Origin of the sequence: Acinetobacter colistiniresistens (assembly GCF_000413935.1) — a bacterium.
GTDB lineage: Bacteria > Pseudomonadota > Gammaproteobacteria > Pseudomonadales > Moraxellaceae > Acinetobacter > Acinetobacter colistiniresistens.
Map to the genome: position 1 here is coordinate 459,801 of NZ_KE340380.1, position 115,343 is coordinate 575,143.

General features: G+C 39.8%; 100 protein-coding genes, 6 pseudogenes and 3 other annotated features (1 of these 109 only partly in view). Of the genes and pseudogenes, 78 read left to right on the top strand and 28 right to left on the bottom strand.

Annotation, left to right across the window (positions count from 1 at the left end; all coding sequences use genetic code 11):
- Positions 1 to 293: 293 nt before the first annotated feature.
- Genes F907_RS07950 through F907_RS07940 form a run of 3 tightly spaced genes read left to right on the top strand, consistent with a single transcriptional unit; the run spans position 294 to position 4,954 of the window.
- Positions 294 to 3,233: an insulinase family protein gene (locus tag F907_RS07950; RefSeq protein ID WP_016652344.1), complete on the top strand. Its 2,940-nt coding sequence runs from the start codon at positions 294 to 296 to the stop codon at positions 3,231 to 3,233.
- Between the two features lie 23 nt (positions 3,234 to 3,256).
- Positions 3,257 to 4,426, top strand: coding sequence for a phospholipase A (locus tag F907_RS07945; protein WP_016652345.1), 1,170 nt, complete (start codon positions 3,257 to 3,259; stop codon positions 4,424 to 4,426).
- Positions 4,427 to 4,954, top strand: a complete 528-nt coding sequence (locus tag F907_RS07940; protein WP_016652346.1) for a cysteine peptidase family C39 domain-containing protein — start codon at positions 4,427 to 4,429, stop codon at positions 4,952 to 4,954.
- On the opposite strand, the gene F907_RS07935 is transcribed toward F907_RS07940, so the two are convergent.
- From F907_RS07935 to ilvA, 3 genes are all read right to left on the bottom strand, one after another.
- Complete coding sequence (locus F907_RS07935) at positions 4,942 to 6,279, bottom strand: TrkH family potassium uptake protein (RefSeq protein WP_016652347.1); 1,338 nt, start codon at positions 6,277 to 6,279, stop codon at positions 4,942 to 4,944. The genes F907_RS07940 and F907_RS07935 overlap by 13 nt on opposite strands.
- Before the next feature lies 1 nt (position 6,280).
- Complete coding sequence (locus F907_RS07930) at positions 6,281 to 6,931, bottom strand: potassium channel family protein (RefSeq protein ID WP_016652348.1); 651 nt, start codon at positions 6,929 to 6,931, stop codon at positions 6,281 to 6,283.
- Positions 6,932 to 7,088: 157 nt separating this feature from the next.
- A complete protein-coding gene (gene ilvA, locus F907_RS07925) occupies positions 7,089 to 8,627 on the bottom strand; it encodes a threonine ammonia-lyase, biosynthetic (protein WP_016652349.1) in 1,539 nt (512 codons plus the stop codon).
- 103 nt (positions 8,628 to 8,730) lie between these two features.
- On the opposite strand from ilvA, the gene rpiA reads away from it, so the two are divergent.
- Both rpiA and F907_RS07915 read left to right on the top strand, forming a co-directional pair.
- Entirely contained in the window at positions 8,731 to 9,402 is a 672-nt protein-coding gene (gene rpiA, locus F907_RS07920) for a ribose-5-phosphate isomerase RpiA (protein WP_005275181.1), read from the top strand.
- Complete coding sequence (locus F907_RS07915) at positions 9,402 to 10,097, top strand: M48 family metallopeptidase (protein ID WP_016652350.1); 696 nt, start codon at positions 9,402 to 9,404, stop codon at positions 10,095 to 10,097. Before rpiA ends, F907_RS07915 begins: the two co-directional genes overlap by 1 nt.
- Positions 10,098 to 10,114: 17 nt before the next feature.
- Here the strand turns inward: F907_RS07915 and F907_RS07910 are convergent, their stop codons facing one another.
- The 3 genes from F907_RS07910 to F907_RS07900 form a co-directional block, all read right to left on the bottom strand.
- Positions 10,115 to 10,726, bottom strand: a complete 612-nt coding sequence (locus F907_RS07910; protein ID WP_016652351.1) for a CDP-alcohol phosphatidyltransferase family protein — start codon at positions 10,724 to 10,726, stop codon at positions 10,115 to 10,117.
- 126 nt (positions 10,727 to 10,852) lie between these two features.
- The gene (phoA, locus tag F907_RS07905) at positions 10,853 to 12,337 is read right to left on the bottom strand and encodes an alkaline phosphatase (protein WP_016652352.1); all 1,485 of its coding nucleotides are present in this window, start codon (positions 12,335 to 12,337) and stop codon (positions 10,853 to 10,855) included.
- Positions 12,338 to 12,481: 144 nt separating this feature from the next.
- Entirely contained in the window at positions 12,482 to 13,999 is a 1,518-nt protein-coding gene (locus F907_RS07900) for a hypothetical protein (protein WP_016652353.1), read from the bottom strand.
- A 274-nt stretch (positions 14,000 to 14,273) separates the two neighbouring features.
- Here F907_RS07900 and argC point away from each other — a divergent pair, with 274 nt between their 5' ends.
- The 7 genes from argC (at position 14,274) to F907_RS07870 (ending at position 22,312) form a co-directional block, all read left to right on the top strand.
- Positions 14,274 to 15,323 (top strand): N-acetyl-gamma-glutamyl-phosphate reductase, encoded by a 1,050-nt coding sequence (gene argC / locus F907_RS07895; RefSeq protein ID WP_016652354.1) that lies wholly within the window; start codon positions 14,274 to 14,276, stop codon positions 15,321 to 15,323.
- Between the two features lie 81 nt (positions 15,324 to 15,404).
- Positions 15,405 to 16,154, top strand: a complete 750-nt coding sequence (locus tag F907_RS07890; protein WP_005275192.1) for a DUF6776 family protein — start codon at positions 15,405 to 15,407, stop codon at positions 16,152 to 16,154.
- Positions 16,155 to 16,177: 23 nt separating this feature from the next.
- A complete protein-coding gene (gene clpS, locus F907_RS07885) occupies positions 16,178 to 16,591 on the top strand; it encodes an ATP-dependent Clp protease adapter ClpS (protein WP_162616972.1) in 414 nt (137 codons plus the stop codon).
- Positions 16,592 to 16,994: 403 nt separating this feature from the next.
- Positions 16,995 to 17,225 (top strand): ATP-dependent Clp protease adaptor ClpS, encoded by a 231-nt coding sequence (locus F907_RS19465; RefSeq protein WP_111804956.1) that lies wholly within the window; start codon positions 16,995 to 16,997, stop codon positions 17,223 to 17,225.
- A 26-nt stretch (positions 17,226 to 17,251) separates the two neighbouring features.
- Positions 17,252 to 19,537, top strand: coding sequence for an ATP-dependent Clp protease ATP-binding subunit ClpA (gene clpA / locus F907_RS07880; RefSeq protein WP_016652355.1), 2,286 nt, complete (start codon positions 17,252 to 17,254; stop codon positions 19,535 to 19,537).
- Entirely contained in the window at positions 19,537 to 19,899 is a 363-nt protein-coding gene (locus F907_RS07875; RefSeq protein WP_005275198.1) for a YnfA family protein, read from the top strand. Before clpA ends, F907_RS07875 begins: the two co-directional genes overlap by 1 nt.
- Positions 19,900 to 20,209: 310 nt before the next feature.
- On the top strand, positions 20,210 to 22,312 hold the full coding sequence (locus F907_RS07870) for a TonB-dependent siderophore receptor (RefSeq protein WP_228129556.1): 2,103 nt from the start codon (positions 20,210 to 20,212) through the stop codon (positions 22,310 to 22,312).
- A 101-nt stretch (positions 22,313 to 22,413) separates the two neighbouring features.
- Here F907_RS07870 and F907_RS07865 read toward each other — a convergent pair whose 3' ends face one another.
- Positions 22,414 to 23,988, bottom strand: coding sequence for an ATP-binding cassette domain-containing protein (locus F907_RS07865; protein ID WP_016652357.1), 1,575 nt, complete (start codon positions 23,986 to 23,988; stop codon positions 22,414 to 22,416).
- 618 nt (positions 23,989 to 24,606) lie between these two features.
- Here F907_RS07865 and F907_RS07860 point away from each other — a divergent pair.
- Positions 24,607 to 25,650: a 3-deoxy-7-phosphoheptulonate synthase gene (locus F907_RS07860; RefSeq protein ID WP_016652358.1), complete on the top strand. Its 1,044-nt coding sequence runs from the start codon at positions 24,607 to 24,609 to the stop codon at positions 25,648 to 25,650.
- Between the two features lie 53 nt (positions 25,651 to 25,703).
- Here the strand turns inward: F907_RS07860 and F907_RS07855 are convergent, their stop codons facing one another.
- Complete coding sequence (locus F907_RS07855; protein ID WP_016652359.1) at positions 25,704 to 26,624, bottom strand: alpha/beta fold hydrolase; 921 nt, start codon at positions 26,622 to 26,624, stop codon at positions 25,704 to 25,706.
- The gene (locus F907_RS07850) at positions 26,624 to 27,184 is read right to left on the bottom strand and encodes a PadR family transcriptional regulator (protein ID WP_016652360.1); all 561 of its coding nucleotides are present in this window, start codon (positions 27,182 to 27,184) and stop codon (positions 26,624 to 26,626) included. Before F907_RS07850 ends, F907_RS07855 begins: the two co-directional genes overlap by 1 nt.
- A 124-nt stretch (positions 27,185 to 27,308) precedes the next feature.
- Here F907_RS07850 and F907_RS07845 point away from each other — a divergent pair, with 124 nt between their 5' ends.
- From F907_RS07845 to F907_RS07830, 4 genes are all read left to right on the top strand, one after another.
- The gene (locus F907_RS07845) at positions 27,309 to 29,333 is read left to right on the top strand and encodes an NADPH-dependent 2,4-dienoyl-CoA reductase (RefSeq protein ID WP_016652361.1); all 2,025 of its coding nucleotides are present in this window, start codon (positions 27,309 to 27,311) and stop codon (positions 29,331 to 29,333) included.
- A gap of 73 nt (positions 29,334 to 29,406) precedes the next feature.
- A complete protein-coding gene (locus F907_RS07840; protein ID WP_016652362.1) occupies positions 29,407 to 29,814 on the top strand; it encodes a nuclear transport factor 2 family protein in 408 nt (135 codons plus the stop codon).
- A 39-nt stretch (positions 29,815 to 29,853) separates the two neighbouring features.
- On the top strand, positions 29,854 to 30,573 hold the full coding sequence (locus tag F907_RS07835) for an SGNH/GDSL hydrolase family protein (RefSeq protein WP_016652363.1): 720 nt from the start codon (positions 29,854 to 29,856) through the stop codon (positions 30,571 to 30,573).
- Between the two features lie 15 nt (positions 30,574 to 30,588).
- Positions 30,589 to 31,674 carry a YheT family hydrolase gene (locus F907_RS07830; protein WP_016652364.1) on the top strand — a complete coding sequence of 362 codons (1,086 nt, stop codon included), beginning with the start codon at positions 30,589 to 30,591 and terminating at the stop codon, positions 31,672 to 31,674.
- A gap of 57 nt (positions 31,675 to 31,731) precedes the next feature.
- On the opposite strand, the gene F907_RS07825 is transcribed toward F907_RS07830, so the two are convergent.
- Positions 31,732 to 32,223, bottom strand: coding sequence for a hypothetical protein (locus F907_RS07825; RefSeq protein WP_016652365.1), 492 nt, complete (start codon positions 32,221 to 32,223; stop codon positions 31,732 to 31,734).
- Positions 32,224 to 32,591: 368 nt separating this feature from the next.
- Between F907_RS07825 and F907_RS07820 the strand changes: the two genes are divergently transcribed.
- The 6 genes from F907_RS07820 (at position 32,592) to F907_RS07795 (ending at position 38,253) form a co-directional block, all read left to right on the top strand.
- The gene (locus F907_RS07820) at positions 32,592 to 34,223 is read left to right on the top strand and encodes a CTP synthase (protein ID WP_016652366.1); all 1,632 of its coding nucleotides are present in this window, start codon (positions 32,592 to 32,594) and stop codon (positions 34,221 to 34,223) included.
- Between the two features lie 33 nt (positions 34,224 to 34,256).
- Positions 34,257 to 35,114 (top strand): 3-deoxy-8-phosphooctulonate synthase, encoded by an 858-nt coding sequence (kdsA, locus tag F907_RS07815; protein ID WP_004653722.1) that lies wholly within the window; start codon positions 34,257 to 34,259, stop codon positions 35,112 to 35,114.
- Positions 35,115 to 35,159: 45 nt separating this feature from the next.
- Positions 35,160 to 36,449 carry a phosphopyruvate hydratase gene (eno, locus tag F907_RS07810; RefSeq protein WP_005275229.1) on the top strand — a complete coding sequence of 430 codons (1,290 nt, stop codon included), beginning with the start codon at positions 35,160 to 35,162 and terminating at the stop codon, positions 36,447 to 36,449.
- Between the two features lie 125 nt (positions 36,450 to 36,574).
- The gene (ftsB, locus tag F907_RS07805; RefSeq protein ID WP_005275230.1) at positions 36,575 to 36,946 is read left to right on the top strand and encodes a cell division protein FtsB; all 372 of its coding nucleotides are present in this window, start codon (positions 36,575 to 36,577) and stop codon (positions 36,944 to 36,946) included.
- Positions 36,930 to 37,643 carry a 2-C-methyl-D-erythritol 4-phosphate cytidylyltransferase gene (gene ispD, locus F907_RS07800; protein ID WP_016652367.1) on the top strand — a complete coding sequence of 238 codons (714 nt, stop codon included), beginning with the start codon at positions 36,930 to 36,932 and terminating at the stop codon, positions 37,641 to 37,643. The genes ftsB and ispD overlap by 17 nt, the downstream gene beginning before the upstream one ends.
- 133 nt (positions 37,644 to 37,776) lie before the next feature.
- Positions 37,777 to 38,253, top strand: coding sequence for a DUF6438 domain-containing protein (locus tag F907_RS07795; RefSeq protein WP_016652368.1), 477 nt, complete (start codon positions 37,777 to 37,779; stop codon positions 38,251 to 38,253).
- A 301-nt stretch (positions 38,254 to 38,554) separates the two neighbouring features.
- Here the strand turns inward: F907_RS07795 and F907_RS07790 are convergent, their stop codons facing one another.
- The gene (locus F907_RS07790) at positions 38,555 to 39,451 is read right to left on the bottom strand and encodes a LysR family transcriptional regulator (RefSeq protein ID WP_016652369.1); all 897 of its coding nucleotides are present in this window, start codon (positions 39,449 to 39,451) and stop codon (positions 38,555 to 38,557) included.
- A gap of 124 nt (positions 39,452 to 39,575) precedes the next feature.
- On the opposite strand from F907_RS07790, the gene F907_RS07785 reads away from it, so the two are divergent.
- The 5 genes from F907_RS07785 to F907_RS07765 all read left to right on the top strand — a co-directional run bounded on the left by F907_RS07785 (position 39,576) and on the right by F907_RS07765 (position 45,229).
- Positions 39,576 to 40,556, top strand: coding sequence for a zinc-dependent alcohol dehydrogenase family protein (locus F907_RS07785; protein ID WP_016652370.1), 981 nt, complete (start codon positions 39,576 to 39,578; stop codon positions 40,554 to 40,556).
- Between the two features lie 469 nt (positions 40,557 to 41,025).
- Complete coding sequence (locus F907_RS07780; RefSeq protein WP_016652371.1) at positions 41,026 to 41,442, top strand: YeeE/YedE family protein; 417 nt, start codon at positions 41,026 to 41,028, stop codon at positions 41,440 to 41,442.
- On the top strand, positions 41,442 to 41,852 hold the full coding sequence (locus F907_RS07775; RefSeq protein ID WP_016652372.1) for a DUF6691 family protein: 411 nt from the start codon (positions 41,442 to 41,444) through the stop codon (positions 41,850 to 41,852). The genes F907_RS07780 and F907_RS07775 overlap by 1 nt, the downstream gene beginning before the upstream one ends.
- A 10-nt stretch (positions 41,853 to 41,862) precedes the next feature.
- Entirely contained in the window at positions 41,863 to 42,735 is an 873-nt protein-coding gene (locus F907_RS07770) for an MBL fold metallo-hydrolase (RefSeq protein WP_016652373.1), read from the top strand.
- 163 nt (positions 42,736 to 42,898) lie between these two features.
- Positions 42,899 to 45,229: a TonB-dependent receptor gene (locus tag F907_RS07765; protein ID WP_016652374.1), complete on the top strand. Its 2,331-nt coding sequence runs from the start codon at positions 42,899 to 42,901 to the stop codon at positions 45,227 to 45,229.
- A gap of 82 nt (positions 45,230 to 45,311) precedes the next feature.
- Here F907_RS07765 and F907_RS07760 read toward each other — a convergent pair whose 3' ends face one another.
- Positions 45,312 to 45,797: a DUF2867 domain-containing protein gene (locus tag F907_RS07760; protein ID WP_016652375.1), complete on the bottom strand. Its 486-nt coding sequence runs from the start codon at positions 45,795 to 45,797 to the stop codon at positions 45,312 to 45,314.
- Positions 45,798 to 46,100: 303 nt separating this feature from the next.
- On the opposite strand from F907_RS07760, the gene F907_RS07755 reads away from it, so the two are divergent.
- The 3 genes and pseudogenes from F907_RS07755 to F907_RS07740 form a co-directional block, all read left to right on the top strand.
- Positions 46,101 to 47,198 carry an LLM class flavin-dependent oxidoreductase gene (locus F907_RS07755; RefSeq protein WP_016652376.1) on the top strand — a complete coding sequence of 366 codons (1,098 nt, stop codon included), beginning with the start codon at positions 46,101 to 46,103 and terminating at the stop codon, positions 47,196 to 47,198.
- Between the two features lie 701 nt (positions 47,199 to 47,899).
- Positions 47,900 to 49,119, top strand: a protein-coding gene (locus F907_RS07745; RefSeq protein WP_087486619.1) for an IS3-like element ISAba19 family transposase whose coding sequence is annotated in 2 segments (ribosomal slippage) — positions 47,900 to 48,176 and positions 48,176 to 49,119 — 1,221 coding nt in all. Because the reading frame shifts where the segments join, the coding sequence is not laid out codon by codon here.
- Positions 48,175 to 48,291: a sequence feature (AL1L pseudoknot), on the top strand. (Overlaps the previous gene by 117 nt.)
- A gap of 30 nt (positions 49,120 to 49,149) precedes the next feature.
- A pseudogene (locus F907_RS07740) lies at positions 49,150 to 49,494 on the top strand (lysozyme); the annotation flags it as partial.
- Positions 49,495 to 49,677: 183 nt separating this feature from the next.
- Here F907_RS07740 and F907_RS07735 read toward each other — a convergent pair.
- The gene (locus F907_RS07735; RefSeq protein WP_016652379.1) at positions 49,678 to 50,310 is read right to left on the bottom strand and encodes a glutathione S-transferase family protein; all 633 of its coding nucleotides are present in this window, start codon (positions 50,308 to 50,310) and stop codon (positions 49,678 to 49,680) included.
- Between the two features lie 456 nt (positions 50,311 to 50,766).
- Between F907_RS07735 and F907_RS07730 the strand changes: the two genes are divergently transcribed.
- Together F907_RS07730 and F907_RS07725 are read left to right on the top strand one after the other, a co-directional pair.
- Positions 50,767 to 52,722: a hypothetical protein gene (locus F907_RS07730; RefSeq protein ID WP_016652380.1), complete on the top strand. Its 1,956-nt coding sequence runs from the start codon at positions 50,767 to 50,769 to the stop codon at positions 52,720 to 52,722.
- Positions 52,723 to 53,062: 340 nt separating this feature from the next.
- Entirely contained in the window at positions 53,063 to 53,653 is a 591-nt protein-coding gene (locus F907_RS07725) for a uracil-DNA glycosylase family protein (protein ID WP_016652381.1), read from the top strand.
- 20 nt (positions 53,654 to 53,673) lie between these two features.
- Here the strand turns inward: F907_RS07725 and F907_RS07720 are convergent, their stop codons facing one another.
- Positions 53,674 to 55,182, bottom strand: coding sequence for a phospholipase D family protein (locus F907_RS07720; RefSeq protein ID WP_016652382.1), 1,509 nt, complete (start codon positions 55,180 to 55,182; stop codon positions 53,674 to 53,676).
- Positions 55,183 to 55,475: 293 nt separating this feature from the next.
- Here F907_RS07720 and F907_RS07715 point away from each other — a divergent pair, with 293 nt between their 5' ends.
- The 14 genes and pseudogenes from F907_RS07715 to F907_RS07645 all read left to right on the top strand — a co-directional run bounded on the left by F907_RS07715 (position 55,476) and on the right by F907_RS07645 (position 70,575).
- A complete protein-coding gene (locus tag F907_RS07715) occupies positions 55,476 to 55,751 on the top strand; it encodes a metal/formaldehyde-sensitive transcriptional repressor (RefSeq protein ID WP_004653592.1) in 276 nt (91 codons plus the stop codon).
- A gap of 48 nt (positions 55,752 to 55,799) precedes the next feature.
- On the top strand, positions 55,800 to 56,909 hold the full coding sequence (locus F907_RS07710; protein WP_032862179.1) for an S-(hydroxymethyl)glutathione dehydrogenase/class III alcohol dehydrogenase: 1,110 nt from the start codon (positions 55,800 to 55,802) through the stop codon (positions 56,907 to 56,909).
- Positions 56,910 to 56,967: 58 nt separating this feature from the next.
- Positions 56,968 to 57,324: a winged helix-turn-helix domain-containing protein gene (locus tag F907_RS07705; protein ID WP_005275285.1), complete on the top strand. Its 357-nt coding sequence runs from the start codon at positions 56,968 to 56,970 to the stop codon at positions 57,322 to 57,324.
- A gap of 249 nt (positions 57,325 to 57,573) precedes the next feature.
- Positions 57,574 to 59,400, top strand: coding sequence for an allophanate hydrolase (gene atzF, locus F907_RS07700; protein ID WP_016652384.1), 1,827 nt, complete (start codon positions 57,574 to 57,576; stop codon positions 59,398 to 59,400).
- Positions 59,401 to 59,418: 18 nt separating this feature from the next.
- Positions 59,419 to 60,597 (top strand): annotated as a pseudogene (locus tag F907_RS07695) (ATP-binding protein); the annotation flags it as partial.
- A gap of 46 nt (positions 60,598 to 60,643) precedes the next feature.
- A protein-coding gene (locus tag F907_RS07685) for an IS3-like element ISAba19 family transposase (protein WP_087486619.1) occupies positions 60,644 to 61,863 on the top strand; the annotation gives its coding sequence in 2 pieces (ribosomal slippage) (positions 60,644 to 60,920 and positions 60,920 to 61,863; 1,221 coding nt in all).
- Positions 60,919 to 61,035: a sequence feature (AL1L pseudoknot), on the top strand. (Overlaps the previous gene by 117 nt.)
- 34 nt (positions 61,864 to 61,897) lie before the next feature.
- Positions 61,898 to 64,336: pseudogene (locus F907_RS07680) on the top strand (5-oxoprolinase/urea amidolyase family protein); the annotation flags it as partial.
- A gap of 6 nt (positions 64,337 to 64,342) precedes the next feature.
- On the top strand, positions 64,343 to 65,047 hold the full coding sequence (locus F907_RS07675) for a GntR family transcriptional regulator (protein ID WP_016652387.1): 705 nt from the start codon (positions 64,343 to 64,345) through the stop codon (positions 65,045 to 65,047).
- Positions 65,048 to 65,111: 64 nt separating this feature from the next.
- Complete coding sequence (locus F907_RS07670; protein WP_016652388.1) at positions 65,112 to 65,417, top strand: hypothetical protein; 306 nt, start codon at positions 65,112 to 65,114, stop codon at positions 65,415 to 65,417.
- A 236-nt stretch (positions 65,418 to 65,653) separates the two neighbouring features.
- Positions 65,654 to 66,532: an AraC family transcriptional regulator gene (locus F907_RS07665; protein WP_016652389.1), complete on the top strand. Its 879-nt coding sequence runs from the start codon at positions 65,654 to 65,656 to the stop codon at positions 66,530 to 66,532.
- A 4-nt stretch (positions 66,533 to 66,536) separates the two neighbouring features.
- Entirely contained in the window at positions 66,537 to 67,550 is a 1,014-nt protein-coding gene (locus F907_RS07660) for an NAD(P)H-quinone oxidoreductase (RefSeq protein ID WP_016652390.1), read from the top strand.
- A 99-nt stretch (positions 67,551 to 67,649) separates the two neighbouring features.
- A complete protein-coding gene (gene hchA, locus F907_RS07655; RefSeq protein ID WP_016652391.1) occupies positions 67,650 to 68,525 on the top strand; it encodes a glyoxalase III HchA in 876 nt (291 codons plus the stop codon).
- Between the two features lie 215 nt (positions 68,526 to 68,740).
- Positions 68,741 to 69,442 (top strand): winged helix-turn-helix domain-containing protein, encoded by a 702-nt coding sequence (locus F907_RS07650; protein WP_016652392.1) that lies wholly within the window; start codon positions 68,741 to 68,743, stop codon positions 69,440 to 69,442.
- A gap of 119 nt (positions 69,443 to 69,561) precedes the next feature.
- Positions 69,562 to 70,575 carry a 2-dehydropantoate 2-reductase gene (locus F907_RS07645; RefSeq protein WP_016652393.1) on the top strand — a complete coding sequence of 338 codons (1,014 nt, stop codon included), beginning with the start codon at positions 69,562 to 69,564 and terminating at the stop codon, positions 70,573 to 70,575.
- Positions 70,576 to 70,631: 56 nt separating this feature from the next.
- Here the strand turns inward: F907_RS07645 and F907_RS18505 are convergent.
- The 3 genes and pseudogenes from F907_RS18505 to F907_RS07630 all read right to left on the bottom strand — a co-directional run.
- Positions 70,632 to 70,847: pseudogene (locus F907_RS18505) on the bottom strand (bile acid:sodium symporter family protein); the annotation flags it as partial.
- Positions 70,848 to 70,884: 37 nt separating this feature from the next.
- A protein-coding gene (locus F907_RS07640) for an IS3-like element ISAba19 family transposase (RefSeq protein WP_087486619.1) occupies positions 70,885 to 72,104 on the bottom strand; the annotation gives its coding sequence in 2 pieces (ribosomal slippage) (positions 70,885 to 71,828 and positions 71,828 to 72,104; 1,221 coding nt in all).
- Positions 71,713 to 71,829 (bottom strand) — a sequence feature (AL1L pseudoknot). Its footprint overlaps the gene before it by 117 nt.
- Before the next feature lie 49 nt (positions 72,105 to 72,153).
- Positions 72,154 to 72,816, bottom strand: a pseudogene (locus F907_RS07630) (bile acid:sodium symporter family protein); the annotation flags it as partial.
- Between the two features lie 740 nt (positions 72,817 to 73,556).
- Between F907_RS07630 and F907_RS07625 the strand changes: the two are divergent.
- The 6 genes from F907_RS07625 (at position 73,557) to F907_RS07600 (ending at position 81,223) form a co-directional block, all read left to right on the top strand.
- Positions 73,557 to 74,618, top strand: coding sequence for an HlyD family secretion protein (locus tag F907_RS07625; protein ID WP_005275307.1), 1,062 nt, complete (start codon positions 73,557 to 73,559; stop codon positions 74,616 to 74,618).
- A gap of 24 nt (positions 74,619 to 74,642) precedes the next feature.
- Complete coding sequence (locus F907_RS07620; protein ID WP_005241675.1) at positions 74,643 to 76,190, top strand: DHA2 family efflux MFS transporter permease subunit; 1,548 nt, start codon at positions 74,643 to 74,645, stop codon at positions 76,188 to 76,190.
- 152 nt (positions 76,191 to 76,342) lie between these two features.
- Positions 76,343 to 77,164, top strand: a complete 822-nt coding sequence (locus tag F907_RS07615) for a hypothetical protein (RefSeq protein WP_016652395.1) — start codon at positions 76,343 to 76,345, stop codon at positions 77,162 to 77,164.
- Positions 77,161 to 78,747, top strand: coding sequence for a GH3 family acyl-acid amido synthetase (locus tag F907_RS07610; protein ID WP_016652396.1), 1,587 nt, complete (start codon positions 77,161 to 77,163; stop codon positions 78,745 to 78,747). Before F907_RS07615 ends, F907_RS07610 begins: the two co-directional genes overlap by 4 nt.
- Before the next feature lie 8 nt (positions 78,748 to 78,755).
- The gene (locus F907_RS07605; RefSeq protein WP_407636689.1) at positions 78,756 to 80,057 is read left to right on the top strand and encodes a TolC family protein; all 1,302 of its coding nucleotides are present in this window, start codon (positions 78,756 to 78,758) and stop codon (positions 80,055 to 80,057) included.
- Entirely contained in the window at positions 80,057 to 81,223 is a 1,167-nt protein-coding gene (locus tag F907_RS07600) for a hypothetical protein (protein WP_016652398.1), read from the top strand. The genes F907_RS07605 and F907_RS07600 overlap by 1 nt, the downstream gene beginning before the upstream one ends.
- A 67-nt stretch (positions 81,224 to 81,290) precedes the next feature.
- Here F907_RS07600 and F907_RS07595 read toward each other — a convergent pair whose 3' ends face one another.
- The 3 genes from F907_RS07595 to F907_RS07585 form a co-directional block, all read right to left on the bottom strand.
- Positions 81,291 to 81,761 carry an SRPBCC family protein gene (locus F907_RS07595; protein ID WP_016652399.1) on the bottom strand — a complete coding sequence of 157 codons (471 nt, stop codon included), beginning with the start codon at positions 81,759 to 81,761 and terminating at the stop codon, positions 81,291 to 81,293.
- Entirely contained in the window at positions 81,739 to 82,098 is a 360-nt protein-coding gene (locus F907_RS07590; protein WP_005241666.1) for an ArsR/SmtB family transcription factor, read from the bottom strand. Before F907_RS07590 ends, F907_RS07595 begins: the two co-directional genes overlap by 23 nt.
- A gap of 92 nt (positions 82,099 to 82,190) precedes the next feature.
- Positions 82,191 to 83,084, bottom strand: coding sequence for a DMT family transporter (locus F907_RS07585; RefSeq protein ID WP_016652400.1), 894 nt, complete (start codon positions 83,082 to 83,084; stop codon positions 82,191 to 82,193).
- Between the two features lie 89 nt (positions 83,085 to 83,173).
- Here F907_RS07585 and F907_RS07580 point away from each other — a divergent pair, with 89 nt between their 5' ends.
- The 3 genes from F907_RS07580 to F907_RS07570 all read left to right on the top strand — a co-directional run bounded on the left by F907_RS07580 (position 83,174) and on the right by F907_RS07570 (position 86,861).
- A complete protein-coding gene (locus tag F907_RS07580; protein WP_016652401.1) occupies positions 83,174 to 84,046 on the top strand; it encodes a LysR family transcriptional regulator in 873 nt (290 codons plus the stop codon).
- A gap of 258 nt (positions 84,047 to 84,304) precedes the next feature.
- Positions 84,305 to 86,509 carry an OsmC domain/YcaO domain-containing protein gene (locus F907_RS07575; RefSeq protein WP_016652402.1) on the top strand — a complete coding sequence of 735 codons (2,205 nt, stop codon included), beginning with the start codon at positions 84,305 to 84,307 and terminating at the stop codon, positions 86,507 to 86,509.
- 163 nt (positions 86,510 to 86,672) lie between these two features.
- Positions 86,673 to 86,861, top strand: coding sequence for a heavy-metal-associated domain-containing protein (locus tag F907_RS07570; RefSeq protein ID WP_005241661.1), 189 nt, complete (start codon positions 86,673 to 86,675; stop codon positions 86,859 to 86,861).
- Between the two features lie 92 nt (positions 86,862 to 86,953).
- Here F907_RS07570 and cueR read toward each other — a convergent pair whose 3' ends face one another.
- The 3 genes from cueR to F907_RS07555 form a co-directional block, all read right to left on the bottom strand.
- Complete coding sequence (gene cueR, locus F907_RS07565; RefSeq protein WP_016652403.1) at positions 86,954 to 87,412, bottom strand: Cu(I)-responsive transcriptional regulator; 459 nt, start codon at positions 87,410 to 87,412, stop codon at positions 86,954 to 86,956.
- Positions 87,413 to 87,423: 11 nt separating this feature from the next.
- A complete protein-coding gene (locus tag F907_RS07560; protein ID WP_016652404.1) occupies positions 87,424 to 89,910 on the bottom strand; it encodes a heavy metal translocating P-type ATPase in 2,487 nt (828 codons plus the stop codon).
- Between the two features lie 182 nt (positions 89,911 to 90,092).
- Positions 90,093 to 91,625, bottom strand: coding sequence for a flavin-containing monooxygenase (locus F907_RS07555; RefSeq protein ID WP_016652405.1), 1,533 nt, complete (start codon positions 91,623 to 91,625; stop codon positions 90,093 to 90,095).
- Between the two features lie 115 nt (positions 91,626 to 91,740).
- Between F907_RS07555 and F907_RS07550 the strand changes: the two genes are divergently transcribed.
- The 5 genes from F907_RS07550 (at position 91,741) to F907_RS19035 (ending at position 96,654) form a co-directional block, all read left to right on the top strand.
- Positions 91,741 to 92,760 (top strand): AraC family transcriptional regulator, encoded by a 1,020-nt coding sequence (locus F907_RS07550; RefSeq protein ID WP_016652406.1) that lies wholly within the window; start codon positions 91,741 to 91,743, stop codon positions 92,758 to 92,760.
- Between the two features lie 121 nt (positions 92,761 to 92,881).
- Positions 92,882 to 93,595 carry a helix-turn-helix domain-containing protein gene (locus tag F907_RS07545; protein WP_016652407.1) on the top strand — a complete coding sequence of 238 codons (714 nt, stop codon included), beginning with the start codon at positions 92,882 to 92,884 and terminating at the stop codon, positions 93,593 to 93,595.
- A gap of 86 nt (positions 93,596 to 93,681) precedes the next feature.
- Positions 93,682 to 95,145 (top strand): indoleacetamide hydrolase, encoded by a 1,464-nt coding sequence (gene iaaH, locus F907_RS07540; protein WP_032862191.1) that lies wholly within the window; start codon positions 93,682 to 93,684, stop codon positions 95,143 to 95,145.
- A gap of 179 nt (positions 95,146 to 95,324) precedes the next feature.
- Positions 95,325 to 96,356: a M20/M25/M40 family metallo-hydrolase gene (locus F907_RS07535; protein WP_016652409.1), complete on the top strand. Its 1,032-nt coding sequence runs from the start codon at positions 95,325 to 95,327 to the stop codon at positions 96,354 to 96,356.
- Positions 96,357 to 96,504: 148 nt separating this feature from the next.
- Positions 96,505 to 96,654 carry a hypothetical protein gene (locus F907_RS19035; protein ID WP_016652410.1) on the top strand — a complete coding sequence of 50 codons (150 nt, stop codon included), beginning with the start codon at positions 96,505 to 96,507 and terminating at the stop codon, positions 96,652 to 96,654.
- A gap of 62 nt (positions 96,655 to 96,716) precedes the next feature.
- Here F907_RS19035 and F907_RS07530 read toward each other — a convergent pair whose 3' ends face one another.
- The 3 genes from F907_RS07530 to F907_RS07520 all read right to left on the bottom strand — a co-directional run bounded on the left by F907_RS07530 (position 96,717) and on the right by F907_RS07520 (position 99,540).
- On the bottom strand, positions 96,717 to 98,099 hold the full coding sequence (locus tag F907_RS07530) for a heavy metal sensor histidine kinase (RefSeq protein WP_016652411.1): 1,383 nt from the start codon (positions 98,097 to 98,099) through the stop codon (positions 96,717 to 96,719).
- Positions 98,089 to 98,772, bottom strand: a complete 684-nt coding sequence (locus F907_RS07525; protein WP_005275353.1) for a heavy metal response regulator transcription factor — start codon at positions 98,770 to 98,772, stop codon at positions 98,089 to 98,091. The genes F907_RS07530 and F907_RS07525 overlap by 11 nt, the downstream gene beginning before the upstream one ends.
- Before the next feature lie 153 nt (positions 98,773 to 98,925).
- Complete coding sequence (locus F907_RS07520; RefSeq protein WP_016652412.1) at positions 98,926 to 99,540, bottom strand: HvfX family Cu-binding RiPP maturation protein; 615 nt, start codon at positions 99,538 to 99,540, stop codon at positions 98,926 to 98,928.
- 161 nt (positions 99,541 to 99,701) lie between these two features.
- Here F907_RS07520 and F907_RS07515 point away from each other — a divergent pair, with 161 nt between their 5' ends.
- From F907_RS07515 to F907_RS07465, 11 genes are all read left to right on the top strand, one after another.
- Positions 99,702 to 100,010, top strand: coding sequence for an HvfA family oxazolone/thioamide-modified RiPP metallophore (locus F907_RS07515; protein WP_016652413.1), 309 nt, complete (start codon positions 99,702 to 99,704; stop codon positions 100,008 to 100,010).
- A gap of 69 nt (positions 100,011 to 100,079) precedes the next feature.
- The gene (locus F907_RS07510; RefSeq protein WP_016652414.1) at positions 100,080 to 100,943 is read left to right on the top strand and encodes an HvfB family MNIO-type RiPP peptide maturase; all 864 of its coding nucleotides are present in this window, start codon (positions 100,080 to 100,082) and stop codon (positions 100,941 to 100,943) included.
- Complete coding sequence (locus tag F907_RS07505; protein WP_016652415.1) at positions 100,894 to 101,658, top strand: HvfC family RiPP maturation protein; 765 nt, start codon at positions 100,894 to 100,896, stop codon at positions 101,656 to 101,658. Before F907_RS07510 ends, F907_RS07505 begins: the two co-directional genes overlap by 50 nt.
- A complete protein-coding gene (locus F907_RS07500; protein ID WP_016652416.1) occupies positions 101,655 to 102,275 on the top strand; it encodes an RNA polymerase factor sigma-70 in 621 nt (206 codons plus the stop codon). Before F907_RS07505 ends, F907_RS07500 begins: the two co-directional genes overlap by 4 nt.
- Positions 102,269 to 102,448: a zf-HC2 domain-containing protein gene (locus F907_RS07495; protein WP_016652417.1), complete on the top strand. Its 180-nt coding sequence runs from the start codon at positions 102,269 to 102,271 to the stop codon at positions 102,446 to 102,448. The genes F907_RS07500 and F907_RS07495 overlap by 7 nt, the downstream gene beginning before the upstream one ends.
- A 191-nt stretch (positions 102,449 to 102,639) precedes the next feature.
- The gene (locus F907_RS07490) at positions 102,640 to 103,629 is read left to right on the top strand and encodes an acyl-CoA desaturase (protein ID WP_016652418.1); all 990 of its coding nucleotides are present in this window, start codon (positions 102,640 to 102,642) and stop codon (positions 103,627 to 103,629) included.
- Positions 103,626 to 104,903 (top strand): NAD(P)/FAD-dependent oxidoreductase, encoded by a 1,278-nt coding sequence (locus F907_RS07485; protein WP_016652419.1) that lies wholly within the window; start codon positions 103,626 to 103,628, stop codon positions 104,901 to 104,903. The genes F907_RS07490 and F907_RS07485 overlap by 4 nt, the downstream gene beginning before the upstream one ends.
- A 13-nt stretch (positions 104,904 to 104,916) precedes the next feature.
- Positions 104,917 to 105,732, top strand: coding sequence for a DUF1365 domain-containing protein (locus F907_RS07480; protein ID WP_016652420.1), 816 nt, complete (start codon positions 104,917 to 104,919; stop codon positions 105,730 to 105,732).
- Positions 105,707 to 106,906: an SAM-dependent methyltransferase gene (locus F907_RS07475; protein ID WP_016652421.1), complete on the top strand. Its 1,200-nt coding sequence runs from the start codon at positions 105,707 to 105,709 to the stop codon at positions 106,904 to 106,906. Before F907_RS07480 ends, F907_RS07475 begins: the two co-directional genes overlap by 26 nt.
- A gap of 34 nt (positions 106,907 to 106,940) precedes the next feature.
- Positions 106,941 to 107,720, top strand: a complete 780-nt coding sequence (locus F907_RS07470) for a DUF1295 domain-containing protein (protein ID WP_016652422.1) — start codon at positions 106,941 to 106,943, stop codon at positions 107,718 to 107,720.
- An 8-nt stretch (positions 107,721 to 107,728) separates the two neighbouring features.
- Positions 107,729 to 108,778: an SAM-dependent methyltransferase gene (locus F907_RS07465; RefSeq protein ID WP_016652423.1), complete on the top strand. Its 1,050-nt coding sequence runs from the start codon at positions 107,729 to 107,731 to the stop codon at positions 108,776 to 108,778.
- A 53-nt stretch (positions 108,779 to 108,831) separates the two neighbouring features.
- On the opposite strand, the gene F907_RS07460 is transcribed toward F907_RS07465, so the two are convergent.
- Positions 108,832 to 109,533: an SDR family oxidoreductase gene (locus tag F907_RS07460; protein ID WP_016652424.1), complete on the bottom strand. Its 702-nt coding sequence runs from the start codon at positions 109,531 to 109,533 to the stop codon at positions 108,832 to 108,834.
- A gap of 395 nt (positions 109,534 to 109,928) precedes the next feature.
- On the opposite strand from F907_RS07460, the gene F907_RS07455 reads away from it, so the two are divergent.
- Positions 109,929 to 110,270 (top strand): hypothetical protein, encoded by a 342-nt coding sequence (locus F907_RS07455; protein ID WP_016652425.1) that lies wholly within the window; start codon positions 109,929 to 109,931, stop codon positions 110,268 to 110,270.
- 27 nt (positions 110,271 to 110,297) lie between these two features.
- Here F907_RS07455 and F907_RS07450 read toward each other — a convergent pair whose 3' ends face one another.
- Positions 110,298 to 110,534 carry a VF530 family protein gene (locus F907_RS07450; RefSeq protein ID WP_003651786.1) on the bottom strand — a complete coding sequence of 79 codons (237 nt, stop codon included), beginning with the start codon at positions 110,532 to 110,534 and terminating at the stop codon, positions 110,298 to 110,300.
- A gap of 492 nt (positions 110,535 to 111,026) precedes the next feature.
- Between F907_RS07450 and F907_RS07445 the strand changes: the two genes are divergently transcribed.
- From F907_RS07445 to F907_RS07430, 5 genes and pseudogenes are all read left to right on the top strand, one after another.
- A complete protein-coding gene (locus tag F907_RS07445; protein ID WP_016652426.1) occupies positions 111,027 to 111,662 on the top strand; it encodes a CDP-alcohol phosphatidyltransferase family protein in 636 nt (211 codons plus the stop codon).
- 10 nt (positions 111,663 to 111,672) lie between these two features.
- Positions 111,673 to 113,421: a bifunctional alpha/beta hydrolase/class I SAM-dependent methyltransferase gene (locus F907_RS07440; protein ID WP_016652427.1), complete on the top strand. Its 1,749-nt coding sequence runs from the start codon at positions 111,673 to 111,675 to the stop codon at positions 113,419 to 113,421.
- Positions 113,422 to 113,434: 13 nt separating this feature from the next.
- Positions 113,435 to 114,805, top strand: a pseudogene (locus F907_RS0118050) (phosphatase PAP2/dual specificity phosphatase family protein).
- On the top strand, positions 114,802 to 115,224 hold the full coding sequence (locus F907_RS07435) for a hypothetical protein (protein ID WP_016652429.1): 423 nt from the start codon (positions 114,802 to 114,804) through the stop codon (positions 115,222 to 115,224). The pseudogene F907_RS0118050 and the gene F907_RS07435 overlap by 4 nt, the downstream one beginning before the upstream one ends.
- A 7-nt stretch (positions 115,225 to 115,231) precedes the next feature.
- Positions 115,232 to 115,343, top strand: partial view of a lysophospholipid acyltransferase family protein gene (locus tag F907_RS07430; protein WP_016652430.1) — the start only. Its footprint extends 539 nt past the window's final position; the window shows 112 of its 651 coding nt (coding positions 1-112); it begins with the start codon at positions 115,232 to 115,234; its stop codon lies beyond the right edge, outside the window.

Below are 115,343 nucleotides of genomic sequence, written 5' to 3' on the forward strand. Positions count from 1 at the left end.
TTAAAAGAAGCTTGGAGTTGTCTACGCAAGATGGTCTGATTCAATATTCAGAATATCGGGTTGAGCTATGCACGGACAAGATACAGGCGGCTCATTTCTATCAAACAATGGGGTATCAAGCTATGCTGTCAGCACGCGGTAATTTCTATAAAATTTTCTGAAACGCTGTTTGGGCTTAGGCGCTGCATTTTTCTACAAAAATAGAGTAATTTACATGGATATCGATACGTATTCTTCGGTAGACTCTCTATAATCAATTGTAATGAATTTAATAGAGATAAATTGGAGATCACATGACTGTAGATGTTACTGAAAGCATTACCCAAACAACTCATCCCGCGTTTCAGCTATTACGTCAACACCATGTAGAAGCACTCGATATTCAAGTTTTAGAATATAAGCACAAAGTGACCGGTGCAGTTCACTACCACTTAGCCACAAGCCATGACGAAAACGTGTTCTTGGTGGCTTTTAGAACCCAACCGATGGACTCAAAAGGAACTGCACATATTTTAGAGCACACGGCGCTATGTGGTTCTGAAAAGTTCCCGGTACGTGATCCCTTCTTTTTAATGATTCGTCGTTCTTTAAATACGTTTATGAATGCTTTTACAGCAGCAGATTGGACAGCGTATCCATTTGCAACGCAGAATAAAAAAGACTTTCAGAACCTATTGTCGGTGTACTTAGATGCCGCTTTTGCCGCAAATCTGAATCCTTTAGATTTTGCGCAAGAAGGTATTCGTATTGAACTGGAAAATGATCAAGCCGTTTATAAAGGGGTGGTGTTCAATGAAATGAAGGGGGCGATGAGTTCCCCAACAGATCAGTTGTATCACCAGTTGGCGCATCATTTATTCCCTGAAACGACCTATCACTATAATTCTGGGGGTGATCCAAAAGACATTCCTGATTTAAGTTATGAACAGCTCGTCGATTTTTATAAAACGCATTATCATCCAAGTAATGCGGTGTTTATGACCTTCGGTAATCAGAGTGCTTATGATCTGCAAGAGCAATTTGAGAGCTTAGCTCTACATAAATTCTCACAAGGTACAACCTTGTACTCAACGCCAGAAAAGCGTTTGACAGCACCCGTGGAAGTGACTGAAAGCTATGCAGTGGATAGTGAAGATCTAAAAGATAAAACCTATCATGTGATGTCGTGGCTATTGCCAGAAACTAGCGATATTAAACTCCGTTTAGGTATGCGTTTGGTTGAAGGGATTTTATTGGAAAACTCTGCTTCACCTTTGCGCCAATATTTGGAAACGTGTGGTTATGCGCAATCAACAGGCCCATTGATGGGAGTTGATGACAGCAACTTTGAAATGACGTTCTATTGTGGCGTACAAGGTTCAAATGCAGAACATGCCGATACCTTTAAACAAGGTGTTTTAAGTATTTTAACAGACGTTGCAGCTAAACCAGTTGATACCGATCTGGTGGATGCGATTCTTCATCAGATCGAATTGCATCAACGTGAAATTAATGGTGATGGTACGCCGTATGGTCTGAGCCTGATCTTGAATGGTTTAGGCAGCGCCATCCATCATAATGATCCAATTCATGTTTGGGATGTTGACTCTGCGATTGAGCAAGTTAAAGAAGAACTCAAAGACCCAATGTGGTTGTCCAATTTAATTCAAACACATTTATTGGATAACCCGCATCGTGTGCAAATGACTTTGGTGCCAGATGCAACCAAATCAGTCAAAGAACAGCAAGCTGAACAGGCGCGTTTGGCTGACATTACGGCCAATTTGACTGAGCTTCAGAAAGTTGAAATTCAGGAAAAAACAGAAGCTTTGAAAAAGCGTCAAGATACGCCAGACGATCTTGAGTTGTTACCAAAAGTGGGTTTGGAAGATATCCCTGCAGAATTACAGATTGTACAAGGGCAATTGCGCGAAATTATCTGTAATGGTTTGGATACGCCGTTGAATCTTTATCATGCGGGTACCAATGGGATTTACTATCAACAGGTGCTGATTCAGATTCCTGATGAAATCGTACAATCGCCTTACTTTAATTTGCTTTCAATTCTGATGGGTGAAGTAGGTGCAGGTGAATACGACTATCTTCAATTGCAACAAATCCAAACGGCTGTCAGCGGTGGTCTGGGTATGGGGGCATCTTTACGCAGTAAGGTGGATGATAAAGACCGCATCAGTGCGTGGTTAACCTTAACAACGAAATCACTTACTCAGAAACTCGATGCAATCCAATTACTCAAACTTGCCTTTGAGCAGCTTCGTTTTGATGAAAAAGATCGTATTATCGAGTTGTTACAACAACGTAAGACCCGTTGGCAGTCACGTTTATCTGGCTCTGGTCATAGCTATGCGATGCAGTCTGCATCTCGTCAAATGAGTGCATTGGCTCGCCGTGATTATCATAATACAGGTTTAGGCGCGCTAAATTGGCTTACAGACTTAGTGAACAAGATTGATCAAGATGATGCAGCTTATCAAGCATTGATTACTGAATTACAGGCGATCCACCGCAAGTTAATGCAAGCGCCAAAACAGTTCTTGTTGGTGTGTGAAGAGCATCAATCGGATCGTTTGGTTGAAGAAGTTCAAAATGTCTGGGATAAGTTAGCCGTTGATCAAGCACCTGTGACTTTGACACAAGTGGATCAAATCAATACCAATGACGATGAGGCATGGTTGATTCAAGCCAATGTTCAGTTCTGTTCTTCCGCTTACCAAGCGGTGGATGTTGCACATCCAGATGCAGCGCCATTGATGGTATTGGCGGCCTACTTGCGTAATGGTTTCTTGCATAGTGCCATTCGTGAAAAAGGCGGTGCTTATGGTGGTGGCGCAAGTTATGATGGCAATGCCTGCTCATTCCGTTTCTATAGCTACCGTGATCCACGCTTAGCGGAAACATTTAATGATTTTGAAGCCAGTGTGCAATGGTTATTGAATACTGAACAACAACCACATCAATTAGAAGAAGCAATTCTTGGTTTGGTTGCAAGTATGGATAAACCAGGTTCACCGGCTGGGGAAGCAATTACCGCATGTTATGCATTGTTGCATGCGCGCACGCCGAAATTCCGTAAAATCTTGCGTGAACGTTTATTAAACGTCAACCTAGACGATTTACAGCGTGTAGCGAAGCAATATTTATTGGCTCAAAAACCTGTAAAAGCCGTGGTTGCGCCATTTGCGAAACGTGAAGAGTTGCAGAAACTTGGATTTAATATCCAGCAAGTTAATTAATAAAATAAAAATCGGAGAGATGTATGGCGTTCAAATCTTTTGAACGTAGTCATTTGGAGCTGAGTATCCTTGCGATACTCGGCTCTTTAACGACATCGTTAGCACATGCGCAATCGACAGCACCAACAAGCCCTGCAACCGTAGATGCGTGTGTAGCCCTAGCTGCAAATGCTGAACGTCTGGCTTGTTATGATAGCCTTTTTAAAGCACCAACCATTATTCCAACGCAAGCTCAGACGGATGCTGCACCTATGCTTGCAGCAGCTGCACCTGTGGCTGAAACGAATGAAAAAGCCAAGCCTGAATCTTTGAAAGATAAAGTGGTGCAGAAGGTCAGTGATTTGCATATTTTGGGGGCAGCACCTAAATTTGATCCGAATGTATCTTTATTGGATCGTCGTTGGGAGCTTTCAGAAGAGAGTAAGCTGGGGGTGTGGAATATCCGTGCGTATCAACCTGTTTACTTGCTTCCAGTGTTCTGGACCAGTGATAAAAATGAGTTTCCAAGTAGCCCGAACCCTGAAAATACGGTAAAAGAAAAGCAAGATCTTACTTCGAGTGAGGCGAAATTCCAGCTTTCGTTTAAGACCAAGGCTTGGGAAAACATCTTTGGCGACAATGGCGATCTGTGGTTGGGTTATACCCAGTCTTCACGTTGGCAGGTCTATAATTCAGAAGAGTCTCGCCCATTCCGTGAGACCAATTATGAGCCTGAAGCAAGTTTGATGTTTAGAACCAATTATGAAATTTTGGGTCTGAATGCACGTTTACTTGGCGTGACTTTGAACCATCAATCAAATGGACGTTCAGATCCGCTCTCTCGTAGCTGGAACCGAGTGATTTTCAACCTAGGTTTTGAAAAAGATAATTTTGCCTTGATGGTTCGTCCATGGTATCGCATAGAGGAAGAAGCCAAAGATGATAATAATCCAGATATTACGGATTATATCGGTCGCGGTGACTTAACTGCATTCTATCGCAAAGGTGATAACGACTTTTCCTTGATGCTGCGGCATTCATTAAAAGGTGGCGATCGTTCACATGGTGCAGTGCAGTTTGACTGGGCTTTTCCTATTAAAGATAAATTACGTGGTCATTTACAAGTATTTGATGGCTATGGCGAAAGTCTGATTGATTATAACCACCGAGCAACCTATGTCGGCTTAGGTGTCTCATTAATGAATTGGTACTAAATGAGTTTAAATATTCCAGAACCTTTATTACAGCTTGAAGCAAATTGTGGGGTATTTGCGGTTTGGTTAATCTTAAAGCAATATCATGCCCATATTGATATTGCTGACCTGATCCGACTATGCCGTCATGATCGAAAAGAGGGAACCTTTACCATTGCTTTAGCTGTGGCGTTGAAAAGACTGGGCTTTAATGTGTCTTTTTATACAGATCCTGATCCCTATATTGATGAAAATGAAAAGCAGAGTTATCTCGATGCACAAGCTTTGCAGATTCCGGTGAATGCGGCTTTGGCTTATGCCGGAATTCAGCAGGCTTTTGAAGAGGGTAACTTCGTTATCGTGTTTTATGACACTTTACAGGTGGTCGGAAACCAATCTCTGATTTATTCCATTGATAAACAGGAAATTAGTTTCTGTGACCATTTTGATGTGATGTCTAAAGCTCAGTTTGAGCAGCAACGCCAAGCTGAAGGTATTTGCCGACAAGTGATTGTGATTGAGCAACCGCTAGATCATCATCCGATTTGAATATTGGCATTGGCATGCTTTAAGCGGCTCTTTTTGGGGGTCGCAATTAAATAGGCCAGCGTGAGTGGTCCCAATCGACCTGTAAACATCAGTAGACTCAGTACAAATAAGCTACCGTCATGCAGTTGGCCTGTTGCACCACGTGACAGACCAACTGTACAGGCAGCAGACACCACTTCAAACATCAGATCGAGTACATCGAGCTTGGGTTCAAGCAGAAAAAGAATAAAGCAACCTACAAAGACCAACATGCCGGTAATCGCTGCAACTGCAAGTGCCTTATATGTCGTTTCTTGAGAGACTGAGTGATTAAAAATACGAATTTCTTCATTGCGCCTTAAAAAAGAAATTACACACAGCAATAAAATGACGAAAGTACCAACCTTAATCCCGCCAGCAGTACTGAGTGAACCACCACCAATGAACATTAAAAGCATAGTCAGTAAGGCGGTGCTGTGTTCCATCGAACCGGTGTCGATGGTATTAAATCCGGAGGAGCGTGGAACGGTGGCTTGAAACCAAGCATTCATGGCCTGTTCGCCTAAACTCATTGAGCCGAGTGTAAGAGGGTTATTTGACTCCAAAAGCCAGATCAGTACAAAGGCGACCAGATTTAAAATTGCGATAGTACTCAGGATTAATTTGCTGTTTGGTGTCAGTTTGCTCCAACGTTTATTTTGTTTCACATCGATCAAGACTAAAAAGCCAATCCCGCCCAATGTATATAGAATGCTGATGGTCAAACAAATCAGATAATGGCTTTGAAAGCTAATTAGGCTGTTTTCAAATAATGAAAAACCTGCGTTATTGAAGGCAGAGACACTATAAAAGACGGCATAGTACAGTCCTCGAGCAAAGCCATAGATGGGGGCAAAGGAAGCGGTCAGAATAATGACCCCAATGAGCTCAAAGAACAGGGTGTATAGCACAACGCCTTTGGCAACAAAGGTAACTTTAGATAGGCTGGTTTGTCCTAGGCTATCTTGAGCCATCATTTGCTGTTTTAGACCCAATTTGGGAGCTAAACTTAGTGCAGCCAAAATGGCGAAGGTCATAAAACCCAAGCCACCCGACTGAATCAGCAATAAAATAATGAACTGTCCAAAATGATTGAAAGAATCATTCAGGCTTACTACGGATAAACCTGTAATGGTTACAGCAGAAGTGGCTGTAAACAGAGCATCCATCCAGCTGACATTGCCTTTATTTGCGAAGGGAAGTTTGAGTAAAATTGTACCGATAATAATGAAACTCAAAAAACCAATCGCGAGCAAAGAAGGTGGGCTTAGGTTAAATGTCTTTTGGGGGTTTATTTTAAATGCCATATTATGCAAAACATCCTGAAAGTTTTCTAAGATGACTGAGAGAGCCTTCTAGAATCAGAACATCATCCGTTTTTAGCGTGAAATTGGCATCTGTTTCATAGAGAATCTGTTGATCTCTCTTGAGTAATAACAATTTGATATTCGGTTCTTGTTTTAAGATGCCTGATAAATTGACTTGATTAAGGTTTTCATTAACGGGGACTTTCACAATATAATGATCATCATCCAGTGCCATATAACGGCTGACCATTGGATAATTTAAGGCTTGCGCTACACGAACGCCCATATCTTCTTCTGGATGAATAATTTTACTGATATTTAAATGAGAGAGGATGGTGTGATGGGCCTTGGTTTTGGCTTTGACCAGAATTTTTTCTACACCAAGATTTTTTAGATTTAAAACACACAGAATACTGGCTTCAATATCTTCACCAATGGCAACCACAACTGCATCACAATTCTGGATGTTGAGTTCTTCCAAAACATGTTCATCGGTGGCATCGGCAATTACTGCATGGGTAATCCGATCAGCCAAATTTTCGACATTGCGTTTGAGGGTATCAATTCCAATGACGTCATGATTAAGTTTAGTGAGTTCCAATGCAACAGTTGCCCCAAAACTACCTAAACCAATGACTGCAAACTGTGCCATAACTGTCCTTAACTAAATGATAAAAATCTGTTTTTATCCATTTTAAGTTGTAATAATTTTCTATTTGTAATGATTTTGTTTGCAGCAGTATGGAGAACAGCAAAATCATCAAATAAAAATAAAGCCGACATCTTCGTCGGCTTTATTTTATCGTATTTTATTTAAGAAAGCGTCGATATCCAATATTGTCGCTGATCTCAGCGTATGGATAGGTGATTTTCTCCAAGGTTTCGACCAAACCATCTGGATTCTGTTTCGCATCAGTTGCTTCTAGTCCGACCAAAACGCGACCTTCAGCTGCACCATGATTGCGGTAATGGAACAGGGTAATATTATGTGTAGGGCCTAAGCGTTCCAAGAAAGTGAGGAGTGCACCTGGACGTTCAGGGAACTCAACACGGAACAAACGCTCATTTTCAATATTGGCATGACCACCAATGAGGTAGCGAATATGCAGTTTGGCGACCTCATCATCAGAGAGATCATCTACTTCATATTGTTGTTTCAGTATTTCATGAATTTCATGACGTTCGGTTTCACCACCTTTGAGACTAATCCCGACAAAGACTTGTGCAAGGTTACTATGACTGGCGCGATAGTTAAATTCTGTAATATTGCGACCTTGAAGTGCTCGACAGAAGTTTAAGAAAGCACCTTTTTGCTCAGGAATTGTTACTGCATAAATGGCTTCACGACGTTCACCCAGCTCAGTACGCTCCGCAATATAACGTAGGCGGTCAAAGTTCATGTTGGCGCCACAAACAATGGACACCATATTTTTACCTGTTACTTGATGCTCAGCGACATATTTTTTGATCCCAGCCAAAGCCATCGCACCTGATGGTTCAACGATACTGCGGTTTTCATCAAAGGTGTCTTTGATCGCTGCACAGATTTCATCGGTATTGACGGTTACGATCTCTGGATCAACGATAGGGCCTGAGTTATCTGATTTACGTAAGCGAATGATCTCGAAAGGTAATTCACCAATTTGTGCGACTGCGGTACCATCAGCAAACAAGCCGACATGAGGTAACACGACACGTTCATTGGTTTCAAGTGCTGCTTTTAAACAGGCAGATTCTTCGTATTCAACCCCAATGACTTTTACATGTGGAGCGACTTCACCCAAATAAGCTGCGACGCCTGCAATCAGCCCACCGCCACCAACTGCAACAAAAACGTATTCAACGTCGCGCCATTGACGGATTAATTCATTGGCAATGGTTCCTTGACCTGCAATGACCAATTCATCATCATAAGGTGGAATAAAAACCAGACCTTCATCTTCGGCACGTTGTTTCGCATATTTGTTGGCAACATCGAAGCTATCGCCATGCAGTACCACTTGACCACCCAAGCTTTTCACTGCTTGGACTTTAATGTCCGGTGTTGTGCTTGGCATCACAATAATAGCGTGAATACCCAGTTTCTTCCCGGATAATGCAACGCCTTGTGCATGGTTACCCGCAGATGCACAAATTACCCCGCGCTCGAGTTGATCTTTAGGAAGTTGGCTAATGCGGTTGTAGGCACCGCGTAGCTTAAAAGAGAATACAGGTTGGAGGTCTTCACGCTTAAATCGAATGTTATTATTAATTTTTTGACTAATTCGTGGAGCTGCTTCAAGCGGTGTTTCAATTGCAACATCATAAACCGTTGCTTGTAAAATTTGTCGTACCACACGAGACAGCATGTTCTTCTTCCCTATAACAGTTTAAAATAGACAATCATTGTAGCAAACCCCCGTGCATTTGCGCTGTTTTTTATAGCAAATGTCAAAATAGTTGAGTGAAGTCATGAGTCTATATGCAAGCCAAGATGAAAAAAAACAAGCTGCGGCCAAAGCAGCTTTGAAACATTTGCCTAAAGGCGGCATTTTGGGCGTAGGAACAGGAAGTACCGTTAATTTTTTAATTGATTTATTGCCTGAATTGCAATTAGAAGCGGCTGTTGCCAGTTCAAATGCAACTGCTGAGCGTTTAAAGAAGTTGGGTATCGAAGTTGTAGATATGAACTCGGTCGGTGGCTTGGATGCTTATGTAGATGGCGCAGATGAAATCGATCGCCATATGCATATGATTAAAGGTGGTGGTGCTGCCTTAACCCGTGAAAAAATTGTTGCATCTATTGCGAAAAAATTCGTCTGTATCGTGGATGACTCAAAATGGGTTGATCAATTAGGACGTGATTTTCCGCTTCCTGTTGAAGTGATTCCTATGGCACGTTCTGCAGTAGCGCGTAAGATTGTGGCTTTAGGTGGTGACCCAGTTTATCGCGAAGGTGTGGTGACTGATAATGGTAATGTGATTTTAGATGTTTTTAATTTAAATATTTTAAATGCACTTGAACTAGAAAGAACGTTGAATAATATTCCTGGTGTTGTGACCAATGGTATTTTTGCATTGAATCCAGCAACAATTGCAGTTGTTGCAACTGATAGTGGTATTGAAGAACGTACAGCGCAGTAATGCAATCTGTTTCATTGGAAACGCGATTACCTGACATTAAAGTCGTTCGGCATGCAAGGGCAAGAAATTTGCGCTTGCGTGTTGAGCCGACAGGTATTCGTTTAACCGTTCCTTTATTCTGTAGTAAACGACAGATTCAGCAATTTTTGCATCAATCAGAACAATGGTTGGTCGAGACATGGGCTAAACAACAACAGCAATTTAATCAGGTTGCAGTATTTCCTGAACAATTAGCGCTATTTTTCCATTCGCAACCTTTCCAAATTATCCTGCAACAGCAGCGGCCTCTGTTTAAATTTGATTTTGATCAGCATCTCGTCTGGATAAATGATAGGCAGCCAGAGCAGGCTTTGCAGGCAGCTGTCTTGGCTTATGCAAAGCAGTTTTTACCTGAATATTTGACTCAAGTGAGTCAGCAAATCAGCCTGTCATATCAACAATGCAATATCCGGAGACCGAAAACGCGTTGGGGCAGTTGTAGTTACAAACACGACATCATGTTAAATGCTGCATTGGTGCTTATGCCTGAACATATTGTACGATCTGTTTGTGTGCATGAGTTAGCGCATACCAAACATTTTGATCATAGTGCAGCTTTCTGGGGTGAAGTTGAAAAGCATGATCCCTGTTATCTTGCGCATCGAAAGCAGTTAAAACAAATTCAATTGCCTGCTTGGTACTTTAAAAAAGATTAATGTTCTATATAAATGGTTTAACCATTAAAAAGACGATTCTGCTGGACGCTTAAACCTTTTCTGATACGTAAAGCTTGTTTGAGGCTAGGAACATCATTTTGCCATTGTTTGAGGACTAGAATGATGGCAATGATTTCAGTTCGCGTTAAAACACCTAACCAAAAAACGATCCAGAATAAAATTTGGCCTTGTCCTGTGAGCGTGACTTGTACCAACAAAGCGAAGAGAAATAAGGTCCAAATTTTTGCGCCGAGGCTATGGGTTGCCACTTCTTTACGGAACTTAATAAAACTCACAAGGTAAATTGCAACTTCAAATAGCGTCAGAATAATGATGGGCCAGAAATATTGTTTAAAAAAATAGGGTTGTTGTAAATAAATTGAAGCAATTGCACAAATAAAGAAAACTTGGTCAATGTTAGAGTCTAATCGGCGTAATTTTTCGTTTGATATGCCTAGGCGTCTGGCAATGATGCCATCAAAAATATCACTCAGCAGTCCGAGCGTCAGAAAGATCACAGTAAAAATAGGATAGAAGTTAGGCTGAAGTAGTGTGACTGCAACAATAAGAAAACCCAGCACCAATCTGGAATAGATAAGTAAAGTCGGGATTTGATGTTTTAAAGGCATTAAATAGGCAGCATAAGAGTGTGCTCGAAGTATAGCAGGCGATAATAATTAATAAGACTAAAAGTAACATATTGCATAAAAAACAACAGCCTAACTAGAGGCTGTTGTTCAAAGGTATGTAAAATATTACTGAATACCTAAAGCATCTTTCATAATGAAGAACAAATCTGTTTGATCAAGTAAGCCTGATACGTTGGCAGCACGAGGCCCATATGCCGCAATACGGACTTGGGATCCAGTATGATGTTGACTTGAACCTTCTGGTGCTGTGCCATAATTGATTGCCATTGCAACACCATCTTTGGTTTTTAGTGCTGCTGTTTGACCTGGACTCTCACCTTTAATTGGAATGATCTGGCTGGTATGTGCATGATCACCAGTAACGATAATCAAGGTGTCGCCATGCGCTTTGGCGAATTTAAGCGCAACCTGAATAGCGTCATCCAGTTGTACGGTTTCGCCAATTTGGCCACACGGATCTGCTGCATGGTTCCGTTTATCAATTGAGCCACTTTCAATTTGTAAGAAGAAACCTTTTGGATTGGGTTTTAGTAGCTCGAGCGCTTTCTCGGTCATTTGTGCTAAACGAGGGGTTGAGCTGGTAAATGCGGTATTGTCTCTACAGCTTTCAGCTTCTTTTTTATGACCATTCAGTTGTGTGTTCGGGCCACTCCAAATTACAGGCAGATTACCGTCGGCAAATAAACCCAGTAGAGGCTGATTTTGATCGGCAAGATTGACTGCTTTAAGTGAGTTAAGGTCTTCAACAATGTGATAGTTTTCTAATTTTGCACGTTCAAGTAATGTTTTACCCTGGAAAGGGCCTGCTTTGGCAATTTGATAGAAGCTTTTTCTACCGCCACCTAAAGTTACATCTGCACGGGCTGATAAAAGTTGTTCGGTGATTGAACCGAGACCGCCATTTTCAAGCGCGCTATCGGCACAATTTGCTGAGGTTTCATTTGGACCATAGCATTTACGTGAACTGATATGAGCAACTAAGGCAGCAGGTGTTGCATCCTGTAATTCAGTTGTCGTGACATTACCTGTTGCAAAACCTGCTTTTTTGGCCAGTTCCAAGATTGTGGCATGATGTTTTTTGTAGATATCTAAACCGAGCGCATTATTATAGGTTTTAATCCCTGAAGCCCATGCTGTTGCAGAAGCTGCTGAGTCTGTTACATAATCAATATTGCCATTTTTATCGAGTGCATATGTTGTATAGCTACCCGTGAATGGTAATACATCTAAGCCTTTAAAGTAGCCAGCGGCACCTTCGGCATAATTACGTGCAGCAGTGATTTCTGAATCGCTCGTCCCATCTCCAATAAATAAAATGATATTTTTTACAGTTTTGTCGCTTAAAGAATCTTTCATCGCTTGTGTTCGCTCTTTCTTTAAACGGGTTGCACCACCAAATTGACGGATATCACCACGGGCTCCAGCTTCAAGTAATTCACCAGGTTGAGCATCTGGTGATGGTGTTGGCTGCTCTGTGGTTGGAGGTGGTTGTGGTGTTGGTTGAGGTTGCTTAGAAGAAGAGTCGTGATCATTGCCACAAGCGACCAATAGAGAAATAACAGCAGGTAAAAGTAATAGTTTAAATTTCACGTGATTTCAACTTGAAAAATAGTTGAAAATGATAGTAATAATTAAATGTGAAGTTTTGGTTAAAATTATATTTTGAATTTCTTTAGTTTATTTCCAATTCAGGCTGTGGAGCCTAGGTTCCATAGCCTGAAGAGCGTGTAAATATTAGAACTTACATTGTAATTGGGTCGTCTGTAGTTGATCTGGGGCTTTACGACCATCCAAACCTGCACTCGCACTGAGGACTTGATTTTGTTTTATTCTTAATTGAATGAAATTGTACTGAAGCGTACTGTTGTTGGGCTCTGTGGAGCTACTATTTAATAAATATTCAGAATTGACTTTATCAACCTGTAACAAGTTATCTGTACTATCACCATCCAGTTTTGAGCTAAAAGTTTGCCCATCTTTTACTAACTCTAACTGGCCATCACCACGGATATTGAGTTGACAGTTACTGTTTGGATCTTTGTAATTGCCAATCAAATATTCAATGGATGGTAAGCCGGCACTGACAATATTGATTCCAGTGATGCCTTGTTTACATGGGTAAATGGAGCCATTACATGTTTCAGTTGTATCTGAGAACCCAACTGCACGGCGGTAATCACCAGCACCAATAACACGGAAAGCATCTGCTGTATTATTTATAGGGCCATTGCCAGCATAGGACTTTTGTTGCAGTGAGCTATAACCTTGCGGATTTAAGGCGGCTTGACGATAACTATCGGCCAGTTGTAATACTGCTTGTTTTAATGAAGCAGCAAAAGCATCTCTTGCGTTTTTTTGATTTGCTGCAATGAATAAAAGATTGTTCTTAGATGGGTCAATATTGTCTGGCGTCGCAGTGACTAATGATGTGAGTGTACTTTGATCGCCGCGTAATTTTTTGGCATCAAGATAACCATCTTTTAAATCTACTGCTAAATTTTTGGTAAATTCAGCAAAGTTATTGTTGGGGTAAAGATTTGCCCATTGTTGAATAAAACCAAAACTGAGATAGGTATTGATGTATGAATTTAAGTTTAATGTGGCATCTTGGGGTGAAAATATATTTAAAATAGAGGAGGAGCTTAGGTTGGGAATATCTAATTGATAAAAGGCACTTGTTAAAGCTGAATTTACGTCTGCAGTGGCCAGATTTAATTGAGAAGCACTCACTTTTGTAGGATTGATATTAATATCTGTTGGTAGGGAACCAGAACGAACCAAGGCACGTTGATAAATTGCTTCTGAACTTGGATTAATATAAATCGTTTGCGTAAGACTGTTGGTATTGACTTCAACCAGACTATGCAAGGTCATAGAAACATTTTGATATTGACTGTTTTGAAAGTCAAAAACCAATGAGTTAGGAGTCGTTGAGATCTCAATGCGGTATAAACGTTCTTTATTTAGAACACGCGGTAGAGTGATATTAATGTTGGCAGTTGTACTTAGGTTTTGTTCCAGAACAAGAGTATTATCAAAATTATCAAAGATTTTAAGCACAACATCTCGCATTTCAACCGCAGCAATAATATTGAAACTCTTGGGTTTAGGTTCAGTGACTGTTGGTGTTGTCTCTACTTTTGCACTGCTTTCACCACTTCCACAGCCAATTAATGTAGAGCTGAGTAGAAGGGCGCTTAGTCCTAAGCAGATATGATGATGTAATCTTTGTTTTGGCATCAAAGAAGGCATTCCAGCTCTCCAAAAAATTTTGCATCCATGAAATTTATTATTACCGCAATTTTTTTATTCTATTCGAATAGTGAAATGATTCAATAGTATTTCTTGACCAATGGTAGAATCAGTTTAAATATAATGCGTTTATTGATATTCATTTATCGGCTTCTGGCTGTTTAATGCTGATGGATTACATTTTTATTTTCTTAAAAGTTAGACACTTGAAGATTGTGTAAAATTCGGCAAACTGCCATACTGTTTATCTAAATGAACGCTTGAGGTGTCACACGTGATTTCTGTTGGTATTGTTGGTGGAACTGGATACACTGGGGTTGAGCTATTACGTCTTTTATTAAGACATTCACAAGTTCAGGTTCGTATTCTCACTTCTCGAACAGAAGCAGGAAAGCGCGTCGCAGATATGTTCCCGAGCTTACGCGGACATACAACACTTAAGTTTTCTGATCTGGATTTAGATCAATTAGCGCAATGTGATGTTGTATTTTTTGCTACTCCACATGGTGTTGCAATGCAACATGCAGAAAAACTCGTCGCTGCTGGCACTAAAGTGATTGATCTTGCTGCTGATTTCCGTTTACAAGACTTGGCTCAGTTTGAAAAATGGTACGGTATGCAACATAGTTGTCCTGCTATGTTAAAAGATTCTGTATATGGTTTAACTGAATTAAATCGCGAAAGAATCAAACAAGCACAAGTTATTGGTAATCCAGGTTGTTATCCAACCACAGTGCAACTGGGTCTGGCACCATTACTTAAAACGTCAAGTCAGCTTATTGATACACAAAGTATCATTGTGGATGCGAAATCAGGCGTATCTGGGGCAGGCCGCAAAGCAAGCCTTGGCATGATTTACAGTGAGAATGCTGATAATTTTAAAGCGTATGGTGTTGCTGGGCATCGCCATCACCCAGAAATTGTTGAAGCGCTGGAAAATATCTCTGGGCAAAAAGGACAGTTTGATCAGCTTATTTTTGTTCCACATTTAGTACCTATGATTCGCGGCATGCTAAGTACAATTTATGTTGACTTAACTGAGCAAGGTCAGCAAATTGACTTACAAGCTCACTATGAAAACTTTTATAAAAATGAACGATTTGTCGATGTTATGCCTGCGAATAGTTCACCAGAAACACGTAGTGTTCGTGGTGCCAATGAACTCAGAATTGCACTCTATCGCCCACAACCAAATAAACTGATCATTCTGGTTGCGCAAGATAACTTGGTGAAAGGTGCAGCAGGTCAGGCGATTCAAAATATGAACTTAATGTTTGGTTTTGATGAAGCAGCAGGCTTGGAAGGTATTGGTTTATTACCATAAAAAACTCTTTTTTACTTCACACACATTTAAATTTCGATTTTAATGTGTGCTTTGATGCAGATCATAACGATAGAGATGATGATGGAAAACGTTGAACCGACTACTTCACCAGACAGTTCCGTTGAAAAAAATAAATTCTTAAAAACGAATTTACCTTTGATTATTGGCGCTACGATTTTGATCGGTAGCAGTTTTATGCTTGGTTATACTGTTGGTCACCGTCAAGGTTTAACTGTAGTGGGTTATGATGCAGATGCTGAGCAGTTGGTTGATGTTGTTCAGAAGCAAAAAACCGCTTTAGATTCAGTTGGCAAAAGTTTGAATGCTGCTGTTCAAGAGCGAGATATGGCTGTGAGTAATGCAGATGACTTGTTCAAGTCTGTGAACCAGGCTAATGCTGACAAAACCCAGTTTGAAGGAATGAATGCGATTTATCGTGATATCTTGAGACAGCGTGGTGGTGTGAGTTTAACAATCCAGAATATGGCGATTAAATCATTACCTGAAAATGCATTTGAATATCAGATTGATCTTGTTCAAGTTAGCCCAAATAAACGCCGTGCATCAGGTTCGGTTGAATTACGCCTGATTAAAGATACTGAGGTTTTGGTCGTACCTTTAGAAGATAGAAACTTTAACTTTGAAGATTTTGAGCGTTTAACCGGGCGTTGGACAATGCCTAAGGGCTTTACACCTCAATTCATTGAAGTACGTTTGACAGGATCAGGTACACCTGTAATTAAACGTTTTAGCTGGCAACGTGGTAAGCCTGTGGATGTAAGTTCAGCTTTTGTATCAGAAATCCCGCAAGCCGAAGCGAATGCTCAATAATTTTTTTAGATTAAGAACTCAATATGCGAAGATACAAACGCCAAATGAATTTAAGTGAAGTGAAAAACTCTTTTCATCAATCAGGTTATGTCGATTGGCACTTAAATCCACGTTTAAGTGATTCGCAAGAGGATCATGAAGGTGAGGTGGTTGTACAAACTGCCCCACCAGAGTTAAAACGACCGCCTTTATATGCGGTTGTGTTAATGAATGATGATTACACGCCGATGGATTTTGTCATTGAAGTTCTACAAAGCTATTTTGGGCTGGACTTTGATCAGGCCAGTCAAGTGATGCTCACTGTTCATTATGAAGGTAAGGGAACAGCCGGTATTTACCCACGAGATATTGCTGAAACCAAAGCCAATCAAGTGAATAACTATGCCCGTTCGCAAGGCCACCCTTTATTGTGTCAGATCGAACCTGAGCAGCGTTAAGAAAAGCAACGCTTTTTAGCTGCGCAAGACGAGCAACTATGTTGCGAGTAAAAGCGTTAAGAAAAGCAACGCTCTTGCGGAATTTCATTCCTCATGCGCAAGGCGAACATCTATGCTGTGAGTAAAGGCGTTAAGAAAGCAATGCACTTGCGGAATATTATTCCTCATGCGCAAGACCTGACACCATGATATGGCTCATATGCTGCGAGTGAAAGTGTTAAGAAATATCCACTTTCATTTCGTTTTTCGAAACAAAGGGTAGTTCAAAGCATATATTGTTTTATGCTAAAAACATGAAACAATATACTGAGTATTTCTATGTTAAACCTATGTATAATTTGTTAGGCTTTAAGCAACACCATTCAGTATTACAATTTTTCATAGGTTTAATGTTGTTTCATAAATTAATAACTATTCCGCTGTCTTTTTGAACAATTGGATCAGTCTTCTTCTCTTTGTAATTGAATTTTTACAACAATACTTGGTTTTGAATCTTGACCAAGATACTCAACTAATGCTAACAGTAGATTATGAAGCAAAGAGGCTTGTAGACGTGTATTCAATTACGCTTACAGAAGCTCAGCGGATCAAGTCAATAATCAGCTTTTTCACTGAAAGATGTGTCTTTTTTTGATAAAGCTCAAGATATAAGGGGGTTACATGCTCAGTCGTCAATTAGAAGTATCGTTACGTTTGGCTGTTAGCATGGCTCGTCAAAAGAGACATGAGTTTCTGACAGTTGAACATTTGTTGCTTGCCTTGCTAGATAATGATTCTGCCGTGAATGCATTAAAAGCATGTGGCGCGGATATCGTTACTTTGCGTAAAGAATTAGAGGAATATGTAGAGCAACATACCCCAAAACTTGGTGATAATAGCGAACAAGCTCCTCATCCAACGGAGAGTTTTGATCGAATTTTACAACGCGCAATCTTCCATGTTCAATCAAGCGGCGGTGACCGTACGGTTGAAGGTGCTGACGTTTTAGTTGCGATGTATTCAGAAAGAGATTCGTTTGCTGTTTATTTACTTAAACGTCATCAAATTAACCGTTTAACTTTGACTCAATACTTGTCTCATGGCACCCGAAAAGATGAGATTCAAGTTGAAGAAGAAGTCGAAGATATTGAAGGTGAAAGTGCAGCTTCAGCAAATGCTGGACCACTTGAACAATATACGCTGAACTTAAATGTCGAAGCGCAAAAGGGCAAAACCGATCCGTTAATTGGACGTGAAAAAGAAATTGAGCGTGCAGCCCAAATCTTGTGCCGTCGTCGTAAAAACAATCCACTTTTAGTCGGTGACCCCGGTGTAGGCAAAACTTCGATTGCTGAAGGGTTAGCATGGCTGATTGTGAATGGTAAAGCACCAAAACCATTGGCAAATGCAGAAGTTTATAGTTTAGACATTGGTGCCTTGGTTGCAGGGACTAAATATCGTGGCGACTTTGAAAAGCGTTTGAAACAGCTTTTGAATGCGTTGAAAAAGAATCCAAATGCGATTTTATTTATTGATGAAATTCATATGATCATTGGTGCTGGTTCGAGTATGGGTAGCACAATGGACGCATCGAATTTAATTAAACCTGCTTTGGCGAATGGGACTTTACGTTGCATCGGTTCAACAACTTTTCAGGAATATCGTCAGGTATTCGAAAAAGACCATGCCTTGTCTCGCCGTTTCCAAAAGATTGATGTGAATGAGCCAAGCATCAATGAAACGATTGAAATTTTACGTGGTTTGAAAAACAAGTTCGAAGATTTTCATCATGTCGAATATGATGACAAAGCATTGGTTGCTGCAGTTGAGTTATCGGCTAAATTTATCAATGATCGTTTCTTACCAGACAAAGCAATTGATGTGATTGATGAAGCTGGGGCTCAACGCCGTTTAAAAGCTGAGATTGATGGTACAACGATTTCAGTTGAAAATATTGAAGATATCGTATCCAAGATTGCTCGTATTCCACCGAAAACAGTGTCTAAAGATGACAAATCGGTACTTGAAAATCTGGAACGTGATTTGAAACGTGTAGTATTTGGTCAGGATGAGGCGATTACAGCACTTGCATCAGCGATCAAATTGTCACGTGCAGGTTTAAAAGCACCGGATAAACCAGTCGGCAGCTTTGTTTTTGCTGGTCCAACAGGTGTGGGTAAAACCGAAGTGACCAAACAACTTGCCAAGTTGTTGGGTGTAGAGCTGGTTCGTTTCGATATGTCTGAGTATATGGAGCGTCATGCAGTTTCTCGTTTGATCGGTGCGCCTCCGGGTTATGTTGGTTATGATCAAGGTGGTTTGTTGACCGACGCGATTCATAAAAATCCGCATTGTGTCTTGTTATTAGATGAAATCGAGAAAGCACACCCAGATGTATTTAACTTGTTATTACAAGTCATGGATCATGGTGCTTTGACAGATAATAATGGTCGTAAATCTGACTTCAGAAATGTGATTATTGTTCTTACCACCAACATTGGTGCAGAGAGTATTGTCCGTGCAAGTATTGGTTTCACTGAGCAAGATCATAGTGCAGATAACCAAGATGCAATGAAACGTGCATTCTCGCCTGAATTCCGTAACCGTTTGGATGGTGTGATTCAATTTAAAGCACTTCCGACTACGATCATCGATTCAGTGGTAGATAAATTCTTGACTGAGTTGCAAGCACAGCTTGATGAAAAACAAGTGGTACTTGATGTTGATCAAAGTGCACGTGATTGGTTATCAGCCAATGGCTATGACCGTCTCATGGGGGCTCGTCCAATGCAACGTCTGATTCAGGAACATTTGAAAAAGCCGCTTGCTGAGATGATTTTGTTTGGTGAACTTGCTGAGCATGGTGGTAATGTTGCTGTTTCTGTAAAAACAGAAAATGGCAAAGAAGTCGGCTTAAAATTGGAAGTCTTTGAAGATCATATTAACCCGAGTGCTGAACCTGCTTAATGTTTGAACTATCTTTCTCGATAACCCAAGTACTTAAAGTATTTGGGTTATTTTTCGTCACAGCAATTGCTGAAATTCTAGGTTGTTATTTCCCTTATTTAATTTTGAATCAAGGCAAGTCGCATTGGTTGTGGATTCCGACAGCACTAAGCTTAGCGGTTTTTGTTTGGTTGCTGACTTTGCATCCTGCTGCATCAGGTCGTATTTATGCGGCTTATGGTGGAATTTATATATTTACTGCATTATTGTGGCTACGTTATGTTGATCAAGTCATGCTAACACGTTGGGACGTTTTAGGTGGTCTCGTTGTTTTGTGTGGCGCAGGTCTAATCATTTTGCAACCGCAAGGTTTAGTTCGTTAGTTTTATTAAGCATGGTATATACCATGTTTAATTTTTTGAATAAGAAAAGTAAAGCAACATAAAAGCACTAGGTTATGCTAATTATTCCGATTAAATAAGCAAAGCTATGATAAGCCTGAATTTAGGCACAAAGAGGCTACTTTTACGGCCTGTTATGAAAATCAGGCCGACAGAATACTGCTACGATTGATAATGATTTTTATTTTCATTGTTACAATCGAGTGTGTTCATGGAATCCCTAGCTTCCACCAGAAAAATATTTTCTCCCAAAATTTTAGTATCAGCGATTTCCTTGGTAATTGGTTCAGATGTGTGGGCAGCCGACACAGCTAATACATTGCCTACAATAACGGTTAAAGCTGAAGACAATCGTGATCGTTATACCGTTCAATCAAGTCGAAGCTCAACCAAACTCAATTTAAATTTAAAAGACACCCCACAGAGCTTAATAGTGTTTACTCAACAGCAAATAGAGGATCAGAATTTAACTGATATCAGCAGAGTTTTAGAGGAAACACCTGGGGTAAGTAAAAGTCAGCATGGACAAGAAGGTGCTGGCTTTTCAGATTATTATGCTCGTGGTTTTAAGCTTAATAATTTTATGCGCGATGGTATTCCAACCAGTGCGGCATCTTTTGGTGGAGCTTATAACATTGGTTTGGAGGACACGGCCATTTATGACCGTATCGAAATTTTAAAAGGTGCGTCAGGTTTGCTTGGGGGGGCTGGTAATCCGAGTGCAAGCATTAATTATGTTCGTAAACGTGCGACTGAAGATACACTAGGTTCCATTAAAATTCAGGCTGGCAGTTGGGATCGGTACCGTAGTCAGTTTGATGTATCAGGTGGGTTGAATACAGATAAAACCTTGAAAGGACGATTGATTGCGGCACATTCATCAGGTGGCAATCAGCAGGATCGTTATCATAAAGATTCAACCTTACTCTATGGTACGGTAGATTATAATTTCAGTGATCAGACGATATTAACAACCGCACTAAGTTTGCAACAAAATAAAATCCACAATGCTGCACAACATGGTTTTCCATTTGTGAGTGGGGATGGTTTGAAGCAGACGACCTTTGGACCAAGAGATAATCCAGCAACTAATAACTCAAATCTTGCGGTAAATAATTTATATGCATTACTGGGTGTAGAGCATCAATTTAATTCAAATTGGAAAGGGATGATTAACTATAGTTATTCCAAAACTGACAGCGATCAAATTAGAAACATAGCAGGCTATACTTTAAATTATCAAGATGAAAAGGGTATCGCCAATGGTACTGACTGGGAGGGTAACCCGATTATCTTAAAGCCTGGGGAAATGAGTGTTCATGGAAGTAAGTTTATAAGTACACCAGAAGTTCATGCAATTGATAGTTTTGTTTCAGGGCAGTTTCAAGCACTTGGTCGCGAGCATGAATTAAGTTTTGGGATCAATGGATACAAAGTAAATGCCAATGATCCTGCATATAAAGTTTGGCAATTTTCATCTAGACCTATCCAAAACTACCATGGCGATGTGGGAGACTATATCAACTTGACGCCTATTGGGCGGACGATAACCGATGAATATCAGATTGGTGGATTTGCCTCGGCCAAACTACAGTTAGCAGATCCAGTAAAACTGATTTTAGGCTCACGTTTGAGTAGTTGGGAGCGCAAAAATACAGGTACTGAACAAAAACAAAGTCATATCTATACGCCTTATGCAGGTTTGATTTTAGATATAAATGATCAGATCTCTGCATATGCAAGTTATACCTCTATTTTTAATCCATCTACTCGAAAAAATGTTACAGGCCAATTCTTAGATCCAGAAGAGGGAAATAGTGCAGAAATAGGCTTAAAAGCAGAATTCTTTGATCAGCGCTTAAATACTAATCTTGCTTACTTCGAAACCAAGCAAGATAACTTTGCTGTCAGAGATGGTGAGAAGTTTACCACCGATGGTGAATTTGCTTATATTGCAGTCAATGGTGCCAAGGTAAAGGGCATAGAGTTATCGGTTGCTGGTGAATTAAGTCCTTATTGGCATATTTCTGGTGGATATACTTACACAGATGCAAAAGATCGGGATGGAAAAACCTTAACAACAGCTACGGGAAGTTCACTTCCACGGCAGACGCTGAAGTTGTTCACTAATTATCAATGGGATAAATTGACATTAGGGGCTGGGGTGAATTGGCAAAGTGAAATTTTTGATACACGTGCACGCGGCGTAGCAACTCAGTTTAATCGACAAGATGACTATGTTTTATTAAACCTAATGGGGAGATATCAGATCAATCCAGATCTCAGTATTGCGGTCAATGTTGATAATGTCGGAAATACAGTTTATAAAAGAACGGCAATCAATACTTGGGGGGAGCTACGTAACTTTATGGCAACCCTTAATTATAAATTTTGATTTAACTTTTTTGAATTGTAATGCAATTGTGTTGATTTAAATGATTGTTTTATTCAGGCATGAACATGGTTATGTCATGCCTGAATTTGAAAATAAAAAAACTATGTCAAGACATAGGATGTGGTGATTCCGCATTCTTCAACAAAATTCTTATCATGCGACACCAATATCACAGCACCGTTAAAAGAATGAATTGCTTGAGCCAGTAATTCACGAGATTCGATATCGAGATGGTTTTCGGGTTCATCTAAAAATAACAGTTCAACCGCTTGTTGCTTTAACGCAAGCAAAGCCACTTTTAAGCGTTCACCGCCACTTAAATTTCTTACAGAGCTAAGGGCTTTATCTCTACGAATTTGTAAGTTGCCCAAGAGGGTGCGTGCTTGTTGCTCAGTCAGATCGGGGTTAATACCACATAAATATTCAACGGCAGATAGACTTTCATTGAGTAATGAAAGATTCTGAGCCAGATAAACAGAGCTTACTTTGCAATAAATCTCTCCTGCAAGTGGCGGGATTAAGCCTTGAAGGGTTTTGAGTAAAGTGGACTTACCGGTACCATTTGCGCCACTTAAATGCAATTTTTCACCAGTCGATAGCGCTAGATCAATTGGCTGTGTTTTTGCGTAAGCAAGCTGTAATTGCTGGCAGCGTAAAATCTCACCTGATTTCCCCGTCTTTTGGCTAAACTCAAAAAATTGTGATTTAAGATGTTCCAGTTGCGTTTGTTTTTGCTGTAACTCATCTTTGGCATCTGCAAGTTGTTTGCTTTGTTGTTTTCTGAGGTGAGAAAGAGATTTCTCGGATTGTTCTTTCTTGGCATCTAGTAAGATGGGGGCTTGAGATCCAGAGGCTCTTAACTTTTCACCAGCTTTTTGACGTTTCTGCGCTTTCATCTGGCTTTGATGCTGTTGCTCTTTTAGTTGTTTTAACTCGCGTTTTTCTTGCTGAACAGCTTGGGATAAGGCTTCGACCTGCAACAGTTGCTGCTGTTGATAAAGCGTATAATTACCACCGTAATAGTGTAAACCTAACTGATTTAAAGCAAGAATGCCTTGTACATGTGCCAATAGTTGTCGGTCATGACTAATGATCAGTCCACCCATTCGGTGTTGAGACATTTGTTGGATCAGCCATTCACGTCCTTGGTTATCTAAGTGATTGCTTGGTTCATCGAGCAGCAGGTAATGATCTTTGAGTAAAAATAAGCGGCATAGCGCGAGTTTGGTTTTTTGACCCTCGCTTAAATGCTGAATGGGTGTATCAAGGTTTATGGGTAAGCCTGCACTTTGCAAAAGCTGCTGCCATTCTGTGGGTAAATGCCAAAGCCCTTCAACCTGATCATAATCTGTAAAAGTTGCCGTACCTTGCTGGATTCGCTCAAAGCATCCGTTTAAATCTTCAATATGCAAAGCTTGAGCGATAGTATCTGCTTGTACGCGCTGAAGCTGAGTTAAATATTGATGTGGGCATTGCCAAGAAATTTGGCCTGAATAGGGCAACTTAGATGCCATTTGTTCATGCAGAACAGACATCAATACTGATTTGCCTTGACCATTACGCCCGACCAGTCCTGTGAACTGATGTAATGGAAGTTGAAAGCTAAGCCGATCAAACAGTTTTTGCTGGGCTAATTCAAGGGATAGGTTCGAAATAATACATGCCTGTTGAGTCATAAGAAACCTCATAAACAGGATATGCAAAATAGAGAAATCGAGATAAGTTTTAGAATAAAGAAGCGCTAAACGATAGCTAAGTCTATTTTGCACATCAAAAAGAAAAATGAACTTTGATGATGGAAATAGAACTTACTTCATTGGCGTAATCTCAAATTGGTTTATTTTTACACTATTCTATGGGGGAACTGGCGAAAGGTCAAACTTTAAGGTTTTGAAGATAGCATTAAAAAAATATAAAAAGTGCTTGTCAAATGCTGAAATAGTGCGTAATTTAATAGTTAGACACCGTTTTTTAGATATTTGAAATAAATATGTTAAAGCATACTGTAAAAACCAACGCATACTTTTACTTTTGGCAATATTGATCGTTGCCTGATGCGTTTCGGGCAGCAAAAAGGTTGCCCAACCAGTTAATACCTGATCGGCAACACCGATCAGGTTTTTTTATGCTTTAACAATCAAGATTTTAGGAGAAATACCATGTACACATTTAACTATTCATATTTTAGCAAGATTTCTTGGTTTTACTTTGCAAAAAAATCAACATCGCTTAGATCACACTTGCTCAAATAAATGATAGGACTGCGAAGAAAGTCAGTCCAGAGGAATTGAAAAATGAATGCTTTAAATACTGCTTTGACACAACCACAAACACATACAAAAGAATCAATGCTTAGCTTGCCATCACAACTCAAAGCGCAGTATCCCTTGTCTGCAACTTTAGCGCAGCAAATTTCAAAACATCGCCAAACGATTCAGAATATTTTATCAGGACAAGATCATCGTTTAATGGTGATTACAGGCCCTTGTTCGATTCATGATCCTATTGCTGTCCTTGAATATGCGGATCGACTACAACAACTACAAGAACAAGTTAAAGATCAGATCTTTCTAGTAATGCGCGCATATATTGAAAAACCACGTACTACAGTGGGTTGGAAAGGTTTCTTATACGATCCAAATTTAGATGGATCATCAGATTTACAACTCGGTTTAGAAAAATCACGTCAGCTTTACTTACAACTGATTGAAAAAGGCTTACCGATTGCCAGTGAAATTTTAAGCCCAATGGCTACAGGTTATTTTGACGACCTATTGGCTTGGGGGGCAATTGGAGCACGTACCAGTGAATCACAAATTCATCGTGAAATAGCAAGCCATATGCCATACAGCATTGGCTTCAAGAATGGTACAGATGGCTCGATTCAAATTGCTTTGGATGCGATTCAGTCTGCACTCAATGGTCATCAATTTTTAGGTATGACACAGCAGGGTTTGCCCGCGATTCTGCATAGTGAAGGTAACCCATTACCACATTTAATTTTACGTGGCTCAAATCACGGTACTAACTATGACTTGGCTTCGATTCAGGCAATGCATTTCAAACATAAACATTTACCTGCATTAGTGATCGACTGTAGTCATGGCAATAGTGGTAAAAATCCATTAGTACAACCAGAGGTTCTACAGCAAATTATTGCAGAACGTGCGGAATCTAAAGTGCGTGGTGTGATGATTGAAAGCCATTTAGTCGATGGCAATCAAAAGATTTCCTGTGATATGACTTACGGTCAGTCAGTTACTGACGGCTGCTTAGGATGGGATAAAACGGAACAGGCCTTATTGGATGTTGCGGAAAAAATGAGATTGAAGAAATAACTTGCAAATAAAAAAGCCAATCTGAATTGATTGGCTTTTTTATTTATGCGGAATTAAGCCGCGTGAGTTGCTTGAGCACTAAGGAAGTGTCCAATTTCCTGACTAAATTTTCTAGGTTCGGTAATCAGTGGTGTATGTCCAGAGCGCTCGAAATAAATTGCAGTGGCATTCGCTAAGCTTTCGGCAATCAGGGTTTGTCCAGTTTCTGGGTAGAGTGTAGATTCACGGCCAATAAAGAACGTTGTTGGGCAATTCAGCTGACTGATGGCTTCGCGATAGTCTTCATCATGATTTAAATAATTTTCGACATACCAAAGTAAGTAATCAAGGCGTTGAATTGGCAGTAAATATTTCTGTAAAAAAGGGCGGTTTAGTGCAAGCTTGAAGATCTTGGGGCTATAATTATTACTACCTTGAAGTTCAATGAAGGCACCCCACAAGCTTACAAGATTGTAGCGAATATCATTCGGTAGATCTTCAAGCTTTTGGGCATGTGTATGGTTGAGTAATAATGTTTGAATCTCAAGTAGCAGCTTTTTAAATTGAGGATTTTTGGTACCAAATAAACCATATTGCCAAGATTCATCGACTGCAATTTTAGGGGTTTGATCAATATGCAAGTAGGCCTTAAGTTTTTCTGCTAAACCGCCATGTTTCATACCATGCATGGCTGTTGTTGCACCCATGGAATAACCCATCAAGATAAATTGATCCAGCTTTAATTGTTTGATCAGTGCATCTACATCATTCCAGTGGCTTGAAATGGCATCCAAGTCTGGGATGGCACAATTTTTTGAACCGCCAAAACCACGCCAATCGGGGATGATAAACTCATACTGTTTGCGATTGGCAAACAAGAACGGGAGCCACTGCCAGCTTTGCATTCCCAACCCCGATAAAACCAAGACAGGTTCACCTTCGCCGACACGTCGTACAAATAATTTTTCCTGATCTGGCATGGTATAAAATGGCATTATTTTTCTCCAATCTTGTCCGCTTCCTCAAACTTTCTCAGCTGAGGAATCATTTGTTCCAACCATTTTATCCATTCACTTTCTGTAATGATACCAAGTTCGAGAATCATTTTATGAATGAATAAGACACGGTTGGTTGGTTCACTATTTTTAAAGTCTTTATCATGGATGGCTTGATAAAGGCTTAATTTTTCCTTATGTATCGATAAATGGCGTTCCAATTCCGGCAGAATGGTATTACCGTCGAGTTGAGCTTCCGCTCTTAACCTCACCATAAGGTCATCGCGTAATTGCGCGGGTTCGCTTTGTTGTTCAATCCATGCAGCGAGTTCTATTCTTCCAAGTTGCTCAACTTGGTAAGTTTTTTTTCGGCTATTCGCAGCTTGTTCTTCTAATGTAGAAATCCATCCTTTTTTCAGCATCCCATTGAGTTCTCGATAGATTTGCTGATGAGTCGCATTCCAAAAGAAGCCCATTGAACGGTCAAAGCGACGAGCCAACTCGAAACCTGTACTTGGTTTTTCGAGTAGACTGGTCAATAAAACATGGGCGAGTGACATGATGTTCCATAATAAAAAATGACTCACCAGAATTATGCAATATGTTGCATAAAAATCAAATCTTGTTTATAACTTTATGCAACAAGTTGCATTAGCTAGCAGAGTGCGAGCCAAAGGAGAAACCATGTCAGCTTATCCACATTTATTAAAGCCACTTGATTTAGGCTTTACCACTTTAAAAAACCGTGTGCTTATGGGGTCTATGCATGTTGGCTTAGAAGAAGCACCACAAGGTTATGAGCGTATGGCTGCATTTTATGCTGAGCGTGCCAAAGGTGATGTGGGATTAATTGTCACGGGTGGTATTTCTCCCAATGATGCAGGTCTTACCTTTGCCCACGCATCGAAGCTAGACAGCATTGCGGAAGCGGAAAAGCATAAAGTCATTACTGATGCAGTACATGAGGCTGGTGGTAAAATTGCAATGCAGATTTTGCATACTGGGCGTTATTCCTATCAGCCTGAGATTGTAGCACCTTCTGCTATTCAAGCGCCGATTAACCCGATTAAACCCAAAGCACTGATTTCTGCGGAAGTACAACAAACCATTGATGATTTTGCCAACTGCGCCAAGTTGGCTCAATACGCAGGTTATGATGGTGTGGAAATCATGGGGTCGGAAGGCTATCTGATCAATGAGTTTATTGCTGCACGTACCAATCATCGTGATGATGAGTGGGGTGGTAGCTATGAAAATCGTATTCGCTTTCCGATTGAAATCGTAAAGCGTACCCGTGATTTAGTGGGTGAAAACTTCATCATTATTTATCGCCTATCAATGCTGGATTTGGTTGAGGGTGGTTCAAGTTTAGAAGAAGTCATTCAGTTGGCTAAAGAAATAGAAAAAGCTGGTGCAACCATTATCAATACAGGGATCGGTTGGCATGAAGCGCGTATCCCAACGATTGCGACCAAAGTACCTCGTGCGGCATTTACTTGGGTGACGGAGAAGCTAAAAGGCGAAGTTTCAGTTCCATTAATTACCTCGAATCGTATCAATACACCTGAAATGGCCGAACATGTTTTAGCTTCTGGTCAGGCTGATATGGTGTCTATGGCGCGCCCAATGCTAGCTGATCCTGAGTTTGTATTAAAAGCAAGTGAAGGCCGCAGTGATGAAATCAATACCTGTATCGGTTGTAACCAAGCGTGTTTAGATCATATTTTCTCAATGAAAATTGCAACCTGCTTAGTGAATCCGCGTGCTTGCTATGAAACAGAGCTTATTTTTAAAGAAACCAATGCGGTAAAAAATATTGCAGTGATTGGTGCTGGCCCAGCGGGTTTAAGTTTTGCAGTATACGCTGCAAGCCGTGGGCATAAAGTCAAAGTCTTCGATGCAAGCAATCAAATTGGTGGTCAGTTCAATATTGCGAAGACCATTCCGGGCAAAGAAGAGTTCTACGAGACCTTACGCTACTTTAAACGTCAAATTGAATTACAACCCAATATTGAATTAGTACTTAACCACACTGCAAGTTATGACGAGCTGAGTCAGGCGAACTATGATGAGATTGTGGTTGCGACAGGGGTAACACCACGTCAGCTCCATATTGAAGGTATTGATCATCCAAAAGTGTTGAGCTACATCCAAGTGTTGAAAGAGCGTGTACCGGTAGGCAAGCGTGTTGCCATTATTGGTGCAGGTGGTATTGGCTTCGATACCGCAGAATATTTAACCCATGAAGGTGACAGTGGCAGTTTAAATCCTCAGAAATTCTATGCCGAATGGGGGATTGATACAGCTTATGAGCATGTCGGTGGCTTAAAACCAGCAACGTTGGAAAAATCAGAACGAGAAATTTATTTATTACAGCGTAAGGCTGCTGCAGTAGGTGCTGGTTTGGGTAAAACAACGGGCTGGATTCACCGTACTGGCTTAAAGCATCGTGATGTAAAAATGATTGCAGGTGCCAGCTACGACAAGGTGGATGATCAAGGCTTGCATATTACCGTTGATGGTCAGAGTCGAGTGCTTGAGGTCGATAACGTGGTGATTTGTGCAGGCCAAGAGTCTTATACTGCAATGTTCGACCAACTGAAAGCAGAAGGTAAAAATGTTCACCTGATTGGCGGTGCCAAAGAAGCGGGTGAATTAGATGCCAAACGAGCAATTCGCCAAGGTGCTGAGTTAGCAGCCATATTATAAAACATTGATGAGCATTTTCTTTTAGGAGGGAATGCTCATCAACCGATCCATCAAATCACAAGGAAAAATAACAATGACACTCGAAACAACAAAACAGGCTTTGGAAAACTGGCATCACATGATTAAAACAGGTGACTTATCGAATTTAAATGATTTGTTGGCTGAAGATGTCGTATTTCGTTCTCCCGTTGCTTATAAGCCTTATGAAGGAAAGCATGTGGTTTTCTTTATTTTGACCAACGTCATTCAGGTTTTTGAAAACTTCACTTATTACCGCGAATTCTATACTGAAGATGGGGAAAATGTGGTGTTGGAGTTTAGTGCCGAAGTTAGTGGGAAATCGCTCAAAGGTATTGATATGGTTCGATTTAACCAACAAGGGAAAATCATTGATTTTGAAGTGATGATTCGCCCAATGAGTGGTTTAGCTGCGTTGGCTGAGAAAATGGGTGCAAGATTTGCAAAATATCAGCCAAGCTAATCTCGCTAAAATAGCCTAAGTAATATTGAGACTCTTGTAATGTGGTTAAAGCTTTCAACTTTTGCATTACTTCCTATACTTCTTATACAAGGTATGAAAGTTCGGAAGAATACACCTCGTCTTTTAGAAGCCAGTGGTGATCGGGAGGGCTCTGTTGGCAATGGTAAACCGCTTTCATTGCTTATCCTTGGCGATTCGGCGGCGGCTGGGGTTGGTGTTGAAACGCAGCAAGATGCTTTGTCTGGAGCGATTATTTCCCAGTTGCAGCAGGACTATTTGTTGCAATGGAAACTACATGCTAAAACAGGTGATACCACACAGCAGGTTTTTCAGGCAGTGCAACAGTTAGAACAGCAGTGCTATGATGTTGTAATCACTTCAATTGGTGTCAATGATGTGACTAAACTGACCTCTGCTAAATCGTGGATCAAACAACAAAAGCAACTATTCACCTATATACAGAGCCAATTTCAACCTAAACTCATCATTGTATCAGGTGTGCCGCCGATGCAGCATTTTCCAGCGTTGCCTAATCCATTGGCTTGGTTGTTTGGACGATATGCACAACAGATGAATCAGGCATTACAACAGTGGTTGGCACCACAGCCACAGTTTCAATTTATTCAATATGATCTTGAAACTTTTCAGGCACTGGATTTGCCAATGGCAAGTGATGGTTTTCATCCAAGCAAAGAAATCTATGCCATTTGGGGACAACAAGTCGCAGCTTTGGTGCGACAAACATTTACTCATCCTTAGAGGTGGCGGTTGAATATGAGTTTATCTACTTTAAATAAAATTAGAGTTTTAGGTTCAGAACTATTTGATTCGGTACTTGGTGCAGAACAGCCCAAAATGTATTATGACCCGAAAGGGAAAATTAAAGATGTTTTGGAAAAGTTGCCTCAGTTAAAGCAGAAATATCGCCCGACACCATGGCTCAGTAATACACATGTACATCTCCTTTATTTCGATGTGATTCGGAAAAAAACGGTTAAACTCGAATACGATCATATTGAGCAACTTCAAATGCAGGATGGTGGTATTACTGCCATTGCTTGGTATGGCTATGATTTGCCCGTAGATACACCAACCGTTGTGATTATGCATACCATTACGGGGACACCTGCGAGTATGCGAGAGTTGGTTAAAGACTTACACCAATATACGGGTTGGCGAATCGCGTTGTGTCTGCGCCGTGGGCATGCAGGTTTACCAATGCCTGTACCGCGTATTTCCCTGTTTGGTTCGACCAGTGACCTTAAAGAGCAACTGGCTCATATCCAAAAGTTGTTTCCATCATCTGACCTGTATGCCGTCGGCTCTTCTGCGGGAACGGGACTTTTGGTCCGCTATTTAGGTGAGCAAGGAACGGATACGCCATTTAAGGCTGCGTTTGCAATGTGCCCAGGCTATAACACCGAAATGGGCTTTAAAAATGTACATCCTTTTTATAGCAAAATGATGACCAAAAAGTTATTTAAATATTTCATTTATCCTTATCAAAATACGTGGCAGCAGGTTGCTTCGATTGACAAGGTCTTGGCAACGACAAGTTTGGAGGAATTTGAAAAAGAATATTTTGAAATGGCTGGGTTTCAGGATTATCAAAGTTACTGTCAGGCAATTAATCCAATCTATGTCTTCGAGAATGTTAAAATTCCCTTGATGATATTGAATGCTGAAGATGACCCAGTCTGTTCAATCAAAAACTTAGAACCTTATAAAGGTGCAATTCAGCACATGGAGAATATTGCAGTTGTGACGACGAAAAAAGGAAGTCATTGCGGTTTTTATGAAAGTTTCAGTGTGAAATCTTGGGCTTCACGCTTGATGGCTGATTTTTTTAAAAATTATTAAATTGATCGAAATAAAAAAGCCAGTTGAAGTTAACTGGCTTTTTTTGCAATTAAAAGATTAATTGTTTAACGCTGGAGTTGCAGCAGCAATTGCAGCAGCGACAGCATCATCTTCACTTTGAGCTGGTGTTGAAGATTTTGGTGCTTTTGCTGTTTGTGCTTGTTCAGTCTTCGCAGGTTTTTGCTCAGCTTTTACAGCTTGTTCAGTTTTTGGCTGCTCTGTTTTAGCTGGTTTTGGTTCTTCAGTGCGTGGAGTCTCAGTCGCAGTTGAATTCTCTGTTTGAGCTGGACGAGTTTCACGACGAATTTCTGTGGTGGTATTCGGAGTTTGTTCACGCGTTGTTTCAACAACAGGTGCAGGAGCTTCGTGTTTATCAACACTTTCTAAAGATTCAAACTCTTGGATTTTTGCAGGTTCAGGCTGAGTTTGGCTCTCGGTTGCTGCCTGTTCTTGCTGCTCTTCGTTTTTAGGTTCTTCTTTTTTGACACAAGCAGTTAATAAAAGACCAGTCGCAAGTGCTGCACAAATTAAAAGTTTTTTATTCGCCATTGCTAAAACAACATATTAAATAAGGACGCAACAATTATAACAGTAAATGAATGTGAAGAAATCACTGTGTAATGCTGAGTTTGTTTATATTTTATAAAAGCTTGCAAATTAGCAGATAGAGGCCGAGACGTTGTAAACGAGAAAAAGCAGATTTTTGCCATATTTTTTCATGAATTTGAGTCACTCGACTGAATATCTGTATGAAAAATCCACAAAACCCGTAAATTTTTATCGAAAATGCTGATAGAATAACCAGTTGTTTATAGTTCTTTGAATTGATGCGGTTTGACTTTGCTTTATAGGGGCAGAGTACAGTAAAATTGCCCAACATTGTAGGCCGATTTCGGCTCGATTGTACGAGAAACTCAATGACCCATTTTATTTTTGTCACTGGTGGTGTGGTTTCATCACTAGGTAAAGGTATTTCTGCTGCTTCTGTTGCTGCACTTTTGGAAGCTCGTGGCTTAAAAGTCACAATGGTAAAAATGGATCCATACATTAATGTCGATCCAGGTACCATGAGCCCATTTCAGCACGGTGAAGTTTTCGTCACAGAGGATGGTGCTGAAACTGACTTAGATTTGGGATATTACGAACGTTTCTTACGTCGTGCGAAAATGACCAAACTGAATAACTTTACCAGTGGTCGCGTATATCAGGACGTTTTAAATAAAGAACGTCGTGGTGATTACTTAGGTGGTACGGTTCAAGTTATTCCACATATTACAGACAACATTAAAGAACGTGTACTTCGCGCAGGTGAAGGCTACGACGTTGCAATCGTTGAGATTGGTGGTACGGTTGGTGATATCGAATCACTTCCATTTATGGAGTCAGTACGTCAATTAATGGTAGAGCTTGGTCATAAACGTACTATGCTCATGCATTTGACTTTATTGCCATATATCAAATCGGCAGCTGAGCTCAAAACCAAGCCAACTCAACATTCAGTGAAAGAGCTTCTTTCAATCGGGATTCAGCCAGATATTTTGATCTGCCGTACTGAATACGATGTTGATGTTGATACTAAACGCAAGATTGCATTATTCACAAACGTGGAAGCACGTGCTGTTGTGGTATGTAAAGATGCAAAAACAATTTATCAAATTCCACGTACATTCTACGAACAGAATGTTGATGACTTGATCTGTGAACGTTTTGGTTTCAATGATCTTCCAGAAGCAAATCTTGAAGATTGGGATAATGTGGTTGAAGCATTATTGAACCCTGAATACACAGTTCGTGTTGCAATGGTGGGTAAATATGTTGAACTTCCAGATGCTTATAAATCTGTGAATGAAGCACTTCTACATGCTGGTATTCAAAACCGTGTCAAAGTTCAGATTGATTATGTCAATGCTGAAGAGCTTGAACAGCAAGACATTAGCGTTTTAAGTACTGCTGATGCGATCTTGGTGCCAGGCGGTTTTGGTGAGCGTGGTACTGAAGGAAAAATGAAAGCCATTCAGTATGCCCGTGAAAACAAGATTCCATTCCTTGGTATTTGTTTAGGTATGCAACTGGCTGTGATTGAGTACGCATGTAATGTTGCAGCAATGCCTGAAGCAAGCTCAACAGAATTTAACCGCTCAACCAAATATCCATTGATTGGTTTAATCACTGAATGGTTAGATGAGCGCGGTGAATTACAACAGCGTAGCCTTGAGTCTGACTTAGGCGGTACCATGCGTTTAGGTGCACAAAAATCTGAATTGGTTGAAGGCACGAAGACACGTGAAGTTTATGGCAAAGCCGAAATTACTGAGCGTCATCGTCATCGCTATGAAATGAATGATCGTTTTATCCCAGCACTTGAACAAGCAGGTATGAAAATTTCAGGTTATTCATCAGTACAACATTTAGTTGAAACTGTAGAAATTCCTGAACATCCTTGGTTTATTGCTGTACAATTCCACCCGGAATTTACAAGTTCACCACGCGATGGACACCCATTATTTGCTAGTTTTATTGGGGCTGCTAAAAATCAGCACCAAAAGTAAGTACTGAGTTTTGAATAAACTGGGAAAGTTTAAATGTCACAATTAAAACCACAAGAAGTTGTACGTTTAGGCGATATACAAATGGCAAATCATTTGCCATTTGTATTATTTGGCGGAATGAACGTATTAGAGTCAAAAGATTTAGCCTTTGAAATTGCTGAAACTTATGTTGATATTTGCAAGCGCTTAGATATTCCTTATGTGTTTAAGGCGAGCTTTGATAAAGCAAACCGTTCAAGCCTGAACTCTTACCGTGGACCAGGTCTTGAAAAGGGAATAGAGTGGCTTGCTGACATTAAAAAGCATTTTAATGTGCCAATTATCACAGACGTTCATGAGCCTTACCAAGCAGCGCCTGTTGCTGAAGTTGCCGACATTATCCAACTTCCTGCCTTCTTAAGTCGTCAGACTGATCTTGTTGAAGCAATGGCAAAAACTCAAGCCATTATCAATATCAAAAAAGCACAGTTCTTAGCGCCACATGAAATGCGTCATATTTTGCATAAGTGTTTGGAAGCTGGGAATGACAAACTCATTCTTTGTGAACGTGGTTCAGCATTCGGCTATAACAATTTGGTTGTTGATATGCTTGGCTTCGATATCATGAAAGAAATGAATGTACCAGTATTCTTTGATGTCACTCATGCATTGCAAACCCCAGGCGGTCGTGCAGATTCTGCTGGTGGTCGTCGTGCTCAAATCACGACTTTAGCGCGAGCAGGTATGGCGACGGGTTTAGCTGGGTTGTTTTTGGAAGCACATCCAGAACCAGAAATTGCAAAATGTGATGGACCATGTGCATTGCGTTTATCTCAGCTTGAGCCATTCTTGGCACAATTAAAAGAATTGGATACTTTGGTTAAAGGATTCAAGAAGTTAGACACCCATTGATGCAATAACTTGCATCTTGTTTTTCATTCAACAGAGGAATTGTTCATGAGCCAAATCGTTGACATCCGCGCACGTGAAATTTTGGACTCTCGTGGTAACCCAACCATCGAAGCAGACGTTATTTTAGAATCTGGGGTTGTTGGTCGTGCATGTGCACCATCTGGTGCTTCAACTGGTTCTCGTGAAGCTTTAGAACTTCGTGATGGCGATAAAGCACGTTATTTGGGCAAAGGTGTTAAAACTGCGGTTAATAACGTAAATACGATTATCCGTGACGCTTTAGTGGGCAAATCAGTATTTGAGCAAAAAGACATCGATAATACGATGATCGAACTTGATGGTACTGAAAACAAAGAAAAATTAGGTGCTAACGCAACTTTAGCCGTTTCATTGGCTGCTGCTCGCGCTGCTGCAGATGAAAAGAAAATTCCTCTTTTCCAATATATCGCTGATCTTCGCGGTCAAACGACTTTGACCATGCCTGTACCAATGATGAACATCATCAATGGTGGTTCGCATGCAGATAATAATGTTGATATTCAAGAGTTCATGATTGAGCCTGTAGGCTTCACGTCATTTGCTGAAGCATTACGCGCTGGTGCTGAAATCTTCCATTCGCTAAAATCAGTTTTAAACAAAAAAGGTTTAAACACTGCTGTGGGTGATGAAGGTGGTTTTGCACCAAACTTGCGTTCAAACGAAGAAGCAATCACTGTTATTCTTGAAGCGATTGGCCAAACGGGTTACAAAGCTGGTTCTGATATTATGCTGGCACTTGACTGTGCATCTTCAGAATTCTACAAAAATGGTCAATACGTGCTTGCAGGTGAAGGCAATAAAGCATTCACAAGCAACCAGTTCTCTGACTATTTGGCAGGTCTTGTAAACCAATACCCAATCATTTCGATTGAAGATGGCCTAGATGAGTCTGACTGGGAAGGTTGGAGCTACTTAACCTCAATCCTCGGTGACAAAATCCAATTGGTTGGCGACGATTTATTCGTAACCAATCCTAAGATTTTACAACGTGGTATTAATGAGAAAGTGGGTAACTCGATTCTGATCAAATATAATCAGATTGGTACGTTGACTGAAACTCTAGATGCAATCTATCTTGCGAAAGCAAATGGTTATAGTACTGTAATCTCACATCGTTCTGGTGAAACTGAAGATTCAACCATTGCAGACTTGGCAGTAGGTACAGCAGCGGGTCAAATCAAGACTGGTTCACTTTGCCGTTCTGACCGCGTAGCGAAATATAACCAATTGCTTCGTATCGAAGAATTAACGAAAGCAGCTTACCGCGGTAAAGCTGAATTCAAAGGTCTAAAATAAGGTCAATTTCTCTATGTTGAATACGTCTGATCATCTTTCTTTACAAAAGAGAGAAACTTTGCAAATTCATAATCCTATAGAATTTGCAAGTGATCTTCCTCTTAGAAGGATGTAAGGAATTTTTCATGATAGAGATGTTTCGATCGACCTCGAGTAAATTGATTCTAGTGCTTGTCATCGCTTTGGTGGCAAGCTTACAGTATCAATTTTGGCTAGGTGAGGGGGGATATTTCCCTCACCAAGCTTTGACTCAGCAAATTAAGCAACAAGCAGAAATTAATACTGAGCTAAAAGAACGCAATCGTATTTTAGCCGCAGAAGTTTTTGATTTAAAAAGTGGTAGTGAAGCCATTGAAGAACATGCACGTTTAGATTTAGGTTTAGTTAAACCGAATGAGACGTTCGTGCAAATGAGTACCATTAGTACCCATTACAAACCAATTTATATTGATCCAAACGCAAAAGAAGACACGGCAACCAATGAAAACCCAGACTAAGCTGTGGGCGGTTGTACCAGCAGCAGGTTCGGGCAGTCGTTTTTCAAAAACTGAATTAAAACAATACCAGTATATTCAAGAGCATACCGTACTCGAGCACACCGTCAATCGACTGAATTCGTTAGATTTAGCCGGTTATGTGCTTGCCATTGGTGAACATGATAATTTTGCGAAAACCCTGTCTTTTCAGCATATAGATAAACTGCATTTTTGCTGGGGCGGTGCTGAGCGGGTACATTCTGTTTTAAATGCCTTGATCTATTTATCTGAAATTGCCCATGAAGATGATTGGGTATTGGTCCATGACGCTGCACGTCCATGTGTAACGAAAGAATGTCTAACCCAACTTGTTCAGACAGCACAAACTTCAAATCAAAGTGCCATTTTGGCTATTCCAGTTCGAGATACCTTAAAACAGGTGGAGAGTCAAAACCAGATCAAAAAAACCGTAAGCCGTGAATTATTGTGGCAAGCACAGACGCCACAAATGGCGAGACTCGGTGTACTAAAAAATGCGATTGAAAAAGCTTTAACTCATGATATTACGATAACAGATGAAGCGAGTGCCTTAGAATATGTGAATGAACCTGTACAAGTGGTACAAGGTCGCTCTGATAATATCAAAATTACCTATGCTGACGACTTAGAACTCGCACGATTAATTCTTCAATCTCAAAGTCATTCTTCATTTGCATAAGAGCAGTTTTTTAATAAGCGCAAAATAGCCTAAGTAAATTTAGATGAATTTTACTGCTTTTTACATCAATCTAAATGACAAAATTTCTACTATTTGTTAAATTTGAATAACATACTTTATAACGGATCAACCGATGAAAAAATTATTACTTGCGGGCCTTTTCACTTTTTCTTTAGTTGGTTGCGCAACGACACCTCAACAACCTCAGGATACTGTACAAGAAAGCATTCGTTATTCGACTAGTCCTTGTTTCGGTACATGTCCAATTTATTCAGTTGAAATTACACCTGAAGGGGCTGTTCATTTTGATGGTAAACAATATACCAAAGTAACAGGTAGTCAGGACTTAACCGTTGATCCTTCTGTTTATAACAAGCTGCAACAAGAGTTAAAAACTTATCGCCCGGCAACAGGTGCAAATGTAAAAACGACAGGCTGTGCTGAAACAGCCAGTGATCAGCAAAGTGCTTATTTTGCTTGGAAACGTCCAGATGGTACAGTCACTAAATTAAGCCACTATACGGGCTGTATTTCACCTGCAAACGCTGAGTTAAACAAGGTGATTGAGAAATTACCAAAGTTGATTGGTATTGAAGATCTCGTTCGTTAAACGCATTGCTAAAATATAGATAAAATCAGCATTTTCAGTAAAAGTATAAGTAAAATCAGCTGCTTATACTGCTATTGTAACAATGCTGAGGATTATATTGAAACGTAAAAAGTAGGTTGTTGTATAAGTCAATACAACAACCTATCTTCAGGATTCACAAGGCTACAAGGCCAAATGGTTCTGGAAGATGCACCATTAAAGCGTATGTATTACCTCAGTATATTAGGGATACTTCAACCCAGATAAATTTGAAAGGGTTAAATGAAACCCAAACACTGGATTGATAGCTTACAAACAGCCATTATTCTTTTTTTAACAAATTTTCAATGAGATAGTCATATAGTAATTTTATTCGTTTTGGTGTTGGTCCTAATTGTGGACGATATAAATATAAGCCCCAAGGCGATGATTTAATATTTTGCATCACCTCAACAACGCTACCTTGTTTAATCATCGGTAAAGCTAGAAAGTCGGGAATATGACCAAAACCAATCCCATCAATTAATGCTTGGCAATAAGCATCAAGATCATTGGTTGAAAAGAGAGGTAAATTGGGCATAAAAGCCTGATCATATTCAAATCCCCAGAACCAATATTGATTCGAAGATAAGTTTTCGAATGCAATAATTGGAAAATGATTCAGATCCTCAATCTGTTGTGGTTGTCCAACTCTGTTTATCAGTGATGGAGCACCGACGACGCGAAATCCCATGTTCATGACTTTACGAGAGACAAAGCGATTGTCATTCAGAAAACCAATACGGATACCAATATCTACTTGATTCATAATGACATTACTGTGTTCATCAGTCAGGATACAGCTAATTTTTATCTCAGGATAATCGATTTGGAACTTTGAAATTAGGGGGATAATAATATGTCGGCCAAATGTAGTTGGCATGGTCAGACGGATATGGCCTGAAACATCCTCAACAGCTTCATGAGCACTATTTTTGACCAGCTCATTAATTTTGTTCATTAAAGGTTGGGCCTGTCTTAATAATTCTTCACCTTCACGAGTAATTTTATGACCTCGTGTACTTCGATAAAAAAGAATCTCACCTTTCTGCTCTTCCAATTCCTGAATCGCACGTGTAATTGATTGTGGGGATTTCCCTAGCTGTATCGCCGCTTTTTTGAAATTTTCTACATTTGCAACTGTGCAGAAGATTTTAATCAATTCGAAATAGTTATTCATTAGTTATTCCAAATTATGGAATTAAGAAATCCATATTATATCATTTTTTTTGATTAACTTTTTCAGTACATTTCATTATTAGCCTGATTGTCCGGCGACTTATTTATGCATAGAGGTAAATTAGATGAAAGCACAAATCCTGAAAAGTTATGATGTTAAGCAATTTAATCTTATTGAAATTCCAATTCCTGAGATTAATGCAAATGAAGTTTTAGTAAAAATTCATAGCAGCGGTGTTAACCCGATTGATTATAAAATCCGTGAAGGTGCTGCACCTTATGCAGATCCAGTCCTGCCAGCAGTATTAGGAACAGATATGGCAGGTGAAATTGTCGAAGTTGGGAGCAATGTTACAGCCTTTAAGGTCGGAGATGAGGTCTATGGTCTCGCTGGTGGTGTCCGAGGGCTACAAGGAACTTTAGCAGAATATATTGCTGTAGATGCCGATTTACTTGCCATTAAGCCTAAAAATTTATCTATGCGTGAAGCCGCGGCTTTACCGCTAGTTTTCTTAACAGCTTGGGAAGGCTTGGTTGATCAGGCTCGAATAAAAGAGGGCGATTCGGTTTTAGTGCAGGGTATTGGTGGTGTTGGTCATATGGTTGTCCAACTTGCGAAAGCGAAAGGTGCACATGTCTATGCGACTGGTTCAGCAAAGCGTCAGAAAATGATTGAGGGGCTGGGTGTGACAGCAATTGATTATGCAACAGAAAGTGTTGAAGATTATGTGCAGAAATATACTGGAGGTCAGGGGTTTGATATTATTTATGACACTGTAGGCGGTGATACGCTTGCTGCATCATTGTCCGCTATAAAACCCTATGGACATATTGCAAGCTGTTATGCCTTTGGTGAAATCAATTTAGCACCATCTTCTTTACGTGCTGCAACCATTTCGGGTGTTTTTGTGTTATTACCGATGTTATCGGGTCAAGGACGAGCCCATCATGGTGATATTTTGCGACAATTGACCCAGTATGTTGAATCGGGAAAAATCAAACCTATTGTTGATCCACGTACTTTTACTCTGGAAAATGCGCTTGAAGCTCATGATTACCTAGAAAGTGGCTCTGCTTCAATTAAAGTTGTGGTCGATATTATTTAATAGACTGATTAAGCAGCTATATATCTTGAAATATGGCTGCTTGTTTTACTCACCAAAATTTAATAATGGTTGAGAAGACAGCATCAACCTGCTGATGCAAGCCATTGAACTTTGAACTTTAATATCTGATCATTCTCCAAATGGTGAGAAAGTGACTTTTTAAGCAGAAGTTGATCAGGTTGATCGACGAAAAATCTATCTATACTCGCGTGACCGAGTTTCCAGCTTAGTGTACAGACGGAGTACTGTCCGCTTTTGGAGCGTTGGCTCATTGAAGGACTTTAACGCTGTTTGATCACCATTTTGTATGCTTATTATTCAAATTAAAATACTTAATTTTTAAAAATATTTACCAATATATGCCAAATTTCATAAATATTAGCGATTAAGCGCTAATATTGAATAAGTTTATTTAAATGTTATTTTAAATAATATATTATAAAAATATATATTGATTGGTGAGAGGATGATGACTAGTATTCTTTTAGCTTTGATTGGTGGTGCATTAATTGGATTAGCTGCTGTAGGTTATTTATACGTCAATGGGCGTATAGCAGGGGTGAGTGGTCTGATTGCCCAATTATTACAGCCCAAAACATTTTTGAGTAGTTCGGCTTTTTGGTTTTTATTGGGTCTGATTATTACACCATTTATTTATCAAATTTTTGTAAAGCCTGAAATTATCATGCAGTCGTCTCCACTCGCTTTGATCATTGCTGGGCTGTTGGTGGGTTTTGGGACACGTTTAGGTTCAGGTTGCACCAGTGGGCATGGGATCTGCGGGATTAGCCGTTTATCTCCACGTTCGATGGTTGCCACAATCACATTTATGTTCGCTGGTTTTGTTACGGTGTATGTCGTACGTCATATTCTGGGAGCCGCGTAATGAAAAATCTATTTGCGTTTATCTTTGGCAGTATATTTGCATTGGGTCTATTGATTTCAGGCATGTCAAATCCTGAGAAAGTGTTGAGCTTTCTAGATATTTTTGGCACTTGGGATATTAGCTTGATGTTTGTGATGATTGGTGCAATTGCGGTTGCATTTATCCCATTTCAAAAAGCCTTACGCAATCCCAAAACATTATCCGGTGAGGTGATTGCTTTACCAAAGAATAATCAAATTGATAAGAAGTTGATCGCAGGTGCGATATTATTTGGTATGGGTTGGGGAATTGCAGGTATTTGCCCAGCACCCGCAATTACCTTGATCGGATTGGGTTATTTTGAGGTTTGGTATTTTATAGGCGCAATGCTATTCGGTATGTTGATTCACCGTCTTTGGGCTAAACAGTAGGAGAAATGCGATGCAATATCCAATAGTTAAAGCCTTTTTTGATGAACAGAGCAATACCTTTAGTTATGTTGTGCATGATCCTGAAACAAAGCATTGTGCCATTATTGATAGTGTTTTGGATTATGATGCTGCCTCGGCTTCCACTTCCACACAACATGCAGATGAGATCATTGGTTATATTGAATCTCAAGCATTCACAGTTGAATGGATATTGGAAACGCATGTTCATGCAGATCATTTAACCGCATCACAATATTTAAAATCAAAGCTTGGCGGCAAGATTGCCATGAGTGAGAAAATTGCGATTGTTCAGGATACCTTTAGTGCAATTTATCATCTTGATCTTAAATATTTTAATACGCATCAAGTGTTTGATTATTTATTCAAGGACAATGAGCACTTCAGTATCGGAAACTTAGAAGCATATAATATACCAACACCAGGACATACTCCTGCATGCTTAAGTTATATCATTGGTGATGCTATTTTTGTTGGCGATACCTTATTCATGCCAGATTATGGCACGGCGCGCTGTGACTTTCCCAAAGGAAGTGCTGATCAGTTATTTGATTCTGTACAAAAGCTTTATCAACTTCCTGAGCGAACGCGTGTTTTCTTATGTCATGACTATAAGCCTGAAGGTCGAGATGAATATGTGTATGAAACCAGTATTAGCACGCAAAAGCAGCATAATATTCATATCAATATGAAAACGCTTAAACAGGACTTTGTACAGATGCGTCAAAGCCGTGATGCAACATTATCGATGCCCAAGCTTATTCTGCCTGCAATTCAAATTAACATGGATGCAGGGCGCTTCCCAGAACCGGAATCGAATGGCATTCGCTATCTAAAACTGCCGTTAAATTACTTTAGTCTCTAAGAGAGAAAAGCCCAGATTGCTCAGATCTTTTTGAGTCATCTGGGCTTTTCTATATCAAATTTTTGCATACATTCCATATTTAGCAGAAAAAATGGAGATTAAGTTTTGTTTGAACACTTAACTGTTATATTATAACATAACAATAATAATTAAGGAGTTCAACGTGCGTCACAAAGTCTTAGCAATCGCCATTCTATTTATTCATCAGCAAGCATCGGCAAATGAGCAGGACAGTCCTGTAATTTTGCCAAAGATTAGTTTAAAAGCAGAAACAGATCTTTCAATCGGGAACAATGCCGTTATAGAGAATCGCAATTCACAACATCAAACTTTAGGGGATGCACTCAAGCAGGTGTCAGGCGTACAAAGCAGTTCTTTTGGCCCCAATGCAGGCGCACCTGTTATTCGAAGTTTAAGTGGGAATCGTGTACAGATTCTTGAAGACGGGCAGTCGATTTATGGCATGAATGCCATAAGTGGCAATATCAGTATTCCGTTTGACCCATTGTTCAGCCAAGCGATTCGCATCAATAAATCATCAGATAGTGTTCGATACGGCGGCAATGCGATCGGAGGAAGTGTCAATGTCGAGACCGGTTTGATCAGTAAAGATATGCCAGAGAAAAATAGCAATCTTGAACTGGCGGTGAGAAAAGGGTGGAATAATACTGATGCGCATGGCTTTAAGCTGAATTTAAATAACCAACGTAATTTTGCAACCAACTTCATATTTTCTAAACAGGATATTTCGTCGTATAAAATTCCGGGGAATAGCAAAGCTGAACAATGTAATAGTGGAATTTTTCCTGCAACGGGTGGGGTAAGTTCAGCCTTGGCAGATGCATGTCAGAAGGATGCACGTATACAGCGGATCTATAACACCGCATCGCAAAAATATATCGATCAATTTATGACTGAAAATCCAGATTGGGCAGATGGCCAGTTTTCATTTTATACCGATAAACCGACATCTGTTTGGAGTGGTAAGACTTATACCAACCCAGCCAATCCTGAATATAAGCCTGATACACCTAAGTTTAAAGAAAACAAGATTAATCAAGATGTGACCCCAAATTACAAGCGAAAATTAGGTAATAGCTATTTAGAAAATCAGCATTATGCGATTGGCAGTACCTATTTCTTGGAAAATGGCTATATTGGCTTGAGTGCAGATTCGAAGAAAAATGCCTATGGGGTTCCAGGTTTTTCTTTAGAAAATAAGTCATTTCAATCTTCTTATGAGGATGGTTTGCCAGTTGGTGTAAAAACCGATCAAAGAAAATACAGCCTAGATAGTCAATTTAATTTTGATATTCCCTTTTTAAAGGGCATTGATATCAAAGCGAATCAGGTGATCAATCGTTCGGGAGAATATCTCGGTACGCAGCTTGCAAATGATTACCGCTTTGATACCAAACAAGCCGAAATTGTATTGCGACATCAACCTAGTCGCTATGTGAATGGTTTACTTGGGCTGAGTCAAAGTAACCGTAGCGTTGAAGGACAGGGCAAGCTACGTTATCTTCCCAATGTCAATACCAAGACCCAAGCCATCTTTATTCAAGAGAAAATTGATTTGGAACGACTCTCTTTTGATGCAGGTTATAGCCAAGAAAGTGTTGATCATTCGATCAAAGACAGTGATTTTAAGGTCGCCCGTAATTCAGCCAATACCAAGCTACAAGACACCCGTTTTGATCTGGAAAGTTATAGTTTTGGTTCTTATCTTAAAATCAATGACTATTTTGGAGCGAAACTCAGATATTCGGTGTCTGAGCGTGCACCTGAGCTTAATGAGCTTTATGCCAGCGGTAATCATTATTCCATTATGATCAATGAGCAAGGCAATCAAAAACTAGAACCAGAAAAATCCAAAAATACCGAGCTTACGGGCTTATTTAGCTATAAAGATTTTAATCTGGAAGCGACGGTATATAAGATGAAATATGAGAACTATCTCTATCTCACGCACTCTGGCATGCAGACGGCCAATCGACTCCCTCTCAAATACTGGACCCAAACCGATACTGAAATTACAGGCTTTGAAGTTGATCTGAAGCAAAAAATCAATACTCAGCAATGGGGTGTTTTTACAGTGGGTGCATTTACTGATTTGGTGAAAAATAAGAATCTAAATCCAAGTCGGACCAGTTTATTTAATGATGGTAATTATCTACCAAACATGCCCACTAATCGTTATGGTGCGAACATAGAATGGAGCAGAGGAGATTGGGCAGCACGTTTGTCGAGTATTTATTATGATCAACCTAAATATCTGGGTAAGAACGTGTCAGAAGAAGTACCATTGCCAGCATTTAATATGGTCGATATGCAGATTAGTAAGCATCTAAAATTAAAAAATTCAGATATTGATGTGTTCCTCAACGGTTCAAATTTACTCAATGAAGAAGCGAGACCGCATAATTCACCGTTGAAATATATTGCTCCCTTACCTGGACGAGGTTTTCAACTGGGGATTAATATGAAAATATAGCTCTTTCTGAGCTACAAACTTCGAGTCGGTTCACTAAAAGCGATATTGAATGTTCGCTTTTAGTGATAGCCCATTCAACTGCTTAATTTAAATTTTTTAATGAGTTTCTGACAATCAGTCCGTGAACCAAAGAAACAGGCAGCATATAGACCTTTCCAAAAAAATTATAAGTCACCACACTGGTTGTAACGCTCAGCTTATTCTTGATGTGATCATGCTCATGAATTTGCAAAGCCACTAATACACGTAGGTGTTTATCTGCTGACTGTAAAAATAATTCTGTCTCTGTGATTTTGATCACATCAAAAAAATCCAACTTATCATTCACTTTAACAGTTTGTGCCTTGGGTGAGCCAAAACCTTGAATAGGTTGTACACCTGCTAGTTTTAAGCTTAAGAAATCTCTGATTTTAAAGGCGATACGTAGCCAAAATGGTGGATTCCCCGTCATCAAATGATAGGCTTGAAGAGCATTGAGTTGTTTATTGATGTATTGATAATCTTGATGCAGAAAATTTAGCGCTTCTAATGGCGCAACCAAAGAATCAACGTCTTTTTGATTTTGCATTGCTATTCCTGGATCTTATAATTGTATGAAAATGATTTTAATTTATAGGTTAAAGTTTAAAGAGGTGTCAATCAAGAAAATATGCCAAATCTGGTATTTATGAGAAAGGTTAACAATATAAAAAGTTATTCACTCAGTATATTATTTGTTAGACTATCTTTATTTGATTAAATTTTTAATCACATTTCACATAATTGGTTAAGCAATACGATCGTGGAAGTTGTGATGATTTCTATAACGACGAACTTTACTTGATAAATAAATTTTGTACCCCTTTACTATTTATATGAAAAAGGAAATAACATGCTTCAACATAACTTCAATTTATCTGATCATTTTAAACTCGGTATCTTTGCTGCTAATTGTTCAGGCGGCTTAACCCCTTCAACCTTAGATGACGGTTGGGATGCCAGTTGGAGTCAAAATTTAAAATTGGCAGAAATGGCAGATGAGGCGGGAATTGATTTCATGTTATCTGCCGCACGTTTTATTGGCCATGGCGGTGAAAAGGATTTTCATGGAACAGTATTAGAGACTGTGACGTGGACATCGGCTTTATTGGCAAAAACTAAAAATATTCAAATTTTTGCTACGCTACATACGGTGCTGAATCACCCAATTGTGGTTGCCAAACAAATCGCGACTATGGCGCAAGTCAGTGATAATCGTGTTGGATTAAATATTGTTGCGGGTTGGAACAAGCCTGAATATGATGCAATGGGTTTAAAATTACCAGATGATCATGAGACTCGATATGGTTATGCACAAGAATGGTACGAGTTAATTAAAAAAACATGGCAAAGCACTGAGCCGTTTAATTGGGATGGGAAGTTTTTCCAAACTCGAGGTACGTATGGCAAACCGAATCCACAAATATTTCCACCGATTTTTAATGCAGCAGGTTCTAAAGAAGGCCGTGAGTTTGCTGTAAAGAACTCAGATTTTTTATTTACACCTGCATCTGACTTGGCGCGTTCAGTGACTGAGATTCAAGAACTCAAAAATGAAGCTGAGCATTTAGGCCGAAACATCAAGGTATTGACCTTTGCGCATGTAATTTGTCGCCCTACGGAAGAAGAAGCTAAAGCCGAGTGGGATCGACAACTGAATCATGCTGATCATGGTGCAGTACAACATTTAATGGATACCTTATTCTCCTTCTGTAAATCGTTTCCCGACGATTTACGAGAACAACTGCGTCAACGTATTGCTGTTGGTCATGGCGGCTTTCCTTTAGTTGGTACGCCTGAACAGGTTGCAACAGGGTTAATACAGTTACAGGAAACAGGTTTTTCAGGATGTACGTTGTCTTTCCTTAATTATACGCAAGAGTTTCCGTATTTTAGAGATCATGTCTTGCCAATCCTAAAAGACAAAGGCTTACTGAAAGCTCATATATAATTGAAGCTATCTTCTTAATGAATATCGTGACAATCTTTGAGCATTCGGAGATTGTCACTATTTGCGCTGAGCCCTTTATTTATATGAAAAAAATTTCATTATAGTGATGAGTTATTGGATGGATTGTTCAAATTCTTATGCCATAAAAAACCTCAATAATTAAACTTGAGAATAACAACTGTCTGAACAGAAATATCACTGGTAGTTAAAAACGTGAGCTATTCTCGAAAAAGTAATTTATTACTGTAGATGCTTAGTAATTCTTTTGATCTTTAGCACTTGTGTTCTTGTTCTATTTCTAGAATATACAACCCTTAATAATATTCATGTTGGGATATGCATACAAGCCCTCGGATAGGGACTTTACTCTTGAATATATTTAACTAATTTCTTAATTATTAAAGAGTTTGATCTGCTGAAGTAAGTCAGTTTTTAAAGGTATACTTGGCGGTATTTACTTAGTTTTATTATATACGGATACACGATGAGATCTTTATTGAAATCTGCCATAACTGTTGTTTTGTTTGGTTCTTCGCTGTCAGTTACTATGGCTGCGACTCTTGAAGAGCAGGTTAAATCACTATCAGAAAAGGGATGGCAGGTTGGTGTATCTATTTTAGATATGGAGAATAAGAGGGTTTCTATCAATGGTGAACCGTACCGGGTTTGTCGGAGAGTCAATATTCTGAGAGACTATCCCGATGACAAAACCAAACTATACCCCCGAAATTAGAGAAAGAGCGGTTCAATTACTAATTGAATCTGAAAAAGATTATCCTTCTACTTGGGCAGCAATCACAGCTATTGCTCCTAAAATCGGTTGTACTCCTGAAACATTGCGTGTTTGGTATTTAAAGCATCTGGATCAACTAAATCCTGCCAAAGTACAACAGATATCTGACCAAGAAAAAATGAAGCAAATGGAACGTGAAATTAAAGAATTAAAACGTGCCAATGAAATTCTACGTAAAGCAGCCGCTTTTTTCGCCCAGGCGGAGCTCGACCGCCCACACAAATAATGGTGGATTTTATCCATAACAATAAAGATCGATATGGTGTTGAAGCGATTTGTAGAATTTTACCGATTGCACCTTCAACCTATTACCGAACTTTAGATCTCACTGACAATCCAGAACATCGAGCGAAACGAGATCTACATGATGAGTATCATGCTGAACAAATTAAACGAATTTGGAAAGAAAGTTCAGGTCGATATGGTGTACGTAAAGTTTGGCAAAAATTGAAACGTGAGGGTTATGTTATTGCACGTTGTACAGTTGCTCGATTGATGCAAAAGCTAGGTATACAAGGTGTTTGGCGTGGTAAGAATAAACAAACCACCCGTAACCGAGATGACCAAAAACGGGCAGATGATTTAGTGAAACGTAATTTTAATGCTGATCATCCAAACCAACTATGGGTGGGTGACTTTACGTATATTCAAACTCATTCAGGCTGGGTATATACCGCATTTGTTATTGATGTGTTCTCACGAGCAATTGTTGGATGGAAAGTATCTACACGGATGAATACAGATATGGTGCTTGATGCATTAGAGCAAGCATTGCATGATCGAGGCATGCCAAAGAATGTGATTCATCATTCCGACAGAGGTGTGCAATATCTTTCCATTCGCTATACCAATCGTTTAGAAGCAGCAAATTTACGAGCATCAGTCGGTACAACGGGTGATTCATACGATAATGCTCTGGCTGAAACGGTGAATGGCTTATACAAAACAGAGGTGATTGAATATTTAAAAGCAGATTGGCAAGGTTTAGCAGATGTACAACTTGCGACACTAAACTGGGTAGATTGGTTCAATAAAAAGCGTGTACACAGTGCACTGGGTTATGTATCGCCTTTTGAGTTTGAAGCAATGTACTATGATAAGATTAACCCGTTAGGTCAGGTGGCTTAACTTAAATAAAAAAGTCTCCGACAAACCCGGTACGGTTCAGTTTATCCAAATGGGATAGGAGTGAAAAGGGGTGATAGCTGTACCAAAACGCAAGCAATGTCCTTTTTTCAACATGATTTGAGGCGCTTTGAAGCTACCGTGAATCAAGTTGTAAAGGTAACGATTACTCAAAATCAGTTTGATGCGCTAGTCAGTTTGACTTACAACATTGGCGAGGGTGCATTTAAAGGGTCTACATTGGTCAAAGAGTTGAATGCTGGCTATTATAAAGCTGCAGCTGACGAATTTCCGAAATGGAATAGAGGTGGTGGTAAAGTTATGAAAGGGCTTGTTCGCCGCCGTGCAGCAGAGCGAGAGCTATTCTTAAAAAAGTAATTATTTACTGCAGGCGCTTGGTGAGTTCATTCATCTTTAGCGCCTGCATTTTTTGTTTTTTTATCTGATTCTCAATCACCAAATTGACTCGTGTTACATATTCTACTTCATCGGCACTTGGAAAGTTTTCCAAAGCTGGTTCTAGTAAAATTATGTGTAAAAGCCCTCTGAGAGAGGCTTTTTTTAGACCAGCACTCCATCTTGTTCGATTTTTTCTGCTGCTTTCCAACTTGGCAGTAAGCTCAAACGTTCGACATAGCTTTGAATGTGCGGGTAATTTTTACCTTGTTTCATATGATGGATTAAGCCGTGAAGTCCAAATCCCATCATAAAGTCTGCCCCAGTTAAACGATCGTCCACCAAAAATGTTTTATCCTTTAGATAATCATTTAAAAAACCAAAGACTTTATCAAACTCAACTTGAGTATAGTTTTCTAGAAATACCAACTTGGTTCCATGTTTAATTTCTATCGCATTAAAAGTTTTTAATAAAAATGGCACCATCGCAGAGCTTTCAGCGAAGTGAATCCATTGGAGATAATCTGCATAAGTAGCGTCATTTATATCTGGTGCTAGATGTGGTGCAAGCCTTTGAATTAATAATTCTACTATAGCTCCTGATTCCGCTATGACTTTACCTTGCCATTCAATCACAGGAGATTTTCCTAAAGGATGAATGTTTTTGAGTGACTCAGGTGCCAAATGAGTAGTTAAGTCACGGTAATAGCGTTGCAACTGATACGGCTGCTTGATTTCTTCGAGTAACCACAAAATGCGGAAAGAACGAGATTGGTCTAAGTGATGTAATGTAATCATGATAATTCCTGTTTTAAAAACTTTATGGGCAATTTCCCCATGTTCCACGACTCAATATACACTTAAGTTTATAGTTGCTACTGATCAATTTGCTCTATGGAGCGAAGGTGGCTGAAAAGCAATGAAAGACTTAGTTTTCCATCGTGCTGCAGAGCGAGGGCTGTTCTTAAAAAAGTAACTTATATGTATGTGCCAACGATCAACCATGGCATCGATTGTCACAGTGCTGTGCCTTCTTTTTTCGAGCTGTATAGCCCACTCAATTAAAACCAATGTCAGCATCTCGGTTTGCTTACAGTGTGCTCAAGGTTAATTTACCATCTAGTTTTTTGATAAACCATCCAATTATACGCAGCATTATTATTTAGTCTCTATAGACTTCGTTTCACAAGAATCCAATGTTACAAATGAAAAGGGTCATTATCAAAATCATTAATTCAAGTATTAGGAAAAATTATGAGTACTATAACAACAGTAGAAAGTATTGCAGAACTGACAGCTATTCAAAGTCCAGTAGATGGGCAAACTGTTTATGTTAAGTCTTACCATACAGGAGGTAAGGGAGGCGATGGATTTTTTATATATAATGAATCAAAATCCAATATTAATGATGGTGTTATTACTTTTAATGGATGGGATAGACAATGGGACGGACTTGAAGTTTATCCCGAATATGCAGGAGCAATAGAGGGAACAGATTGCACATTACAATTACAAAAAATTCTAGATTTTATTAGTCCAACCCAGTTTGATACATCAGTCATAGCCATGAATAATAGTGAAAGTAAGTTGGTTCTAGGGATTCCATCCACAAAACAAGGGTATATTATTACTGATACACTATGGATTGGCGCTGGGACAAAAATCAAAGGAAGTGGAAAATTATCATTTAAAGAAGAATTTACTAAGTTTGCTTCAAGGATTGTTACCGATTTTACTGACCCAAGAAAGCCTGCCTTATCAACATCAAACTGGAAAAATAATGGCGTTCGCGTTACTTATGATGAAATGACAGATGGCAACCAGTATGATAATGGGTTAATCAGCCATACACCCGATATAGAATTATTAGATTTCAATATCGTTACTAAAAAGAGAACTCGTGGCTATATTGGTGCTCGAATTCAAAATGCACCAAGATCAAAGATTAATATTGCTTGTTTTGGCTTTGACTATGGCATCATTATGAATGCATCTTGGACTTCAAAAGTTGATAGCTTAGCACTCTCTTATAAGTGTGGTTTATTAGCTATGTTTGATAATAATAATTGTAATTTTGATGGCTATTACAATGCTAGGACAGACCAAGAACCACTTGCTCTTACAAACTTAGTGAATTTTTTTAGATCAGATACGGGAACAGATACCTCACTAAATAATATGAATAAACGGTTTGGATTTATCTCAAGATATGCTTATGGAGCATCTTCACAAAACCTAACTTGTGAAGGGAATCATGTGAATACATCTATCTGCAATGGAGATTATGCTTTGAATGTTTTATATACAGAAAAAGCAATTGATTATGGTTTGGTTACATTTGCCAATCCAACAGGACTTATCATTAACTCTTATGTTGGATCATATGATAATTCTATATTCTGTTCTGGAATTAATTCAAAAATTATTATTAACTCACTAAATAAGGATGGAACTGCTAAAGAAAATATCTTTAAGATTATTAATCAGTACAATACTATTCTACAAGTTCCTTTATCTTTAAATGCATATAAAAGAGGTGTTACATATTCAGAGGATGATGGGACAATTTATGTGGGCTCTTCAGGTAATGATCTAAATAGTGGGAAGATAAACAGTGAGCCTCTTTTGACACTCAATGAAGCATTTATGAGGGTTACTGATAAATTCATTTTTGGAGATAAAAGTATTAAAAATGGTTCTAAAAAAGCACGAATTGTTTTTGTAAGTGGTGGGTCATACTCATTAGATGATATTTTTATATTAAATAATAATGTTGAAATATCCACATTAAGCACAACAGCTCCAACGTTAATATTCAATGGCCATTTGATTTTAAATAATGTTAATTTTTCAATTTCAGATTGTAATCTTATGAAGAGTAATGTTGAAGGGACTGTGGAGAATTCAGTATTTTGGACAAGATCTGGAAACAACTCTGTATCAATAAATGGTGGTAATTTAAAAATTATGGCAGGTGGTATAGTTTACTGCGACTATAATGGATCATCAAATATTACACTATTACTGAATAATGTAGCTATTTCAGGAATTGCAGTTTCCCAACTAATTCAGGGAAACTATGCTGATACATCCCCACATATAGTAAATCTTATACGTTCTAGAGGTACTATCAGTTCTGATATAACAAGTAGACTAGATAAAGGGGTATCTGTTCCTTCATCGTGGCAAAATAAGATATTAGGTTTGTAAAAGAACGGGGCTTTATAAGCTCCATATCATTGAAAGCATGATTCAAGATTCCATGAATTTCAGTAAAGAGTAGGAAGACTCCTATAAAAGCTTAGATGAAAGGAAGGCTTCTTAACTTGTTGACCTCTACTCAAACCTCTTCTTTAAGCGGTTTTTTTATGTCTTGGAAGCAATTTATTGCTGTCAGATCGGCTAACTCAAAGCTCAAAGAAAAAAATGATATTGCGAAAATTTTGTGAAGGTGAAATTTTGACCAACAAAAGAACCAAGCAAAAAACTGAAAAATTTTATAAAATCATTAAAATTTCTCACTAATTTTTTAATTTGGCTCTTTATATAAATGACTGATATAGAAATAGAAACACATCCATTACAACCGTTTTTACCTTCCAATGCGAAGCTATTGATGCTAGGCAGTTTTCCACCGCCACAAAGCCGCTGGAAGATGAATTTTTACTATCCTAACTATCAAAATGATATGTGGCGTATCTTTGGTCTAATTTTTTTTAAAGATAAAGATCACTTTTTAGATTTACCGAAGAAGAATTTTAAAGAACAACAGATTCGCGAGTTTTTAACCCAAATTGGCGTTGGAATCTTTGACACCGCTTACCAAGTGAAACGCTTGCAAGGTAATGCCTCAGATAAGTTTTTAGAAATTGTCACAGCTACAAATCTATCTAAATTACTTGAGCAAATACCGCTGTGTCACACCATAATGACAACGGGGGATAAAGCTACAGATACGCTGATGCAGCATTTTCCAGAGCAAGTAATTAAGCCGATGATTGGCCAATCGGTACAAGTGAGTTATATCAACCGTGAGCTGAATCTATATCGCTTACCTTCATCATCGCGGGCATATCCTTTAGCACTTGATAAGAAAGCAGAAGCATACCAACAGTTTTTTGAGCAAATTGGTTTGGTATAGCTGTATAAGTGGATGATGTGCTACATCATCCACTCCACTGGAAAATAAGACACAAAGTGCATGGTAAAGCGCTGGAATCTGGTGCTTTCAGGGTCATGATGATGTTCAACCACTTCACCATTTTGCTTATGTTCATACCAAACAATGTTGCCATTTGAATCAAGCTTCAGTTGATATGCCACTTGTAACAAATGCTGATCAAGCATGGCGGTAATTTGGTCTTGTAAATGGTCAGATTCAACCACTAAACCAACTTCTGTATTTAAATGGGCGGAGCGGGGGTCAAAGTTAAATGAACCAATAAAAACTTTTCCGTCTACATCAAAGAATTTAGCATGCAGACTAGAGCGATTCTTGCCTTTAACTGGAATCACACTACCAGTGGCAATTTCATACCAAGTCCGTTTTTTACGTTCAATATTCGGTTTAAACTCAAAGAGCTGCACGCCACTTTGTAAAAGTGGTTTGCGATATTGGCTATAAAAAGAATGTACTACAGCGACATCATTGGCCACCAAGCTATTGGTCAGAACACGAACCTTGATACCATCTTGAGAAAGTTGCTTTAAATATGCTGTACCCCGTTTGGTAGGAACAAAATAAGCAGATACCAACTCCATGTGTTGTTCTGGTTTGCCCATAATGTTGAGAACTTGCGAATATAATAATTGCTGATCTTTTGCTTGCCCTAAGGCTTTATTGGGATGATCGGCCACAAAATGTGCTTTTGCCCATTGGATTGGATAATTTTCGAGGCGTAATTTTAAATAGTCTTGTGCTGCTTCTAGCTTATCTTCTGTGGGGGTATCAATCTGATCTAAAGTTCTATAGCGATTTCTTAGATCCTCAAGTTGCTGAGCAGTACCAGAGCCCATTAATTGTTCAGTCGAATAACTCAGATGATTTGTCCAAAATTCATCAAACACCTGTTCCGCTCGATCAACGGCTTTTCCGTAGAATAAGATATCCATGTCACTAAACTGGAACTGATCACTGGCTTCAAAATATTCGCTACTGATATTGCGACCACCTGTTACTGCAATTGAATGATCGGCGATGGTGAGTTTGTTATGCATACGATGATTGATTTGTTTTAGTCTAAAAACATAATCAATAACGCGTAAGTGTCTAAATTTATAAGGATTAAAAATACGGATTTCAAAATTTGGATGCTGGGCGAGGGCTTTTAGGGTTTTATCCAGTTTTATGCCATTTTGATCATCAATCAATAAACGGACTTTCACCCCACGATCAGCCGCTTTTAACAGCTCATGCAACATCAGGTTGCCAATCGCATCGTCATTCCAAATATAGTATTGTAAATCAAGTGTATGCTTGGCATTTCGAATTAAGTGAATACGAGAAGCAATACTTAAAAAGGCATCATCTAAAGCTAAATAAGCTGTTAAACCCTTTTCAATATTGAGATCGGCTTGTGGATCATTCATCCACTTTGTTTTAGTATGCAAGGAGTTACTCCGATCATGTTTCTGATTGGGTGGCAAAGAACAGCCACTAATTCCTAACATGATAGCAAGTGTGATGATCTTGAAATGGTATGATTTGTTTATCATTTTATTGATCAAACGTGCGAGCCCAACAGTAATTTATAGCTAATTGATTTTCTTATATATCTAAATGTTATTCATTTCCAAGGTTTAAATGTAAATCTTATTATAATCAAAATCTTATCGCACTCCTCATTTCTTTCTCCGTAAATAACTTTCTGTAAACTAAGTTTTATAGAATATAAATCAGTAAATATTGAGCTAAATTACTATACTGGTGTATAGTATATTTTTGGATTCAATCTGGTCTCATTATGCCTAAACAACTAGAGGATAAAAAAAAGATTCTCACACGTGTAAGGCGAATTCAAGGTCAAGTCCAGAGCGTTGAACGTGCTTTGGAAAATGACACCGAATGCGCTGATATTTTGCAGCAAATCTGTGCAGTTCGTGGTGCATTAAATGGTTTGATGACTGAACTTCTCGAAATTCATTTAAAAGATACTTTGGTTGTCGGTGAATCTTCTGAGTTGCAACGCAGTCAAGAGCTCATTCAAGTCAGTAAAATTCTTAAATCTTATTTAAAGTAAAAAATAGGGCAACTGAAATATCAACCGACCCTAAGGAGTATCATTGTGATTAAATCCCGCGCAGCCGTGGCTTTTGCCGCAGGTGAACCATTACAAATTGTAGAACTTGATGTTGAACCACCGAAGGCAGGTGAAGTTCTGATCAAAATTACTCATACAGGTGTGTGTCATACCGATGCCTTTACGTTATCTGGTGATGATCCTGAAGGTGTTTTTCCTGCAGTGCTGGGGCATGAAGGTGCTGGGGTGGTGGTTCAGGTCGGTGAAGGTGTGACCAGTGTTGCGGTTGGTGACCATGTCATTCCGTTGTATACCGCTGAGTGTAAGGAATGCCTATTCTGTAAATCGGGTAAAACCAATCTCTGTGTTGCGGTTCGTGCCACTCAAGGTAAAGGTGTGATGCCAGACGGTACAACGCGTTTCTCGTATAATGGCCAACCGATTTATCACTATATGGGCTGTTCAACCTTTAGCGAATACACCGTTGTTGCGGAAGTCTCTTTGGCAAAAATCAATCCTGAAGCCAATCATGAACAAGTCTGTTTATTGGGTTGTGGTGTGACTACAGGTATCGGTGCAGTACATAATACGGCGAAAGTACAGGAAGGCGATAGCGTCGCTGTCTTTGGTTTAGGCGGTATCGGCCTTGCTGTGGTACAAGGCGCTCGTCAAGCCAAAGCAGGACGTATTATCGTAGTGGATACCAATCCAGATAAATTTGAGTTGGCAAAACAGTTCGGTGCCACTGATTTCCTCAATCCAAAAGAGTATGAGCAGCCGATTCAACAAGTAATTGTTGAAATGACGGGTTGGGGGGTTGACCATTCTTTTGAATGTATCGGCAATACCAATGTCATGCGTTCAGCACTGGAATGTGCACATCGCGGCTGGGGACAATCTGTGATTATTGGCGTTGCTGGTGCAGGTCAGGAAATCTCAACGCGTCCATTCCAGTTGGTGACAGGACGTAAATGGATGGGAACTGCTTTTGGTGGGGTAAAGGGTCGTAGCCAATTACCAAAAATGGTAGAAGACGCAATGAAGGGTGAGATCCAACTTGAACCATTCGTAACACATACCATGCCGTTGGACGATATTAATGATGCCTTTGACTTGATGCATGAAGGCAAGTCGATTCGTACCGTGATTCATTTCTAAATTTTAAAGATAAGATTTGATGGTGTGCGATACATCATCAAATCTTGAGTAGATCTTGATGTCAAAACCACGCTTAAAACTGCATGTTCGTATTCTATCTGATGAACAGATTGCCTTTGGCCCGGGTAAGGCAGAGTTATTGGATGCAATTCAGCGTACAGGATCAATTTCTCAAGCCGCAAAATCCATGGATATGAGTTACCGCCGTGCATGGCAACTGGTGGATACCATGAATCAATGCTTTCATTCCAATCTGGTCGAAACTCAAACAGGTGGAACGCATGGTGGTGGTGCAGTGGTGACCGAATTGGGGCAAGTCGTGCTCAAAAAATTTAGAGCGATGGAACAGCAAGCGATTCAGGCAGTAGCGACTGAGTTCGAAGAATTATCTAATTATTTGAAAGTAAATAAATAATTTTATAAAAATAATTAACTTCAATGAAACTCCCCCCAATTTATTGCTCTTAATTTTACTTGTTGAAACTGTGCTGACTTATAAGGCATAGGCATTATTGTGGTACGTGTTTTGGCACCAGTGCTGAGTCATGTAAGTTATCAATAATCCAATTAAATGATTAAGTTTCTGATTATTTTATAAAAAATAAAACTGGCACACTTTCTGCTTCTATCTATGCAAACTTGTATACAAGATAGGATTCATAAAGTGAGCGAACTAAAAACTTTAGGCTGGACAATTTCTGAATGGCAAACGGCGTATTCAAAACAAGAGATCCAGCTGGATATTTTAAAAGAACTGGTTGCAGCGATTGATCCTAATGATGTTGCTTGGATTTCTGTTGCAAGCAGCGATTTGTTGCAACAACAAATCCAATCCTTAACGCAACGAACACAAGATACGGATAACCTGCAAAAACAATTTCCGCTTTACGGTATACCGTTTGCCGTTAAAGACAATATTGATGTGGCTGGCTTTGTCACCACAGCAGCTTGTAAGGCACTCACTACAGTTGCCACCCAAGATGCCGAAACAGTGCGTCTACTCAAACAAGCAGGTGCGATAGTCATTGGTAAAACTAACCTTGATCAATTTGCAACAGGATTGGTTGGAACACGTTCACCCTTTGGAGCAGTACCGAATAGTTTCAAACCGGAATATGTCAGTGGGGGGTCAAGCTCGGGCTCAGCCAGTGTGGTCGCACGTGGTTTAGTTCCATTTTCACTGGGTACAGATACTGCAGGATCAGGCCGTATACCTGCGGGCTTCAATAATATTGTGGGTTTAAAGCCAACCAAAGGTCGTTTTTCTAATCGTGGTTTACTACCAGCAGTCAAAAGTATTGATTGTATTTCAATTTTTGCCTTAACTGTGGCGGATGCTGAATGGGTTGCCGCTCAAGCCGAAGCCTATGATGCCTTAGATAGTTACTCACGTCAGCATCCTAAGAATGTGCCTGCACGCTTCTCAAGTCAGTTGAAGTTTGCAATACCAAATCAATTGAACTTCTTTGGTGATGTACAGGCAGAAAAAGCTTTTTTACAGACCATCCAATTACTGGAAAGTTTTAATGCTGAAATTACACCAATTGATTTTTCTGCTTTTGAACAACTGGCGGCACAGCTTTATCAAGGATCTTGGGTCGCAGAACGTACTGCTGCAGTCGAGAATTTACTTACAAGCAATGCCGATGATTTTGATCCGACAGTACTGGAAATTGTGCGGCAAGGTGAAAAATATTCTGCTATCGATGCCTACAACGCTGAATATTTAAGATTAGATTTGGCTCGAAAGATTCAGGACAGTTTGGCTGAATTTGATGCGTTGATTGTGCCAACTTCGCCAACGATTTATACCATTGAACAAATACAGCAGCATCCGATTGAATATAACGCACATTTCGGCACGTATACCAATTTCACCAATCTCGCCGATTTAAGCGCATTGGCATTACCCGCTGGCTTTAGAGCAGACAACTTACCATTTGGTATCACTTTGATTGCACCTGCTTGGCATGATGCAGCCTTGGTACATTTTGGTAAAGCTTGGCAAAACTATTTGTCACTAAAACTCGGTGCTTTAGATAAAACATCATCGATCAGTGCACCAACTTTGGTATCTCCTCATCATATCCGGGTCGCGGTTGTCGGTGCACATTTGACAGGCATGCCATTGAATTTTCAGCTCACCACACGTGGTGCAGTACATGTCGAAACCACTAAAACCTCTCAGGATTATGCCCTATATGCCTTAAATGGCACTGTTCCCCCAAAACCAGGCTTGGCGCGTCAGCAAGAGGGGCAAAACATCATTGTCGAATTGTGGGATGTACCTACAGCGCGCTTTGGCGAGTTTGTGGCAGAAATCCCAACGCCGTTGGGCATGGGCAATGTTGAACTGGAAGATGGTCGCTGGGTCAAAGGCTTTATTTGTGAGCCGTATGGCTTAGGTGATGCAGAGAATATCAGCCATTTTGGCGGTTGGAGAGCTTATATCCAGCATCGCAACAGTCAATCAGCCAATGCAGCCAACTAATTTTTGAGAGGAATCATCATGTTTAAGACCGTACTTATTGCAAACCGTGGTGAAATTGCTGTCCGTGCAATTCGAACACTAAAAAAATTAGGCATCACCAGTGTCGCGGTCTATTCGGAGAGTGACCGTTATGCACAACATGTACAGGATGCAGATGTTGCAATTGCATTGGATGGATTAAAGCCTGCTGATACTTATCTCAGCATCGAAAAATTGATCCAAGCTGCTAAACAGACTGGGGCTGAAGCGATTTTTCCGGGTTATGGTTTCCTGTCTGAGAGTGCAGATTTCTCTCGTGCCTGTGAAGAAAACAATATTGCCTTTATGGGGCCAACCGCGGAGCAGATTCTGGAATTTGGTCTAAAACACCGTGCGCGTGAACTTGCTGCAGCGGCCCATGTTCCAATGACACCCGGCACAGGCTTACTGGACAGTTTAGAAGAAGCATTGAGTGCGGCTGAGCGTATTGGTTATCCAATCATGCTAAAAAGTACTGCTGGAGGCGGTGGTATTGGTCTCACCCGTTGTGATACTCCACAAGCACTCACGGATGCTTATGAAAGTGTGAAACGCCTAGGTGAGCAGTTCTTTAAAGATGCAGGTGTGTTTATTGAATGTTTTATTGATAAAGCACGGCATGTCGAAGTACAGATTTTTGGTGATGGCAAAGGCCAAGTGGTGGCATTGGGTGAGCGGGATTGCTCATTGCAACGCCGTAACCAAAAAGTGGTTGAAGAAACGCCAGCAGCGAACTTACCTGAAGCAACCCGTAAAAAGTTACATCAGGCCGCAGTGGAACTGGGTCGCTCTGTCAATTATCGCAGTGCAGGAACGGTTGAGTTTATTTATGATGCGCAACGCGATGAGTTTTATTTCCTTGAGGTGAATACGCGTTTACAGGTAGAGCATCCTGTGACGGAAATGGTGACAGGCCTCGACTTGATTGAATGCATGCTCAGAGTCGCGGCAGGTGATGCCTTGGATTGGGACTATCTCAGCAATATCCAACCCCAAGGTGCTGCGATTGAAGTCCGTGTCTATGCTGAAGATCCTGTGAAAAACTTCCAACCAAGTCCGGGGATTCTGACCGAAGTTTCTTTTCCAGAAGGCATCCGTGTAGATACTTGGGTGAAAACAGGGACCGAAATTTCTCAGTATTTTGATCCTATGATTGCCAAGATTATTGTACATGCTGAACCGTACCGGGTTTGTCGGAGAGTCAATATTCTGAGAGACTATCCCGATGACAAAACCAAACTATACCCCCGAAATTAGAGAAAGAGCGGTTCAATTACTAATTGAATCTGAAAAAGATTATCCTTCTACTTGGGCAGCAATCACAGCTATTGCTCCTAAAATCGGTTGTACTCCTGAAACATTGCGTGTTTGGTATTTAAAGCATCTGGATCAACTAAATCCTGCCAAAGTACAACAGATATCTGACCAAGAAAAAATGAAGCAAATGGAACGTGAAATTAAAGAATTAAAACGTGCCAATGAAATTCTACGTAAAGCAGCCGCTTTTTTCGCCCAGGCGGAGCTCGACCGCCCACACAAATAATGGTGGATTTTATCCATAACAATAAAGATCGATATGGTGTTGAAGCGATTTGTAGAATTTTACCGATTGCACCTTCAACCTATTACCGAACTTTAGATCTCACTGACAATCCAGAACATCGAGCGAAACGAGATCTACATGATGAGTATCATGCTGAACAAATTAAACGAATTTGGAAAGAAAGTTCAGGTCGATATGGTGTACGTAAAGTTTGGCAAAAATTGAAACGTGAGGGTTATGTTATTGCACGTTGTACAGTTGCTCGATTGATGCAAAAGCTAGGTATACAAGGTGTTTGGCGTGGTAAGAATAAACAAACCACCCGTAACCGAGATGACCAAAAACGGGCAGATGATTTAGTGAAACGTAATTTTAATGCTGATCATCCAAACCAACTATGGGTGGGTGACTTTACGTATATTCAAACTCATTCAGGCTGGGTATATACCGCATTTGTTATTGATGTGTTCTCACGAGCAATTGTTGGATGGAAAGTATCTACACGGATGAATACAGATATGGTGCTTGATGCATTAGAGCAAGCATTGCATGATCGAGGCATGCCAAAGAATGTGATTCATCATTCCGACAGAGGTGTGCAATATCTTTCCATTCGCTATACCAATCGTTTAGAAGCAGCAAATTTACGAGCATCAGTCGGTACAACGGGTGATTCATACGATAATGCTCTGGCTGAAACGGTGAATGGCTTATACAAAACAGAGGTGATTGAATATTTAAAAGCAGATTGGCAAGGTTTAGCAGATGTACAACTTGCGACACTAAACTGGGTAGATTGGTTCAATAAAAAGCGTGTACACAGTGCACTGGGTTATGTATCGCCTTTTGAGTTTGAAGCAATGTACTATGATAAGATTAACCCGTTAGGTCAGGTGGCTTAACTTAAATAAAAAAGTCTCCGACAAACCCGGTACGGTTCATGCCGAAGATCGGGCTGCTGCAATTGAAAAATTAAAAGTAGTTCTGGCAGAAACCCGTTTAAATGGTATCAGCACCAACTTGGATTATGCTCGAGCCATTGTTTCAGACCAGCGTTTTGAGTCTATGCAAATCTGGACACGGATGCTGGATGATTTCAACTATTCACCAAAAGTGATTGAGGTGGTACAAGCCGGAACATTGAGTTCAATTCAAGATTATCCAGGACGTACTGGTTATTGGGATATCGGTGTACCGCCTTCAGGGCCAATGGATGATTATGCCTTCCAGCTGGCCAATCGTATTGTCGGTAATGATGCAAAAGCAGCAGGTTTTGAATTTACCTTGGTCGGGCCAACTTTAAAGTTCCATGCCGATACAACGATTGCACTCACAGGGGCAAGCTGTACAGCAGTGTTAGATGAGCAACGGATTGCGTTTTGGCAGCCGATAAAAGTCAAGGCCGGTCAAACCTTAAAAGTTGGACAAGTGGCATCAGGCTGCCGGACTTATTTGGCCGTGCGTGATGGGCTGGATGTTCCCTTATATTTGGGTAGCCGTTCAACCTTTGCATTGGGCAATTTCGGTGGTCATGCAGGACGTACTTTACGTGTTGGTGACATGATTAAAATGGTTGATGCAGAACTGGCCAGTGCCGAATTACCGCTGGCAACAGATACACCACAAGCGCTATCCAAAGATCTCATCCCTGAATATAGCAATGAATGGGAAATCGCAGTGCTGTATGGGCCGCACGGTGCACCTGATTTCTTTAAACCTGAATATGTGGAAGAGTTCTTTGCCTCTGAGTGGACGGTGCATTTTAACTCAAACCGTTTAGGGGTCAGACTTTCAGGTCCAACACCAAGTTGGGCCAGAGAAAATGGTGGCGAAGCAGGCTTACACCCATCTAATGTGCATGACTGTGAATATGCAATTGGTGCGATCAACTTTACTGGTGATTTCCCTGTAATTTTGGCAAAAGATGGTCCAAGTCTTGGCGGTTTCGTTTGTCCTGTGACGATTGCTAAAGCAGAACTGTGGAAAGTTGGGCAATTGAAAGCCGATGATAAAATCCGTTTTTACCCAATCACGGCGGAACAGGCCAATGCATTAGAACGGAAACAAATTGACAATATTCAGAACTTTGCGGATGCTTCTAAAGTCATTGAAATCATTGAACCTGCTCAAGACGTCTTTAGCACTATTTTGGCTCAACGTGAACCAACTGATTTATCGCCAAAAACCGTGTATCGCCAAGCGGGTGATAGCTATATTTTATTAGAATACGGTGAAAACGTTTTAGATTTAGCACTACGTTTGCGTGTGCACCAACTGATTCAGATGATTCGTAATGCCAATCTGGCAGGTGTTTTGGAACTGTCACCAGGGGTACGCTCATTACAAATTAAATATGATGGTCTGGTGATTCCTCAAGCCGAGCTGATTCATCAATTGCTGAAACTTGAAGAGCAAATGGGTGATTTAAGTCAACTGAAAATTCCATCACGTATTGTGCATTTACCAATGGCTTTTGAGGATAGTGCCACTTTAGGCGCAGTAGAGCGTTATCAGGAAAGTGTCTGTGCCAAAGCACCGTGGTTACCGAACAATGTTGATTTTATCCAACGGATTAATGGTCTAGCGCATCGAGATGAAGTGAAAGACATTATTTTTGATGCGAACTATTTAGTCCTTGGTTTGGGCGATGTTTATCTGACTGCACCATGTGCGGTACCGATTGATCCACGTCACCGTTTACTCAGCTCAAAATACAATCCTGCACGTACCTTTACTGCAGAAGGTACTGTCGGTATTGGTGGGATGTACATGTGTATTTATGGCATGGATTCACCGGGTGGTTATCAGTTGATTGGACGGACGCTGCCGATCTGGAACAAGTTTAAAAAGAACAAGCAATTTGGTGATAAACAATGGTTCTTACAATTCTTTGACCAGATTAAATACTTCCCTGTGACTGAAGCTGAATTGAATGAATGGCGTGCAGATTTTGAAAATGGCCGTGCTCAAATTCAGATTGAAGAAACCGAGTTTGACTATGCTGACTATGTACAGTTCTTGGACAACGAAGCCGAAAGTATTGCCGCATTTAAACAGAAGCAACAACAGGCGTTTAGTAGTGAAGTCAGCCGTTGGAAAGAAGAGTTTGCTGCACAACCTGAACAACATGTGGAACAAACCAATCATGTTGACTACAGTCATCTTTCTTCTTTAAATGCCTCAATGACAGGAAATATCTGGAAGATCTTTGTGGAACATGGTCAAGAGATCAAGAAAGGGGAAACTGTTGCGATTATTGAAGCCATGAAAATGGAGTTACCAGTTTATGCAGAGGAAGATGGTATCGTCAAAGCGATTATTTGCCGAGCAGGTCAAACCGTACATAGTGGTGAGCCATTGGTATATATGGAATAAGCTTGAATGAAAGAAGCCAGTATCAACATAAAAAACACAGCAAAAAGCTCAGACAATTTGTCTGAGCTGGTTTACCAACGCATCAAGAATGACATTTTTGATTTCAAATTGATGCCAGGTGAACGCTTTACAGAATCTGAAGTTGCCAAAGCCTATGAGGTGAGTCGTACTCCAATCAGACAAGCCTTGTATCGCTTGCAACAAGAAGGTTATGTTGATGTGAGCTTTCGGAGCGGTTGGCAGATTCGACCGCTTAACTTTCGTTACTATGAAGAACTCTATGATGTCCGTATCGTTCTAGAAAAAGATTCGATTCGAAAGCTTTGCCAAATTGATCATCACAACTCGGTTGAGTTGTCGGTTTTAAAAGAATTATGGTTGGTGCAACCGTCTGAGTATTTAAAAGATATCAAACAGTTGTCTCAGCAAGATGAGGACTTTCATTGTGCCTTGGTTCGTGCTTCGGGCAATAATGAAATGGCGAGGATTCATCGTGATTTGAGTGAACGCATTCGTATTATTCGCCGTTTGGACTTCTCCAAAGATTATCGAGTCGAGGCGACTTATCAGGAACATCAAAAAATCTTAGGTTTTATTTTCGATCGACACACTGAACACGCGATCAATGCAATTGAAGCGCATATTATGCAAAGTCGTAATGAAGTGAAAAAAATTACCTTACAGATGTTGGATTCGAGTCAGTTTTATTAGGTTTATTCATAGTAGTAATATCATCTTTGATTTTAATTTATTAATATGAATTTTTAGGTAGCCTATGAAAGAGCTTTACTTGCTAATACTCAATCAACATAAGAAAAAAATGATTTTCTTTTTTTCCTTATTGTTTTTGTTGGGAGGAGGCGTTCAGTTTCAAACAAATTATTCAAATTTAGCATCACTATTTACTATTTTTTTAGCTTGTATTTACTGTTTATATGCATGGTTGAATGGAACTTTTACTTTCGCAGCTCCATTAGATGAAAATAGCAGTGGTAGTGATGTTTTTTGGCGTTGGGTAATGATTTTTATGAGTTTTTTATTGTTTATTTATGCTTTTTTAGCTCCAATCTATAAATTATGATAATTAGTTATCGAGTAAAAATTAGCTGCGTTTTAAAGCTGTATTTTGTTTTTTGTACTAGATAATTAGTATTGAATATCTATTTAGTTACTAATTAAATGAAAAGGAATGCCTACAAGCCAAAAAGGCATCTTATAAAAACTCTCTTTTCCATGCCTAATTCTGCATAAAACTAACAGTTTTTATCTCTTTGCTATTTAATAATAAAAATCACATTTCCAATCATCAGATGACACATGATGAATGACCAAACACTAATCAACTTATTTCTAAAGCTCATCCCGAAAGAAGGCTTTTTTGCCACATCTATTGATGGCATTACCTTGATGCGTGTCGATCACAATACACCACCGATTGCAGTGCTACAAGAACCAACCTTAGTGTTTGTTTTACAAGGCCAGAAGCGCGGTTATATCGGAGCGGAAACATATTCGTTCAAGCAAAATGAATGCCTGATTGTCTCAGTTTCAATGCCATTTGACTGTGACACCATTGCCAGCCCTGAAGCACCGATGATTGCGATCGGCATGAAATTGGAAGCGGATACGGTCAATGAGCTACTGGCTAAAACCTATTTTGAAAATTACCAGTTTAAGCCACTCACCACGGGAATGAGTGTGATCCAATATGATCAAACACTATCGAATGTCCTCATCCGTTTGTTAAATACCCTGACTTCCGAGCAAGATGTATTAATCTTGGGAGATCAAATTAAACGTGAGCTCCTTTATCGAGTCATTCAACATTCAGGTGCCGATGTATTAAAAGGGCTGGTCGCTCAGGGCAATCTCAGACCGATTTATAAAATTTGTGAGTACATCCAGCATCATTTTACCGAAAAACTCACTGTGGAGAGGTTGGCAGAACAAGCCAATATGAGTACCTCCGCATTTCATAAAGCCTTTAAACAGGTGACGCAGCATTCGCCTTTACAATATTTGAAAGTGGTTCGGTTGCATAAGGCAAAACAATTGTTGCAAAACGCAGACCAAAGTGTGGCTCAAGCGGCTTATGCTGTTGGATATCAGAGCTCTTCTCAATTTAGCCGAGAATTTAAAAAGCAGTTTGGTTTTCCACCCAAACACGCTGAATTTAATACTGAAACGGAGTCATGATTAAATGAATCAAAATAGCGTAGAACAAATGAAATATATCGAAATTACACAAGCTGGCGGTCCCGAAGTTTTACAAGTGGCTCAAGGACCTCGACCAGAGATTAAAGCAGATGAAGTGCTTATTGAAGTCTACGCAACAGGAATTAACCGACCTGATATTTTACAACGTCAAGGTCTCTATCCGATGCCTAAAGGGGTAACGCCAATTCCTGGACTAGAAGTTTCAGGCGTGGTTCGTCAAGTGGGTGAACACGTCACACAATTTAAAGTTGGAGATAAAGTCTGTGCACTGACCAATGGTGGTGGTTATGCGGAATACTGTGCGGTGCCTGCCAATCAAACTTTAAAAATCCCCAAGAATTTGAGTTTTGTTGAGGCGGCTGCTATCCCTGAAACTTATTTTACAGTTTGGGCCAATCTGTTTCAGATTGGACAATTAAAGAAGAGTGAAACCGTACTGATTCATGGTGGAGCCAGTGGTATTGGTTCGACCGCGATTAGTCTATGTCATGCAATGGGTATTAAAAACTTTTCTACGGTTGGGAGTGATGACAAAGTAGAAAAATTAGCTTCGGTGTCACAGGTAATTAATTACAAAACACAGGATTTTGAAAAAGAAGTTTTGGCCCAAACGGATGGTCAGGGCGTTGATGTGATTCTCGATATTATTGGTGCTGCCTATTTCAATCAAAACCTAAGATTATTAAAACGTGATGGTCGATTGGTGATTATCGGATTTATGGGAGGGCGAAAAGTCGATGGTTTTGATATACAGGAGCTAATGCTAAAACGTGCAGTAGTGACAGGTTCGACCATGCGTGCAAGAACCTATGCTGAAAAAGCCCAAATTACCCAAGAACTTGAGCAGTTTGTCTGGCCTCTGATAGAAGCAGATCAATGCAAGCCAATGATCTATAAAACCTTTGCATTTGATGACGTTGCTCAGGCACATCAATGCTTGGAAAGTAGCCAACATACGGGCAAAGTGGTACTCGAAATTAAATCTGAATTTGCCTAATTGTATTCAATCCATGTCTGTTCATACTCAGAACTTGAGTGTAACAGGCCATTAAAGCAGTATGCATATAAACATAACGACCTGATGAGGAATCTGAAAATGACAACAAATCCTGATGATCGCAATCCTAGTCCAGACCATGCAGAAGACAATGCTTTTTTCCCATCGCCGTATTCGTTAAGCCAATATACATCGGCAAAAACAGATTATGACGGTGCAACGTATCCAAACCCATATAAAGGCGATAAAAAGATTTTAATGATTGCAACAGATGAACGTTATATCTTGATGCAAAACGAAAAATTCTTTTCCACAGGCAATCACCCTGTCGAAATGTTATTGCCAATGTTTCATCTGGACAATGCTGGTTTTGCTTTTGATGTTGCAACACTGTCTGGCAATCCGGTTAAGTTAGAAATGTGGGCAATGCCTCATGAAGAGCAAGTGGTCTTAGATACCTATAAAAAATATGAAAAGCAGCTTAAAGCCCCGTTGAAACTGGCGGATATTCTAGAGCAGGCTTTAAGTGCCAATTCTCCTTATGCAGGTATTTTTATTCCGGGTGGACATGGTGTACTGGCGAAGATTCCACAAAGTAAAGAGGTCAAAGCACTGTTAAAATGGGCAGTCGCAAATGATAAATACGTGATTACCTTGTGTCATGGCCCAGCCTCATTACTTGCAGCAGCAGTTGATGAAAATCCAAAAGATTATATTTTTAAAGATTATCAGATTTGTGTATTTCCTGACGCATTAGATAAAGGCCCGAATATTGATATTGGTTATATGCCAGGACAATTACCTTGGTTGGTTGGCGAAAACCTTGAAAAGCTTGGGGTGGAGATCCTGAATAAAGGAATCACAGGACAAGTTCATCAAGATCGTAAATTATTGACAGGCGATAGCCCGCTAGCGTCTCATAACCTTGGAAAACTTGCAGCTACAACATTATTGGCAGATCCTGATCTTCAATAATCGTAGATGTTGAAATAGATAAAAGCCCAACCTTGTTGCTGGGCTTTTATTTTTTAGAGTATTGGGATAAATGATGATGTTTAACCAGATTCCGATATCTATCTATTGCAAAAATGAACATTTGACTGACACCAAAATTACATTTCTGTCATTTGAAACTATTTAAAGTTTTACAACGTTATTATCTTCTTAAGCAAGGCTTTAACAGGTTTAAGATGAAAATATTACTAGTCGAAGATGAGCAAAAAATTGGCAGCTATCTGAACCAGACCTTATCAGATGCGGGTTATATGATTGATTGGGTCACAGATGAGATAACAGGAAAGCACCTTGCATTATTGTTTAGTGAATATGATCTTGTGATATTGGATGTAATGTTTGCAGGCTTAAATGGTTGGAATATTTTGCAAGATGTCGGGAAGAGTGGGAAAACGATGCCGCTGTTGTTTTTAATAGCGCGTGATCAAATAGAGGAGCGCATCAAAGGCTTTGGCCTGACATTTACCTTTGTTGAATTGCTTAATCGAATCAAAAGTTTACTGTATAGAGAACAGCGAAATGATGAAATCAACCGGATTTGTGTTGCTGATCTTGAACTCGATTTATGGAAACGTTGTGTACGTCGTGCAGGAAAGCGTATCAATCTTACTGCTCAAGAATATGCATTGATTGAACTGTTTATGAGTCGACGTGGGGAAATTCTGCCGCGGGCTTTAATTGCTTCACAGCTATGGGATAGCTATCATGATCGTGATAGTAAAGTGATTGAAGTTGCAATCAGCCGGTTAAGAAATAAAATTGACCGCAATTTCATTCCAAAGCTCATTCATAATGTTTATGGAATGGGATATGTGCTTGAAGAATGGCGTGGGATACGAACACCCAAAGAAGAATCTGTATTCGAAATAAATCAGTGACGACTTCTATTGAAGAACAATAGTCTGATAAAAAGAAAGCTGTCAGCTATGTGACAACTGCAAGCTATTTTTTGATTATATTAAAATAGTAAAGGAATTGAAGTCAGTTAGGACATTGCATGAAGATATGTATTTATGGCGCAGGTAGTATTGGATGTTATCTTGGTGGGCGACTGGCTGCTGCAGGAGCAGATGTCGATTTCATTGTACGGCCTAAAATACAACAACAGTTGCAACAATATGGCCTTATCGTTTCAGATTATTTAGCAAATAAGCAAACTATCCCGATCACTAAACTTCAACTGAGTAATGATCCCAATATTGCGGCTCAGGCAGATTTGATTCTGGTCTGCGTAAAATCAGCAGCTACAGAACAAGTTGCAGAGGCGCTAAAAGGGGTTTTGAAGAAAAAGACCATCGTGATTAGTTTTCAGAATGGTTTAAGCAATGTCGATCTTTTAAAACAAATTTTACCAGAGCAAACCATTCTTGCAGGCATGGTACCTTTTAATGTGGCTGCTTTAGGAAATGGAGTTTTCCATCAAGGTACGGATGGTGCTTTGTATGTGAAACAACATGCTGCTTTAACTGAGCTTGTGGCTGCATTCAAAAATGCCAAACTTGAACTGAAACTTGAACAAGATATGCAGGCGATACAATGGGCAAAATTATTGCTGAATTTAAATAATGCAGTGAATGCCTTGTCGCAGCTTCCTTTAAAGCAGCAGCTTTCAATCAGAGCTTACCGTCAATGCTTGGCAATGGCACAGCAGGAGGCTTTGTCATTGCTTAAAATTGCAAAAATTAAACCTGCTCAACTGACGGCTATACCCGCCAATCTTGTTCCATCGGTACTCAGGCTGCCTAATTTTGTTTTTAGTTTGGTGAGCAAGAAAATGTTGGCGATTGACCCATTGGCCCGTTCTTCAATGGCAGATGATCTTCTCACTGGCCGAACGACTGAAATTGACTGGATTAATGGAGAGGTGGTTCGCCTAGCAAACCAACTGAGCTTAAAAGCACCAATTAATGAAAAATTGATTGAATTAATTAAACAGGCTGAAATAACACCCAAAGCATGGTCAGCAGAAGCACTCATAGCTGAATTAAAGACGGTAAACAGTGCTGAATAAAAGACATAGCATATAGCGTTGTATGTATATGCTATGTCGCCGTTTATAACTAAAGGTTAAGCTTCAATAACTTCTTGCGTGCCAAATCGTGTAATCAACATGCCAAAGATCGTAGCGAAGATATACATGAAGATTGAGTAGACAGCAGCTGGCATCGCTATGGTCGTACTTGCCATAATCGTCAGTGCAATGGTCATGGCAAGGGTACTGTTATGAATCCCGATCTCAAACGCACAGGCACGAGCTTGATATGAACTGATCCCAAACAGCTGAACCGTACCGGGTTTGTCGGAGACTTTTTTATTTAAGTTAAGCCACCTGACCTAACGGGTTAATCTTATCATAGTACATTGCTTCAAACTCAAAAGGCGATACATAACCCAGTGCACTGTGTACACGCTTTTTATTGAACCAATCTACCCAGTTTAGTGTCGCAAGTTGTACATCTGCTAAACCTTGCCAATCTGCTTTTAAATATTCAATCACCTCTGTTTTGTATAAGCCATTCACCGTTTCAGCCAGAGCATTATCGTATGAATCACCCGTTGTACCGACTGATGCTCGTAAATTTGCTGCTTCTAAACGATTGGTATAGCGAATGGAAAGATATTGCACACCTCTGTCGGAATGATGAATCACATTCTTTGGCATGCCTCGATCATGCAATGCTTGCTCTAATGCATCAAGCACCATATCTGTATTCATCCGTGTAGATACTTTCCATCCAACAATTGCTCGTGAGAACACATCAATAACAAATGCGGTATATACCCAGCCTGAATGAGTTTGAATATACGTAAAGTCACCCACCCATAGTTGGTTTGGATGATCAGCATTAAAATTACGTTTCACTAAATCATCTGCCCGTTTTTGGTCATCTCGGTTACGGGTGGTTTGTTTATTCTTACCACGCCAAACACCTTGTATACCTAGCTTTTGCATCAATCGAGCAACTGTACAACGTGCAATAACATAACCCTCACGTTTCAATTTTTGCCAAACTTTACGTACACCATATCGACCTGAACTTTCTTTCCAAATTCGTTTAATTTGTTCAGCATGATACTCATCATGTAGATCTCGTTTCGCTCGATGTTCTGGATTGTCAGTGAGATCTAAAGTTCGGTAATAGGTTGAAGGTGCAATCGGTAAAATTCTACAAATCGCTTCAACACCATATCGATCTTTATTGTTATGGATAAAATCCACCATTATTTGTGTGGGCGGTCGAGCTCCGCCTGGGCGAAAAAAGCGGCTGCTTTACGTAGAATTTCATTGGCACGTTTTAATTCTTTAATTTCACGTTCCATTTGCTTCATTTTTTCTTGGTCAGATATCTGTTGTACTTTGGCAGGATTTAGTTGATCCAGATGCTTTAAATACCAAACACGCAATGTTTCAGGAGTACAACCGATTTTAGGAGCAATAGCTGTGATTGCTGCCCAAGTAGAAGGATAATCTTTTTCAGATTCAATTAGTAATTGAACCGCTCTTTCTCTAATTTCGGGGGTATAGTTTGGTTTTGTCATCGGGATAGTCTCTCAGAATATTGACTCTCCGACAAACCCGGTACGGTTCAAGTCGCGGTACGAAATAACCAATGCATAGACTGATTGCACAGAATAATGCAGTGGCAAATCCAATTTGACCAATGTATTCGATTAGATTATTTCGTTCTTTGATAATTGCACCAAGAATAATAATCAAAAGGAAAACCACGGCAAAAATACGAACAGGACGATTCATTTTTTCGGCTGTGCGGGGCGCATAATGGCGAATTAGCATCCCGATACAGACGGGGACAAGGATAATTGCAAAGACCTGCAATACTTTTGCAAATTGTAGTCCCACTTGTTGACCTTCATGCATAAAGTGAAGAATAGAAAAATTGACAATAATGGGCAAAAAAACGGCAGCGATAAGGGCGTTAATTGCAGTTAAGGTAATATTCAGTGCGATATCACCTTTATATAAGTAACTGAATAGATTTGCTGTTGATCCACCTGGTGACGCTGCGAGGAGCATCAAACCTACTGCAAGAAGTGGCGGTAAGGCCAATATTTTGCAAATTAAAAACGCAATACCAACCAGTAAAATAAGCTGGCAAAACAAGGCGATTAAAACTGCTTTAGGGTGTTTGCTTACCCTTGCAAAGTCTTTTATCGTGAGCTCTAAACCAAGTCCAGCCATTACGATTGCCAAGGCAATCGGTAAAAAAAGTGTAATGAGTCCAGAATCCATACGTAGTCCTTCCTTTTAGATCGATATTATTTTTCCAACTTTTTATTGCTGTTTTGTCCGATCAAATCACAACTTAACTGTATTTAAATTGATATAGTTCACATCTGAGCAGATCGTACAAATGACAGCTTTACTCGTACTTCACTATCTATAGTGTCAATAATGAATTAGCACATTTAGGTTATTCATTCTAATGATTTCTTTAGCTTAAATACGTTAGTCGCTTTTTCAAAAAAAAATTGTGTCATAGCGCACAATTTGATTGAATTAAAATGCATAAATAAATAGGGGAAAAATCAACTTTTTACAGAAATTACATTTTCATAACGTTTACTTTTTTTGTCATCACTTCATTTTTTTGTTTACAAATGAATTAAATTAACTAAGATATTGGACTAATTGGTAAAAACAAAAATTAAGATAAATTTAATAATATAGTTAAATTAAACAATGATTTAAATTTATTTTTTTACAAATGAAAACACGAATCATTTATACTTATGCTAGAGTTTCACAAATGTTTAATAAAATCTTTATACCATTTGGACAATTGGCAGAAATAGAAAAATGATATGAACAAAAGGTCAATGACATATTCTTTCATTAAGCATGATAATTTGCGCCGATTATTGCATTGTAACTATTAACTTATGCATAAATAAGTGAAAAGTTACGTGAAAATATTAATGTTTTGATGTGGCTCAAAATAAAAACTGTATATTACAAATAGCGGAATAAATATGGATAACGTAGCTCAGCTTGAAACTGATACTAATTTCCAAAGTCGAAAAAAAATAACCTGGGCTGTGTTCAGTGTGCTCATTTTATTTCTGATTTTAGGCATCGCGTATTATTTTTTAGTCTATCGATTCTATCAATCTACCGATAATGCCTATGTGCAAGCAGATGTCACTTGGGTGATGCCAAAGATCTCTGGCGAAGTGATGGAGTTAATGATTAATGACAATCAATTTGTGAAAAAAGGGGAACCCTTAGCCCTATTGGATCATCGTGATTATCAGGCGCGTTATGATCAAGCAAAATCTGTCGTGACACTAAAACAAGCTGCGCTTGATGTGCAGCAACAAAATGAAAAGTCCGCAAAGTCATCAATTAGTGAAGCGAATAGTGGTGTTGTTGCAGCCCAAGCAGATCTATCTCGTTTGAAAAAAGATTTTACTCGTTATCAAGATTTATTAAAGGACGGGGTGATTACTCGACAAAATTTTGAAGGTGTACAATCCCAATATTTAACTGCTCAAGCACAGCTCAGTAAGGCGCAAGCTACGGTTAATGCAGCAGAAGCACAGTTAGGCAGCTTACAGGCCAGCCGCGCACAGTTACTTGCAGATATTCAAAATGCCAATGCGACACTCGATCTTTATCAAATTGATCTTTCATCTTCGAAAGTAGTCAGTCCTGTAACGGGAAAAGTGGGAAGTCTTTCAATCCAAAAAGGTTCTCGTGTTTCTCCACAAACGCGTTTAATGGCCATTATTCCTGAGAAAAGTTTGTATGTACAAGCAAACTTTAAAGAAACCCAGATCGAAAAAATGCATATTGGTCAGGAAGTTAAATTAAAAATAGATGCTTATCCAAGTTTGACTTATACAGGCAAAATTGAAAGTTTTTCTCCTGCATCAGGAGCAACTTTTTCTCTAATGCCACCAGACAATGCGACTGGAAACTTTAATAAAGTCGTACAACGTATCCCTGTACGTATTGCAATTGATGCCAGTCCACACATTGAACTTATAAAACCTGGAATGTCAGTCAGTGCAACTGTTGATCTAAGAACTTAATCACCACGTTTTAGGTATAAGAAAATGAATAAACCTAGCGAAAATGAGTGGAAGTTTGCGCCAAAAACAGCATGGCTCATTTTTGCGGCCATGATTTTTGGTAATTTCATGGCGATTCTTGATATTCAAATTGTGGCCAGTTCTTTGAATGAAGTTCAAGCCGGTATGAGTGCCAGTCGTTATGAAGTGACATGGGTACAAACGGTTTATTTGATTGCTGAAATTATTGCCATTCCAATGTCAAGTATCGTATCGCGGGTACTCTCGACACGCATCTATTACACCATTTGCGCAATTGGATTCACAATCAGTTCTTTGCTCTGTGCCTTGGCGTGGAATCTGGAAAGCCTGCTGGTATTCCGGGCCTTTCAAGGATTCATGGGGGGCGGCATGATTCCAACTTCGATGACGGCATTGTATTTATTGTTTCCCGAGGCAAAACGTGCTTTACCTTTAGTCATGTTTGGCATGATCAGTACTCTGGGTCCTGCAATTGGCCCAACCATTGGTGGGTGGCTGACCAACAATTTTTCATGGCACTGGATGTTCCTGATCAACATTATTCCGGGCATTATCATTGCAACAGTGATCTTTTCAGGTCCAAACATTGATCGTGCGAACTATTCACTCATCAAGAGTATGGATTGGTTCAGCCTGATTGGTATGGCAATGTTTTTAGGCGGTCTGGAATATTTTCTGGACGAAGGCGCACGGCATGACTGGCTTGCAGATACAGGAGTTCGTGTCGCATTTATCATTTGCCTGATTGGCGGCATGATTTTCTTTTCACGCAGTTTTACTCAACCCAAACCTTTATTGGATCTGAGTGTATTTAAGAACAAAAACTTTACACTGAGCTGCATCATTACTTTTGTGATCGGAATGGCTTTATATGGTTTGGGCTATATGATTCCCGTATTTCTTGGTCAGGTCCGAGAAATGAACAGTAGCCAGATCGGTCATATCATGATGGTCACGGGCATTGTGATGTTCTGCTTTGCACCATTCCTCGCGTGGCTCATTCCGAATTTTGATACCCGAAAAACCGTCTTTGTTGGCATGGTCTTAGCTGGGTTTGGTGTTTGGCTCAATTCACATCTCAGTATTCACAGTGATTATGACTTCATGTTCTGGCCGCAGATCTATCGAGGTATTGGCCTCATGATTTGTCTGATTGTGGTTTCGCATTTGGCCATGAGCACATTGCCACTCACTAAGGTTGCAGACGCGAGTGGTATTTACAACCTGATGCGTAACATTGGTGGGGCGGTTGGTTTAGCACTCATTAACTCATCTTTAGATTGGCTAACGGCGATACATGTTACGCAGTTAAATCAGTACATGAATCCACAGAACTGGATTTTCATTGAAAGATTAGACCAGCTTACCGCGCAATATCAAGAAGTAGGCAGCAATGCCCAGCAAATCGCGCTCAGCGTAATTTATCGTGATATCCACTACCAGGCGCTTACATCCAGTTTCAATGATTTATTACGGATGCTGGCCATCATCATGTTTGTGGCAGCATTTTTAACCATATTTATGGATAGGGGGAAAAAGATGGACATGTAAATATTCAAAGCTAGAGGGTTGTTTTCATATAACGAAAAATAATAGGGCGTATACAACGTACCCCTTGATAACAAAAAACAGTGATACGGGTTTTTTAATATTTCTTTATGAGATAGGGGAACTTAAGTATCCAAATTTAGAGGTGGAAGCTGATGATTAATACAACATATAAACTGATTTCAAGATTCAATAGTAAAGAATCTACCTACGGGCAATATGTCGAGAAAGAACAAATCGATATTGAGCGCCTGAAAGTGATGTACTCAATTTATGAGCAATATTATGAGAATACGAGGTTTTCGATTTTTGTTGAAGATTTCAAAAAGAAAAGTGGTGCAATACTAATTTTCGATTCGGAAACGGACGAGATTGTTGGTTTCTCTACTGTGGTCGTACAGCATTTCTATTTAAATGGTAAAGACTACACCGTTTTATTTAGTGGTGATACTGTGATTCTCAGAAAGTTCTGGGGCACACGTACCCTACAGAGTACGATGCTTAAATTAATGATTAAATTAAGAGTCAAGTATCCCTTTAATGAACTGTATTGGTTATTGATTTCTAAAGGTTATAAAACTTATCTGCTGCTTGCCAATAATTATTATGTTTATTATCCAAATATCAATGATGATAACCAGCATTTATCGACAGTCATTGAGCATTATTGCGAGAACTTCTTTGGTGAGTATTATGACAAAGAAGCGGGATTATTAAATTTTGGTAGTGATTATCAACCACTTAAAGGGGAAGTGGCGCCAATTACTGCAGAAATGAGAGAGAAAAATCCGAATATTCATTTCTTTGAACAAAAAAATCCAACTTGGAGTGCAGGTACAGAGCTTCCTTGTATTGGTCGTTTGGGCTGGAAGGACATTGCACGTTTTCCGGTTAAATTAATGACTAAACCTGCCAGTAAAGGGCGATGCGATGCTTTATTAAAAAATTCAGCAACACGTCGGGAGGTTTTGCAATGAAGCAGACAGAATGGCTGACGTCAGGTTCTCACATCATTTTAAAGCAATGGTGTGATGCATCCGATCGAAACTTTAAGCAAAAGTTCAACGCATTGGAGACAACGCAACGTCAAATTTTACATTCGATATTGCAGACTTCAAGTTTAGCCAGAAATAAGCAAGTGCAAAATTATGAACAATTTGCAAACAGCTTTCCTGCTTCGCGCTATAGCGCGTGGCGGGAGGATATTCAACAATATCGAGAACAAAAACGATCTCTTTCTAGCAGCAAGTTAGTTCGCTTTCAACCCACCAGTGGCTCGAGTGAACAGATTAAATTTATTCCGTACACCAAATTGTTTTTAGATGAGTTGGATCATGCGATTGCACCGTGGATGGCGAGTATGTACCGCAAATGTCCTCAACTCCGTTCGGGTACGCACTATTGGTCAGTGTCATGGTTGCCCGAAAGCCAACGAGAAGTACTTAAAGACAAAAATCTTAATGATGACAGTGCATTATTGGGTTTTGGCAAGCGAATTCTATCGAAATTTACACAGGCTGTTCCAAGTAATGTAGCTTTTGCTGCCAATGCTGACGATGCGTTATTTGCGACGATTTGTTATCTGGTTGCCAACCGCAATCTCGCCATGATTTCGGTTTGGAGTCCGACTTTTGCATTGCAACTTCTAGATCGTTTAGAGCTGATGCAGCAAGAAGTGGTCGAAGTTCTGGAAACGGGTCAATGGGGAAGTCGTCAAAACTCATTAAAAGAAGTTAATGCGCCTTTAAGTTCCGAAGGTGCCAAGAGTTTAATGGACAGCTCCAATGGCGAGAAAATTGATTTTAATCAGCTATGGCCTAAATTGAGTCTGGTGTCGAGTTGGGATACTGCGGGTTCTAAGGCCTGGGCAGAAAAGCTAAAGCAACGTCTTCCTTCCGTGCAGTTTGAGGGGAAAGGTCTATGGGCCACGGAAGGCGTGGTGACCATTCCTTATAACAACCAATATCCGCTGGCCTATCAAAGTCATTTCTATGAATTTGAGTACTTAGAAGGTGAGAAAAAGGGACAGATTATTCCATCTTGGCAACTCAAAGTCGGAGATGTGGTCAGCCCGCTGATTACATCAGGCAATGGTTTACTGCGTTATTGCCTAGACGATTGTTTACTTGTCACCGGCTTTTTAGAACAAGTCCCATGTTTCGAGTTTCAGGGTCGCCGTTTCGGCGTCGACTTGGTTGGTGAGAAGCTGGCACCTGAAACGGCACAACAACTGCTTTCACAGCTGAATGAAACGGATTCCAAAGCAATTTCGCTATTGGCAATTGATACTGAGCAGCAAGTCAAACCATTCTATTGTGTTCTGTTTGAGGGCGAGATTCATCAGAGTATTAATGATGAATATATTGATCGTATCTTACGTCAAAACTTCCATTACGAACTGGCTCGAAACTTAGGGCAATTGGATCAACCACAGATTCGTCAAGCGCAGAATGGTTGGAATGCGTATAAAAAACTGGTGATGTTTGATGGCATTATCGAAGGTAATATTAAACCTGAACCGTTGAAGAAGGTGAGCTTAACGAGTTTGGAACAACTATGAGTAGAGGAATGAATCAGTTTAAAAAGTCATTCATATATTTATCTATTTTTTGGATTTCAAGCTCGGTTGATGCCATGACTTTAGATGATGCGCTGTCTGCAAGTTTAAGACATGAAAGTCAGTTAGAAGTGAGCCGATTAAGCGTCAATCAATCGGCAGCTATGCTTGAACAAGCCAAACAACGCGATGGACTCAAAGTGAATTTGGTGGGTCAGCTCGACTATGAAAGAGTCGAAACGCCCACCAATGTCATGTTTCCCACTGAAGGAAACCGAAAGGGTCGCAGTTTGCAATTACAAATGGATTACCCCGTCTATACATCTGGGCGACATCGTTTGGGAATTGATATGGCTAAAAATCAGCTGTCTGCACACACGGAAGGATTATCGGATCGACGCTCGGAAACGATTTTGAATACCGTCATGGTCTATACAGACGTGCTAAAGAAGAAAGCAATTCTGGAGCTGAGAAAGAAAACCATGTCCAATTTGCAACGTTCTTTGTATGAGTCACAACGGCGTTTTGATGTCGGGATGATTACCAAGGCTGATTTGGCACAAGTCTTGGCGCAAGTGGCACAAGGTCAGGCAGATATTACTCAAGCACAATCAAATTTGACTGTAAGTGAAGCGCAGTTTTATCAAATTACGGGAGTTACACCAGAAAATCTGGTTGCCATTAAGCATTTACCCCAGATTTCAAACCACTTAGATGAAATCTTGGCGAATACAAAAAATCATCCTGCTTTACTCCGTGCCAAATATGAAAAGCAGGCAGCCGAAAAACAATATGCCTTGACTAAACGAGAACTCTGGCCAACGGTGATGTTGACCAGTCGTTTAGGAAGGCAACATGAAGCAAGTTATATTGGCTCGGAAAGCAATAACTATATGGTCGGTGTCCAACTGAACGTGCCGCTATATGATGATGGGTTAAATCGAGCCAATACCAGAAAAGCACAAACCGATGTAGATTTGGCCAACCAAAAAATTCGGGGCTTAGAGTTAGATTTAAATCAGCGTGCTCGAACCACCTATGCGCAGCTTCAAACGATTCGACAAAATAAAGATGCACTTCAAAATGCCATTGATGCCGCCTCGATTGCATTTGTTTATACCCGCAAAGAGTTTGAGTTAGGAACAAAAACAACTTTTGATTTGCTGAATACCGAGCAAAAATTATTAGATGTACAAACTCAAAAGACAGTCAATGAACAAGATGAAGTTGTATTCGTCTTTCAATTATTAGACCAAATGGGCCATTTAAATGATTTGGTTCCAACACAAACTACACAGCAGGTGAATAATTAATGAAAACAAATCCACCGACATCTATTGAAAGCAGTCTCGTAACGCGTGAAGCAACTTTGGCTGACGATCAAGCATTAAGATCACTCATTGCCGTGCCCATGACCACCAAAGGGGTACAGATCAGTTTCCAACGCGAACCCAGCTATTTTAAAGCGTCTGATATTTTGTATCGTCATAAATTACATGTGGTGATTGAAGATACCGAGAATCAGAAAAATGTCGCTTGTTATAGCAATGGTCATCGGCCATGTTATGTTGATAAAACTGTACAAAATCTACGCTATGCCAGTGACTTACGTGTCGATCAAAACTATCGAGGTAAATCATTGGTTAAAGCTTTGGGCGTGCATGTCAAACAAACCATGCATGAACCTAATTTTAGCCAAATGATTATTTTTGATGATAATCATGCCGCGAGAGCAGCCATACAAACAGGTAAAACAGGAATTCCTGATTATTATGATGAAGGGTTAATTGAAACCCTAACCTTGACGCATGTGGGGACAAAAAGAAAAATTAAGGCTTTTTTAGAGCAGAATACTCAACTTCAAACTGAGGTTGGTGAGATTCAGTCCTGTATAGCAAGACCTGAACATATCAGCGCAATGAATGGCTTTATTGCTGAAATGTCACAATATTTTAATTTTATCCCTGCGTATAATTTTGAAGAGCTACTTGTAGAACACCACTATTTTACAGGCTTAAAACTTTCTGATTTCCAACTGTATTTTCAAAATGAAAAATTGGTCGGAATGTTTGGATTATGGGATCAGCATAGTCTTAAACAAACCAAAATTCTGCATTACAGTTCAGCGATTGGCGTATTTCGACCTGTCTATAATTTATTGACCAAAATCACCAAGGGCATGCCATTACCTAAACTTGGGGATTCATTAAAATACCACGTGTTACATACTTTGCTTTGTCATCCAGAGCAGCTAGCCTTGCATCATTTAATGCTTGAAGATGCACAACAATGGTCTAAAAAACGGGGTGTTGGCGTGGTGAGTTTTACTTTGTCACATCAAGATCCACGCTTTCAGCTTAATCAGTTTTATAAAGGTGAGCGATTAACGGGCATGCATGGTTTTATTAGTTTTGAGGGGGATCCACGTCCCAACTTTGATAAGAACCTGATTCCATATCTGGAAGTTGGGCGGATTTAATATTGATTTAAGTATAAAAAAAATCTTCAAAGTTTTGAGGATTTTTTTTATACCTGACAAATAAATCTTAAGCTTTCAAGCTATTTGCATATTCAACCAGTTGATCAATCACGGTACCCCAACCTTCAAAGAAGCCCATGTCTTCGTGTTGTTGGCGAGTTTCAGCAGTACGGTGTCTGGCAATTGCGGTATATTGGGTTGTGCCATTGCCTGCATCTTCAAGCAACAGAATTGCGGTCATGAATGGATTTTCAGCTGGTTTCCAATCTTCAGTATAGGTATCGGTAAAGACCAGTTTTTCACCCTCGATCACTTCTAGATAAACACCTTCATTTTTGATTTCATGACCATCGACATCAAAAGTGGTGTTGAATTTTCCACCCACTTTTAAATCAATCTCACAAGATTTGATTGAATGTGGGCGAGGGATAAAAAAGTGTTTAATATGCTCAGGGGTTGTCCAGCATTCCCAGACCAATTCACGAGGAACATCGATCACTCTTTCGAGTTTTAGATCAGTTTTTGGATCCAGTTTCATTTTCTCTTTTCCTTTTTAGTTCTAATGCGTAGTGGTCAAATTGATTGAGTCTCTGTTCCCAGATTGCTCTTTGCTCACTTAACCAATGCTGGATGGGAGTAAAAGCTTCTGGTGCCAAAGCACAGGTTCTTACTCGTCCATTTTTTTCAGAATGAATGAGTCCAGCTTCCTCTAATTTATTTAAATGTTTTAAAAAAGAAGGAAGTGCCATATCGTGTTGTTCAGCCAGCTCTGTAATTGATGCCTGTCCAGCGGATAGTCGTGTTAAGATTTCTCTACGGGTCGGATCGCTGAGCGCACTGAATAACAAATCGAGTTTAGAATCATACTTAGCCATAAAGCTAAGTATTGTGCATTTACTGATCTGAAGTCAATAGAAACTTAGCTAGAAGGCTAAGTTTTTTAAAGATGATCGATATCACTTTGTTTTTAGGGTTTATTAACTAACAAGATACCGATGAAACTGAGTGCTGCTCCCAGAGCCATTGACCATGTGATCGGCTCATTAAGAATAAAAAAGGCCAGTAATACCGCAAAAATTGGAACCAGATTGGTAAAAACAATGGTTTTAGATGCTCCAATACTCTGAATGGCTTGCACATACCAGATGAATGCCAATACTGTCCCAAAAGCACCTAAATAGAGAATGGATAGCCAACTACTGAGAGAAATTGTAGTTATGGAAAACTGTATGGATTGGGACATCAGGCTAATGAAGAGAAAAAGTGTGCCCCAAAGCACGGAGTAGGTGGTCATGGTCAAGGCTGGCACATTGGTCTGCTTAAAACAAACGGTATAAATAACCCAGCTACATACCGCTCCGCACATAAGCAGTTCGCCAGTACCAACAGCTTGATTGAAAGCGGCTAAAAAATGACCTTTGGTCACAACGATTAAGGTGCCCAGCAATGCAATACACATACCTAGGTAATTTATGTTTTTGAGCTTCTCATGAAAGAAAATACGCATGACCAAAACGGTTAAAATAGGCGATAAACTCACAAATAAGGCTGTTCGTCCTGCTTCAATTCTAGATAAAGCGGCAAAGAAAAATAAGTTATAAGCGAATACTCCTGTAAGCCCCATTAGGATGGCATAGAGATGTTGTTGCCCAGAAAGATTTGGAAACCCTCCAGAACTTTTAAACAAGAGGATAATAAGTAAGAGAGCTGCAAGTGCAAAACGCAAGAATGCAGACAATGTTGGAGAAATCTCTGAGGCGAGGATACGCCCTGCAATGAAGGTGCCACCCCACATTAGAGCAACAGCGATCAATTTAAAGTAAACCGTAGAACTCGATAGAGAAATGGCTAAATGACGCATGAATTTTTCAATCAATACAGAATTGAATCAAATCGTAAAATTAATTTAGTTTTATAGTAAAATGAGCTTTTGCTCATGAATGATGGATCATGACCCTGACTCAATTAGAAATATTCTCGAAACTGGCAGAATTCAAAAATTTTACCCTTAGCGCCCAGCAACTCAATATTTCGCAGTCAGCAATTTCACATGCACTCAAAGCATTGGAAAAAAAGTGGGATACTCAACTATTCTATCGAAATAACAATGAAGTTGAGCTGACAGCCGCAGGACAACGCTTGCTACCTTATGTGAATGAAATCTTGAATGTTTCTCATATTATTCATCAAGAGGTGATGGATCTTAAAGGTCTAAAAACAGGTACTTTGAGGATTGGGTCCTTTGGTGCATCATCTTCCAATGTGCTGATTCCACTGATTCTGAAAGCATTTCGCCAAAAATATCCTGAGGTCGAAGTACTGATTATGGAAGGTACAGATCAGGAGGTCATGCAATGGATTGAGGAACGAAAAGTGGATCTTGGTTTCGTGGTTTTACCTGAAGAACACCTAGATACCTATCCTCTTTTAGAAGACATTTTTGTAGCTTTAATTCCTGCTCAGCTAACGCTAGCTCAGCAAAGTTCAGTACGGTTGGAGGATTTGGTTGAGCATCCATTTTTGATGACTCAGGCGGGAAGTCAAAATCATGTCATGGAACTATTTAAGGCGGCACAACTGACACCACAGATTAAATATAACTTGTCGCAAATTTTGTCGATTTTGAATATGGTCAATGAAAATGCAGGCGTTTCCATTGTTGCCGACATGGCGCTAGACCAGAATATTCTTCAACTGTATCCAAATGTGGTAAAACGTCCACTCATGCCGAATATCAAAAGATCGATCGCTTTGGCTGTCAAAAACCATAAGCAAATAACCCCGATTGCACAAGCATTCATTGAAATGGCAAAACAGCTTTGAACATGGTTACAGTCAGGTTTTTCAGACATTCATCTTCTTAATTGCTCATAAAAAAGCTAGAAAAACAGACAAAAGTTATCAATTGCCTAAAATACTTCTATAATAGCGTCCATCATTACTAAGGTCAGTGTTTAGATACCGTGACGAGATGACCTTAGCCACACTTTTCTAAGTCTATTGCTTATCCACGATTCGGCTTATAGTTCAATATTTTCAATCTTATGTGCTTGCAACACATAAGAATATTTAGGTGCACGCATGGAAATCAAGGTTAATTATCTCGACAATCTTCGACAAGAAGCGAAGTTTGATGACTTTACGGTAATCGCCGATCAGCCGATTCGCTATAAAGGCGATGGTTCTGCACCCGGCCCATTTGATTATTTCCTTGCTTCATCTGCGTTATGTGCAGCTTACTTCGTTAAAGTCTATTGTGCTGCGCGTGATATTCCAACCGACAACATTCGTTTATCGCAGAACAATATTGTTGATCCTGAAAATCGCTACAAACAGATTTTTAAAATTCAGGTTGAATTACCTGCTGACATTTCTGAAAAAGACCGCCAAGGGATTTTACGTTCGATTGATCGCTGTACTGTAAAGAAGGTGATTCAAACCGGTCCTGAATTCGTCATTGAAGAAGTTGAAAGTATTGATGCGGATGCTCAGGCCTTGTTAATGCCAAGTCTGACTTCGGAAAACAACACTTATATTCTAGGTAAAGATCTACCGCTAGAACAAACCATTGCCAATATGTCCGAGATTTTGGCCGGTTTAGGCATGAAGATTGAAATTGCATCTTGGCGCAATATCGTACCGAATGTATGGTCATTACATATCCGTGATGCGCAATCGCCAATGTGTTTTACCAACGGTAAAGGGTCAACCAAAGAAAGTGCTTTAGCCTCGGCTTTGGGCGAATTTATTGAACGTTTAAACTGTAATTTCTTCTATAACGACCAATTCTGGGGTGAGGACATTGCCAATGCTGAGTTTGTGCATTATCCAGATGAGAAATGGTTTAAACCGGGTCCAAATGGCGAATTACCCAAAGAAATTCTCGATGAATATTGTCTAGAAGTGTATAACCCTGATGATGAATTACTGGGTACACATTTATACGATACTAACTCAGGTAATACGGAACGTGGTATTTGTTCATTACCCTTTGTACGCCAATCAGATGATGAAATCGTCTATTTCCCATCGAATCTGATTGAAAACCTCTATCTCAGTAACGGGATGAGTGCAGGCAATACCTTGGCTGAAGCTCAGGTTCAATGTTTATCTGAAATCTTTGAACGTGCGGTTAAGCGTGAAATTTTAGAAGGTGAAATTGCATTACCAGACGTACCACAAGAGGTACTGGCAAAATACCCAAGTATTGTGGCAGGTATCCAAGGGTTAGAGGAACAAGGTTTCCCTGTGCTGGTTAAAGACGCGTCATTAGGTGGTCAATTCCCTGTGATGTGTGTGACCTTAATGAACCCACGTACAGGCGGCGTATTTGCCTCATTTGGCGCACATCCAAGTCTTGAAGTCGCTTTAGAACGTAGTTTGACTGAACTACTGCAAGGTCGTAGTTTTGAAGGTTTAAATGATTTGCCGCAACCGACCTTCCAAAGCAATGCGGTGACCGAACCAAACAACTTTGTGGAACACTTTATCGATTCAAGTGGTTTAGTGTCTTGGCGTTTCTTTAGTGCCAAATCGGATTATGACTTTGTTGAATGGGACTTCACCAATGAAGGTGAAAACTCAAATGCTGAAGAAGCAGCGGAGTTATTTGGTATTTTGGAAGAGATGGGCAAAGAAGTTTACATGGCCGTGTATGAGCATTTAGGTGCAACTGCCTGCCGTATTCTTGTTCCAGATTATTCTGAAATTTATCTGGTTGAAGACTTGATTTGGGACAATACCAATAAAGCCTTGCTGTTCCGTGAAGATATTCTCAATCTGCATCGTTTAGATGAAGCGCAACTGGAAGCATTGGTCGAGCGTTTGGAAGAATGCGAACTGGATGATTATACTGAAATCACCACCTTAATCGGTATTGAGTTTGATGATAATACCGTTTGGGGGCAGTTAACCTTGCTTGAGTTAAAACTGCTGATTTATGTGGCATTGCAGCAGTTTGAAGAAGCCAAGGAATTAGTAGAAACCTTCTTGCAATACAACACCAATACAGTTGAGCGTGGCTTGTTCTATCAATGCATGAATGTGGTATTGGAAGTTATGCTTGATGATGAAATGGAACTGGAAGATTACCAGTTTAATTTCCGTCGTATGTTCGGTAATGAACGTATGGATGCGGTGGTGGGTTCAGTTGAGGGGGCCGTTCGTTTTTATGGCTTAACCCCAACCAGTATGAAACTGGAGGGATTGGATCGTCATTTACGTCTGATCGATAGCTATAAAAAGCTACATCAAGCACGTGCCAAAGCTGTCGGTTTAGCTGTTTAAAACTGGGTTAAAACACGTTGAGAAAGTGCATGTTGATCATGCACTTTTTTATTGACTGCAGACTCAATTTTTTTATACACGTGCCACTTTAAACACTTGACCTTGCCATAATGGCAAGGTTTATAGTGTACTCATCTTCTTAAAAACTGAATGGAGTTTTGCGATGGAATTTCATGTTGAAAATATGACTTGTGGTGGTTGTGCACGTGGCGTAACACGCGCTATTCAGGCCGTAGATGCAAATGCAAAAGTGATTGCTGATCCACCGAACCGTAGTGTGAAAGTCGAAACCACGGCAACGCAGCAGCAAGTTGCTGATGCATTATCAGAAGCGGGTTTCCCACCACGTTAAGCATATAGTGTTAAAAAAGCGGCGATCAGCCGCTTTTTTTATTTGGAAATATTTCAAAAGCAAAGGCTATATTTCTATAGCCTTTGCTGATTCTATTTTTTCCCTGCCAAGGGTGAAATTGAAAGCAGATCATTGTGAGAGTGAATGTCTCTGCTTTCATTCAAAGGCTCTTTAAGCCCTTCAAGAATTGGACAATCAGGTCGATGGTCACCAGCACAACAATCCACTAAAGTTTGCAATGTTTGCACCATTTGCTGTAAATCTTGGATACGCTGTTCCAGTTTTTGGATATGTGATTGAGCCAAATGTTTTACATCAGCACTATGGCGATTGTTGTTACTCCATAAGTCGAGCAAATCGGTAATTTCTGTGACCGAAAAGCCCAGTTCACGGCTACGTTTAATAAACTTCAAGCGCTCCACATCATTATCAGAATAAGAGCGGTAGCCTGCATCGCTACGTCCCGCTGCTGGAATTAAACCAATCTGTTCATAATAGCGGATCATTTTGCTGGTTACGCCTGAAGCTTGAGAGACTTTACCAATATTCATCATATCCTCCATTACACGTTGTGCACAGACGGTGGTTGGAAACGGCGTAAACGTAAGGCATTACCCAGTACAAATACACTTGAAAGTGCCATCGCAGCTGCGGCAAAAATCGGAGACATCAGGATGCCATAAGCAGGGTACAGCACACCCGCAGCCACAGGAATCAATAACGTGTTATAAGCAAAGGCCCAGAACAGGTTTTGATGAATATTGCCGATAGTTGCTTTAGACAGGGCAATTGCATTGGCAACGCCTTGCAAGTTCCCAGACATCAGTACGACATCCGCAGATTCAATCGCAACATCTGTACCTGTTCCAATCGCAAGGCCGACATCGGCCTGAGCCAATGCTGGTGCATCATTAATACCGTCACCGACAAAGGCAATATTGCCATATTTTACTTTCAATTCTTGCACGGCATCGACTTTACCCTCAGGTAGAACTTCGGCAATTACTTCATCAATTCCGAGTTGTTTGGCAATCGCATGCGCAGTACGTGCATTGTCACCCGTAATCATGGCTACTTTTAGACCCAGTTGATGCAATGCTTGAATGGCAGCAGGAGTGGTGTCTTTAATTGGATCTGCAACCGCAATAATTCCCGCCAAAGCACCATCAATCGCTACATACAGTGGAGATTTACCTTCATCGCCCAAACGTTGCGCTGTGTGGGAAAATGGCGTGATATCCAGACCAATCTCAGTCATATAACGGTCTGCACCAATGTAAATGTTCTGGTTTTCATTTACAGTGGCATTGACACCCATACCTGTGACTGAATCAAAGCGATCAACCTTTGGCAAATCTAAACCTTCATTTTTTGCCGCATCGACAATGGCTTTGGCAATGGGATGTTCAGAAAGCGCTTCAACTGCTGCAACCAGACTGAGGACGTTATTCCGATCAAAGGTAGATGTCACCTCAAAATCAGTCAGTACTGGATGACCTTCAGTCAAGGTACCCGTCTTATCCACCGCAACCACTTGGGCATCTTTTAATAACTGTAGTGCCTCACCTTTACGAAACAGGATGCCAAGTTCTGCACCACGTCCAGTACCGACCATGATCGAGGTTGGTGTTGCCAAGCCCATGGCACAGGGACAGGCAATAATCAGCACTGCCACCGCATTCACTAATGCAAAAGTTAAAGCAGGAGAAGGGCCGAAAATTAGCCAGACAAGGAAGGTGAGCAGCGCAGCAATCATCACCGCAGGTACAAACCATAAGGTCACTTTATCGACCACGGCTTGAATCGGCATTTTAGCACCTTGTGCTTGCTCGACCAGACGAATGATCTGCGCCAGCATGGTGTCACCACCGACAGCGACAGCTTTAAAACTCAAAGTACCATTCTGGTTAATGGTGCCACCCACCACTTGACTGCCGAGATTTTTCTCAACAGGGATCGGTTCACCAGTAATCATCGATTCATCGACAAAGCTTTGACCATCAATCACTTCACCATCGACAGGGATTCGTTCACCTGGTTTTACAATGATAAAATCACCAGAGATGACTTGATCAATTGGAATATCAATGACATGGTTATCACGCGAAACATGGGCCACTTTTGCCTGTAAGCTAACTAAGCGTTGAATCGCCTCAGATGTCCGCCCTTTGGCCTTGGCCTCAAGAAAACGACCGAGCAGGATTAAAGCAACAATCACAGCTGCGGCTTCGTAATAAACATTGACCGTTCCAGCAGGGAGTAGCTTCGGTGTAAACGTTGCAACCAGTGAAAATAAATAGGCAGCGAGTGTACCGACAGCAACCAAAGAGTTCATATCAGGTGCTAAACGGAATAAGGCGGGAAGACCTTTGAGATAAAAACGGCGCCCCGGAATAATCAGGACCAAACTGGTTAAAACGAATTGGAGATACCAACTATTTTGCATGCCAATGGTCTGTTCAATCAGTTGATGAACACTGGGGATCAGATGGGAACCCATTTCCAAGATAAACACAGGCAAGGCGAGAACTGTCGCAATAATCAAGTCACGTTTAAGCTCAGCTCGTTCGTGATCTTTTTTTTCTAGTTGTTCAGTTTGATCTGGAATAGAGGCCCGTATTTCTTTAGCATCGTAACCTGCTTTATCAATTGCTGCGATGAGACTATCGATGCTGGCATTACCGCTGACGGTTGCACGTTCAGTTGCAAGATTAACATTGGCACTTTGTACGCCTGCAACAGCATTTAGAGCTTTTTCGACACGACTGACACATGAGGCACAAGTCATGCCTTCAATTGCCAGTTCCACCTTGTTGGCAGGGACGTCGTAACCTGTTTGCTCAATCGCTTTAATCAATACCTGACGATCAACAGGTTTTGACAAAGTAATATCGGCACGTTCAGTTGCCAGATTCACCGAAGCAGATGCAACGCCATCCACCTTTTTGAGCGCTGTTTCAACCCGACCGACACAACTGGCACAGGTCATACCTTCCACTTGAAGGGTAACTTTCATATCTTGAGCGGTTGTATTTGTTTGTGTTTCCATAAGATAGACCTATAGAGATAATCCGATTGCTTTCAGCATAGACCTTGACATTATGGGAAGGTCAAGCGGATTAATCAACTTTTAGGATTATATGCAAACAGAGCTAAAGCTCGTGTATGGATAGTCCTTTATCGTATTCAAACAAAGGGCTATCCAGATGCTGAGTGACTGATTGAGGAGACTTAGACGGCTATTTGTTTGACTGGATTTTCTATCTGTTCTTGTACCAATACTGATTTTTGTACTTGGATATAGTTTTCCAGATCAAAATGACGGGTACGTTGACGATATTCAAAAGTAAACCCTGGCCAGTTATTGGTATTTTTTCCTGTCGCGGTTTGATACCAACTGTTACAACCTTGTGACCACATGGTTGATTTCATTCTTTCTTGGATTTCCTGATTAAACTGAGTTTGGATTTCAGCTTTCAGGTTGGTAAAGGATAAATTGTTTTGGATATGGGCCCGAATTGCATCCAAAATATAGTTCACCTGACTTTCGATCATGTAGACGATTGAGTTATGCCCCAAATTGGTATTTGGGCCATATAGCATAAAGAAATTAGGGAAACCACTTACAGTTAAGCCTAAATACGCTTCCGCACCATCGGCCCATTGTTGCTTCAGTGTCTTGCCATTGAGTCCGGTAATTTGCATCGGCGCCATAAAGTCAGTTGCAGCAAAGCCTGTTCCATAAATAATAGCATCGACTTCACGTGCTTTCCCATCTTTATCGACAATAGCTGTTTCAGTCACTTCTTGAATTGAGTTATTGATCACCTCGACATTGGGACGAACCAGACTCTGATACCAATGATTAGAAATCAGAATACGTTTACAGCCAATCGGGTAGTCTGGCATAAGACGATGGCGGAAATGTGGATCTTTGATTTCCTCACGGATATGTCGTTGAAAAATATATTCAGCCAAAGGAATTTCATTCAGTGTTGCGGTAAAGCTCTTAAGGCGAATCTCGTTATAGCTGTATTGAAACACGCGATCCAGACTTTGTAAAACAGGCAGCTTTTGAAAAGCCTTACGTTCCAAGTCTGAATAAATACGGTCTGGCTTGGGAATGACATAAGGTGCAGAACGCTGATAGATGTCTAAGTGGGCGACTTGTTTAGCGATCTCAGGCACAAACTGAATGGCACTGGCACCGGTACCAATCACAGCCACACGTTTATTATTTAAATCATAGTCATGATCCCAACGCGCAGAATGAAAAGTCTTGCCTTTGAAGGTGTTTAGCCCAGAAATCTTTGGGTAGGCTGGTCGATTGAGTTGACCGACCGCTGCAATCAGAAATTCGGCCTCGAATTTTTCACCCGTTACACTCTGGATCTGCCAAACACCTTGTGCTGTATCAAAGTCAGCACTGGCAATTTCAGTATTAAACTGGATATGCGGATACAGCTGATATTTCTCTGTGCAATGTTTTAAATATTGATGAATTTCCTGTGATGAACCATAGCGGTTTTTCCAACCCAGATCTTGTTCAAATGAAAATGAATAGAGGTGTGACGGTACATCACAAGCCGCTCCCGGATAGGTGTTGTCCCGCCACACGCCACCGACATCACTGGCTTTTTCAAATAGGGTGAACTGTTCAAAGCCAGCACGTTTGAGTTGAATCGCTAAGCCTAAGCCACCAAATCCAGTTCCGATAATGGCAATGCGAATATTTTTATTTGAAGCGAATTGTTGTTTAGACATAACGGACTCAAGTTAAAAGTATCATGTGTTGTTTGCAGAATAATCGTTTCATCCATTGATTTAGAGGATGGATGAGGACAAAATATTGTGATTAGAGGACACAGAGCAGACTTGATTGAAGTATTTATGGACATATCAACGCAGTATCCATAGTGTTCGCCTGATGGCCGATTTTGCGGTGGAGCGCGGTCTGAGCTATGTACAGATCCTCAAGAACACAGGGTTGGGGCAACAACAACTGTTGGATCCGAATATGTTGGTGACGGGTCAACAGGAGTTGCAATTAATCCGTAATCTGGTGGAACAGTTCAGCGAAAGACCTGCGCTGGGTTTGGAGGTAGGGAGCTGTTACCACTTCACAACTTTTGGTTCATTGGGCTTGGCCTTGATCAGTAGTGCTAACATTCGTGAAGCGTTGGATTTTGCTTTGGCGTATTTTCCCTTGTCCTTTGCTTTTAGCCAGTTTGAGGTTACTGAGTACCCCGAGACACAAAACATTCAAATTGATATCAAAGTTGATGCTGGAATTCCGCAAATACTTTGGCAGTTTATTATTGAACGAGATGTTGCTGCATTGATTACCGTACAACGAGATTTGATCCAGGAGCAACTGTGCCAAAAGCTGGCGTTTAGCTTTCAACCGGGTGGAGAAGTAGATACTTATCGTGAGGTGTTTGGTGTAACGCCAGAATTTGGCGGATCGAAAAGCTACATTGTGCTCAATGCAGAAAAGATAGATCAGAAGCTGAGTATGGCAAATGAACTGGTTTTACATACTGCTGAACAACAGTGCCGACAGATACTGGATCAACGACAATCACAAAAGAAATATAGTTATCAGGTTCAACAAGTACTGATGACTACCAAGGGTGAAATCCCATCGATGGAGGAAGTGGCACATCAGTTGCATTTGAACTCACGAACTTTACGTCGCTACTTGGCTCAAGAACAAACCACATTTCTTGAAATTAGGGAGGAAGTCCGAAAAATTCTGGCAGACGATTATTTGTCTTTAGCACAAAACTCGATTGAGCAAATTTCTGAATGGTTGGGCTATGCCGAGCCTGCCAGTTTTATTCACGCCTATAAACGCTGGTACAACAAAACACCGCATGCAAGCCGATTAAAAAAATAAACTGTAGAAAATATAGACGCAGTGACATATAAAAGATGCAGGAAGCTGAAAGAACAGTAAGGGATTACTGTCCAGTTAGATGCCGAGCAGTGGCGGCAGTCGAATAAAAAGGGAATACCCGATGCTTTTGGAACATGATTTAAGCCCAACTGAAATGAGCCTGCTTTCTGAAATACTCTGGAAACTGGGTGCTGGAAAAGGGCAAGATAACTTACGCGAAACAACACTGGCAGAGATCGCGACTTTATTACGCGCCGATTTTGCAGCGTCTTATATTTGGGATGCAAAACAGCATCTGTCTCAGAAAGGCATCATGTGGCAAATTGACCCCAAGGCTATCGATGAATATGACCGTATCTGGCAATATGATGATCCGATTACTGCACAACTGCGAAAGCGTCAGCAACCCACCTTTGTCAATGAAATCATGTCCATTTCAGCGCTCCAGAAAACCCCTTACTACAATGAGTTTTTACAACCGTATGGGCTTTATCATGGGCTAAATGTCTATTTTGTCCGAAATGGCATTGATGTTGGTGATTTAAGAATCTGGCGTGCGCAGGATTCTGTGATGTTTAGTGCACGGGAAAAGCGAATTTTAAACTTGCTTGAACCCTATCTGACTCAAGCCTTACCCACCGATTTATCAAGCCAATACCTGCTCACTCCGCGAGAGTATGAAGTGGCGCAATTGGTCAGTAAAGGCTTGAGTGATAAACAAGTTGCCAACCTACTCAATATCGGTTTTACCACGGTCAGAACCCATCTAAAAAATGCCATGCAGAAAATGAACTGCCATAATCGTACAGAAATGGCGGCCATGATCCATTGTTGAGTGATTCCTCAATTTTGAGGATATGCAGTCAACTTGCCGCTATACTAAATTATAAAAATAATTACTTAAATGGGGTTTAAGGCATGATGCTAAGCACTACAAAAAAACTGGATTTAGATCAATTGATTCAGCTCAATACAGCGACAGTCAGTGACATTACTAGGTTGGTTCGTGAGGGAACAATCTCGTGTGAACAACTGGTTCAGCTTTATTTTGAAAATATTGAAAAACAGCAAGGCTTGAATGCTTTTATTAGTCTTGATCAGACAGTCGCTATTCAGCAAGCGCAATTTTGGGATCAATATATTGCAGAAGGAAAGCCTTGTCCTGCTTTGATTGGTGTATTACTTGCTGTGAAGGATAATATTCATGTGGCAGGTTTTCCCAACAGTGCAGGAACACCCGCTTTAGCTGAATTTAGACCGAAAACAACAGCTCCTGTCATTCAGGCTTTAATCGAGCAGGGTGCGATTGTCGTTGGAAAAGCCAATATGCATGAGCTGGCCTTTGGCGTCACAGGCTATAATACGGCAATGCATATTGAAGGGGTTGTTGGTACTCGAAATGCAGTCAATCCTCTCCATGTTGCAGGTGGTTCTTCATCAGGAAGTGCAGTCGCAGTTGCCGCAGGGATGGTGTCAATTGCCATCGGGACTGATACAGGTGCATCGGTCAGACTACCCAGTGCATTGAATGGCTGTGTTGGTTTTCGTCCAACGGTAGGACGCTATGCTCAAGAGGGTATTACGCCAATCTCTCACACCCGTGATACCGCAGGGCCTATGGCGCATTCAGTCGCAGATATTATGCTGATTGACCAATTGATTACCCGGCAGCAGATGGTCACAGTTATACCTAAGCAGCCGATTAGACTCGGGTTGTGTGCATATTTTTGGGAAAATCTGGATGAAGATGTGCAACAACAAGCGCATCAAGCACTGCAACTTTTAAAAAATGCAGGAATTGAAATCATAAATGTAGACATGCCTGATTTAGCCTCGTTGAATCATCGTATTTCATTTCCCGTGGTAATTTATGAGGGGAAACATGATCTGATTCAATATTTAAAAAACAATGAGACTGGTATCAGTCTAGATGAGGTGGTTGATCAGATCTCCAGTCCAGATGTACAGCAGATTTTTACACAGAGTATTCTGCCTGAATTGATTGTAGATTTGGCTGGTCAATCTGTAGCTGTAGAACCCTTATATCAAGAAGCGATTGCCGAAGCACGTCCTCAATTGCTTGCGCTATATCAGAAAACTTTTCATGATCACCAATTGGACGCCTTAGTTTTTCCAACATCAACAATTGTTGCGCCGTTGGCCAGTGAGCAGGTGAGTTCAATTGAAAACTTTCAAGCACTTATTCGCAATACAGACCCGGGGAGTAATATCGGATTGCCAGGGCTGAGTTTGCCGATTGGTCTTGGAGCAAAGTCAAAGTTACCAATTGGATTAGAAATCGATGGCTTACCGGATACGGATCATGAAATATTGGTGATTGGGCAAATATTGGAACAGATTTTTAGCGATTTAAATCATCACTAAAATAATGTCGATTAGCACTTAAAGCCTGTCTAATCGGGGAGAGGCTTTAAGCAAATAGACCTTAAGTGGCTATCTGATTGCGATTAGGCCATATGAAAAGATACAAATCGAAATGGCAAATACCGATCTGCAAATCTAGTATTAAACTTACTTTATAAAAATCGGTTTAAGTTTATTTTATGTTTTTAAAGAAACTTTTAGGTGTTTGTGTTTTAACTAGCATGTTTGCGATAAGTGGCTGTCAAAAAAACGATCAAGAGACCAAAGAAAAAGTTGAGGATACAACTCAATTGGTTTTCAAGTTGGATGCGGCACAAATGATGACGCATTTACACGCTTTTGAACAAATTGCTCAGCGTCATGGCGGTAATCGTGCAGTCGGCACGCAAGGCGGTTTGGCAAGTGCAGCATATATTTTAAATCAAGCCAAACAAGCAGGTTTTAGGACAGAGATTCAGACTTTTGAAAATCGGGAAAAGACCAAAGGCCAAAATATTATTGTGAAAATTCCTGGGGAGTCAAAACAAAGCGTGATCTTGCTCGGCGCACATTATGATTCGGTCAAGATGGGGCCTGGAATCAATGACAATGCTTCTGGTGTGGCTTTATTGCTCGATTTGATGACACAGCTATCGACCCAAAAAATACAGCCGAAAAACACCATTTATTTGGCATTCTGGGACTCAGAAGAGGTGGGTATCGCGGGCTCTCAAGCTTATGTTGAGAAACTGACTACTGAACAATTAAAGTCCATTAAAGCCTATATCAATCTAGATATGGTCGGCACCAAAGATCCTGAAATCCTGATTGCAGATGGTGATAAATCATCTGTGGATGAGATGGAAAAAATGTTAAAAGAGCGTGGCATGCAGGAACAGGACTATAAACCATTACTCGATGGTTTGCGTAGCCTTCCGAGTCATGCTGGTGATTTAGCATTAGAAAAAACACTCAAGGAATTCTTTAAAGCAAAAAATCTCAAAATTAAAGAAGATGTCTCGACCTTAACGGCCAGTGATACGGCTTCATTCTTGGGTAAAGTTCCAGTGACCGCTGTCATCTTGTTTAATGAGCAAATGAAAGGGGATGAGCTTGAGTTCGCGCCATGTTATCACAAAGCGTGTGATACGATTGAGCAGGTTGATCCAAAGTCAATGCAATTGGCAGGCGATGCAGTCACGCATTTATTAACCGTTCTAGATAAACAATAAGATTGAATTAAAAGACCTTTTCTATTTGATGAATCAACTGTACGGTTAAGCCTGAATGGAAATGACAAAATTGTCATGTTCAGGTCATGCTGCTGTTGGGCTGCTTGTTCTATCTTATAGGGAGTTAAGAGAGAATAGGTGAATAGAAATGAAAGCATTGGTTAAACTCATCTTTATCCTATCGTTTGCGACAACAGCGAGCTTAAGCTATGCAGATGGTGGATTAATATTCTTGGAGAAAAACCAAGAACGTAATACAACTGTACAAGGTAACAATGGTCAAAATCAGGCAAAGTAAGATTTAATTTTGCAAGGATCATACAGCTTCTCCCAAATTGTATGGTCCTTTATATATTCCAGTCATTCCACTTTAAAAATCATTCGAAAGACAATATTTTCTCCTTCAATAAAGACATCAATTGCCGCACCGTGAATTTCGATAATCGATTTGGTGATTGCCAGTCCTAAGCCTGTACCATCCTCCGCTTTGTGTCGAGATGAGTCTAGCCGATAGAATCGGTCAAAAAAGCGTGAAAGTTGCAAAGGGCTAAGCACTTGCATTTCAGCAGACACTTTATTTTTAATCTGAATCATCGAATGCTGATCATTTTGGCTCAGTTTGATCTCTAAGATTGAATCTGGTTCACCGTATTTAATTGCATTGGAAATTAAATTATTAAAGGCTCTACGAATCATGGCAGGTTCAGCTTGAATCGATGCCTGACCTGTTAGTTTTAACTGAATCTGCTTTTCTGAGGCAAAGGCTTCAAAGTATTCAAACAGGACTTTCATTTCTTGCACTAAATCGATGTTCTTCTTGTTTTTCAACGCTAAATTATGATCAGACTTTGCAAGAAACAACATATCTGAAATCATTTTGGCCAGATGTTCATATTCTTCCAGATTTGAGAATAAGACATCTTGGTATTGTTCCAGTGTTCTTGGCTTGGTTAATGAAACTTGGGTTTGCATCATGAGATTATTGATTGGGGTTCTAATTTCATGGGCCAAGTCACTTGAGAACGCAGAAAGTTTGTCGACTGAAATTTCCAAACGGTTTAGCATGTCATTGAAAGCAGTGGCCAGTGGGGCTAGTTCAATCGGCACATTGCTCAGATCGAGACGGTTGGACAGATTATTTGCAGAAATATTTTCTGAAAGTTTTGCCATTTTTCGAATCGGGCCGAGGCCTTGCCAAGTTGCCCACCATCCTAAAAACATCAGGCCAATTACACCGAGAAGACCGACCATGAGCAACTGCTGTTTAAAGGAGTGCAGGAAATAGTAATTATCCGTAACTTCAATCGCAGCAATAATTTGCATGTTTTGATTGCTTTGGTCATAACGAATGGTTTTATTGACGACAATACCTTGATAGCTTTGATTATTATGTTTCCAGTTGATCCAACGCCCATTCTTTTGTTGAATCAATTGACTGAGGTCAGCGTGCACATTTTTCTTATTATAAAGAATTTGGCCATTGGCAAGCTTGATCTGGATCAGCAGGTTATCATGCCCAATCAGTGCCTCATCTAAACTCCCTTTAAAATTGCTAGGTTTTTGCTGGAATAAATTTTCAATTAGCTGAATTTTACCTTCAATTTCTTTTTGATTTTGTTGATAAAAATAATTAACGACATGTTGATTGACGAATATCCCCATGACGATCAAGATCAGCGTCGTGAATAAGGTAGAAATAAAGCTGATCCTAAAAGCAATGGATCGAAATAATTTATTTCTCATCTTCAATCTCTAAGACATAACCCATACCACGAATATTTCTAATCAGTTTGGGGCTAAAGTCGGCATCAATCTTATTTCTCAAGCGTCGAATCGCAACTTCGACTACGTTAGTATCGCTATCAAAATTGATATCCCAAACCAGTGCAGCAATCAGTGATTTGGGTAATACTTCACCTTGGCGGCGCATGAATAGTTCCAATAAAGAAAACTCTTTGGCGGTCAGGTCAATCCGTTGCCCAGAACGCACCACACGCCGTTTAATCAAATCAAGATGTAAGTCTGCAACTGCATAAAAGGTTTGCTCTTCTTTAATCTGACCACGTTTTAGCAGGGTTTTAATTCGTGCGAGTAATTCAGCAAAGGCAAAGGGTTTAATCAGGAAATCATCTGCACCGAGCTCCAAGCCTTTGACACGATCTTCAATTTGATCTTTGGCCGTCAGAAACAGGACAGGGAGGAAGGTATTTACTTTGCGAATTTCAGTGAGAATCTTCCAGCCATCCAGTTTCGGCAGCATGACATCCAAAATGATCAGGTCATACTGTTCAGTCACCGCAAGATGTAAACCTGAGATACCATCCTGACTCCAATCCGTCACATAACCGGCTTCCGTTAAACCTTTTTGGAGATAATCCCCCGTTTTTTGTTCATCTTCAACTAGAAGTATTCGCATGTTTTCATCGAGCCCAAAGTTTTATCGTGTCATTTTAGCGTTAAAGAGAATGCGAGTTTTATAAATGACAAAATTGTAATATTGCTGTCAGCTTCTCGACATTAACGAATTAACATTTTAAAAATAACAGCATTATGCATGTGCAATTTGATTTTAAGAAAGATACTTAGAAAATTTTTGCTTTATCCAATAATCTAAACTGAAATAACGACCACCACCCAAGACCATCAGCGCTAATAACATAATCAGATACGTCACCGCAAACTCAATTCCATTATTGAGAATGACAAATGAACCGCTCGATGTAAGCCAATCATAGTTACCATAATTTTCTAAGAGTTGTCGTGCCTGTTCTAATTTCTCCGCTGAGGCCAAGACTTGTGCATTGGCCAAGGGGGCGTTGGGATCAGCAATCGCTTGCCAACCATTTGGCAGATGAACTGTGAAAATGGCGACAAACATGGTAGTGATCAACGGAATACTGATTAAACGGGTAAAAAGACCGAGGGCTAAAAGAATCGCGCCTGCAAGTTCTGTCAAAGTTGCTAATGTTGCCATCAAATAAGGAAAGGGCAAAGCTAAGCCCCAATCGCTATTGCCAAACCATTCGACAGTCTCTTGAAAGTGCATGAGTTTATTGCTACCTGCCATCCAAAAAATTGGAATTAAATAGCAGCGTAAGGCCAGTGCCGCGATGCCATCTGCGTGTTTTAGCATAGAGCTTAGCTTTTGGTAATGCAGACGGAGAGAGTAGATAAAGTTCTTCATGATAATTTCACACCGAATAGGATTGAATGATCATTAGTCGGGTGAATATTGAATTTCTTACATGAATTTTTTTATTTGCACTGTAATAAATCAAGATTTAATCCGTCTAACTTTATGTACCTGTGTACAAACCGAGAAATAACCTTAAAAGGAATAGAACAATGAGCAAACTTAATTCAATGACTTCAGTCGCAGCATTATTAGCACTTTCAGTTGCTGGCGTAACCCATGTCGCTGTTGCAGCAACACCAACAACCACAGAAACACATGCCAGCAAAGCTGCGGATGGAAAGTGTGGTGAAGCGAAATGTGGTGCCAATAAAGCAAAACATCAGCAAAAATCTGCTGAAGCGAAATGTGGCGCAGCGAAAAAAGCAGCGGATGCCAAGTGTGGTGCAAGCAAGAAAGCTGCTGATGCAAAATGCGGCGCGGATAAAAAGATGGCCGATGGTAAGTGTGGCGCTAAATAATCAACTAAGCCTGGGATGATGCCGGTCTAAGCTTTAGACCGACATCATTTCGATAACAGGAGCATAAACATGTTTGAATTGTTTGGTGTCGGACTGGGTTTAAGGCGTGAGTTTATTGATACTTTTTTAAGTGCGGACAAACATCCTGATTTTATTGAAGTTGCACCTGAAAATTGGATGGGTTTTGGTGGTCGGCATGCCAAGTTATTGGCTCAATGTGTTGAGAAAGCACCTTTGATTTGTCATGGCTTATCTTTGTCCATTGGTGGACCGCATCCACTGAATTTAGAATTTATCCAACAGGTTAAAAGCTTTTTACAACGCTATGATGTTCCGATTTACTCAGAGCATTTGAGTTATACCCACGATGCGGGCTATTTATATGATTTATTACCGATCCCGATGACAGAAGCAGCGGTTGATTATGTAGCGGAACGAATTTTACGTGTACAGGATATTTTGGGGCAGCGACTGGTGATCGAAAATGTCTCTACGTATTTAATGCCTAATGCAGAAATGCATGAAGCCGAATTTGTACGTGAAGTACTGTTAAAAGCAGACTGTGAATTACTACTTGATGTGAATAATGTCTATGTGAATAGTATTAATCATGGCAGCGATGCCTATGCTTTTATTCAAGCGATGCCGAAAGAACGAATTCGTTACTTGCATATCGCGGGTCATGAACAAATTGAACCAAACCTATTGATTGATACACATGGTGCTGCAATTAATGATCCTGTTTGGCAGCTTCTAGAATATACCTATAAAGTTTGTGGCATAAAACCCACATTATTAGAACGGGACTTTAATATCCCGTCATGGCCGCAGCTACAAGATGAGTTGAAAAAAATCAAAATCATGCAACAACCGGAGAGCCGTGATGGAAGCAAAGCCACTATTCTTTCAGACCACGCAACAGCAGTTTTGTGATTGGGTTCGTGATCCTGAATTAGAGTTACCACCGAACTTTGCTGGTGCTCGGATGCAGGTCTATCGTGATTTGTTGTTTAATAATGTCTGCTCATTTATCAATTTGGTTTTCCCTGTCGCACGTTCCATGTTGCCTGAATTACAATGGCAGCAATTATTAGCAGAGTTTTTTAAAAAATGTCGTTGTCAGTCACCGTTCTACAATGATATTTCTTTACAATTTCGTGAATACTTAACTGAGCAGCAACATCCTGTATTGCAAGAATATCCTTGGTTAGGCGAATTATTGCAGTATGAATGGCTGGAACTGTATTTAGATACAGTTGAAATTGAATCCCCAACGTGGGAGCAAGATCAAGATCAAGATTGGCAATTCACTACTCATGTATGGGTATTGGCCTATCAATATCCTGTCTATCATTGGACAACCGCAATGACACTTGAACAGGTAGAACGAGTACCAAGTGCGATTATGGTGTGGCGAGATGATCAAGATCAGGTCTGTGTTGAAGCTTTGTCCCCTTTATACGCCGTCATGATAGAACACATACAGCAGAATGGATTTGTTGAACAGACTCTACAGCAATTGATTAAGTCAGTTCTTCCTGATTTTGATGAAGAGGAAATTCAACTACAAATCTCTGAGTTAAATGCATTATTAACTCGGTTAAGATTACTTCATGTTCCCCATAATAATGATGAGATACAGGGATGAGTTCAGCTTCGGCACCGAATCAAGATGACCTCTTACATCAATTACATAATCCTGCTTTTTTACAGGACCTAAGACAACAAATGATTAAATTTGCAGTTTTACAGCTTTCCTCATTGCAGCAGGCAGAAGATGTGGTTCAAGAAGCACTGGCCAGTGCTTTTCAACACCTAGATTCATTTACGGGGCGGGCTGCTTTTAAAACTTGGGTCTTTGCGATTTTAAAAAATAAGATCATTGATTTGATTCGACAAAAATCCCGGTTAGTGAGTATGAGTGAACTCTTTAAAGATGAAGAAAGTGAACTCAGTATTGATGCTTTATTTGATGCTTCAGGACATTGGCATAAATATGAAGCGCCACAAGCTTGGCTAAGCCCGGAAGAAATGATGGAGCAACAAGATTTCTGGATTATTTTTGATGCCTGTCTGAATCACTTACCCGCAAAATACGCTCAGGTGTTTATGTTAAGAGAGATGATTGAGCTGAGCTCTAATGAAATTTGTGAAAAGCTTGAACTTACAGTCTCAAATTTTAATGTCCTCATGTATCGAAGTCGAACGCGTCTGCGCGAATGTTTGGAAAATAAGTGGTTATTGCAGGAGGATTGCTCATGCTGACCTGTCGCCAAGCCACCCAACTATTATCCGAGAAGCAGGATAGAGCACTTTTATTACGAGAGCAGAGCAATCTACAACTGCATTTATTGGCTTGCCGTTCCTGCCGCCGTTATGGAAAGCAGATCAGAACTTTGTCTCAACTTTCGAAAGAATTTAAAAAATTTGATCATTAATTTATTTTATGTGGCAACTTCGATTGCTCTCTATGTATGCTTTCGTATTCAAGATAATTAATTTTCAAGATAAACCGATGTTTTCATAATTTTGTATTAAGATGAATAATGATACTTTAAGCTTCACATAAACTTCATATCAAATTTTCTAAAATCACAATTATAAAAAAGAGGTAGGTCAGGAAGAATCAATGTTTAAATTTTTTCTGGGATGGATAGATAGTTGGTCAAATACCAATACGCTTGAATCAAATCAGGTTGATCGTTCTAAAATCGTCAAAGATACTCAAGTGCAATGGTTGAGAATTATTCCATTTATTTTACTGCACATTGCTTGTCTCGCTGTGTTTTGGGTGGGGGTTTCATGGTTTGCAATTATTTTCATGATCATATTTTATCTGGTTAGAATGTTTGCAATCACCGCCTTTTTTCATCGTTATTTATCCCATAAAACATTTCAAACTTCACGGCCAGTACAATTTATTTTTCTTCTGATAGGTACAATGAGTGCGCAACGTGGTCCACTTTGGTGGGCAGCGCACCATCGGTATCACCATCATTTTACCGATACTGAGCAAGACCCACATTCATCATTACATGGTTTTTGGTATAGCCATGTTGGATGGTTCTTGAATGAACAGAATTTCTCAACGCGTAAAGAAGTCATCAAGGATTGGCTAAAATTTCCTGAGATCATTTGGTTAGATCGCTTTAATTTACCTATTGTTCTAATGACTGCTTTTGCTATTTATGTATTTGGCGAATGGCTCGCTGTTGCTCATCCGAATTTAGGCACTTCTGGGCTGCAATTATTGGTTTGGGGTTTTGTTATTTCAACCGTGTTATTGATTCATGCGACTTTATGTATTAACTCACTTGCCCATTTATACGGCAGTAGAGATTTCGATACCACGGATAATAGTCGTAATAATCTGTTCCTTTCGATCATAACGCTAGGTGAGGGTTGGCATAACAATCATCATTATTATGCTGGTAGTACGCGTCAAGGTTTTTTTTGGTGGCAAATTGATATCACCTATTATGTTTTAAAAGCAATGTCTTGGCTGGGTTTAATCTGGGGAATAAAACCTGTGCCACAACGTATTTATGCTGCTTATAACAGTCAAAAACAAAGTCTTAAAATGAACCCAATCAAAACTCAAACGAAGGAGTCTTCATGAAAATTGCAATTGTTGGCTCTGGTATTTCTGGAATGTATGCTGCTTGGAAACTTTCAAAAAAGCATCATGTCACTATTTTTGAAAAAGAGAATTATTTTGGTGGGCATACCGATACCCATGAGTTTAGTATTGATCAAAAGAATGTAACCATAGACAGTGGTTTTATTGTCTTCAATGCGTATAACTATCCACTTTTTAGCGCCATGATTGCTGAATTAGGTGTACAAGCGCAAAGCAGTGACATGAGTTTTTCCGTCAATAATCTGGTGACAGGGCTACAATACAATCCTTCAAAAAAATGGTCATTATTGGTTCGACCACAAAACTTTTTAAATAAAAACTTTCGGGTGATGCTGTCGGATTTACTTCGCTTTTATAAAGAAAATAAAGATGTTTCTGTTGAAGAAAGTCATCCTGAATTAACCATTGATGAGTATTTAAATCATCATGGATATTCTCAGGTGTTTAGAGATGAACATCTGTATCCAATGTGCGGGGCGCTTTGGTCAAGCCCTGTCGATCAAGTAGGCAATATTCCCTACAAGTTCGTGGTAAGTTTTTTTCAGCATCACCGTATGCTGCAATTAAAAGATCGACCACAGTGGCAAACTGTTAAAGGTGGTTCAATATCCTACATCTACGCGATTCAACATCATTGCCCAACGATTATCTGGAAAAAAAATCAAGTAAAGCAAGTGATCAGAAGCAAAGATCATATTTCCATTGTGACAGTACATGGGCAAGAGCAATTTGATTGGGTTATTTTTGCAAGTCATGCCGACGACACTTTAAAACTATTAGATGAGCCTTCAGACATAGAGCGTGAAGTCTTAGGCAGTTTTGATTACCAAGATAATCGTATGGTAGTACACCATGATACATCGATTATGCCAAAATCTAGATCACAGTGGGCAAGCTGGCATGTTCATGTGACTCTCCAAGCTCAAAATGAACAATCGACCTTGACTGACAAGGTTCACTTTGGCTTTACCTACTGGATGAACAGTTTGCAAAATTTGAATTGTAAAACACAAGTTTTTTCTACACTTAATCCCAATACACCGATCGCTAAAGATAAGATTTATATTGAAAGACATTATCGGCATCCCGTATTTAATAAAACTGCGCTTGAGGCCCAATCTCGTTGGCATGAAATAAACGGCAATAATCGTAGTTCATTTTGTGGTGCGTATTGGGGTTGGGGATTTCATGAAGATGGGGCAAGAAGTGCTGAACGTGTTGTAGAACATTTAATGACTATAGCTGATGAATAGGGGTGAACTGAAAATGTTAGAGACTCCACTTGCTATCGCGAAAGCTAAAATTAGACATCGCCGATTTACCCCTAAGGTGCATCAATTTAAAGCAACATTGAGCTATTTATATTTTGATCCAGATCAGATAACAACGAAACTCAGTCATTCATGGCTATGCTCAACAGCACACTGGAATATTCTAAAGGTAGATGCAAATGATTTTTTGCAGGGCTATACAGGGAATTTAAGGCAAAGAATAGAAAAAATCTTATTGCAACAAGTGGATGCGGTCTTGCCGATACAATCAGAAATTCGTGTATTGGCTTTACCACGAATGCTTGGTTTCAGTTTTAATTCAGTGGTGTTTTATTTTATTTTTAATAGTCAAAAACAGCTTATTTTTATCTTAACTGAGATCACCAATACGCCTTGGAAAGAACGCAAAGTTTATGTGCATGATTGTCGTGATAAGTTAGAACAGCATTCTGAGTATCATGGCGTAGAGTTTGAATTTCAAAAAAGTTTTCATGTTTCTCCATTTATGCCGATGGATATTCAGTACAAATGGCGCTTTAACTTTTCTGATGCTCAAAACGTGATTCATATGCAGCTTTATCAAACACAAAAATTAATTTTTGATGCAACGATGCTTTTCGAATTAGAAAATATCACAGTTCCTTCACAGCTCAATCTTTATGCTGTTCATTATGTTTTTGAACCTTTCAAAATGCTCGCTTCGATTTATTTACAAGCATTTTATTTATGGCGAAAGAAAGTTCCATTTTATCGGCACCCTAAAAAAGATAAGGATTTAAAACAAGATGATCAAAACGCTTATTTTCGGTGAAAACGATTCACTGCCATTAGTTTTACGCAGCTTGCTCAAACTTCGTCATGGTCAAATTAATTTCCGTGGTGAATGGAATGGCACGGTAGGTGAAATTTCTGATTTAGAGGCAACGATAGAGGTACATAATAAAGCCCTCATTGATCTAATTTTTAAAAATGGTGTACTTGGAGCTGCAGAGGGCTATATTCAGGGGTATTGGAGCAGTGAAAATTTAGTTGAACTGATCCAAATTTTAGCGAGAAACCGTCATGTTCTCGATAAAATTAATCAAAATATGCTTTCGCAAGCAAGCCAACTGATTTTAAAAGCGTGGTACAAAACACGTAAAAATTCATTATCAGGCAGCCGTAAAAACATTGCAGAGCACTATGATCTCAGCAATGATTTTTTCAAGCTCTTTCTTGACTCTTCCATGATGTATTCCAGTGCAGTCTATCAACAAACAAGCATGACATTAGAACAAGCATCTGATTATAAAAAAGAATTGATCTGCCAAAAATTACAATTGAAACCCATGGATCATCTCGTTGAAATCGGAAGCGGTTGGGGCGGTTTTGCGATCTATGCGGCCCAGCATTATGGCTGTAAAGTCACCACAATTACGATTTCACAAGCGCAATATGATGAAGCAATCCAAAGAGTTGCAGATGCTGGTCTAAGCCATCGAGTTAATGTCCAACTTAAGGATTATCGGCTACTAGAGGGGAAATTTGATAAGTTAGTTTCGATCGAAATGATCGAAGCTGTGGGTGAACAATATTTATCAACCTACTTTAATAAATGTAGATCCTTGCTTAAGCCATCTGGTTTGGGATTGATCCAAGCCATTACCATTGAAGACGCACGTTATAAAAAAGCCTTAAGCACTGTGGATTATATTAAGCGCTATATTTTTCCGGGTAGCTTTATTCCATGTATTAGTGTGCTGACCCAAGCCGCATCTGAACAGAAATTACGTTTAAAACATCTTGAAGATATTGGGCTTAGCTATGCTGAAACGATTCATCAATGGCGTGAACGTTTTTTAAATGCCAGACCACAAGTATTGGCATTAGGTTTTGATGAAAACTTTATTCGAATGTGGGATTTCTATCTTTGTTACTGCGAAGGTGGCTTTAAAGAAGGTGTAATTAGTAATGTACAGCTGTTATTTGAAGCAAGCCCTTATTAACAATAAAGTTATTTGATACGTCAAGGAGACAGTCATGTTGTGGCAATTGTTTGTACTTGATGTTGTCGTGATGACAGTTTGCTGGTTATGGGCAACATATAACCACCGTGCAGGTATTGTTGATGTGGCATGGAGTTTTTGCATTTTCCTGAATATTGTCATTACTGCTTGGTGTGTAGATGTCGCTCCAGAGAATGTCACATGGTTTATAGGTGTTCTGAGCTCTGTCTGGTTTTTACGATTGAGTGTGCATTTATTTCGCCGTTATATGGCCGAGCACGAAGAAGATCGCCGATATGCCAATATGCGGCTAGCGATGGGAAAATATCAACACCTTGGCTTTTTTGCTTTTTTTATGTTTCAAGCGGGTTTAGCAATTTTATTCAGTATTCCAATGTGGAGTTTACTGAATGTGCCAAATACAGTGTGGAATAACCAAAGCAATGATCTTCTCATTATTGCAAGCATGATTATGGTGGTTGCATTTATGGGGGAAGTAATTGCAGACCAGCAATTGTACCGTTTCAAGCAAAATCCACAGAATCATGGAAAGACGATGGATCAGGGGCTATGGAAATACTCTCGTCATCCAAATTATTTTTTTGAATGGATACATTGGTTTGCTTACCCAGTAATCGGGTTGGCGGCAGGGTTATATAGCCTGTGGATTTATCCTGTTTTGATGTGGTTCTTTTTGTATTACATCACGGGAATTCCATTTAGTGAACAACAAGCATTAAAAAATCGAGGTCAGAATTATCTCGATTATCAAAAACGAACTTCTATGTTTATTCCATGGAAACCCAAACAATAGGTGAGCGTATGGACTTTATTATTCAGCAATCATTGAAACTCGTTGAGAGTGGTCTAGTGCCCGATCAAGCGATTCGTGCAGCAATTCGTACATTAAGCAAAAAGCGTTTGATTCAAGAAGGTCGTTATGATCCAGAACAGGGTGCTCAACGCTATATGGATGTATTGAATATGTTGAAGCAGAGTGAAATTGCGATTGAAACAGACAAAGCCAATGAACAACATTATGAGTTGCCAACCGCTTTCTTTCAGGCGGTTTTAGGCAAAAGATTAAAATACAGTGCCTGTTTTTTTGCTGATGATACAACCCAATTAGATGAGGCAGAAGAGTTGGCACTGCAAGTTTACAGCGAACGAGCGCAATTGCATGATGGTCAAAATATCTTGGAACTCGGTTGTGGTTGGGGTTCTTTTACATTATGGATGGCGGAGCATTATCCGAACGCTAAAATTACTGCTGTATCCAATTCCGCAACGCAACGTCAATACATTTTAGCTGAAGCGGAAAAACGTGGTCTGCAAAATATTAAAATCATTACCTGTGATGTCAATATACTCGAACTAAAAGAAAATTCATTTGATCGGGTTGTTTCTGTAGAAATGTTTGAGCACGTTAGAAACTATCAAAAATTATTTCAGAAAATTCAATTATGGCTCAAACCTAATGGATTGTTATGGTGTCATATTTTTTGCCATCGCTTCTTACATTATCCATTTGAAATAAAAAGTGAATATGATTGGATGTCTCGCTACTTCTTTACAGGAGGATTAATGCCAGCAACGTCTACATTTTTGCATTTTCAAACACATTTAAAGTTATCACAGCATTGGCAATGGTCAGGTACGCACTACGAAAAAACAGCAAATGCCTGGCTGGAAAACATGGATCGTAACGCTGGACAATTAAAACCACTGTTCGAGAAGGTATATGCACAGCATGCCGATGCTTGGTGGCAACGTTGGCGTATCTTTTTTATGGCTTGCGCGGAATTGTTTGGATTTGAACAAGGACAAGAATGGGTCATCGGTCACTTCCTGTTCAAAAAGAAAACCGTATAATTTAAATGAGAATCTACCAGTAGATATGTTTATGTTTATTTTATTGAGAGTGATTAGACAGAGCGCGTTAAACCACCATCTACTCGGATATTCTGTCCTGTGATATAAGCAGCACCATCCGACGCTAAGAAAGCCACTGTAGCTGCAATCTCTTCTGTTGAACCATATCGTTTCATTGGAACACTATTGGTACGTTCATCTGTTTTGGGTAGGCTATCAATCCACCCAGGTAAGACATTATTAATACGAATATTATCAATAGCATATGTATCAGCACAAATCTTGGTAAAAGCTGCCAATCCTGAACGGGCAACGGCAGACGTTGGAAATAGTGAACTAGGCTCAAATGTCCATGCACTGGAAATATTTATAATCACGCCGCGCTTTTGTTGTTGCATGATCGGAATCACTAAACGAATAGGGCGTACAGCATTGAGAAAATAAGTATCTATACCATCATGCCAATCTTGATCTGTTAATTCTAAAATTCCTTTGCGTGGGCCATGTCCAGCACTGTTGACTAAAACATCTATACGTCCCCAACGAGCAAGCGTTTCATCAATAAGGCGTTGAATATCATCTATTGATTGGTTAGATCCAGTAATGCCTAAGCCATTCAGTTGATCTGCAAGAATTTCACCTTTACCTGATGATGATAGAATTGCAACTTTGTATCCATCTGCGGCTAGTTTTTTTGCAACAGCTGCACCCATACCACTTCCTGCGGCCGTAACAATAGCGACTTTCTCAGTCATGATTTTTACCTCTATAATGTCATTCTGAATATGAGATAGTTAGCTCATTTTAAAATCATATTAAGGTTCAACCGTGTGCTGATCAAACGATAAATTTTCGTTAATGCCAGTAGAAAATCTACAGGCTTGATCCGTAATCCAAAGATATGGAAAGGTTTTAATTATTATTCACGCCAAATTGATAGGGTTGCATTCCACTTAAACAAGCCACGCGGATTTGCGTAGGTTCAACTAATACACAAGTCAAGTAGCCGCTTAAAATATCAATAATGAACAACTTTTTAGAAATGTGTGTAATCCTGAACATGTACGGTTACAACATGTGTAAATTGCTAGATTCTCTCATCAGATTGTTCCAGTATAGATTTAGACATTTGAATTTTAGGACAATGAGCATGGCATTGAGACATCGTATATTATTAAAATATCTTGCTATTTTAGGTTTTGTGGCAAGTTCTGCTGTGATGAGCAGCGTAACTTTTGCAAGTTCTGAGCAGGCATGGAACAAGCATGATCAGGAAATAAAAGCGGCTTGTATAAAAGCGAGCCAACTTAAAAATGCCAAGACAGTGAGCAATGTCATGCTGTTTGATGATCGTGTTGGATATTCGGCAGTCTTGATTGAAGGAAAATATCCGCAAGCACATATGAAAAACAAAACAGAGCAAGAACTGTGTTTATGGAATAAGACATCGAAAAAAGCGTATTTGACTGAAGCAAACATGAAAGTGCATTGAAGTCATAGCCACGCAGCGTTTTGATCGCTACGATTTCTGTTTGGCTTTTTGGCGTAAGACATACAAATATAAGCTTTCTACTTTTTCACGTGCCCATGGTGTGGTGCGTAAGAATCGCAACGATGACTTAACACTTGGATCTATGCAAAAACATCTAATTTCAATTTTACGACTTAAGCCTTCAAAGCCGCCGTAGTAATCCAATAATTCATCCAAAATGTCAGCAAGTTTTTTGCCGTGCAGAGGGTCATTGGAGGCGTTCATAATAGATCAACCATATCTTGGGAGGCCATCATTATAACCTGAGCGAGTTGAAAAATGAGAGGGTTTGAATTTAAGCGTAATTAACATAGAAAATTACAGCTTATCTTCCTATTGATGTGTGCTGAAATAGCAGGAGACATTCACTTGAGAGATTCTAGGCAGCCAACTTGTAAAAATCTTCTGCCATTTGATTCAGTGTCTTAAAATCTAGACCTTTCTTTTTTTGGAATAAGAACTCAAAGTCAGCAACGTGAATTATGATCGTAGATCATCACGTTACTGAGCTGTGGCAACAAACAGGTTGTGTAGGCTACAGTCTTGAATATCATATTTAACATAATATACATTATACGAAATAAAACCATATTAATAATTTGATATGTAATGACATTTTATAATGTCCACTTTCTTTCAAATCCTGATGTATGTTGACATGCACTTAAATATTAAACACAATGCTTTCACTATATAAATGTGTTTATTCCAATAACAATGCCTTCGATTTATCAATTAAAACCAGCATTTCAAAATTTACTTCGCCCATTTGTACAATGGCTTTACTCAAAAAAGATCACGGCGAATCAAGTTACGCTCTTAGCCATGTTTATCTCTGTTGGATTAGCTGTCGCACTTTACTGCCTACATCTTTACCAACAGCCTTTAATCCTGTTTTTATTATTTCCTGTATGGATGTTGGTTCGTATGGGTTTTAATGCAATTGATGGCATGCTCGCACGTGAATTCAATCAACAATCAAAACTTGGCGCATATTTAAATGAAATTTGCGATGTCATCTCCGATTCAGCGCTTTATCTATGTTTTCTAGGCTTAGCCTTTATTAATTCCTATTTATTAGGTTTGGTCGTATTTCTGGCAATTCTGAGTGAATATGCTGGCGTTATGGCACCTTTAATTGGTCAGGAACGTCGTTATGATGGTCCTATGGGCAAAAGTGATCGTGCATTTTGGTTTAGTTTAATTGCAGTATGTGTCAGTTTTAGCCCATATTTAATTGAAAATAACTACACAAATTCAATCATTTACATCTGTAATGGACTGCTTGTTTTTATTGCAGCACTATTGGTTTTGACAATTTATAACCGTATTAAAAATAGTATTCAACTTTAAGGAAAATCAGATGCAAAGCTCACAAAAACATATATTTACTAGCCATGATGATACCCAATTAGCCTACCAACATTGGCCAGCGGCTACAGAACAAGGCGTAAAAAAAGCAATTATTTTATTCCATCGTGGACATGAACATTCTGGACGTATGGCGCATTTGGTTAATGAACTCAACCTTCCAGAATTTGATTTTTTTGCATGGGATGCGCGTGGACATGGTGAATCACCAGGTTTACGGGGTGATGCGCCAAGTTTCTCTGCATGTGTGAAAGATATTCAATATTTTGTGCAACATATCGAATCCACGTATAATATTTCATCAACCAATATTGCAGTTATTGGTCAAAGCGTTGGCGCTGTTTTAGCAGCAGCTTGGGTCCATGATTATGCACCAAAAATCAGAGCCTTATGTCTAGCTTCGCCCGAATTTGATATTAAACTGTATGTACCATTTGCGAAAACAGGTTTAACGGTTCTCAACAAACTTAAAGGTAATTTCTTTATTACCAGTTATGTAAAAGCCAATATGCTGACGCATGATGCTGAGCGTGCAAAAACCTATGATACTGACCCACAAATTGCCAAAGCCATTTCGGTACGAATGCTGTTGGGCTTATATGCAGCATCAGAACGTATCGTCAATGATGCACAAAATATCTTTGTTCCCACTCAGGTTTTATGCTCAGGATCAGATTTTGTGGTGTTCCGTAAGCCACAACAACAGTTTTATGAAAAGCTTCCTCATCCACGTAAAGAATTTCATGTTTTAGATGGTTTTTATCACGATACTTTAGGTGAAAAAGATCGTCATATTGCAATCGAAAAAATCCGTCGTTTTATCTTGCAAAGCTTTGCTGAAGATTATCTGGCGCCAGATGTACTCAATGCCGATAAAATTGGTTCAAGCTGTGCAACTGCTGAACAATTGAGTAGTCCACTTCCCGCTTCTTCAATCAAGAATCTGTTCTGGGACTTAACTAAACGTAATTTAAAACTCGGCAGCAAATTCTCCCGTGGTCTTAAAATTGGTGAAGATACCGGTTATGACTCTGGCAGTACTTTAGATTTTGTTTATCGAAATCAAGGTGAAAGCAAAAACATTCTCGGCAATATCATTGATCAACAGTATTTAAATGCAATTGGTTGGCGTGGCATCCGCGTGCGTAAACAGCATATCGAGCAGTTATTGGCGAAATATGCACAAGTTCTAAATAAGCAACGTAAAGACATTCGCATCCTAGATATTGCAGCGGGTCATGGTCGTTATATTTTAGATGCGGTGAGCCAATTGCCAACTCCACCAAAATCAGTGTTACTTAGAGATTATAGTGAATTAAATGTTGAGTCTGGTTCTGCATTAATCCAAGAACGAAAACTGGACAATATCGCCCAATTTGAACTCGGTGATGCATTTGACACGGCGTCATTGGCCAAAGTTAAACCAAAGCCAAATTTGGTCATTGTGTCTGGGCTTTATGAGCTATTTAGTGATAATGACTTATTAAGACAATCACTTTCAGGTATCCATCAAGCCATGTTACAAGGTGGTTTCCTGATTTACACGGGACAAATTTGGCACCCGCAACAAGAATTTATTGCACGTGCTTTAACTTCACACCGTCAAGGCGATGCTTGGGTGATGCGCTTACGCTCACAAGCCGAAATGGATGCACTGGTTGAACAGGCAGGCTTTAAAAAAGTAGATCAATGCATTGATGAATTTGGTATTTTTACAGTTTCGGTTGCCCAAAAAATTTAAATAAAGACCTTTTATGCAAAATAATATTTTAGATCGTCAACCGGGTACATGGAAATGGGGGCTGCTCTGTTTAGTCTTTTTAGCCCCCTTTTTCTTTTTAACCTATGGTTTTGCAAATCAGTATGCATCCAGTTTAACGAATGTTCCAAGTATCGTTTTCGCTTGGGAACACCACATTCCACTTTGGGCATGGACTATTGTACCTTATTGGTCGATTGATCTTTTCTATGGTCTATCTTTGCTATTGTGCTGGAATAAGTTTGAATTAAAACAACACTCGCTTAGGCTATTTATCGCCCAACTTATTTCCATTAGCTGCTTTATCATCTATCCACTCAAGTTTAGTTTTGAGCGGGCTGAGCTAGATGGTTTTTTTGGACTCTGGTTTGATGTGCTGATGGGTTTTGATAAACCTTTTAATCAAGCACCTTCCTTACATATCGTGCTTTTGGTGATTTTGTGGGATTTTTATCGTCGACACATCAAGCCAAGCTACCGTTGGCTGGTTCATATTTGGTCTTTTCTGATTGGGCTCTCTGTTTTAACCACATGGCAGCATCATTTTATTGATATTCCATTGGGTTTACTGGCAGGTGCGCTATGTTTATGGCTGTTCCCACTCACAGACAAAGCACCTTATCAAAAAGATCCATTACAGCAACGTACCCGCAAACATTTAAAATTAGGCTGTTTTTATCTGATAGGCGCCTTACTGTGTCTGATACCTGTATTTTTATTTAAAGGTACTTGGCTATGGATGTTATATCCAGCCATCAGTCTTTTTTTCGTTGCATTGGCTTATTTCACGGTTCGACCGCACTTTTTTCAAAAACAACAGAATGGTCAAATGACAGTTGCTGCGTACTTACTGTTTGCCCCTTATTTTCTAGTGGCATGGCTCAATAGCCGATTATAGACCTATCGTCACCCACAAGACTCTCTAATACTACAATTCAACGGTGTAGAACTTTATCTTGGTCGTATTCCATCTGCTCAACATAGCAAACAATACAATGCCTTATTCGATTGCTGTGCTGAGTTAGCAGTAAATCAGCATGTACAACACTATGAAAAATTTAGCACACTCGATTTAATCCCCATCCAAACTAAGCAATTACTGGTAGCCGCAGCAGCATTCGATCATTTGATTCAGCCTTTACGACAAAACAATCAACCACAAAAAGTTCTAATCTTCTGTGCGCTTGGCTATTCGCGTAGCTGTAGTGTATTGATTGCCTGGTTGTTACAGCAGAATCATGCCACTAATGTTGAAGACGCCATTGCCTTAATCCAACAATCTCGCCCCTGGATTGTTTTGAGTGAGACGCATATTGCTGAAATTAAAAAATTCCAAGTGCTGCTTACTCAGGAGAAACCGCAATGAAAATGAATTTTGTTGTAGTAACGCGCCTGCTAAAACAGAGTCAGAGTATTTTAAAGTCAGGCTATTTGGTCTTTGTTTTGTCAATTGTGAGCCTATTTTTATTTGCAAGCATACCGATCCTGATGCCACTTTTACTCATTAGCGGACTATTGGCGATTCATCATTATTTATTTATTCGAATTGAGTTCGATCGTGGTCTGTTACAGTATATGGTTGATCAGCCTGAGGAAGTAGAAAACCTGACTCAACAACTCGATCAATCACTATTAGCGTTAAAATTAATACCTGAGAATAGAACTGGCCGTGATTGGCCCGAACGCTTCAAGGGATGTTTAAGATTACTCAAAATACAGATCGCTATCGTCTTGGTACAATATGCGGTATTCATCATACTGTTTTATAAATTAGCGCATAGATGAAGATTGAATGAAAAAAAATATAATCACGCAATCCCTTGCCCGTTTTATTGCTTTCCTCACCCGTCGTGGGGCACGGTTATTAACAGGTGCAAGAAGCTTATGGGTCGGCTGTGAACCAG

Coding starts and splice junctions, on each gene's coding strand:
- F907_RS07950 (WP_016652344.1), top strand. CDS start 294: ATGACTGTAGATGTTACTGAAAGCATTACCCAAACAACTCATCCCGCG.
- F907_RS07945 (WP_016652345.1), top strand. CDS start 3,257: ATGGCGTTCAAATCTTTTGAACGTAGTCATTTGGAGCTGAGTATCCTT.
- F907_RS07940 (WP_016652346.1), top strand. CDS start 4,427: ATGAGTTTAAATATTCCAGAACCTTTATTACAGCTTGAAGCAAATTGT.
- F907_RS07935 (WP_016652347.1), bottom strand. CDS start 6,279: ATGGCATTTAAAATAAACCCCCAAAAGACATTTAACCTAAGCCCACCT.
- F907_RS07930 (WP_016652348.1), bottom strand. CDS start 6,931: ATGGCACAGTTTGCAGTCATTGGTTTAGGTAGTTTTGGGGCAACTGTT.
- ilvA (WP_016652349.1), bottom strand. CDS start 8,627: ATGCTGTCTCGTGTGGTACGACAAATTTTACAAGCAACGGTTTATGAT.
- rpiA (WP_005275181.1), top strand. CDS start 8,731: ATGAGTCTATATGCAAGCCAAGATGAAAAAAAACAAGCTGCGGCCAAA.
- F907_RS07915 (WP_016652350.1), top strand. CDS start 9,402: ATGCAATCTGTTTCATTGGAAACGCGATTACCTGACATTAAAGTCGTT.
- F907_RS07910 (WP_016652351.1), bottom strand. CDS start 10,726: ATGCCTTTAAAACATCAAATCCCGACTTTACTTATCTATTCCAGATTG.
- F907_RS07900 (WP_016652353.1), bottom strand. CDS start 13,999: ATGCCTTCTTTGATGCCAAAACAAAGATTACATCATCATATCTGCTTA.
- F907_RS07890 (WP_005275192.1), top strand. CDS start 15,405: ATGGAAAACGTTGAACCGACTACTTCACCAGACAGTTCCGTTGAAAAA.
- clpS (WP_162616972.1), top strand. CDS start 16,178: ATGCGAAGATACAAACGCCAAATGAATTTAAGTGAAGTGAAAAACTCT.
- clpA (WP_016652355.1), top strand. CDS start 17,252: ATGCTCAGTCGTCAATTAGAAGTATCGTTACGTTTGGCTGTTAGCATG.
- F907_RS07875 (WP_005275198.1), top strand. CDS start 19,537: ATGTTTGAACTATCTTTCTCGATAACCCAAGTACTTAAAGTATTTGGG.
- F907_RS07865 (WP_016652357.1), bottom strand. CDS start 23,988: ATGACTCAACAGGCATGTATTATTTCGAACCTATCCCTTGAATTAGCC.
- F907_RS07860 (WP_016652358.1), top strand. CDS start 24,607: ATGAATGCTTTAAATACTGCTTTGACACAACCACAAACACATACAAAA.
- F907_RS07855 (WP_016652359.1), bottom strand. CDS start 26,624: ATGCCATTTTATACCATGCCAGATCAGGAAAAATTATTTGTACGACGT.
- F907_RS07850 (WP_016652360.1), bottom strand. CDS start 27,184: ATGTCACTCGCCCATGTTTTATTGACCAGTCTACTCGAAAAACCAAGT.
- F907_RS07845 (WP_016652361.1), top strand. CDS start 27,309: ATGTCAGCTTATCCACATTTATTAAAGCCACTTGATTTAGGCTTTACC.
- F907_RS07840 (WP_016652362.1), top strand. CDS start 29,407: ATGACACTCGAAACAACAAAACAGGCTTTGGAAAACTGGCATCACATG.
- F907_RS07835 (WP_016652363.1), top strand. CDS start 29,854: ATGTGGTTAAAGCTTTCAACTTTTGCATTACTTCCTATACTTCTTATA.
- F907_RS07830 (WP_016652364.1), top strand. CDS start 30,589: ATGAGTTTATCTACTTTAAATAAAATTAGAGTTTTAGGTTCAGAACTA.
- F907_RS07825 (WP_016652365.1), bottom strand. CDS start 32,223: ATGGCGAATAAAAAACTTTTAATTTGTGCAGCACTTGCGACTGGTCTT.
- F907_RS07820 (WP_016652366.1), top strand. CDS start 32,592: ATGACCCATTTTATTTTTGTCACTGGTGGTGTGGTTTCATCACTAGGT.
- kdsA (WP_004653722.1), top strand. CDS start 34,257: ATGTCACAATTAAAACCACAAGAAGTTGTACGTTTAGGCGATATACAA.
- eno (WP_005275229.1), top strand. CDS start 35,160: ATGAGCCAAATCGTTGACATCCGCGCACGTGAAATTTTGGACTCTCGT.
- ftsB (WP_005275230.1), top strand. CDS start 36,575: ATGATAGAGATGTTTCGATCGACCTCGAGTAAATTGATTCTAGTGCTT.
- ispD (WP_016652367.1), top strand. CDS start 36,930: ATGAAAACCCAGACTAAGCTGTGGGCGGTTGTACCAGCAGCAGGTTCG.
- F907_RS07795 (WP_016652368.1), top strand. CDS start 37,777: ATGAAAAAATTATTACTTGCGGGCCTTTTCACTTTTTCTTTAGTTGGT.
- F907_RS07790 (WP_016652369.1), bottom strand. CDS start 39,451: ATGAATAACTATTTCGAATTGATTAAAATCTTCTGCACAGTTGCAAAT.
- F907_RS07785 (WP_016652370.1), top strand. CDS start 39,576: ATGAAAGCACAAATCCTGAAAAGTTATGATGTTAAGCAATTTAATCTT.
- F907_RS07780 (WP_016652371.1), top strand. CDS start 41,026: ATGACTAGTATTCTTTTAGCTTTGATTGGTGGTGCATTAATTGGATTA.
- F907_RS07775 (WP_016652372.1), top strand. CDS start 41,442: ATGAAAAATCTATTTGCGTTTATCTTTGGCAGTATATTTGCATTGGGT.
- F907_RS07770 (WP_016652373.1), top strand. CDS start 41,863: ATGCAATATCCAATAGTTAAAGCCTTTTTTGATGAACAGAGCAATACC.
- F907_RS07760 (WP_016652375.1), bottom strand. CDS start 45,797: ATGCAAAATCAAAAAGACGTTGATTCTTTGGTTGCGCCATTAGAAGCG.
- F907_RS07755 (WP_016652376.1), top strand. CDS start 46,101: ATGCTTCAACATAACTTCAATTTATCTGATCATTTTAAACTCGGTATC.
- F907_RS07735 (WP_016652379.1), bottom strand. CDS start 50,310: ATGATTACATTACATCACTTAGACCAATCTCGTTCTTTCCGCATTTTG.
- F907_RS07730 (WP_016652380.1), top strand. CDS start 50,767: ATGAGTACTATAACAACAGTAGAAAGTATTGCAGAACTGACAGCTATT.
- F907_RS07725 (WP_016652381.1), top strand. CDS start 53,063: ATGACTGATATAGAAATAGAAACACATCCATTACAACCGTTTTTACCT.
- F907_RS07720 (WP_016652382.1), bottom strand. CDS start 55,182: ATGTTAGGAATTAGTGGCTGTTCTTTGCCACCCAATCAGAAACATGAT.
- F907_RS07715 (WP_004653592.1), top strand. CDS start 55,476: ATGCCTAAACAACTAGAGGATAAAAAAAAGATTCTCACACGTGTAAGG.
- F907_RS07705 (WP_005275285.1), top strand. CDS start 56,968: ATGTCAAAACCACGCTTAAAACTGCATGTTCGTATTCTATCTGATGAA.
- F907_RS07675 (WP_016652387.1), top strand. CDS start 64,343: ATGAAAGAAGCCAGTATCAACATAAAAAACACAGCAAAAAGCTCAGAC.
- F907_RS07670 (WP_016652388.1), top strand. CDS start 65,112: ATGAAAGAGCTTTACTTGCTAATACTCAATCAACATAAGAAAAAAATG.
- F907_RS07665 (WP_016652389.1), top strand. CDS start 65,654: ATGATGAATGACCAAACACTAATCAACTTATTTCTAAAGCTCATCCCG.
- F907_RS07660 (WP_016652390.1), top strand. CDS start 66,537: ATGAATCAAAATAGCGTAGAACAAATGAAATATATCGAAATTACACAA.
- hchA (WP_016652391.1), top strand. CDS start 67,650: ATGACAACAAATCCTGATGATCGCAATCCTAGTCCAGACCATGCAGAA.
- F907_RS07650 (WP_016652392.1), top strand. CDS start 68,741: ATGAAAATATTACTAGTCGAAGATGAGCAAAAAATTGGCAGCTATCTG.
- F907_RS07645 (WP_016652393.1), top strand. CDS start 69,562: ATGAAGATATGTATTTATGGCGCAGGTAGTATTGGATGTTATCTTGGT.
- F907_RS07625 (WP_005275307.1), top strand. CDS start 73,557: ATGGATAACGTAGCTCAGCTTGAAACTGATACTAATTTCCAAAGTCGA.
- F907_RS07620 (WP_005241675.1), top strand. CDS start 74,643: ATGAATAAACCTAGCGAAAATGAGTGGAAGTTTGCGCCAAAAACAGCA.
- F907_RS07615 (WP_016652395.1), top strand. CDS start 76,343: ATGATTAATACAACATATAAACTGATTTCAAGATTCAATAGTAAAGAA.
- F907_RS07610 (WP_016652396.1), top strand. CDS start 77,161: ATGAAGCAGACAGAATGGCTGACGTCAGGTTCTCACATCATTTTAAAG.
- F907_RS07605 (WP_407636689.1), top strand. CDS start 78,756: ATGAATCAGTTTAAAAAGTCATTCATATATTTATCTATTTTTTGGATT.
- F907_RS07600 (WP_016652398.1), top strand. CDS start 80,057: ATGAAAACAAATCCACCGACATCTATTGAAAGCAGTCTCGTAACGCGT.
- F907_RS07595 (WP_016652399.1), bottom strand. CDS start 81,761: ATGAAACTGGATCCAAAAACTGATCTAAAACTCGAAAGAGTGATCGAT.
- F907_RS07590 (WP_005241666.1), bottom strand. CDS start 82,098: ATGGCTAAGTATGATTCTAAACTCGATTTGTTATTCAGTGCGCTCAGC.
- F907_RS07585 (WP_016652400.1), bottom strand. CDS start 83,084: ATGCGTCATTTAGCCATTTCTCTATCGAGTTCTACGGTTTACTTTAAA.
- F907_RS07580 (WP_016652401.1), top strand. CDS start 83,174: ATGACCCTGACTCAATTAGAAATATTCTCGAAACTGGCAGAATTCAAA.
- F907_RS07575 (WP_016652402.1), top strand. CDS start 84,305: ATGGAAATCAAGGTTAATTATCTCGACAATCTTCGACAAGAAGCGAAG.
- F907_RS07570 (WP_005241661.1), top strand. CDS start 86,673: ATGGAATTTCATGTTGAAAATATGACTTGTGGTGGTTGTGCACGTGGC.
- cueR (WP_016652403.1), bottom strand. CDS start 87,412: ATGAATATTGGTAAAGTCTCTCAAGCTTCAGGCGTAACCAGCAAAATG.
- F907_RS07560 (WP_016652404.1), bottom strand. CDS start 89,910: ATGGAAACACAAACAAATACAACCGCTCAAGATATGAAAGTTACCCTT.
- F907_RS07555 (WP_016652405.1), bottom strand. CDS start 91,625: ATGTCTAAACAACAATTCGCTTCAAATAAAAATATTCGCATTGCCATT.
- F907_RS07545 (WP_016652407.1), top strand. CDS start 92,882: ATGCTTTTGGAACATGATTTAAGCCCAACTGAAATGAGCCTGCTTTCT.
- iaaH (WP_032862191.1), top strand. CDS start 93,682: ATGCTAAGCACTACAAAAAAACTGGATTTAGATCAATTGATTCAGCTC.
- F907_RS07535 (WP_016652409.1), top strand. CDS start 95,325: ATGTTTTTAAAGAAACTTTTAGGTGTTTGTGTTTTAACTAGCATGTTT.
- F907_RS19035 (WP_016652410.1), top strand. CDS start 96,505: ATGAAAGCATTGGTTAAACTCATCTTTATCCTATCGTTTGCGACAACA.
- F907_RS07530 (WP_016652411.1), bottom strand. CDS start 98,099: ATGAGAAATAAATTATTTCGATCCATTGCTTTTAGGATCAGCTTTATT.
- F907_RS07525 (WP_005275353.1), bottom strand. CDS start 98,772: ATGCGAATACTTCTAGTTGAAGATGAACAAAAAACGGGGGATTATCTC.
- F907_RS07520 (WP_016652412.1), bottom strand. CDS start 99,540: ATGAAGAACTTTATCTACTCTCTCCGTCTGCATTACCAAAAGCTAAGC.
- F907_RS07515 (WP_016652413.1), top strand. CDS start 99,702: ATGAGCAAACTTAATTCAATGACTTCAGTCGCAGCATTATTAGCACTT.
- F907_RS07510 (WP_016652414.1), top strand. CDS start 100,080: ATGTTTGAATTGTTTGGTGTCGGACTGGGTTTAAGGCGTGAGTTTATT.
- F907_RS07505 (WP_016652415.1), top strand. CDS start 100,894: ATGGAAGCAAAGCCACTATTCTTTCAGACCACGCAACAGCAGTTTTGT.
- F907_RS07500 (WP_016652416.1), top strand. CDS start 101,655: ATGAGTTCAGCTTCGGCACCGAATCAAGATGACCTCTTACATCAATTA.
- F907_RS07495 (WP_016652417.1), top strand. CDS start 102,269: ATGCTGACCTGTCGCCAAGCCACCCAACTATTATCCGAGAAGCAGGAT.
- F907_RS07490 (WP_016652418.1), top strand. CDS start 102,640: ATGTTTAAATTTTTTCTGGGATGGATAGATAGTTGGTCAAATACCAAT.
- F907_RS07485 (WP_016652419.1), top strand. CDS start 103,626: ATGAAAATTGCAATTGTTGGCTCTGGTATTTCTGGAATGTATGCTGCT.
- F907_RS07480 (WP_016652420.1), top strand. CDS start 104,917: ATGTTAGAGACTCCACTTGCTATCGCGAAAGCTAAAATTAGACATCGC.
- F907_RS07475 (WP_016652421.1), top strand. CDS start 105,707: ATGATCAAAACGCTTATTTTCGGTGAAAACGATTCACTGCCATTAGTT.
- F907_RS07470 (WP_016652422.1), top strand. CDS start 106,941: ATGTTGTGGCAATTGTTTGTACTTGATGTTGTCGTGATGACAGTTTGC.
- F907_RS07465 (WP_016652423.1), top strand. CDS start 107,729: ATGGACTTTATTATTCAGCAATCATTGAAACTCGTTGAGAGTGGTCTA.
- F907_RS07460 (WP_016652424.1), bottom strand. CDS start 109,533: ATGACTGAGAAAGTCGCTATTGTTACGGCCGCAGGAAGTGGTATGGGT.
- F907_RS07455 (WP_016652425.1), top strand. CDS start 109,929: ATGGCATTGAGACATCGTATATTATTAAAATATCTTGCTATTTTAGGT.
- F907_RS07450 (WP_003651786.1), bottom strand. CDS start 110,534: ATGAACGCCTCCAATGACCCTCTGCACGGCAAAAAACTTGCTGACATT.
- F907_RS07445 (WP_016652426.1), top strand. CDS start 111,027: ATGCCTTCGATTTATCAATTAAAACCAGCATTTCAAAATTTACTTCGC.
- F907_RS07440 (WP_016652427.1), top strand. CDS start 111,673: ATGCAAAGCTCACAAAAACATATATTTACTAGCCATGATGATACCCAA.
- F907_RS07435 (WP_016652429.1), top strand. CDS start 114,802: ATGAAAATGAATTTTGTTGTAGTAACGCGCCTGCTAAAACAGAGTCAG.